Raw genomic sequence first — 115343 nt, forward strand, 5'->3', positions numbered from 1 at the left:
CGGGTTATACGGGGCGAGGAAGTTGGCGAACACCGCGATGATAATCATCACCGCCACGTATACCAGACCGACGACCGCGCCTTTGTTGCGTTTGAAATAGTGCCAGAACTCCTGCAGCGGGGTCATTGGCACCGGTGCAGCAATCGCTTTATTCTCAGAAACTTGTGACATGATGGCCCCTTACTTCTTATGCCGGATACGCGGGTTCACCACGCCATACAGCAGGTCTACCAGCAGGTTGACGAGGATAATCATCGTCGCCACCAGCAGCACCCCGCCCTGCACCACCGGGTAATCACGACGCTGCAGCGCGTCGATCAGCCAGCGGCCTAAACCAGGCCATGAGAAAATGGTTTCCGTCAGGATGGCGCCCGCCAGCAGCGTGCCCACCTGCAGGCCAATGACCGTGACCACTGGCAGCATCGCGTTGCGCAGCGCATGGACCACAATCACTCGCATCCGGGTCAGCCCTTTGGCGCGCGCGGTACGAATGTAGTCTTCGCCGAGCACTTCCAGCATCGACGAACGGGTCATACGCACAATCACCGCCAGCGGGATGGTGCCCAGCACGATAGCCGGCAGGATCATATGCATTAAGGCGTCAATAAAGTCGCCCTGCTCGCCCCAGATGGCGGTGTCGATCAGCATGAAGCCGGTCAGCGGCAGAGTATCGTCAAGGAACACCGTATCGCTGATACGCCCGGAGACCGGCGTCAGGTTCAACTGCACCGAAACCAGCATAATCAGCATCATGCCCCACCAGAAGATAGGCATGGAGTAGCCGGTCAGCGCCAGACCCACGGCGGTGTGGTCAAAGATGGAGCCGCGTTTTACCGCAGCCAGCACGCCCACCGGAATACCGACGGCGACAGCGAAAATCATCGCGCAAACGCCCAACTCAAGGGTGGCTTTAAAGCGCGGGACAAACTCTTGCCACACGGGAATGCGGCTTTTCAGCGAGATGCCTAAATCACCGTGCAGTACGCCCCAAATGTAATGGGCATATTGCTGCCACAGCGGCTTATCAAGGCCCATTTCGGCCAGCAGCTGCGCGTGACGCTCGGGGGAAATACCACGTTCACCCGCCATAATCATCACCGGATCGCCGGGGATCATATGGACGAAGGCAAAGGTGAGAAGGGTGATACCGATAAATGTCGGGATGACGAGTCCCAGACGTCGGAGAATAAACTGCAACATAACCCGGATTCTCTCTAGTGACGCCCCGCCTGGCGACAGGGCGTCTGTATTGCTCACAAAAGCATTCCCCGGAATAGCGGGAATACGCCCCCTACCTCTCCCGCGCGGGGAGAGGGGGTCAGGCATCGTGCTTATTATTCGACGGAGACGTTATCGAAGTGGTGTTTGCCCAGCGGATCCACCACATAGCCTTTGACTTCTTTACGCACCGGCTCATAGACGGTGGAGTGGGCGATGATCAGCGCTGGAGCCTGGTCATGCATCACTACCTGAGCCTGTTTGTACAGTTCAATACGCTTGTTGTGGTCGTCGGTAGCGCGGGCCGGCTGAATCAAATCTTCAAACGGCTTATAGCACCAGCGCGAGTAGTTGGAGCCGTCTTTCGCTGCGGCGCAGCTGAACAGGGTCGCGAAGAAGTTATCCGGATCCCCGTTGTCGCCGGTCCAGCCCATCATTACGGTCTGGTGCTCGCCCGCTTTCGCCCGCTTCAGATATTCACCCCACTCATAGGTAACAATCTTGGCCTGGACCCCGACTTTCGCCCAGTCAGCCTGGATCATTTCAGCCATACGGCGAGCATTCGGGTTGTACGGACGCTGTACTGGCATTGCCCACAGGTCGATGGTGAAGCCTTTTTCCAGGCCCGCTTCTTTCAGCAGCTGTTTCGCCTTCTCCGGATCGTAGGTGTAGTCCTTAACGTCGTCGTTATAGCCCCACATGGTCGGCGGGATCAGGTTCTTCGCCGCCTGGCCTGCGCCCTGGTAAACGGCTTTGATGATCGCTTCTTTGTTCACCGCGTAGGTCAGCGCCTGACGAACTTTGACGTCGTCCAGCGGTTTCTTCTCGGTGTTGAAGGAGAGATAACCGACGTTCAGGCCCGGCTGTTCCAGCAGGGTAATGTTCTTATCTTCCTTCATGCGCGCGATATCCGCCGGGTTCGGGTACGGCATCACCTGGCACTCATTTTTCTGCAGCTTGGCATAGCGCACGGAAGCGTCCGGGGTGATGGAGAAGACCAGACGATCGATCTTCGGCTTGGTACCCCAGTAGCCCGGGAAGGCTTTATACAGAATGCGGGAATCTTTCTGGTACTGCAGCAGCTGGAATGGGCCGGTACCGATTGGATTGAGGTCCACTTTTTCCGGCGTGCCAGCTTTCAACATGTTATCGGCATACTCTTTCGACAGGATGGAGGCGAAGTCCATGGCCAGGTCAGCGAGGAACGGCGCTTCCGGGCGAGTCAGGACGAACTGGACGGTTTTATCGTCCACTTTCTTCACTTCGCTAATCAGGTCCGGTAACCCCATCCCTTCAAAGTATTCATAGCTGCCGCCAGAAACTTTATGGTACGGGTTATTGGTATTCTTCTGGCGATCGAAGGAGAACACGATGTCATCGGCGTTCAGGTCACGGGTGGGTTTGAAGTCTTTATTATCTTGCCACTTCACGCCCTGGCGCAGATGGAAAGTATAGGTTTTGCCATCAGGACTGACTTCCCATTTCTCAGCAAGCCCTGGAATAACTTCCGTGGTACCGGTTTTAAATTCGACCAGGCGGTTATAGATCGGTACGGAACTGGCGTCATAGGTGGTGCCAGAGGTGAAGAGCTGTGGGTTAAAGCCTTCCGGCGAGCCTTCAGAACAATAAACCAGGGTTTTCGCTTGCACGCTGGCGGCGACGGTCATGGCGACCAGGCTCAGACCAAGCTTCAGCATCCCTGATTTCTTCAAGGAAATACTCATTATTCTGCTCCAAAACTGTGATGTTGTTTGCATATATCCGCCGGACCTTTATTTATTTTTATTCGTCCTATTTCAAACAACGGATGCGTTGGCTGCGCTCGATCATCCCAGTCACATCGTTATCTATGCTCAGGGGAGCTCGTACACTTGCCGCCTTTCCGCAGCTCGAACTATTTAGAATATACCCGGTCCAGTCGGTGGTGCCCGAAGGCGTAGAGAGAGATGGGGATTCCTTTCGCAAAAACGACTGAGTTGCAGTACGGATTCTCCATGAAATGCCCCTCATGCCCTACAATCTGTCAACAGAATGGGGAAACGTCAATACAGCCAGCCGGGTTTTACATCCAGCGTGAGAAACGGAAGGCAAAGATTAAAAAAACTTCAAGGCGCTATTTTCAGCAGAGAAATTTATGCTACGGGTCAATAAGCAGAATAATGACCTTAATAATTTGCAACACGCAGAGGGAAACAATTCCAACAAATGAGAAAAATTTCTTGCCGTGTGACCAATATGTGAGCGATTAATAGCGCGAACGTTAAAGCGCACAGCGGAAAATGCTACATTTAGCCATAAGCTTCGCGAAAAAAGATCTGTTCATCGATAAAAAAATGCAATGGAAGATGTCACAAAATAGCGAATAGCTGGCTGGAAACGTGGGTAAAGTCGTTTATTGTGATTTTGGTGGAATTTTTGGCCAGTGGCGCACTGATGATGCCCGGCGGCGCTGCGCTTGCGCGGGCCTACGGAACACAAGTCGAACTCTGCCCCCGGAGGTTCTCATCCTCACAGGCCTCAGATGCAAAAAAGCCTGCTCGTTGAGCAGGCTTTTCGAATTTGGTCGGTGATAGAGGATGACTCACCACTTCGTGGCTCGCCCTGCGGGCCGTTGCTGACGCAACGTTCTCTCGCTTCGCTCGAGTCGAACCTCCTGCCCCCGGAGGTTCTCATCCTCACAGGCCACAGATGCAAAAAAGCCTGCTCGTTGAGCAGGCTTTTCGAATTTGGTCGGTGATAGAGGATTCGAACCTCCGACCCCTTCGTCCCGAACGAAGTGCGCTACCAGGCTGCGCCAATCACCGAATGCGGGGCGCATCTTACTGCTGGGATGCCTACCCGTCAATGCCTTATTTTCAAAAAATCGCTCAACCGGCGAGAAACTCAGCAGCCTGAGCAGCGAATCGCCGGTTGGTCATCGTTTTCAGCGGCAGGTCACCTCAAACGCTTTGCGATACTCGGATACCTTACAGGTCACCGGCTCACCGAGATAGGTCGAGCCCGCCGGGTTGAATTTAAATTCCCCCAGCAGCATCGTCAGTTCCCCCAGCTCCGGGCAGGATTGCTGATGACGCATAATATCCGGGCGGGTATCGTTATTCACCGCGCGGGCGATGTCGCTGTATGCCAGCTTGTCGGCAAAGGCATTAGCACAAAACTGCAGTTCGCTTTGCGCCATATGCGCGGCCTGCCCTTTCAGCTCGGCATGCTGCGCCAGCAGCAGCTGGCGAACCTCGCCGGCCCGGCTGTAACCGATCGCCGAATAGCCGGCCTTATTGCTGAGGTTGACGCTGGCGCCAGCCTCAAGCAGCGCCTCAACATTGGCTTTATTATTCATTTTGACCGCCAGCATCAGCGGGCTGAGGTCGTTGGCGGAGAGCTGGTCCACCTTTGCGCCGCGCTGCACCAGCGCCGCGATCACCGCAGGCGACCCCTGACCCGCCGCCACCTGCAGCGCCGTGAGTCCTTCACGGTTCGGCTTATCCACCTCCACACCGGAGGCCGACAGCGCCAGCACCAGATTGGGATCATCCCCCGCCGCCGCCAGCATCAGCGGGGTGGTGCCGGATTTATCCGCCAGGCTGGTGTCCGCCCCGGCGTTGGCCAGCGTCGTGATGGTTTCCGCCGAACGCGCGTGATCGACCGCGAGGAAAAAGGCCGATTCCCCTGACGCATTGACGGCCTTCACGTCCGCCCCGTGCCTGATCAGCAGCGCCACGATCTCGTCGACGTTCTTCTTAAACGCGCCGGGCGCCAGTTGTAACGCCATGTCTTCGGTCATCAGCGCGCGGTTACCCGTCGCCAGCGATTTCGCCGCCGTTGCGCCGACAATTTTATCCAGCGCGCTCTCCTTCTCGACAGGCGCATCGGGCTTTTTCATCGCCAGAATATGCTGATAGTCGTTTCTGACATCCCCGCCGTCGGCAATGGCGGACATCAATGCCGTACTCTTCTCGACGCTGGTCTGATTTACCGACGCGCCGGCCTGGAGAAGATCGCCGATAATCGCGGCATCGCTGCCGCGCGCCGCCGCCAGCATCAGCGCCGTGACGCCCTGGCGCGTCTGGAGATTCGGCTTCGCCTGACGCTTAAGCAGTAACGCTACCACATCACGACGATTTTCCGCGGCAGCGACCATCAGGCCACTTAAGCCGGTTTTATCCTGACCATCCACATCAATGCCGTTATTCAGCATGGCTTCGATCGTCGCTGGCGCATCGTATTTACAGGCCAGCAGGAACTGGCTGGTCTCTTCCTCAGACTGGCAGCCCGCGAGCATCAACAGGCACAGTAAGGCCAACCCCTTTATCACCTTCATCCTTTCTCTCCATGAAAAGTTCGTGCACAGGGGGAGCGAGAAAACTGGAGGGTAATCAAAGAAGAAGAGGCAACCTGCCAGACACATCCACTGTGCGAAAAAAATCCCTCGCGCGGCGTCAGCCGGCGAGGGATTAGCTTATCCTGGGCTCAGGAAGGGAGAACAGACCCGAGAATCTGAAAATAAACCCCGTGCCTTACTTTTTCCACCGGCACCAGTTGTTATTCTCATTGATCCCGCCATCCGGCGAGGTATAACCGAGACAGCCCATAATGGTGTCATACAGCTCGACGTGACGGCGCGGCACCTTCATCGCAGCCTGCTGCTGCAGATGGGCAAACGCGGCGGCATGATCGGGGTTCTCCAGGTATTTATCCGACATCCACACCATCATCGGCACGCGGAACTGCTCCGGCGGCGCCATCTTGCGCGGCGTTCCGTGCAGGTGTTCGCGTTCATTAATCGACTCCCCATGATCGGCGGCATAGAACACAATCGCTTTCTTATCCCGCAGCTGGTCGAGGACGCTGACGATAAAGTGATCGACGTAGGTCACGCTGTTATCGTAGGAGTTAATCAGCTCCGCTTTCGAGCACTTGTTGTCGACGCCGACGCACTCCGGCTTCCACTGGGCGAAGCTGCGCGGGTAGCGTTGGGTGTAGTTAAAGTGGGAGCCTTTGGTGTGGAGAATGATCAGATGCTTACCGGAGGCGTTGCCCTGCGCCATACCGCGCTTCATCTCATCCACCAGCAGCATATCGTCAACGCTCTTACCACGGTTGCGCGGCTCGGCGCCAATTTGCTCGCGGTAGGCGATATTGTTGGCCATCGTGTTGCTGTAGAACCACATCTCGCTCTGCATGGCATAGAGATTGCCGTTGAAGCCCAACTGATGAAGCACGGCAAAGACGTTCTGCTCTTTGAGCGTTCGCTGCGGGTTATCCTCCGCCCCGCCCTGACGCACAAACATACAGCGTAACGACAGCTTGGTGGCGGTATCGCAGGAGTAGCCGCGGAAAGCGACAAGATTCTTCTCTTTCTCCAGCTCTGGCGTGGTATTGCGCCTATAGCCGAGGATACCCATATGGTCCCAGCGGGTCGTTTCGCCAATGATAAACACCACGTAGGTGTCATCCAGGCCTTCCGGCGCGACGTAGGTAAACTTCTTCGCCGGGTTAATCAGCGATTTATTATCCGAGGATTCATCCACCTGCGCCCAGGCGTACAGCCCCAGCGCCGACAGCCAGTTTGATGGCAGATAGGAGTTGGCGATCACCCCGCCATAGCTCGGCATATCCACTTCCGAATGGCGCTCCACATCATGCTGACGCAGCTCAAGCAGGCGGATGGGACCCCAGACAATGAGTCCGGCCAGCACGACGATCAATACGTTTTTAACCCGCTGACCCGGGGTGCGCAGTTGGCGCAGCAGCGTATGGCGGCAGCGGTTGCTCCAGATGAACAGCAGCGGCGGCGCGCTCACCACCACCAGCCAGAGGATCAGGTGCCAGCCAATGACCTCTTTCGACAGGTCGATATCGGTGGTCATCACCGAAGCGATAATTCCGTAGCCAATCACCACATTGAGGAACGTCATGTAGTAACTGGCGGCGGCGGAAAACAGGACAATCAGCGTCGCCAGAATGCGCCAGATGCGGCGACCAAACAGTGACAGCAGACGTAACAGGAAGAAGGTGACAAAGACCGTGGCGACCAGTTCAACGACACCGGAAAGCCCTTTCCAGAAAGTGAACTCTTGAGCATAACCATCGAAACGCCGGAAAAAAACGGCGATGTTCATAAACCAGCCGATGTACAGCGCCAGCCAAAAACTAAGCTTCTGCTGCGTCATCGTTCTAATATATTTCATGCAAGCAAACCTGGAAAAAGAAGAATAAAACACCGCCTGACGCTGTGGCACGAGTCAGTAGGCTAATAGGGTGCGTTAGGGTTGGTTATCAGAAACCTCTACAAAGCGCGATAAGTAGACCACAGGGAACGGGAAAAGTATCAGGAGGGAATGTGATCCAGCCAAACATTTACAAAACATTTGGCTGGATTGGCACTATTTGCTTAGGGGATTAACCAGGGGCACGTTTCACGCTGCAGGTTTCAGGCGTGCGCCTCGCTATAAACACTGCCTTTCGGCTGACGAATGGTGGTGGACAGCGCCAGCGACAGAATCAGCAGGGCGAAGATCACGCAGAAGGTCACGTAGAAGCCGCCGAACAGCGAAGCGATGAGAGAGCCGCAGATGCTGCCGATACCAAAGCCCAGATAAATCACGCCGTAGTTTTTCGCCAGATTGTTCAGGCCAAAGAACTCACTCACCAGCGACGGGAAGACGGTGATGGTGCCGCCGAAGTTAAAGGCGACGCAGGCGATGGCGGCGAAGAAAGTCATGGCATTCAGCGGGGCGAACAGCAGCGCGGCCATCCCTACCAGCGACACGATCTGACCGAGGGTAATCACACGAATGCGGGAGATCTTGTCGGACAGGATGCCTAACACCAGGCGGCCGCTAAGGTTAGCAATCGAGATAACGGTTACCGCGTTTGCCGCCGTGGCGACATCCAGGTGGACCATCCCCTGGGCAATATCTTTCGCCACGCCAATCACGTACAGTCCGCTCATGCAGGCCGTCAGGAACATCACCGCCAGCATCCAGTACTGCGGTTTGCGCATCGATTCGGCGAGAGTAAAGTCATTTTCCACGACGCCGTTGGCCGCGGTGGTCGCCGTATGATTCGGCGCATCTTTCATCAGGGTCGCGCCAAAGACGATCATCACCAGCACGATAGCGCCCCAGATGACGAAGGTTTTTTCCAGGCCGACGGTGGCCAGCAGATGGGAATCAATGAATTTGAACCCCAGGCTGCCGAGCCCATAGGAACCAATGGAGAAAGCAGAGATCAGCCCTTTACGCTCCGGGAACCACTTCACGCAGTTCGACAGGGTCAGCAGATAGCCGGCGCCGTCCGCCAGCCCCACCAGCACGCCCGCGCTCAGCCACAGCATCATCAGGCTATTGGAGTGCGCGGTCAGGAAGAAGCCCAGACCGAGCAGGATCCCGGAGGCCATGGTCACACGCTTAACGCCAAAGCGTTCCTGCAACTTTCCGGCGACCGACGAGGAGAGCGCCAGCCCGAGGCTCAGCAGGCCAAAGGAGAAAGCCACCTGGCTGACCGGCTCGCCCAGTTTGTCAGACAGCGAACTATTAAACAGGCTCCAGGTATAGACCGAACCGAGAGCAAATTGGGTGATGATGGTGCCGATTAGCGTAAGCCAGCGGGTCGATTGACGGTTTGCAGCGTTCATAGCAGTTGTCCTGATAAATTAACTGCCGCCACAATAGCGAAGGCCCCTCATCCTGTGGGGAAAAAGGCATGAACTGCCACCAGCAGGGAATGAAATGCATTAATGGCGGAACGAATGACATTGCAAAACATTCATTCCGCGAATTTCAGGAAAAAAGTTAGTGTGCGCTATCTCACAGAAATGCGCCCTTACTGAGATTTAACAATAACCGCGTCGTTTCAAACGCGTAACAATATCGGTCAAAAGTTGGCGCTGACGCCCATCAAATAGAGCGTATTTTCCCCGGATGGGACATTGTCCGCCTGCGACAGCGTCGCCCATGCCGCAACATGGGATCCCAACCGCATATCGGCGCCCAGGGTGACATCACTCCAGCCGCCCTCTCTGGCGCGGGTCGTCGGCGACCAGGCATCGCTGGTAAGCGACTGGTTATAGCTCACCTGAGCCCAGGGATGCACGCCCCACAGCGACTGATAATCCATGCGCCAGCCGAGCGTGTTGACATACCCCGTCTCGCCAGCGCTTCTCGTCACTGGCGCGGTGACGTCACTGCGCAGGCTGGCCACCGGCCCGGAGGTCATGCCATTTGCCAGCAGATAATTCCAGCCAACGCTCTGACCACGGCTGCTGTCCGGTGGCGCCAGCGCCTGGTTTAATGCCAGCCCGCCAGGCGTCTCTGAGGACCTCATCCGCTCAGCGAGAATATCTTCGTAACGTGGTTGGTGATCGCTATCCCATGTATAGCGTTCCGGCGTATTACTTTTTGTATCGATAGCGATATATTCCTGTTGCCAGGCATTCGCTCCAGAGACACACGTCATCCAGACGGATACGCTCGCCGGGAACAAGAAGCCCCGGAGGCCATTGCATTTCTTTATTATCATTAATGCGACTCCAGAAAAGAGCCGAATCGGCAATATTGCTGTGTTTTTTTTGGGGATACGATTTCCCTGTATTAACTATTATCTTTATCTTTCAGCCGTCAAGCCGGGGCGTCCACTTTTTTAGCGCAGAGGGAGAAATAGCTATGCAACGTTGCGGATGGGTGAGTCAGGATCCGTTATATATCGAATATCACGATACCGAATGGGGTGTGGCGCAAAAAGAGGGCCGCCAGCTGTTTGAAATGATCTGCCTGGAGGGCCAGCAGGCCGGTTTGTCATGGATCACGGTGTTAAAAAAACGGCAGAACTACCGTCAGGCTTTTCACCAGTTCGACCCGGTGCGCGTGGCAGCGATGGGGGAAGACGATGTCGAGCAGTTGCTGCAGAATGCCGGCATCATTCGCCATCGGGGAAAAATCCAGGCCATTATCGGCAACGCCCGCGCCTATCTGGCGATGGAAGAAAATGGCGAGTCGTTCACTGATTTTGTCTGGTCCTTCGTCAACAATGAGCCGCAGGTGACCTGCGCCGCGACGCTGGCGGAGATCCCCACCACGACGCCGGCCTCCGATGCGCTGTCGAAGGCATTGAAAAAACGCGGCTTTAAATTTGTCGGCTCGACAATCTGTTATTCCTTTATGCAGGCCTGTGGACTGGTCAACGACCATATCACCGGCTGCTTCTGTCACCCTGGAGGTCAGGATGATCCGCAAGTGGGACACTAAAGATACCGCGCCGCTGCTGGCCCTGTGGCTGGACAGCACGATTCATGCCCATCCTTTTATCAGCGAAAGTTACTGGCGCGACAGCGTCGCGGTGGTACGGGATGTCTATCTTCCCGCCGCCAGCACCTGGGTCTGGGAACGCGATGGGGAATTAAAAGGCTTTGTTAGCGTGCTGGACTCCCGCTTCGTCGGCGCGCTGTTTGTCGCGCCGGACGCCATCCGCCAGGGCATTGGCCGGGCGCTGCTGGATGAAGTCAAACAGCACTACGCCTGGCTGAGTCTCGAGGTTTACCAGAAGAACGAATCGGCGGTCAGTTTCTACCATGCGCAGGGCTTCCGGATTGAAGACTGCGCATGGCAGGACGACACTCAGCACCCGACGTGGATTATGCGTTGGCCGGCGGATCAAATGCTGTAAGCGGCAGCGTCGGGCCGGTATATTTCTCCAGCCACGCCAGGGCGGTGTTCCCGGCACAGCCGTTGCCCAGCCGGGATGTCGGGATATCTTTGGTTAAGACATTCACCGCCCCGTTTTTGCAGATGCCCACCCGCGGATCCAGGTCGGGCCATGCCCCTTCATGCAGGCAAATCACCCCCGGGCGGATCCCCTCCGTCACCACCGCGCCGGCCAGCACCTGACCGCGGGCGTTCCACACCCGCACCAGATCGCCATCGGCAATCCCCCGAGCCCGGGCATCCTGCGGATGAATAGTCACCGGTTCGCGTCCGGCGACAGCATAGCGTTCGCGCAGCGTGGTGTGGTTCAGTTGACTGTGCAGACGGTGGGCCGGATGGGCCGACAGCAGCTGCAGCTGCCCCGCCTCAGCGTTGCCATGCCACTCGTCGGGCTCCAGCCACATCGGGTGCGGCGGGCAATCGGCGTAGCCAAAGGCGGCGATGGTCGGCGAGTGGATCTCAATTTTACCGCTCGCCGTTTTCAGCGGATTAGCCTGCGGATCGGCGCGGAAGGCGGCGAAGCGCGCAAAACGGGCATTCTCCGGCTCCTCTGGCATCTCAATCAGCTGGTTAGCCTGCCAGAATTCGGCAAACGGCGGCAGCATCACCTGCTGGTGAGCCCCGCGCTGGGCGGCGATCTGATAGAAGGTCTCCAGCCACTGCAAATCACTCTTCCCTTCGGTGAAGCGCTCGCGGCCGCCCACCTCCCAGCGTTCGCTGAGGTCGGCAAAGACCGTGAAATCGTCGCGCGCTTCATCTCGCGGGGCGACCACCTGCTTCATCGGCACCAGATGCTGATTGCTGTAATCTCCAGTCATGGTCAGATCGTTGCGCTCAAACGAGGTGGTCGCCGGCAGGACGATATCGGCATGGCGCGCGGCGGCGGTCCAGAAGCATTCGGAGATGACGATCAGCTCCGGCTTCTGCCAGGCCTGAATCAGGCGGTTGGTGTCCTGATGATGAGTAAAGTTGGCCCCGCCGGCCCACCAGATAAAGCGAATATCGGGGAAGCGACGCGCCATGCCGTTGTGCTGATACTCTGCCCCCGGATTCTCCAGCGCCTCGACGATCCGCGCGACCGGGATCTTCTCCACCGCGTCCACGCCCCCGGCGACGCTTCCCTGCATCGAGCCCAGTACCGCCGCGCGGCGCGTCGGGTTGCCGCCGTTGGCGAAATGATAGGAAAGACCAAACCCGCCTCCCGGGGTGCCAATCTGCCCTAGCATGGCGGCCAGGGTGACCAGCATCCAGTGCTTCTGCTCGCCATACTGCTGGCGCTGCATGCCCCAGCCAGACATCAGCATGGTGGTATTTTCATGGAAAATTTTCGCCAGTTCACGGATCTTATCCGCTTTCACGCCGCAGATCGCCGCCGCCCAGTCAGCGGTTTTCGCTACGCCGTCGCTTTCGCCGGTCAGATAGCGGGCAAAAATATCGTAGCCGCTGGTGCAGCGGGTAAGAAACGCATCATCCTGCCAGCTATTCTCCACCAGCGTATGGGCGATCCCCAGCATCAGCGCGACATCGGTGCCCATATGCGGCGCGATCCATTCCATCGAATCGCCAAAGAAATCGACGGTTTCCGATCGCATCGGATCGATGCAGATCAGGCGCTTACCGCTCTGGCGCAGCCGGTCGAACCACGGGATCCCCTGCTCGTCGGAGGCGTTCCAGGCAATTTTCAGGGTGTTCAGCGGATTGGCGCTCCACAGCACCACCACTTCGCTGTGCTCGAGCACCAGCGGCCAGCTGGTCTGCTGCTGATACACCTCATTCCCGCCCACGACGTAAGGCATGATCGCCTGCGCCGCGCCAGTGGAGTAATCGCCAAGATGGCCGGTATAGCCGCCCGCCAGGCTCATGTAGCGCTGCAGCAGGGTGGCCGCCTTATGCAGGACGCCGTTAGAGCGCCAGCCGTAGGAGCCGGCGAAAATCGACTGCGGACCGTAGCTTTCGCGGATCCGCCGATGCTGGGCGTCAATTAAATCCAGCGCCTGATCCCAGCTCACCCGCACGAATTCATCCTGACCGCGGACCCCCTGGGGCTTGTCCGGTGAAGCAAGGAAGCCTTTGCGCACCATCGGATAGCGCACGCGGGTTTTGCTGTGGACCTGATCGCGCACCGCCGTTTGCAGCGAGTTGGCAAACGGTGTCGCCAGCGCGCCGCGGGAAGAGAGGACGTTTTCACCGTCCGTTTCCACCAGCATCGGTCCCCAGTGGGCGGCGGTTAAGATGGTTTTGGTTGCAGATGAGGTTGGCAAGGGCGGCTCCTGGTCAGCGAATGCAGGTGTCATGACGGCGTGATGGGCAACCGTTCAATGTTATTTACAAAATGAGATGGTATCGGGGGAATTTTCTACGTAATCACGCGTCATAATCAACCGTCACGTTCGCTGTGACAAAGAATAAAAAGGATTAAGGACATTAAATGAAAAAACGCGTACTTATGATTGCGGCGCTGGTCAGCGGCACTCTGGCCATTTCTGGCTGCACCACCAACCCCTATACCGGTGAACGTGAAGCAGGTAAATCCGGTATTGGCGCAGGTATTGGCTCCTTAGTGGGCGCTGGCGTCGGCGCGCTCTCCTCTTCCAAACATGACCGCGGCAAAGGCGCGCTGATTGGCGCAGCGGCCGGCGCGGCGCTCGGCGGCGGCATTGGTTACTACATGGACGTGCAGGAAGCGAAGCTGCGCGACAAAATGCAGGGAACCGGGGTCAGCGTGACGCGAAATGGCGACAATATCGTGCTGAACATGCCGAATAACGTCACCTTCGACAGCAATAGCGCCAACCTGAAGCCGGCCGGCGCCAACACCCTGACCGGCGTGGCCATGGTGCTGAAAGAGTACGAGAAAACCGCTGTTAACGTCGTCGGCTACACCGACAGCACCGGCAGCAAGGATCTGAATATGCGTCTGTCGCAACAGCGTGCAGACAGCGTCGCCAGCGCGCTGATCACTCAGGGCGTGGCGGCCAATCGCATTCGCACCACCGGCATGGGGCCGGCGAATCCTATCGCCAGCAACAGCACGGCGGAAGGCAAAGCGCAGAACCGTCGCGTGGAAATTACCCTCAGCCCGCTGCAATAAGCGCATCCTCATGTCGCCCGGCAGCCGCTCTGCCGGGCAAAATGCTTGATATCGCTATTTTTCGCGCTAAGGTGTTGGCAGATTTTCAGCAAAGGAAGCCACCATGGCGAAAGCGGCGCGTGCAACTATCAGCGATGTGGCGAAAGCCGCAAAGACCGGCAAAACCAGCATTTCACGTTATCTTAACGGCGAGAAGCATCTGCTTTCCGACGATCTGTTATCACGTATTGAAAAAGCCATTGCCGAACTCGACTACCGCCCCAGCCTGATGGCCCGGGGCCTCAAGCACGGCCGAACCCGCCTTATTGGCCTGATCATCGCCGATATCACCAACCCCTACTCGGTCAATGTCATGAGCGGCATTGAAGCGGCCTGCCGGGAAAAAGGCTTCACCCTGCTGGTGTGTAATACCAATAACGAGCTGGATCAGGAACTGCACTACCTGGACCTGCTGCGCAGCTACCAGGTGGAAGGCATCGTGGTCAACGCAGTCGGTATGCGGGAGGATGGCCTGAACCGCCTGCAGCAGTCGGCCCTGCCGATGGTGCTGATTGACCGTAAAATCCCCGACTTCGCCTGCGATGTGGTCGGGCTTGATAACGCCCAGGCCGCCACCACCGCCACCGAACACCTGGTGGAGAAAGGGTTTGAGGCCATCCTGTTTCTCAGCGAACCGCTGGGCTCGGTGAATACCCGCCGCGAGCGTCTGAGCGCTTTTCGCGCTACCCTCACTCGTCACCACGGCGTGGTGGCTGAAAACGCCGAAGTGCAGCTCAACGACGGCGCGATGATGGACAACGTCCTGCGCCAGTTCCACGCCCGTCACCGCGGGATGCGCAAAGCGGTCATCTCCGCCAACGGCGCCCTGACGCTGCAGGTGGCCCGCGCTCTGAAGCGCGTCGGCCTGATCTGGGGGAGCGATATCGGCCTGCTGGGCTTCGACGAACTGGAGTGGGCGGAGCTGGCTGGCGTTGGTATTACCACCCTCAAACAGCCGACGTGGCAGATCGGCTACGCCGCGGTCGAACAGGTGATTCGGCGCATTGCCGGCACTAACGACCCCATCCGCGAGCGGGTCTTCTCCGGCGAGCTTATCGTCCGCGGATCAACCTCCCGTTAACGATCCTTCGTGATGCCGATCATAAATTAAACATCTCGCCCTTTCTTATGGAACCGATACCATCTAGCGTATTAAGGAGATTAAGCAACAAACGCCGGGAGTAAGAGCGCGATGGCCAGAAAAATTATTGTCGTTACCGCTGCGTATGGTAATGACCATGTTAAATCCTTAGGCGGCCAGGCCGCTGTCCTGCCGTTCATCGCCGACGCCGGTGCGGACGGTGTCGAAATCCGCCGCGAGCTGTGCAGCGCGGAAGAGCTCAACGCTCTGCCGTCGCTGGCGGCCACCATTGAGCGCCACGGCCTGCTGGCCTGCTACTCCGCGCCGCAGGCGCTGTTCGCCGATAACGGCGAGCTCAACCCGGAACTCCCGGCGCTGCTCGCGGAAGCGCAAACCCTTAACGCCCTGTGGCTAAAGCTCTCCCTTGGCCATTTCCTTCACAATCAGCAGTTGGATGAGCTGCGCGAGATCCTCCGCGACAGCGGCATGGCGTTGGTGGTAGAGAATGACCAGACCGACTGCGGCCAGCTGGCGCCGATGCAGCGCTTCAAAGCCGCCTGCAGGGTCCATCAGTTGCCGGTCACCTTAACGTTTGATATGGGCAACTGGCTGTGGGTCGGCGACTCGCCGGAAGAGGCGGCACGCCACCTTGCGCCGGCGGTCAGCTATATTCATGTGAAAGCGGCGGAGCCTCATCATGAGAAATTCCGCGCGGTACCGCCGGATCAGGCCGCCGATCGCTGGCTGGCCCTGCTCGATAATCTTCCTGCCGACGCGCCGCGTGGAATCGAGTTCCCGCTGACTGGCCATGACCTGACGGCCGTGACCCGCCGCTACGTCAACCTGTTACGCGAGGATTAAGCCGTGGAAAATTTAGATGTCATCACCATCGGCGAAGCCATGGCCATGTTTGTCGCCACCGAAACCGGCGATCTGGCCGAGGTGGAGCATTTCATGAAGCGTGTCGCCGGCGCCGAACTGAACGTCGCCACCGGCCTGGCGCGCCTGGGTCTGAAGGTCGGCTGGGTCAGCCGCGTCGGCAACGACAGCTTTGGCCGCTTCGTACTGCAATCGCTGGCGAAAGAGGGGATCGATAGCCACGCTGTCGCCATCGACAACCGCTTCGCTACCGGTTTCCAGATGAAATCGAAAGTCGAAAATGGAACCGATCCCATTGTGGAGTATTTCCGCAAAGGCTCTGCCGCCAGCCATCTGTCGCCGGACGATTTTCGCGCCGACTACTTCACCAGCGCCCGCCATCTGCACCTGAGCGGCGTGGCCGCCGCGCTCTCTGAAAGCTCATATGCGCTGCTGGAGCATGCGGCGAAGGTGATGAAAGCCGAGGGAAAAACCCTCTCTTTCGACCCTAATCTGCGCCCGGTGCTGTGGAAAAGCGAAGCCGAGATGGTGGAGAAACTCAACCGTCTCGCCTTCCAGGCTGACTGGGTTTTGCCAGGCTTAAAAGAGGGCGTGATTCTCACCGGCCAGCAGACCCCGGAAGGGATCGCCGATTTTTATCTCTCCCGCGGCGTCAAGGCGGTAGTCATTAAAACCGGCTGCGACGGCGCCTGGTTCAAGAGCGCCAGCGGCGAACAGGGAACGGTTGATGCCATTAAAGTCGAAAACGTCGTCGATACCGTCGGCGCCGGCGACGGCTTTGCCGTCGGGGTGATTAGCGCCCTGCTGGAAGGCAAAACCCTGCTTCAGGCGGTGAACCGTGGCAATAAAATCGGTTCGCTGGCGATTCAGGTCCAGGGCGACAGCGAGGGGCTCCCCACCCGCGATGCGCTGGGCGAATAACATTTATACGCAACAATAACAGCCGTCCTGTACCCTACCTGCAGCGCGGCACAGCAGCGTCCGTTTCGACGGACGGATGTCACCTCATTGACAGAGGCAAGCCTATGAATAGCTCAACAAATGCAACGAAACGCTGGTGGTACATCATGCCTATCGTGTTTATCACGTATAGCCTGGCGTACCTCGACCGTGCCAACTTCAGCTTCGCCTCCGCGGCAGGCATTACCGAAGACCTGGGCATCACCAAGGGGATCTCCTCCCTGCTGGGGGCCCTGTTCTTCCTCGGCTACTTCTTCTTCCAGATCCCCGGCGCTATCTATGCGGAGCGCCGCAGCGTTCGCAAACTGATCTTTATCTGCCTGATCCTCTGGGGCGGCTGCGCCTCGCTGACCGGTGTTGTGCATAATATCCCGGCGCTGGCGGCCATTCGCTTTATCCTCGGCGTCGTCGAAGCGGCGGTGATGCCGGCGATGCTGATCTATATCAGCAACTGGTTCACCAAATCAGAGCGCTCTCGCGCCAACACCTTCCTGATCCTCGGTAACCCGGTGACGGTCCTGTGGATGTCGGTGGTCTCCGGCTACCTGATTCAGGCCTTCGGCTGGCGGGAAATGTTCATCATCGAAGGGGTGCCGGCAGTGATCTGGGCCTTCTGCTGGTGGGTGCTGGTAAAAGACAAACCGTCGCAGGTTAACTGGCTGGCGGAGAGTGAAAAAGCCGCGCTGCAGGAACAACTGGATCGTGAACAGCAGGGCATCAAAGCGGTGCGTAACTATGGCGAAGCCTTCCGCTCCCGCAACGTGATCCTGCTCTGCGCGCAGTACTTTGCCTGGAGTATCGGCGTGTACGGTTTTGTACTGTGGCTGCCGTCGATTATCCGCAGCGGCGGTGAAAATATGGGGATGGTGGAAGTGGGCTGGCTCTCTTCGGTTCCGTACCTGGCGGCCACTATCGCCATGATCGTGGTCTCCTGGGCCTCCGATAAAATGCAGAACCGTAAGCTGTTCGTCTGGCCGCTGCTGCTGATTGGCGGACTGGCCTTCATCGGCTCCTGGGCGGTCGGCGCCAACCACTTCTGGGTGTCTTATACCCTGCTGGTGGTGGCCGGTGCGGCAATGTATGCGCCTTACGGCCCCTTCTTCGCCATTATTCCGGAAATGCTGCCGCGTAACGTCGCCGGAGGCGCCATGGCGCTGATCAACAGTATGGGCGCTCTGGGCTCCTTCTGCGGCTCGTGGTTTGTCGGCTACCTGAACGGTGCCACCGGCAGCCCCGCAGCCTCCTATATTTTTATGGGGGTGGCGCTTTTCGCCTCAGTATTGCTGACTTTGATTGTTAAGCCTGCTAATAATCAAAACATTCCGCTTGGCGCTCACCACGCCTGAACTATTTCTACTACGGAGATTCGCATGAAGCCGTCTGTCATTCTCTATAAAACGCTTCCCGACGACCTGCTACAGCGCCTGGAGGAGCACTTTTCCGTCACTCAGGTAAAAAACCTGCGACCGGAGACCGTTTCGCAGCATGCAGAGGCCTTCGCCCAGGCTGAAGGCCTCCTGGGCTCCAGCGAAAAGGTTGACGCCGCGCTGCTGGAGAAGATGCCGAAGCTGCGTGCGACCTCTACCGTTTCCGTTGGCTATGACAACTTTGACGTCGAGGCGCTGAACGCTCGCCGGGTGCTGCTGATGCATACCCCGACCGTACTGACCGAGACCGTCGCCGATACGGTCATGGCGCTGGTGCTGAGCACCGCGCGCCGGGTAGTGGAAGTGGCGGAGCGCGTCAAAGCGGGCGAGTGGACGAAGAGCATTGGCCCGGACTGGTTCGGCAGCGACGTGCACCATAAAACCTTAGGTATCGTCGGCATGGGCCGCATCGGTATGGCGCTGGCGCAGCGCGCCCACTTCGGGTTCGGCATGCCGATTCTGTATAACGCGCGCCGCCAGCATCCGCAGGCGGAAGAGCGCTTCAACGCCCGCTATTGCGATCTCGATACCCTGCTGCAGGAAGCCGATTTCGTCTGCTTGATCCTGCCCCTGAGCGAAGAGACCCATCATCTGTTCGGTCAGGCGCAGTTTGCCAAAATGAAATCTTCCGCCATCTTCATTAACGCCGGACGTGGCCCGGTGGTGGACGAGCAGGCGCTGATCGCTGCTCTGCAGGCGGGTGAAATTCATGCTGCCGGCCTTGATGTCTTCGAACACGAACCGCTGGCAAAAGACTCGCCGCTGTTAACCCTACCAAACGTTGTCGCGCTGCCGCATATCGGCTCTGCCACCCATGAGACGCGCTACAACATGGCGGCCTGCGCGGTGGACAACCTGATCGATGCCCTGAACGGTAATGTAGAGAAAAACTGCGTTAACCCGCAGGTCAAATAAGCCATAAAAAAACCCGGGTAGCGGCGGCAATCGCCCTCCCCGGGTTCTTTTTGCATCTTATCCATCATCCTGCTCGTTCGCCGCAGCCAACGTCAGCCAGATGAGACATTAACGGGTGGCGTTCACCGCTGCCGTCCATGCCTGATTAAACGCCTGATGCTGCGCCGCCAGCGGCCCAATCAGCGCATTGTACTGGCTGGCCTGCTGCGAGGTGGGGAACTGAATGCCGTTGGCCACAAAGCTCACCTGGGTCCCCTGCTGAGCGACAAAATCCCCCACCTGAACCAGCTGCTGGGTAAAGATTTGCGCGGCCGGGATCAGCGGCTGCAGCGCGTCAGCTGGCGCGGTCACCACCTTGGCGTAAACCTGATCGAAGACCGGCTTAAGATCGTCAGCCTGCTTCAGAGCGCTATGCGCGGCATCGGCCTGCATTTTCGCATTCTGCAGCTGCTGGCTGAGCACGCCCAGCGCGCCGTTCGCCTGACGCAGCGGCTCACGCTGGGTCATATAGTCCTGCGGGACGCGGATAGCATTGACGCTGTCCACCACCGGGCGCAGACCAGCGTCCATCGCCTGGCTCACCTGCTGCGAGTAACCGTAGATCACCGCGTAGTCAGAGACAAAAGGCCCAAACTGTTTTTTCTGATCGGCGGTCAGCGTCGGCAGACGTTCACCGCTACGCATCGCCGTATTCTGCAGGAAGTCGATAAACGCTTTGCGCTGATCGCCTTCTTTATCAAAACACCCACTCAGGCTAACCACCATCAATAAGGCCGCCATAGCCGCAAACCAGCGAGAGCAGGACTTTCCTGTCGCCATTTTTTTACTCCTTTCAGCCAAAAAAAGCGCACAACGACACACACGTGCCAGACGCTGACAAGGATAGTCCAGCTCGGCCTCGCAGGATACCCTTTACTGCTAATCTTACGCAGGAAAAACGCCATTTCGCACGCCATCGTCGCGGTGTAGAACGTCTGTTATGCACATCACAAATATAGTCATCACATTCTGCGAGCGAAGTTTATATAACCATCTGATTTTTATGGCACTAAAAAAGTTTCCGTACGACGTGGCGTCCTAAAACGGACGATAATCGCACGCTTTGGCGCGCGCCTGCATTGCCTGCCCCCCACTTCAATGATTTGATGAATGAGCGATTAACGGCGATACGTTCGATTATCGCACAAATCAAACTCAATGACGCGAGGACGACGATAAAAACAGACCTCTGTCCCTCGCTCAGTCTGCCAGGAAAGCCGTATGACTAAGACAACCATCGACATTCAGGCCTTTATCAACGAGCACCCCTTCACCCGCTACCAGTGGATGATCCTTGCGCTCTGCTTTATCACCGTCGCGATGGACGGATTCGACACCGCGATCATCGGATTTATCGCCTCCGACCTGGTACAGGAATGGGGCGTGGAAAAATCGGCGCTCGGCCCGGTGATGAGCGCCGCGCTGGTGGGCCTGGCGGTCGGCGCCTTAACCGCGGGGCCGCTGGCTGACCGCATCGGCCGCAAAAAAGTGCTGATTATGTCGATCGTGGTGTTCGGCGGATTCAGCCTGCTTACCGCCTTCGCCACCAGCCTTAATCAGCTGACGCTGCTGCGTTTCCTGACCGGTCTCGGGCTCGGCGCGGCGATGCCGAATGCGGCCACCCTGATGAGCGAATATGCGCCGGAGCGCCGTCGGGCGCTGCTGGTGAACCTGATGTTCGTCGGCTTTCCGATGGGATCATCGCTGGGTGGCTTTTTATCCGCCTGGATGATCCCGCACTATGGCTGGCAGAGTGTGCTGGTGCTGGGCGGCGTGATGCCCCTCCTGCTGGCCGTAGCGTTAATTTTTCTGCTGCCGGAGTCAGCCCGCTATCTGGTGGTGAAGCAGCAGCCGGCGCAGCGCATTGCCGCCATCCTGAAACGCATCGCGCCGCTGCCGGAGGTGGTGGAATTTGAGCTGCGCGAAGCAGGCCAGGTGAAAGAGAAATCGGCCATCGGCGTCATTTTCTCCCCACGCTACGCGGTGGGTACCGTGATGTTGTGCCTGACCTACTTTATGGGCCTGCTGATTTTCTACCTCCTGACCAGCTGGCTGCCGCTGCTGATCCGCGAAACCGGCGCCTCGATGAGTCAGGCCTCCATTATCACCGCCCTGTTCCCGCTGGGCGGCGGGATTGGCGTACTGATCCTTGGCGCCCTGATGGACAAGATCAATCCCAACAAGGTGGTGGCCGTCGGCTGGTTGCTGACCGGCGTTTGCGTCTGCCTGGTGGGTTTCTCCACCAGCAGCCTGGTGCTGATGGGGGTGATGGTGTTTATCGCCGGTAGTATTATGAATGGCGCGCAGTCGTCGATGCCCGCGCTGGCGGCAGGCTTCTACCCGACGCAGGGGCGCGCCACCGGCGTCGCCTGGATGCTGGGTATCGGCCGCTTCGGCGGGATCCTCGGCGCGTTCAGCGGCGCCTTCCTGATGCAGGCGCAGCTCTCCTTTGAAACCATCTTCACTCTGCTGGCCATCCCGGCGTTCCTGTCAGCCCTCGCGCTGCTGATCAAATACCGGGTCAGTAAATCCGCGCCGGCGACGAAAGACGACGCGAGAGGTCTGCAGAAAGCCTGATTGTTAAGCCGGCGGCCCGCGCCGGCTTTGCCGCTTTTTTCTTATCCGTTTACAAAAATTTTCGAAGCCATCTCATCGCGTTAGTAATCATTCTCTTAGGCTCCACTGCCGTTTGGCTGCCGGGGCCGATTCGATAGCCTGTTGGCAAATAATCACGGACGTTACCATCCGCTGCACGATTTTCTGACTATTCTTAAAGAGCTTTATAAAAAATCTCTTCCGCTGTGTGATAAAAGGAGTTCTCAATGGAATATAAAGATCCCGTGTTTGAACTGCTGAGCAGCCTGGAACACATCGTATTTAAGGATGATAATCAGAAACTTACCTCAAACCGTAAGTCCACTGTGTTTAGTGAATTTGAGCAACTGCGTAAAGGCACTGGACTTAAGATTGACGACTTTGCCAACGTCATGGGCGTGAGCGTCGCCATGGTAAGAGAGTGGGAGTCGAGACGGGTTAGACCGTCTCCCACCGAGCTGAAATTGATGCGCCTGATTCAGGCCAATCCACAGCTTTCACGACAGTTACTCGATTAATCCAGCGCGCAGCGGCATGGGTCAGTAAGGGGGCTTTTGCCGCTGCACCGTAAAAAAAAGTTTGCTATCAGGTGCTGAACGTGCGTTAATGCTCGCAGGTTTGATGTACAGACCACAGAGCAGTCGAATAGAGCAGTCCTTCTAAGGTTATCCAAAGATACCCCCGTAGTGAACTTTCCCTTTATCGCTTTAAATCTGTAGTCCAGACCGCTACGCCGCAAGGCTCACTTATTTTTTTAAAGGTAATTCACTATGTCCGGTAAAATGACTGGTATCGTAAAATGGTTCAACGCTGACAAAGGCTTCGGCTTCATCACTCCTGACGATGGCTCTAAAGACGTGTTCGTACACTTCTCTGCTATCCAGAACGATGGCTACAAATCCCTGGACGAAGGTCAGAAAGTTTCCTTCACCATCGAAAGCGGCGCTAAAGGCCCGGCAGCTGGTAACGTAACTTCTCTGTAAGTTCAAGCCGCTAAGAATCGAGAATCCCTGCCTGATGGCGGGGATTTTTTTTATCTGTCGCCAACAGCCGCCAGCATACGATGGCGGCTGTTGGGCATTCAGAGCAGGGAAAAGTGCCAGCCCGTCTCCCGCCACGCCAGGCTATGGGTCAGCTTCAGACCGTGTAAAAAAGCCTCATCATGTGACACCACCAGCATCGCGCCTGGAAACGCCGCCAGCGCGCTTTCAATAGCCTGTGTCGATGCTAAATCGAGATGGTTGGTCGGCTCATCCAGCAAAAGCAGCTGAGCGGGATCGCGTCGCCAGAGCACGCACGCCAGGGCCGCTTTCAGACGCTCGCCGCCGCTGAGCGTCGCCAACGGCAGAGTGACCTTATCCGCGCCAAGCTGGAGCTGCGCCAGACGGGTGCGCAGAAGGCCCTCATCCAGCGGGGTATCGTCCAGGCTCAGGTGCGCCATGACCGATAACGACAGATCCAGCTGCGTCAGATGTTGATCCAGATAAGCCGCGCTCACCGACAGCCGGACATCGCCTGAGACGGCCTGCTCCAGCCCCAGCAGCGTTTTCAGCAAAGTGGTTTTGCCACAGCCGTTCGGTCCCTTTAGCGCAATACGCATCGGACCATCCATACGCCAGTCCAGCGGCGCAGCGGGTGAATGGGCGAGCTGCAATGCTTCCACCACCAGAACCTGCTTGCCGGCGGCCACTTCGCTACCCGGCAGGGTGAACATCACCGGATTGTCGTCTTCTACCCGCTCCCGTGCCTGCTGCACGGCGGCATTCAGACTGCTGTTCTGTTCACGATGCTGACGGCGCAGCGTTCCCGGGCGCTCTTTTGCCGCACCTTTGTACTTCACACGTTCAAACGAGGCGATATTTAGCGTATCAACGGTCCGCAGCGTCTGAGCCGAGCGCCGCTGCGCGGCGTCATGCTCCTTTTGCATTCGCGCGCGGGTGCGCCGTCGCTCGGTCACAGCATGCTCCAGCGCCGCGCGCGCAGCCTGCTGCTCCGCCATACGCTGGCGCTGATATTCATCATAGTTGCCGCCGTAGCTGCGCAGCGCCGTCGGCGTCAGCTCAATAATCCTCGGCATCCGCGTCAGTAACTCGCGGTCGTGGCTGGCGATCAGAGCCCCACCCTGCCAGCTTTCCAGTTGGTGATAGAGCCACTCCCGCCCCTGGCGGTCCAGATGGTTGGTGGGCTCATCCAGCAGCAGATAATCGGCGCCGGAGACAAAGGCGCCGCACAGCAGAGCCTTCATCCGCTCGCCGCCGCTGAGTGAAAAAGCGGGACGATCGGCAGAGAACGGCGGGAGATCGGCTTCACGGAAAGCTAAACTCAGGCGATCGGGGAGATCCCAGTGGCCATCCAATAGATCGAAATCGGCAGCCAGCACTTGACCCTGTTCAAGGCGAGACAAGGCATCAAATATCGGCGCATAGCCCAGCAGCGTCGCGAGGGTCATCTCTGGCGTGACGTTCGGCTGCTGCGCCACCCAGGCAATGGAAGCCGCGCGTTCAATATGACCGTCGGCGGGGGAATCCAGACCGGCCAGCAGACGTAGCAGACACGTCTTGCCGACGCCGTTCCGGCCGACCAGGCCGCAAAGCGACGATTCCAGCGATAAATTCAGCGGACCAAATAGCGTATCTCCCGTCGCAAACTGACAGGTGACCTGATGTAAAACAAAAGCGGGGATATGGGCGCAATGAGCCATAAGCACTCCTGAATGAAATCAATACTCCCCTACCCGCAACATCTGCGAGGTAAGGCGTGAAATTCATCAGTCGTGTTTGTTCATTTGTGGGGCGCGCTCCGGTGAGACGAGGAATTCGTCGGGACATAGGATAGCCACACTCCGGTATGCGTTGCAAGCCTGTTTTATTCAACGATCGTGTAAAAATAAAAAGGCCTCCTGATATCAGGAGGCAAATGATTTATTTGGTGAACAATGAAAGGGTGCATTGAGAATGCCTGACACTGCAAGCATGGTGGGGATAGATCCCCACCAGATGCTCTTACTGTTTAATATCACAGGCTAAGAATGCCACCAGCTCAATATTTCCCTGCCTGAGCTGTAATTCACATAGCGAATCACGAACCATCCAGGTCAATAATAAAATAGTGAAGCAAATCACTACTAAGCCAAACAACAGATACTTTTGCGGCATTCCTCGCCTCCAGTGTTGATTTTCAACAAGTAAGAGGCTACTCTTATGGTGTTCATGCATAGGGGAGCCTCACTTTGATTACTATCAGGTGGGGCTTTTCTCTGTCTGTCTCCCGCTGAATACCTGAGACACACAGTCTCAAGCACCCGCCGCCATTCTAGCGTAAATACCTCACGGAATTATGTTTATATATTCCTAAAACATTTCTTATCGATGAATGTAAATAATGAAGATATCAATGACAGAATTATTAACGGTTCATCTATTTATATTTCACGTATAAAAAAAACCTGCCCTGAGGCAGGTCTTTTATTATTACCGATACGCTTACTGCAGCAGAGAAATATCCGCGACCTGCAGGAACAGTTCCCGCAGTTTGGACAGCAGCGTCAGACGGTTGATGCGAACATCTTTGTCTTCAGCGTTAACCATCACGTTCTCGAAGAATTCATCCACCGGCTCGCGCAGCGCAGCCAGCTCGATCAACGCATCCTGATAACGGCCTGCGGCGAAATACGGCTGCAGTTTGTCGCGCAGCACCACCAGATTGCCCGCCAGCTTGATTTCCGCCGCTTCTTTCAGCACTGAAGCGTGAACGATGTCGTTCAGCGTCTCGTCGGATTTCGCGAGGATGTTGGAGACACGTTTGTTTGCCGCCGCCAGCGCGGAGGACTCTTCCAGGGTACGGAAGTGCGATACGGCTTTCATGCGCGCATCAAAATCCGCCGGGCGGGTTGGACGACGCGCCAGTACCGCCTGGATCGTGTCGACGCCGTAACCTTCGTCCTGATACCAGGCGCGGAAGCGGCCCAGCATAAAGTCGATCACATCATCAACCACGTTGGCGTTGGTCAGCTTCTCACCGTACAGACGCACCGCTTCTTCGGTCAGCGTTTGCAGATCGAGATTCAGGTTCTTCTCAACGATGATACGCAGCACGCCCAGCGCGGCGCGGCGCAGCGCAAACGGGTCTTTATCGCCTTTCGGATGCTGCCCGATACCAAAGATACCCGCCAGGGTGTCCATCTTATCGGCAATCGCCACCGCGCAGGCCACCGGGTTAGACGGCAGCGCGTCGCCGGCAAAGCGCGGCTGATACTGCTCGTTCAGCGCTACGGCCACGTCTTCCGCTTCGCCGTCATGGCGCGCGTAGTGCATCCCCATCACGCCCTGGGTGTCGGTGAACTCGAAGACCATGTTGGTCATCAGGTCGCACTTGGACAGCAGGCCCGCGCGGGTCGCATGGTTCACATCAGCGCCAATCTGCCCGGCAATCCAGCCCGCCAGCGCCTGGATGCGATCGGTCTTGTCGCGCAGGGTCCCAAGTTGCTGTTGGAACAGCACGGTTTCCAGACGCGGCAGGTTATCTTCCAGACGTTTTTTACGGTCGGTGTTGAAGAAGAATTCAGCATCGGCCAGACGCGGACGAACCACCTTCTCGTTACCGGAGATGATCTGCTGCGGATCTTTGGACTCGATGTTGGCCACGAAGATAAAGTTCGGCAGCAGTTTGCCGGCATTGTCGTAGACCGGGAAGTACTTCTGGTCGCCCTTCATGGTGTAAACCAGCGCTTCGGACGGCACCGCGAGGAATTTTTCTTCGAACTTCGCCGTCAGCACCACCGGCCATTCCACCAGCGAGGTGACTTCTTCCAGCAGGCTTTCGCTCAGATCGGCTTGACCGCCAATCTTACGCGCCGCTTCTTCCGCATCGGCTTTGATTTTGGCTTTACGCTGTTCGTAATCGGCGATGACTTTACCGCGCTCCAGCAGGATCTGCGGGTACTGGTCGGCATGATCGATAGTGAACTCCGGCTCACCCATAAAGCGATGCCCGCGAATCACGCGATCGGACGGAATACCGAGGATAGTGGCCGGGATCACTTTGTCACCCAGCAGCAAAGTCACCGTGTGAACCGGACGCACGAAGTGGACGTCAGACGCGCCCCAGCGCATCAGTTTCGGGATCGGCAGCTTCGCCAGCGAGCTGGCAATCATGTTCGGCAGCAGCGCTTCAGTGCTTTCGCCCTTTACATGGGCGCGATACAGCAGCCACTCGCCTTTGTCGGTGGTCAGACGTTCGGCCTGATCGACGGTGATACCGCAGCCGCGCGCCCAGCCTTCGGCCGCTTTGCTTGGCTTGCCTTCGGCATCGAACGCCTGGGCAATAGCCGGGCCGCGTTTTTCCACTTCGCGATCGGCTTGCGCCGCCGCCAGGTTGGCTACCTTCAGCGCCAGACGACGCGGGGCGGCAAACCATTCCACTTTACCGTGTGCGAGGCCGGCATTATCCAGCTCCGCGGTCACGTTCGCAGCAAAAGATTCCGCCAGGCTGCGCAGCGCTTTTGGTGGCAGCTCTTCAGTGCCGATTTCCACCAGAAAAGTATTCTCAGACATGGCCGCCTCTTATTTATTCTTGTTGCACATCGGGAAGCCGAGCGCTTCACGGGAAGCGTAGTACGCTTCCGCCACTGCTTTAGTCAGGGTGCGAATGCGCAGAATATAGCGCTGACGCTCGGTGACGGAGATGGCTTTACGCGCATCCAGCAGGTTAAAGCTGTGAGCCGCTTTCAAAATACGTTCATAGGCCGGCAGCGGCAGCGGGGTCTCCAGCGCCAGCAGCTGCTGGGCCTCTTTCTCATACTGCTCAAAGCAGGAGAACAGGAAGTCGACGTCGGCGTATTCGAAGTTATAGGTGGACTGCTCCACTTCATTCTGGTGGAACACGTCGCCGTAAGTGGTTTTACCCAGCGGGCCATCGCTCCAGACCAGGTCATAAACGCTGTCCACGCCCTGGATGTACATCGCCAGACGCTCCAGACCGTAGGTGATCTCGCCGGTCACCGGCTTACACTCGAGGCCGCCCACCTGCTGGAAGTAGGTGAACTGCGTCACTTCCATGCCGTTGAGCCACACTTCCCAACCCAGACCCCAGGCGCCCAGCGTCGGGTTTTCCCAGTTGTCTTCGACAAAACGAATATCGTGAATGGTCGGGTCCATACCCAGCTCTTTCAGCGATCCGAGGTACAGCTCCTGAATGTTGTCCGGAGAGGGCTTAATCACCACCTGGAACTGATAGTAGTGCTGTAAACGGTTCGGGTTTTCGCCATAGCGGCCATCGGTTGGACGACGGGAAGGCTGCACGTAGGCGGTCGCCATTGGCTCCGGCCCTAACGCGCGCAGGCAGGTCATCGGGTGAGAGGTGCCGGCGCCGACTTCCATGTCCAGTGGTTGAACAATGGTGCAGCCCTGACGAGCCCAGTAATCCTGTAAGGTCAGGATCAGGCCCTGGAAGGTCCTGGTATCAAACTTTTGCATATGATTTCGTGCTGGATACGTGTGGATTTAAAGGAAGGAGTCAGTATACCCGCTGGCTGCGAGATATACAGTACGAAACGGCGTTGTTTCAGGAAAACGGACGAAATTTACGCCAGCCGGGGTCGATTCAGCGCATCGAAAGATGCATAAACTGGCCGTCCGGGTCAAAGGAACAGATGAAACGCTCATTCTTGCCGGTCCGCCCCGAAAGCTCATAGCTCGCCTGGAATTGTTCAAAATGGTTCACGTCAACGAGCTGCGTTTGCGTGTTGTAGCGAATAGCGGCCTGATCCTTGCAAAGCTGGGCCATATTGAGCGTCGTTTGCGGAGTAATGCGTGCGCGCTGCGCTTTTTGCGCCGGGGGAGAAATGGTCTCGCTGCAGCCCGCGAGGAGCAGCACCAGCATAACGGAAACAACACCTTTCACCACGTACTCCTCCACCGCCTTGTTAGCAAGTTGTTATCGTAAAGATTCAGTATTACAGGTATTTTGCGAATATCATGAAACCGCGACAAGTCTGTGACCGAAAACTCAGACTAATCTATTGCGACACCGGGACATAAGGCGGGTCAGACCTTATTTCGCCAGCAGACTTTGAGGGACTGATGCAAGAAAAGATACACTGGATCACCAACCTGCGCGGTATCGCCTGCATGATGGTGGTGATGATCCACAGTACCAGTTGGTATATCACTCATCCGCATGCCATCACCCTTATGGAATGGGACATCGCCAATCTGCTCAATTCCGCCTCCCGCGTCAGTGTGCCGCTGTTTTTTATGATCTCGGGATACCTGTTTTTTGGCGAGCGCAGCGCCCAGCCGCGCCATTTCTGGCGAATTGGTTTGTGCATTGCGTTCTATAGCGCGCTGTCTCTGCTGTATATCGCGCTGTTTACCCATATCAACGTCGAGCTATCGTTAAAGAATTTGCTGCAGAAGCCCGTCTTCTACCACCTGTGGTTTTTCTTTGCTATCACCGTCATCTACCTGCTCTCACCGCTGATTCAGGTTAAGTCCGTCAGCGGCAAAATGCTGCTGGCGCTGATGGCGATCCTCGGTATTCTGGCCAACCCCAATATGGTCAGCGTCAAAGCCGCCGGGATTGAGTGGCTGCCAGTCAACCTCTATATCAACGGCGATACCTTCTACTACGTGCTCTACGGCGTGCTGGGCAGAGCCATTGGCACCCTGGACACCGATAAAAAATGGCTGACCCCGCTCTGCGCCGCGCTGTTCATCGCCGCCGTGTGGGTTATCTCCCGCGGCACGCTGCATGAGCTGCGCTGGCGCGGAGACTTTGGCGACACCTGGTATCTCTACTGCGGGCCGGCGGTGTTCGTTTGCGCGGTCGCCCTGCTGACGCTGGCCAAAAACTGGCTTAACGCGCGTCCCCTGCCCGGTATCGCCTGCATTGCGCGACATTCGCTGGGGATCTACGGGTTCCATGCCCTGATAGTGCATGCGCTGCGCGCCAGCCATCTGGAGCTGTCCCGCTGGCCGCTGCTGGACATTGTGTGGATATTTAGCGCCGCCCTGCTCGGCAGCCTGCTGCTGTCAGGCCTGGTGCAGCGGATTGATAGCCGCCGGCTGGTCAGCTAACTGTCCGCCACCCGGAGGGGCCCGACTTACGACTCAGGCCCCTCTTCCGTCACGCTGAGAGGTTCCCGTAAGCGCGTCGGGTCCCAGGCATCACGCACGTTTTTCTGCACCGCAACAGCGCCAAACAGGCTCAAAAAGTACGCCAGCCCATAGAACCCTTTCTCGCTGAGCAGCAGAGTGGCATTCCACAGTCCGATAACCAGCAGACCTACAGCGATAACGAAGACCACCAGGCAGGTGGTGTAGTACAGCGCGGTGGTCGGAATGGCTTCATACTTATCGCGCACCGTCTTTTGATAAGATGCCGCGGCAAACAGCCCCAGTACCAGGACAGCAAAATAATAGCCTTTCTCATTCAACTGCATATCGGCATTCCACAGCCCCACCAGATAGGTGACGATGCCGCCGATCAGGGCAATCCAGGAGATCAAATGAAACGCCGGAGAATACGTCGCGTGCTTGTTTTCCATCACTTTTTACCTTTTACGCGCCTCGGAGCGGCGCTTATTCCGTTTTTTGCATCGCCCGGGCGACGCGGGTCCGTTCGGGGGTTGCCGATGCGCCATATAAGCAGACAAACCATGCCGCGATATAGACGGCTTTTTCATGCCAGTCTGCCGGCACATACCAGGCGCCGACCAGCAGCAGGCCGACCGATAGCAGCAGCACCAGCCGACATAAGGCAATAAAGCCGTCGTCCTGTTCCTGCCACTGGCTGGCGCGCTGATGGGCGAGGACGGCAAACATCCCCATCACCAGTACGCCGAGAAAATAACCTTTACCGCTAAACAACGGGCAGGTTCGCCAGATACCGAGCAGATAAACCAGCGATCCTGCTGCCATCATCACCCTGGCAATGTTGCGTTTTGTGTTCATCTCACCTCCCTGGTCGACAGGGGCTGATTATGACCGACTCCCCCGGCGATGCCGCAGGTTACGCACCGGAAAGCGGAGATTTCGGAATAAACAAATACGCTTTTTTGGATGGATGTAGCTGGGACATTCAGGGAGGGAATCCGCCCGGCGCTGCCGGACGGACTGAGGCTAAGACATCAGCGGTTTCAGCTGCTGATAAATCTGGCGGAAGGTTTCCCGCTGTGGCGCATAGTGGGCCACACGGCGATCGTCCGGGCGATGCGCTTGTTCAAGCGGCAGCGGCTTCAGCAGCCCGGCGCGGTCTGCCTCGTCGTGCACCGCCAGCTGCGCCAGCCTGGCCGCCCCCAGCGCCGGGCCGACGTCACCCCCGGTACGGTAATCGAGCTGCTGGCCGCTGATATCCGCCAGCATTTGTCGCCAGTAAGCGCTGCGCGCCCCGCCGCCGATAAGCGTGATGCTCTGCGGCTTGATGCCGCAGGCGTGTACCACGTCCATGCCATCCGCCAGCGCATAGCCCACGCCCTCCAGCACCGCCCGCGCCAGCTCTGCCGGCCCATGCTGATGCGTCAGGCCAAAAAAGACGCCCTTGGCCTGCGGGTTGTTGTGCGGCGTGCGTTCGCCCGACAGATAGGGCAGGAACCACACCGGACCGGCGCTTTCATCCGCCGTCTGCGCCGCCGCGATCAGCGCCGGCACGCTGGCCAGGCCGGTTAATTTCGCCGCCCAGTCCAGGCAGGAGGCCGCGCTGAGCATCACCGACATCAGATGCCAGCGGCCCGGCAGCGCATGGCAGAAGCTGTGCACCGCGCTTTCGGGTTTGCTGAGGAACCCTTCGCTGACGGCGAAGTAGACGCCTGAGGTGCCCAGCGACAGCATTGCCTGCCCGGCGTCGGCCATTCCGACCCCGACCGCGCCTGCGGCGTTGTCGCCGCCGCCGCCCACCACCAGCGCCTGCGGCATATTCCACGCCTGCGCCACCTCAGGTCGCAGTTGTCCGGTGACGTCGCTGCCTTCAAACAGCGCCGGCATCGCATCCCGACTGAGATCGCAGGCGGCGAGCATCTCATCGCTCCAGTCACGTCGGGCGACGTCCAGCCACATCGTACCGGCGGCGTCAGACATGTCGCTGGCAAGCTCGCCGGTCATGCGCAGGCGCAGATAGTCCTTCGGCAGCAGCACTTTATCGACCTGGTTGAACACCGCCGCCTCGTGGCGCTGCACCCAGAGTAACTTCGGCGCCGTAAAGCCCGGCATCATCAGGTTGCCGGTGATCTGCCGGGAAGCGCTGACTTTTTCCTCCAGCAGCTGGCACTCTTCGGCGCAGCGGCCGTCATTCCATAAAATGGCCGGACGCAGCACCTGTAACGATTTATCCAGCAACGTGGCGCCGTGCATCTGACCAGCGATGCCCAGCGCCTTCACGTCGCGCAGGCTATGCTGCGCGCCCAGGGCTTTCATCGCCGTGTCTGTCGCCAGCCACCACTGTTCGGGATCTTGTTCCGACCACAGCGGATGCGGACGCGAGACGGTGAGTTTTTCGGTATGCGATGCCACTACCTCACCCTGCTCATTCAGCAGAATGGCTTTGACGCCCGATGTTCCCAGATCGATGCCGATATACATACTACCTCTCCTTAAACGCGCGCCACGGCTAAGCGTGGCGCGAACAGAGCATCCTGGTTGCGACGCCGGTCATGCCGGGCGCCGCCGCATGATTACTTATCAAACAGATAATGGTTGACCAGGTTTTCCAGTTGTTCCTGCTGGCCGCTGCGATGCTGCGGCGCCAGCTGATGCTGAGTGGCATACTGGGCAATGTCGCTGAGGGTCATCTGCCCGTTAAGGATCTGCTGCCCCAGCTCACCGTTCCAGCCGGCGTAGCGTCTGGCCACGCGTTTATCCAGCTCACCGTCCTCAATCATCCGCGCCGCAACTTTCAGCGACAGCGCCATGGTATCCATCGCGCCAATATGACCATAGAACAGGTCGTATTTGTCGGTGCTCTGCCGGCGCACTTTCGCATCAAAGTTGAGGCCGCCGGTAGTGAAGCCGCCCGCTTTAAGAATTTCATACATCACCAGCGCATTCTCTTCGACGCTGTTCGGGAACTGGTCGGTATCCCAGCCCAGCTGCGGATCGCCGCGGTTGGCGTCGACGGAGCCGAACAGCCCCAGCGCGATGGCCGTCGCAATTTCATGATGGAACGAATGTCCGGCGAGCGTGGCATGGTTAGCTTCAATATTCAGTTTAATCTCTTTTTCCAGACCAAACTGTTTGAGGAAGCCGTAAACGGTAGAGGCATCATAGTCATACTGATGCTTGGTCGGTTCCTGCGGTTTGGGCTCAATCAGCAGCGTGCCTTTAAAGCCAATTTTATGCTTATGCTCCACCACCAGTTGCATGAAGCGGCCAATCTGTTCACGCTCCTGACGCAGGTCGGTATTCAGCAGGGTTTCATAGCCCTCGCGACCGCCCCACAGCACATAGTTTTCGCCTCCCAGCTGATGAGTGGCATTCATGGCGGTGACCACCTGGGTGGCCGCCCAGCTAAACACTTCCGGATCCGGGTTGGTGGCCGCGCCGGCGCCGTAGCGCGGGTTGGTAAAGCAGTTTGCGGTCCCCCACAGAAGCTTCACGCCGCTCTGCTGCTGTTTCTCTGCCAGCACCTCGACCATGCGGGCGAAGTTATTGCTGTACTCCTGCAGCGAGGCGCCTTCCGGCGAGACATCGACATCGTGGAAGCAGTAGTAAGGCACATTGAGTTTGTGGAAGAATTCAAACGCCACATCGGCTTTACGTTTGGCCATTTCCAGGGCGTCGCCAGGCTGCTGCCATGGACGGTCGAAGGAGCCCACGCCAAACATATCGGCGCCATTCCAGCAGAAGGTATGCCAGTAACAGGCCGCAAAACGCAGATGATCTTCCATCCGTTTGCCCAGCACCAGTTCATCCGGGTTGTAGTGACGGAAAGCCAGCGGGTTAGTGGATTTCGGGCCTTCGTAACGAACGCGATCGAGTTGATCGAAATAGGTCTGCATAGAGAACTCCATATTCAGAGATGCGGCGAATAACCAATCAGATACCCTAAATAATTCGAGTTGCAGGAAGGCGGCAAGAGCGTGAACCCTCAGGCGCTGGCGCCAGCAAAGGTCGGAGCAACGAATGTCACCAACCCACCTACAACTTGAAGTATGACGGGTTTAAGCCAATATAGAATTTCACTTTCCATCTCCTCAATTACGTTATTTCACACCGCCATTGAGAGAATCCACAAACGTGCGCCAGCTCGCAAAAAATAATATACTTCCGCCTTCTCCGTGCCTTGTCGGGCAAGTCCAGTGCAATAATAAGAGTGTGCATGAATAAAATACGATCGCCGTCATAATTTGCACATTAAACGAAATTTCATAACGGCAAAATAAGAACCGGTAATTGCCAGCCCTGCTTTCCGCGTTAAGAATCTGTAACGTATCCGCAACCTCATGTATCAAACATTATTTTCCGTTCGTCTTACCTACCCTTACAAAAAAGGTATCATTATTATGAAGATAAAGAACCTTTGCCTTACACTTTGCGCCAGCTCCCTCCTGCTCGCCAGCATGGCGGGGATGGCGAAAGAAGTGAAGATTGGCATGGCCATCGACGATCTGCGTCTGGAGCGCTGGCAGAAAGACCGTGATATTTTCGTCAATAAAGCGGAATCCTTAGGCGCCAAAGTTTTTGTCCAGTCCGCCAACGGCAATGAAGAAACGCAGATGTCGCAAATTGAAAATATGATCAACCGCGGCGTCGATGTGTTAGTCATTATTCCTTATAACGGTCAGGTACTCAGCAACGTGATTAAAGAAGCCAAGCAGGAAGGTATTAAAGTCCTGGCCTATGACCGTATGATTAATAATGCTGACATTGATTTTTATATTTCTTTCGACAATGAAAAAGTTGGTGAAATGCAGGCGCAAAGTCTGGTCGACAAAGTGCCGCAGGGTAATTATTTCCTGATGGGCGGCTCGCCGGTGGATAATAACGCCAAACTGTTCCGCGCCGGGCAGATGAAGGTCCTCAAACCGTATGTGGATGAAGGCAAAATTAAGATTGTCGGCGATCAGTGGGTTGACGGCTGGCTGCCGGAGAATGCACTGAAAATAATGGAAAACGCGCTGACGGCGAATAATAACAAGATCGATGCCGTGGTCGCCTCCAATGACGCCACCGCCGGCGGCGCCATCCAGGCCTTAACCGCCCAGGGGCTGGCCGGTAAAGTGGCGATCTCCGGTCAGGATGCTGACCTGGCGGGTGTGAAGCGCATTATTTCCGGTACTCAGACGATGACCGTCTATAAACCGATTACCACCCTGGCCACCAACGCCGCTGAAATCGCCGTTGAGCTGGGTAACGATAAGCAGCCGAAGGCCGATACCACGCTGAATAACGGCTTAAAAGATGTCCCTTCGCGCCTGTTAACGCCCATTGAGGTGAATAAAGAGAATATCGACGCCACGGTGATTAAAGACGGTTTCCATAAAAAGAGTGAATTGTAACGGCTGACGCCCCGCTGCGGGGCGTCATTTCCATCCCGCCGGATATCACTTTTGCGGAGTCTTTATGGCCTGGCTACTCGAAATGAAGAACATCACCAAAACCTTCGGCGCCGTTAAAGCCGTGGATAACGTCAGCCTGCGTCTTAACGCGGGTGAGGTGGTCTCGTTATGCGGTGAAAATGGGTCGGGGAAATCGACGCTGATGAAGGTGTTGTGCGGTATCTATCCGCACGGAAGCTATGAGGGCGAGATTATTTTTGCCGGCGAAACGCTGCAGGCAAACCATATTCGCGATACCGAACGCAAAGGCATCGCCATTATTCACCAGGAGCTGGCGCTGGTGAAACATCTCACCGTGCTGGAGAATATTTTCCTCGGCGCCGAGATCTCCCGCCACGGTCTGCTGGATTATGAAACCATGACGCTGCGCTGTCAGAAGCTGTTGGCGCAGGTCAATCTGCCCATTTCGCCCGACACCCGCGTCGGCGACCTCGGCCTTGGCCAGCAGCAGCTGGTGGAGATCGCCAAGGCGCTGAATAAACAGGTTCGTCTGCTGATCCTCGACGAACCGACCGCTTCCTTAACCGAACAAGAGACCGCGACGCTGCTGACGATCATTCGCGATCTGCAAAACCACGGTATCGCCTGCATTTATATTTCTCACAAGCTCAATGAGGTCAAAGCGATCTCCGACACGATCTGCGTGATCCGCGATGGCCAGCACATCGGCACCCGCGACGCCAGCGGCATGAGCGAAGACGATATCATCACCATGATGGTCGGCCGCGAGCTCACCGCGCTCTATCCCAGCGAGCCGCACGCCCACGGCGAGGAGATCCTGCGGGTCGAACATTTAACCGCCTGGCACCCGGTAAACCGCCATATTAAACGCGTCAATGACGTCTCGTTTTCCCTGCGTCGCGGGGAAATCCTCGGCATCGCCGGGTTGGTCGGCGCCGGACGTACCGAGGCGGTACAGTGCCTGTTCGGCGTCTGGCCGGGGCGCTGGCAAGGGGAGATCTTTATTGATGGCCAGCCGGTGAGCATTTCTAACTGCCAGCAGGCCATTGCCCACGGCATCGCCATGGTGCCGGAAGACCGCAAAAAAGACGGCATCGTGCCGGTGATGGCGGTGGGCAAAAACATTACCCTGGCGGCGCTCAACCAGTTCACCGGCGCGATGAGCAGCCTGGACGACGCCGCCGAGCAGCACTGCATTCAGCAGTCCATTCAGCGTTTGAAAATTAAAACCTCCTCGCCGGAACTGGCGATTGGCCGCCTGAGCGGCGGCAACCAGCAAAAGGCGATACTCGCGCGCTGTCTGCTGCTCAATCCGCGCATTCTGATCCTCGACGAACCCACCCGTGGCATCGATATCGGGGCAAAGTATGAAATTTATAAACTGATTAACCAGCTGGTGCAGCAGGGCATCGCGGTCATTGTCATTTCATCAGAACTGCCCGAGGTGCTCGGTCTCAGCGATCGGGTGCTGGTTATGCACGAAGGCAGACTAAAAGCCAATTTGGTTAATCAACATCTGACCCAGGAGCAGGTGATGGAAGCCGCGCTGAGGAGCGAACGCCATGTCGAAGAACACGTCGTCTGAAATCAAACTCACCCCAACCGCCCCCGCCGCCTTGCCGGCGCTGAAGGGGCTGAATCTCCAGGTCTTTGTGATGATCGCCGCCATCGTCGTCATTATGCTGTTTTTCACCTGGGTTACCGATGGCGCCTACCTGAGCGCACGCAATATCTCCAACCTGCTGCGCCAGACGGCCATCACCGGCATCCTCGCCGTTGGCATGGTGTTTGTGATTATTTCGGCAGAAATCGACCTGTCCGTCGGCTCGATGATGGGGCTGCTGGGCGGCGCCGCGGCAATCTTTGACGTCTGGCTCGGCTGGCCGCTGCCGCTCACCATCCTGGTGACCCTGGTGATGGGCCTGCTGCTCGGGGCGTGGAACGGATGGTGGGTGGCCTATCGCAAGGTTCCCTCGTTTATCGTCACCCTCGCCGGGATGCTGGCGTTTCGCGGCATTCTGATCGGCATCACCAACGGGACCACCGTCTCGCCCACCAGCCCGGCGATGGCGCAGATCGGCCAAAGCTATCTGCCAGACGGTATTGGGTTTGGCATCGGCGTTGTCGGCATGGCGGCGTTTATCGTCTGGCAGTGGCGCGGGCGGATGCGCCGTCAGGCGTTAGGTCTGGCGACCTCGTCCTCCACCGCCGCCGTTGGCCGTCAGGCCATTACCGCGGTGATTGTGCTGGGCGCAATCTGGCTGCTCAATGACTATCGTGGCGTGCCGACCCCGGTGCTGATCCTCGCTGCCCTGCTGCTGGCAGGCCTGTTTATGGCCACCCGCACCGCCTTTGGTCGTCGCATCTATGCCATCGGCGGCAACCTGGAGGCGGCCCGCCTCTCAGGGATCAACGTCGAGCGAACCAAGCTGGCGGTGTTTGCCATTAACGGCCTGATGGTCGCCATTGCCGGGCTGATCCTCAGCTCGCGCCTCGGCGCCGGGTCGCCCTCGGCGGGCAATATCGCCGAACTGGACGCCATCGCCGCCTGCGTCATCGGCGGCACCAGCCTGGCGGGCGGCATCGGCAGCGTCGCCGGAGCGGTAATGGGGGCGTTTATTATGTCAGCCCTGGATAACGGCATGAGCATGATGGACGTCGCCACCTTCTGGCAATATATCGTTAAAGGCGCCATTTTGCTGCTGGCGGTGTGGATGGACTCCGCCACCAAGCGGCGCGCGTGAGGAGAGACTCTCTGGAGAATGTCTGAATTCTTTGCGCTACCGCCAAACTTCGCCACAAGGCGCTTGAAATATCTCGGGCATTAGCCGGTAGTGTATACCCAACAGCATTCGGGTTGCAGACGGCGCCCCCGGGCTGCGTACCGGCGTACGTGGCCCGGGTGAGTGAGGAAGCCAGGCCATCGGCAACATCATGAATGAAGGGGTATGACCGGGGTTAGAGCAGGAACATTATCTATGTTTGAAAAGCGTCACCGTATTACGCTGTTATTCAATGCCAACAAAGCTTATGACCGCCAGGTGGTTGAGGGCGTCGGCGAGTATCTGCAAGCCTCCCAGCTGGAGTGGGATATCTTTATTGAAGAGGATTTTCGGGCACGAATCGAAAACATCAAAGAGTGGCTGGGCGATGGCGTTATCGCCGACTATGACGATCCCGAAATCGAAAAGCTGCTGGCCGATGTCCACGTGCCCATCGTCGGCGTCGGCGGATCTTATCATCAGCCAGAGCAGTACCCGCCGGTCCACTATATTGCCACGGACAACGCCGCGCTGGTGGAAAGCGCCTTTCTCCATTTGAAGGAAAAAGGGGTGCACCGCTTTGCGTTTTACGGACTCCCCACCTCCAGCGGTAAACGCTGGGCGGTAGAGCGCGAGTATGCCTTCTGCCAGCTGGTCGCGAAGGAGAAGTATCGCGGCGTGGTCTACCAGGGGTTGGAGACGGCGCCGGAAAACTGGCAGCACGCGCAAAACCGGCTCGCCGACTGGCTGCAAACCCTGCCGCCGCAAACCGGCATCATCGCCGTCACCGACGCCCGCGCCCGCCACGTCCTGCAGGCCTGCGAGCTGCTGCATATCCCGGTGCCAGAGAAACTGTGCGTTATTGGCATCGATAACGAGGAGCTGACCCGCTATCTCTCTCGCGTCGCCCTCTCCTCCGTCGCCCAGGGCACCCGCCAGATGGGTTATCAGGCGGCAAAATTACTCCACCGGCTGCTGAATAACGAGGTGCTCCCGCTGCAGCGCCAGCTGATCCCGCCGATGCGCGTCGTTGAGCGACGCTCCACCGACTACCGGTCATTGAACGATCCCTCCGTGATTCAGGCGATGCATTACATTCGCAACAACGCCTGCAAAGGCATCAAGGTGGAACAGGTGCTCGACGCCGTGGGCATCTCTCGCTCCAATCTGGAGAAACGCTTCAAAGAGGAAGTCGGGGAGACCATCCACACGGTGATCCACAGCGAGAAACTGGAAAAGGCGCGCAGCCTGCTGGTGTCCACCAGCCTGTCGATCAATGAGATATCACAGATGTGCGGCTACCCATCGCTGCAATATTTTTATTCGGTGTTTAAGAAGGAGTACGACGTGACGCCGAAGGAGTACCGTGACCGGCACAGCGAGGTGATGCTGTAGGGCAAAAAAATGCCCGGCGACAAGGCCGGGCATCCGGATTACAGATGGGCGGCGATGAGCCGCTGATTGTCCTGATACATCGCGAAGAGATAGTTGTTGTAGCTCGACCCTTTGGTCGAATAACCCTTCAGCTTATGAATCATGGTACTGGCCGTCACTTCCTGATCCGCCTTGCGCAGCTGCAGGCGCGATTTGCGGAATGAAGAATAAGCCGGGTGGGTGTTCAGGTTGGTGACATAAGCCTGCACCGACTGCTCCACTGATTCGAACTGCGAGTAGCCTTTCATCGCCCCGCGGCAGCGACCGGCGCCGCACTTCATGCCAAACAGGTTGTTGTTCTCACGCGCCAGCTTGGAGGTACCCCAGCCACTTTCCGCCGCCGCCATGGTTGCTACCATGCTGTTCGGAATAATGTCGACACGCTCAAGCAGCGCGTTCCAGGGCACATGACGCGTATTGCCTGACCACTTCACCTTATAACGGGCAGCGATATCTTTCAGGCGCGCCTTCTCAGTCGGCGACCAGCGAGCATCGTACTGCTTGGAAACAAGCCAGTTACGATCCGCAGTAATCGCCTGATTCTGCTTGGTAATATAAGGCATGACCGTCCGGAGAAACGCTTTTTTCCTTGGTGTTCCGGAAGGGTATTTTCGCAAGTCAGGAAGTGAACTGCTCTTTACACTATTGCGAGAATACTCTTGTTTACTGCTTACCTTAGTACTACTGATCTTCTTAACCGTTGGGGCTTTATGACTCTTTGTTGCTGTGTGCGTTGTTGCCAACACACTACCTGAAAATACACAGGTTAGTAACATAAGTATGGCGGCCCCATATCGTCGTATGGGATTCGATATCATCAGGTCTCCTGGTCGGATATATGCATTCCAACACCTTGTTTTTCACAAAAAAACGATAGCTGAATCGCTAATAGTATCAAAAATACGCAATGAGAGCATCAACAGAAATAGTCCAATTCCGAATTGGTGTCATCTGAAATCGGTTTCTGCGACGCATCGCCAGTGCGAAAATGCTAGCTTCGTCTCATTTTTAGCCTATTTTTTGAGCGGTGTCACTCACCCCTTTTCATCCTCCTGGTAAAACGCCCGCCAGGAGGAGTTCACCCGTGCGGCAACAAGGCACACTAGATAAAAACCGCTCACAGGATCCCGCAATGAAACTCGCTGCGCTTGCCACGTTATTCGTGCCTGGGATGGCCTTTGCCGCCTGGACTACTACCGACTTCCCTGCCTTTACCGAAGAAGGGACGGGCCGATTCATCAGCCAGAAAGTGGTTGAGAAGGGTACACGTCCTCTGCAGCTAAATTTTGACCAGCAGTGCTGGCAGCCTTCCGGCGGCATTAAGCTCAACCAGATGCTGTCCATGGAGCCCTGCCGTGGCACCCCGCCGCAATGGCGTATCTTCCGCCAGGGGTTGTATACCCTGGAGGTGGATACCCGCTCCGGCACACCGACAATGATGATTTCGCTGGAGGAAAAAGAGGCCAGCGCCGCAGCGCCGCAGATCCGCCAGTGTCCGAAGTGGGATGGAAAACCGCTGACCATCGACGTCAGCAAAACCTTCGCCGAGGGCAGCAAGGTCCGTGATTTCTACAGCGGCAATGTCGCGACCGTCAGCGGCGGCAAAATCACCCTGCAGCCCGCCTTCGGCAGCAATGGCCTGCTGCTGCTCGAGCGTGCCGAGACCGCCGCCCCGGCGCCGTTTGACTGGCACAACGCCACTGTCTACTTCGTCCTGACCGATCGCTTTGTAAATGGCAACCCGGCCAACGACAACAGCTATGGCCGTCATAAAGACGGCATGCAGGAGATCGGCACCTTCCACGGCGGTGACCTGCAGGGATTAACCAGCAAGCTGGATTATCTGCAGCAGATGGGGGTTAACGCCCTGTGGATCAGCTCCCCGCTCGAGCAGATCCACGGCTGGGTCGGCGGCGGCACGAAGGGCGATTTCCCGCACTACGCCTACCACGGCTATTACACCCAGGACTGGTCGAAACTGGACGCCAACATGGGGACCGAAGCGGATCTCCGCCGACTGGTGGATGAAGCGCATAAGCGCGGCATACGCATCCTGTTTGACGTGGTGATGAACCATACCGGTTACGCTACCCTGGCCGACATGCAGGAGTTCCAGTTCGGCGCCCTGTATCTGCAAGGCGATGAGCTGAAAAAAACCCTTGGCGAGCGCTGGACGGACTGGAAACCGGGCGCGGGCCAGACCTGGCATAGCTTTAACGACTACATCAACTTCAGCGACAAAGCCGGCTGGGAGAAATGGTGGGGCAAGAAGTGGATCCGCACCGATATCGGCGATTATGACAACCCAGGCTATGACGATCTCACCATGTCGCTGGCCTTCCTGCCGGACCTGAAAACCGAATCGAAGGAAGCCTCAGGCCTGCCGAACTTCTATAGCCATAAACCAGACACCGCAGCGAAAGCGATCCCGGGCTATACGCCGCGCGACTACCTGACCCACTGGCTGAGCCAGTGGGTACGCGACTACGGCATCGATGGCTTCCGCGTCGATACCGCTAAACACGTGGAGATGGACGCCTGGCAGCAGTTAAAAACCCAGGCCACCGCCGCGCTGGCGGAGTGGAAGAAAGCCAATCCGGATAAAGCGCTGGATGCGGCGCCGTTCTGGATGACCGGCGAAGCCTGGGGACATGGAGTGATGCAGAGCGATTATTATCGCCACGGTTTTGATGCGATGATCAATTTCGACTATCAGGATCAGGCGGCGAAAGCGGCGACCTGTATGGCTAATATTGACCTCACCTGGCAGCAAATGGCGGACAAGCTGCAGAGCTTTAACGTCCTGAGTTACCTCTCCTCGCACGATACGCGCCTGTTCCGCGAAGGCGGCACCACCGCGGCGGAGCTGTTGCTGCTGGCCCCTGGCGCCGTGCAGATTTTCTATGGTGACGAATCATCGCGCCCGTTCGGCCCCACCGGCTCGGACCCGCTGCAGGGCACCCGTTCGCAGATGAACTGGCAGGATGTTAACGGCAAGGCGGCCCGCAGCGTCACTCACTGGCAGAAGATCGGTCAGTTCCGCGCTCGCCATCCGGCAATCGGCATGGGCAAACAGACAACGCTGTCGATGCCGCGTGGTTACGGGTTCGTGCGTGAGAGCGGTGAAGACAAAGTGATGGTCATCTGGGCCGGACAACAGCAGTAATCCACAGGTGGCTCTCCGCCCTGGCGGGGAGCCATTCAGAACAAAACGCTAACAAAATAGCAATTTACAGGATAAAGATAAAAAGCCGTCTCCTCCCGCCGATTTGCACCACGCTAGCGCTGGCGTTATGGTTAGCCACTTTCCAGAACCACCGATAGACTATTCGCGATGACATTTTCCCTTTTCGGCGACAAATTCACCCGTCATTCAGGCATCACCCGCTTGATGGAAGACCTTAATGACGGTCTGCGCACGCCGGGCGCTATTATGCTGGGCGGCGGCAACCCCGCTCAGATCCCGGAAATGAATGACTACTTCCAGCAGCTGCTGTCCGACATGCTGGATAATGGCAAAGCCCTTGATGCGCTTTGTAATTATGATGGTCCGCAGGGCAAAAGCGAGCTGCTGAGCCTGCTGGCGAACATGCTGCGCGACGAGCTGGGCTGGGAGATCGAACCACAGAATATTGCGCTAACAAACGGCAGTCAGAGCGCATTTTTCTACTTATTTAATCTGTTTGCAGGCCGTCGGGCAGATGGCACCACGCGTAAGGTACTGTTCCCACTGACGCCGGAATATATTGGTTACGCCGATGCCGGTCTGGAAGAGGATCTGTTCGTTGCCACCCGGCCGAACATCGAACTGCTGCCGGAAGGCCAGTTCAAATACCACGTTGATTTTGAACATCTGCAGGTGACGGAAGAGACCGGGATGATCTGCGTCTCGCGCCCCACCAACCCGACCGGCAACGTCATCACTGATGAAGAGCTGATCAAACTGGATGCGCTGGCGAATCAGCACGGGGTCCCGCTGGTGATTGATAATGCCTACGGCGTGCCGTTCCCGGGCATTATCTTTAGCGACGCCCGACCGCTGTGGAATCCAAACATCGTGCTGTGTATGAGCCTGTCCAAACTGGGCCTGCCGGGCAGCCGCTGCGGGATTATCATCGCCAACGAGAAAATCATCACCGCCATCAGCAACATGAACGGCATTATCAGCCTCGCCCCTGGCGGCATCGGGCCGGCAATGATGTGCGAAATGATTAAACGACAGGATCTGCTGCGCCTGTCAGAGACGGTGATCAAGCCCTTCTATTACCAGCGGGTGCAGGAAACCATCGCCATTATTCGCCGTTATTTACCGGAGGAGCGCTGCCTGATCCACAAACCGGAGGGGGCCATTTTCCTCTGGCTGTGGTTTAAGGACCTGCCGGTCTCCACCGAGCTGCTGTATCAGCGGCTGAAAAAGCGCGGCGTGCTGATGGTTCCAGGGGATTACTTCTTCCCGGGTCTGGATAAGCCGTGGCCGCACACCCACCAGTGCATGCGCATGAACTATGTGCCAGACCCGCAAAAAATTGAGGCCGGGGTGAAAATTCTCGCCGAAGAGATTGAATTCGCCTGGCGCGAACAGGAAGCATAGCCTCTGACGCCACGGGCGGTTAACGCCCGTTAGCGCCCCCACTCACGCCAGCGCCAGCGCCAGCCGCTGGCGTTTTTGCGCGCATAGCGCTTCCAGCTCCGCGGGAACCATCACCCGCAGCGCCTGCGTCGGGCAGGCGGCCACGCAGGCTGGTCCTTCAGCGCGGTGATGGCATAGATCGCATTTCAGCGCCTGCGCCTGCTCGTTCACTACCGTAACGGTCATCGCGCCGTACGGGCAGGCCACCATGCAACTTTTGCAGCCGATGCAGCGCCGCTGGTCGACCCACCAGACGTCATTGTCGCGCTGAATCGCCCCTTGCGGGCAAACGCTGGCGCAGGGCGCATCCTCGCATTGCCGGCACGCCGTCGCCGTCGATATGTCACCGCTTTTCACCACCCGGATACGCGGCGCGAAATGGTTCGTCGACAGGGCGGCGACATCCTGCGCCTGCTGGTGCGCCACCGCACAAGCCACTTCACAGGTACGACAGCCAATACACCGCTGGGCATTGGCAATAAGAAACTGGTTCATCCTCTGCTCCCTGGGGATAAAACCGCAGGGTGCCAGAATAGTCCCTGCCCGCGCTTTGATCCTGAATGGAATCAGCGCTGTTTTTTGTCAGATGGCCTGCAGGATGTGGTCATTTGCCTGACGCTTCACGCACCGTGAAACCCAGTTCACGCGAAATTGCTTCGGCGGTCTCACGCAGCGGTTTTAACAAGTTCTTTTCGCCAGCTCCCCTGCACGAAGTCCGCCGGGGAGCTGGCGTGAATGATTACAGAAACAACGCCTTATCGCGCAGGATATGATCGTTACCGCGACGGCGGGTGAAGCCAATCCGATCGAAATACTCCAGGATCTGAATCGCCAGCTTACGCCCGACGTTTAAGGTGTCGCGGAAATCCGCGGCGCAGGTTGATCCGCGCAGCTGATCCAGCTCGCGCACCCGTTGGGCGAACTGCACAATGCGATCGTTGCGGTAGTAACGATCCTTGACGATCGCAGTAATCATCCCCTGCTGCGCCGCCTGGCGCAGCACCGCGCGCATCAGGGACTCTTCAACATGGACTTCGCGCGCGAGATCGCGCACCCACCACGGATCGTCGCCGAAAAGAGCCTCCACCTTCTGCCAGACCGCCTGCTGCTCGTCGGTAAACCCGGCTTTATGCTCCGGCAAATGCAGCCAGCCGTGATGGCTGTGGACTAAGCCACTCTCACGCATCTGCTCAATCAGCAGCAGCACCAGCGCTTCATCTTCCATCGGCAGCGCGATGCGGCGCAGGCGCTCCCGGCCAGGGCCCGGCTCGTCGCGATGCTGCTCATGGTAGCGCGCCAGGGCATCCAGCAATTTTCGCTGCCAGCGGGCGGCAAGCGGGGCACTGAGCAGGCGCTGTCCGGCCTGCAGATAGTCTGGTCGCTGGATCAGGGCGGCCATTCCGGCTTCGCTGAGCTGCCGTGCCCAGGCGAAGCGCTCAAGCCGGACGGCATCCCGCTGCAGATGCAGCTCAAGCGCCTGCGCATCGTCAGCGCCAACTGCCGCCAGGGCGTGCAGCCACTGCAGATATTCCGGTTTACGTTTGCCGCGGCGCGGGGGATCCAGCGTCACCACCCGTGCGCCGGCCAGCGTCATACGCGCAGAGATATCGCGGAGCACCAGCCGGTCGTTATCCGCCAGCCACAGCGGGGTATCCAGCACCAGCTCCGCCAGGTTGTCCTCGAGGAGCGACACCCGGCCGGTAATGTGGCTGGCAGCATGGTGAATATGCAGCGGTTGCCACTGGCTGAGCGGCGTATGGCACTGCAGCTCGACAATCACCCGTTCCGCAGGCTCCGGCGGCGGTGAGGACAACAGCCAGTCGCCGCGGTGCACTGCCTCTTTCTGTGCATCGCCGACAATATTCAGCGCGATGCGCTGCCCGGCGTGCGCCTGCTCAACCGCTTGATTCTGGGCATGCAGGCCGCGGACGCGCATCGGCGTGTTGACGCCGGTGAGCCACAGAGTATCCCCGACCCGTACTTCGCCGGAGAGCGCCGTCCCGGTGACCACCAGCCCCGCGCCTTTGACGGTAAAAGCACGGTCCAGCGCCAGGCGAAACCGCTGCTGCTGCGGGTGGGGGCGCTCCGCAAGCTGCAGCAGATGGCTGCGCAGTTCGGCAATACCGATGTTTTCCGCCGCCGCGGTGGGAAAGAAAGCGACGGCGTCAAAGCCCAGCTCGCGCAGAGTCTGCTCGACCTCCGCCCGGACCTCCTCCACCCTGGCGGCCGCCACGCGGTCCGTTTTGGTGAGCGCCACGGTCAGCGTCGGCTTTCCGGTCAACTGCAGGATCGCCAGGTGTTCGCGGGTTTGCGCCATCACCCCGTCATCGCAGGCCACCACCAGCAGCGCATGGTCAATACCGCCCACCCCCGCCAGCATGTTGGACAAAAACTTTTCGTGCCCGGGAACGTCAATAAATCCCAGCACCCGCCCGTCCGGCTGCGGCCAGTAGGCATAGCCGAGATCGATCGTCATTCCCCGCGCTTTCTCTTCCGGCAGACGATCGGCATTTACGCCGGTTATCGCCTGCAGCAGCGTCGTTTTGCCGTGGTCAACATGTCCAGCGGTGGCAATAATCATCGTAACAACATCTCCATAAACCGGGTTTCATCTTCCAGACAGCGCAGGTCCAGCCAGAGCCGACCATCATCAATGCGGCCAATCACCGGACACGGCAGCGCGCGCCAGCGGGCAGCCAGCGCCTCCAGCCGGCTGCCGCGGCCGTCATGCGGGGTAAAGGTCAACGCCGCGCTGGGCAGGCGGTCAACGGGTAACGAACCGCTGCCAATCTGCGACTGGCAGGCTGCCACGCTGACGGCAAAGTCAGCATAGTGTGCCGCCAGGTCAGGCAGCAGGCGTTCAGCCAGCCGGCGGATCTCTTCCGCCGGACGGGTGAGCAAGCGCAGCGTCGGTAATCTCTCCGTTAGCACCTCCGGGTGCTGATAGAGGCGCAGCGTGGCTTCCAGCGCCGCGAGGGTCATTTTATCCGCGCGCAGGGCCCGCTTCAGCGGATGGCTTTGCAGCCGGGCAATCAGCGCGCGTTCGCCGACGATAATTCCGGCCTGCGGGCCGCCGAGCAGCTTGTCGCCAGAGAAACTGACCAGGCTCACCCCGGCGGAGATCATCTCCTGCGGCATCGGCTCCTTCGGCAGGCCATACTGGCTGAGATCCACCAGCGACCCGCTGCCCAGGTCGGCCACCACCGGGACGTCCAGTTCGCGGCCAATGGCCGCCAGCTCCGCTTCGTCGACGGCTTTGGTAAAGCCTTCAATGCTGTAGTTGCTGGTGTGAACCTTCATCAGCAGCGCGGTATTGTCATTCACTGCCTGGCGATAGTCTTTGGCATGGGTGCGGTTGGTGGTACCCACTTCGTGCAGCTGACAACCCGCCTGACGCATCACATCAGGAATGCGAAATGCGCCGCCGATCTCCACCAGTTCGCCGCGGGAAACCACCACTTCGCGGCCGCTGGCGGTGGCCGCCAGCATCAGCAGAACGGCCGCCGCGTTGTTGTTCACGATACAGGCATCTTCCGCGCCGGTGATCTGGCACAGCAGATCGGCAATGGCGCGATCGCGATGGCCGCGCCCGGCGTCGTCGAGATCATATTCGAGCGTCACCGGCGCGCGCATCGCGCTGGCAACCGCCTCCACGGCCGACTCCGCCTGGATGGCGCGCCCCAGATTGGTATGCAATACCGTACCGGTGAGATTAAACACCGGACGCAGGGCGCTCCGCTGGCCGGCGGTGAGCCGCTGCTCACAGGCGTGCAGCCAGTCATGGCTCCAGTCAGGGAGCGTCTGCCGTTGGCTAATCTGTTCCCGCGCCTCATCCAGCATCTGGCGCAGCTGCGCCACCACCTGCGAATGGCCGTGCTGCGCCAGCAGGGGAGAAAAAGCGGGGTCGCGTAGTAAGCGGTCAATGGCCGGAAGCCGGGTATAAAGCGCACGAATATCGGTAGTCATGAATGGGCCTGGCGGTAAGTTATTTTCCCCCCTCCCGACGGGAGAGGGAGTCAACAATCAGTGGCGATTGTAACGCCTCCTTGCGCAAACTGTTACCTGCCTGGGTCAAGTCCGCGGCGGTTCGGTACGCGCAAAGCTGGCGCGCTGGAACAACGCATCCACCAGCTTCACCAGTTGCGGCCGGGTGGCGCACCAGCCGGGCGCGACCCGGCGAAAGTTCAGATAAGCAATGGCGCAGGCCGTTGAAATGGTCGCCAAATTAACCTCGTCGCCGCGCAGCGTTCCGTCTGCCGCGCAGGCTTCCAGCCGGTCGAGGCCGCGAGCCACTTTCTCCCGCTGGCGGAGCAGCTCTTGCTCTGACTGTTGCGCGCCCGGGCGAGCCTTTTCACGCACCAGCGCCTGGGCGGCCTCCATCACCCCATCCGCAAGCGCCTCTAGCTGACGCATCCTGAGAGCGGCTCTGGGGTCGGCGGGGATCATCGGCGGCGCCACGCCCAGCAGCTCCAGATACTGGGCGATGACCGGGGAGTCAAACCAGCACTCACCGTCGTCCGTCACCAGCGCCGGTACCTTGCCCAGCGGGTTATAGCGCGCCACACCGTTGCTTTCGCTGTAGGGGGATTCGTTGACAAACTCAAAAGGGATGCGCTTTTCCAGCAGGATCACGGAGATTTTGCGCACAAAGGGACTGGTGTAGCTGCCGATCAGTTTCATAGCCTGCTCCTTATCGCCAACAAATTATCGCCAACAAAGATATGAGTATGGCTCAGGGCGGGGCAAAAGGCAGGTGAGCGTCCCGCTCAACCTGCCGCCGATCGCATTAATGATCGAGATAGAGGTAGTGCATCCAGCTGGTCATCCGCAGCAACACTTTACGCATCACTGAGACGTGGGTGAAATGGTCGGAGTAGACTGCCACCTGCGCGTAGATACCATCAGGCAGCACATCAATTTCGGCATTGGGGTCGAGCTCAATGGTCGCCAGCACGCCATCACTGCCCGGCGTCACGGTCAGCGACTGTAACGCCCCTTGCGCCTGATAACTTCCTCCCGGCACCACCGGTAAAATACTCACCAGTTTGCCGTGGAACACCTGCCCGGGCAGGGCGTTAAACACCGCTTCCGCGTCGTCGCCTTTCTCCAGCCTTAACAGGGAATTTTGCCGAAACTGGGCGACGATCAGCCGTTTTTGCTCGGGGATAAACACCATCACCGGACGCAGCGGCAGCGAGGCGGCATAGGTCCCCGGACGGATCAGCACCTGGGTGATATACCCATCGCTTGGCGCCCGCACGGTGGTCTGATCGAGATTATATTTCGCCTCCGCCAGCTGGGCGCGCAGGCTGGCCACTTGCGACTGCTCGCCGTTGATCATGCTGTCCAGCTGGCTCTGGATCTGCGCCTGCTCCGCCACCGACGCCTTGACCAGCGCGTCCTGGGCAAGGTAATTCTGCCTGGCGTTATCGATGTCGCTTTCCGAGAACGGGTTCACCCGCGCCTGGCTCCCTTTCAGGTAGCGCTGATAGTCCTTGTATAAGCGATCGCGTTCCGCCGACACGCGGGTGGTGTTGGCCTGGGCTTCAGAGAGCTGCGCCTTGAGGGTGTTAATACTGTGCAGCGCCGTCACCAGGTCGGCCTGCAGACGGTCGACCCGCGCCTGATAGCGTGCCGGGTCAATGGTAAAAAGCACCTCACCCTTTTTGACGCGCTGATTCGCTTTGTCGGTGACGCTGTTAACCACTCCGGTAACCTGCGGCGTAATAGGAATAGATATCACCGCCTTTTGCGCCAGAAAGGTGTAAGGGTGGTTATAGTTCATTAATAAAATAAGCGCGCTAACAATAAATACGCCCCCCAGCGCCGCGGTAGGTACCGTCCATTTATTTACCGGTATTTTGAAGATTTTAAATATCGACCACGCGATGGCCACGTAGGTCAAAATTATCAACAGATCCATAGATTATTTCTCCGCCGCAGAGGTGGACTGCGGCCGCTGGATGGCCGCCACCTGGTGTTCAAGGTCGCTCAGTCGTTGGCGAAGCTGTTGTATATCGGTCTCTTTTTCAGGTTCATCAGGGGCCGTATTCGCCTTATGCTGCATGCCCCAGCCGCGCTCAGGCTGGTACAACGTGGCCCAAATCCATAAAAACGGCCAGATGACGTGGAGAGTAAAAAGACTGACCCATCCGGCGACATGAATAGCATCGGAATGAGGGTGGTTGCGTTTTTTGGCGATCAAATAAGGAATATCGTGAATAATGATAATCCCATAAAAAATGACCAGAAAAACGAAGATCAGAACGCCCAGCGCAAAATAATTGAGAAACATAATTCCCTCGGCTTTACGCTAATAATTTATATGAATTTTATTCACGACCCACTGACATTCGGGCCGCTATTTTGAGCATAATTCACGCCTTTCATTTTTGCCATCCGGCGTAAAAAAGTTATTCGGCAGTTAAGGTTGCTTAGTTACAGAGCCATCTCGCCCTGGCCGCAAAACCGGGCCGAGATCACAGCGGCAAAAATCCACCGTGAAATTCTTTGTGATCAAAATCACAAACAAACAACAAAACCACGAAACAAAATTGTGACAAATATCACACAAAAAGGCAGATCAGCGGCTAAAAAGGCGCTGTGTTGTTTTTTTACACAGGAATTATGTGATCAACATCACTACAAAAAGCGCTTTGCCCCCTATATTCATGTGATCCGTATCACACAAAAGGGCGCTGGCTGGACAGCTAAACGATTCAGTGCCAGATTTCGCACTATCAATCAGGGCCCGGCTACCTCTGCCGCCACATTAACAACAAACCTCGGGCTTTAAGCCTGCGCGATACGCAAAACAGAAGAAGGGGTGTTTTATGTCATCCGATATCAAGATCAAGGTGCAAAGCTTTGGTCGTTTCCTCAGCAATATGGTGATGCCGAATATCGGCGCGTTTATCGCGTGGGGTATCATCACCGCGCTTTTCATTCCGACAGGGTGGTTGCCAAACGAAACGCTGGCGAAGCTGGTCGGTCCGATGATCACCTACCTGCTGCCGCTGCTGATCGGTTACACCGGCGGTAAATTAGTCGGCGGCGAACGTGGTGGCGTGGTCGGGGCGATCACCACCATGGGCGTTATCGTCGGCGCGGATATGCCGATGTTCCTCGGCTCAATGATTGCCGGCCCGCTGGGCGGCTACTGCATCAAGAAGTTCGATAACTGGGTAGACGGTAAGATCAAATCCGGTTTTGAAATGCTGGTGAATAACTTCTCCGCTGGCATCATCGGGATGATCCTCGCCATTCTGGCCTTCCTCGGCATTGGCCCGGCGGTTGAAGTTCTGTCGAAAATTCTGGCGGCTGGCGTTAACTTTATGGTGGCGCACGACATGCTGCCGCTGGCGTCTATCTTCGTGGAACCGGCAAAAATCCTGTTCCTCAATAACGCCATTAACCACGGTATCTTCTCGCCGCTGGGTATTCAGCAGTCCCACGAGCTGGGTAAATCTATCTTCTTCCTGATTGAAGCTAACCCGGGTCCGGGGATGGGCGTTCTGCTGGCGTACATGTTCTTTGGTCGCGGCAGCGCAAAACAGTCAGCAGGCGGGGCGGCTATCATCCACTTCCTGGGGGGTATCCATGAAATCTACTTCCCGTACGTGCTGATGAACCCACGTCTGATCCTGGCCGTTATCCTCGGCGGGATGACCGGTGTCTTCACCCTGACCATCCTCAATGGCGGTCTGGTCTCTCCGGCTTCCCCTGGCTCTATCCTGGCGGTGCTGGCGATGACGCCGAAAGGCGCCTACTTCGCTAACATCGCCGCGATTATCGCAGCGATGGCGGTCTCCTTCGTGGTCTCTGCGGTTCTGCTGAAGACCAGCAAGGTAAAAGAAGAAGACGATATCGAAGCCGCAACGCGTCGTATGCATGACATGAAAGCGGAATCCAAAGGCGCCAGCCCGCTGGCGGCCGGTAATGTCACCAACGACCTGAGCCATGTGCGTAAAATCATCGTCGCCTGCGACGCCGGGATGGGTTCCAGCGCCATGGGCGCCGGGGTACTGCGCAAGAAAGTGCAGGATGCCGGACTGAGTAACATCTCGGTTACCAACAGCGCGATCAATAACCTGCCGCCGGATGTTGACCTGGTTATCACTCACCGTGACCTGACCGAGCGGGCGATGCGCCAGGTACCACAGGCGCAGCATATTTCGCTGACCAACTTCCTCGACAGCGGTCTGTACACCAGCCTGACTGAGCGTCTGGTCGCGGCCCAGCGCCACATCGAGAATGAAGTGAAAGTTACCGATAGCCTGAAAGACAGCTTTGATGATGGCGACAAAAACCTGTTCCAGTTGGGTGCGGATAACATCTTCCTCGGGCGCAAAGCAGCCACCAAAGAAGAAGCCATTCGCTTCGCCGGCGAGCAGCTGGTGAAAGGCGGCTACGTCGAGCCGGAATATGTGCAGGCGATGCTGGACCGCGAAAAACTGACCTCGACCTATCTCGGCGAGTCCATCGCGGTACCGCACGGCACCATCGAAGCGAAAGACCGTGTGCTGAAAACCGGCGTCGTCTTCTGCCAGTACCCGGAAGGCGTGCGCTTTGGGGAAGATGAAGACGATGTCGCCCGTCTGGTCATCGGCATCGCGGCCCGCAACAACGAGCATATTCAGGTTATCACCAGCCTGACTAACGCCCTGGATGACGAAACCGTGATTGAGCGCCTGGCGAAAACCACCAGCGTCGACGAAGTTCTGGCACTGTTGAATAAATAACCAAAGCGGTCCATTCCCTCTCCCTTTGGGAGAGGGTTTGGGTGAGGGGCAAAGCCTCACCCCAGCCCTCTCAGGTAAAAACATTAATTGAAGGTTAATACTATGAAAGCATTACATTTTGGCGCAGGTAATATCGGACGTGGCTTTATCGGTAAATTGCTGGCCGACGCGGGCATTGAACTGACGTTCGCCGATGTCAATCAGACCGTACTTGATGCCCTGAATGCCCGTCATAGCTATCAGGTTCACGTCGTCGGTGAGAATGAGCAAGTGGATACTGTCTCCGGCGTCAATGCCGTCAGCAGCATCGGCGATGAGGTTGTGGACCTGATCGCTGAGATTGATCTGGTCACCACCGCCGTCGGTCCCGTCGTACTCGAGCGCATCGCCCCGGCCATCGCCAAAGGGCTGGCGAAGCGCAAAGCGCAGGGCAGCGAACGTCCGCTGAACATTATCGCCTGCGAAAATATGGTGCGCGGCACCACGCAGTTAAAAGGCCACGTGTTTAACGCGCTGGCGGAAGAAGATAAAGCGTGGGTTGAAGCCCATATCGGCTTTGTCGACTCCGCCGTTGACCGTATTGTGCCGCCATCGGCTTCCGCCACCCATGACCCGCTGGAAGTCACCGTGGAAACCTTCAGCGAGTGGATTGTCGATAAGACGCAGTTCAAGGGCGCGCTGCCGACTATCCCGGGAATGGAATTAACTGATAACCTGATGGCATTTGTCGAACGCAAGCTCTTCACCTTGAACACCGGGCATGCTATAACCGCCTACCTCGGAAAACTGGCGGGCCACCAGACGATTCGCGACGCGATCCTCGACGAGAAAATTCGTGCCGTCGTGCAGGGCGCGATGGAAGAGAGCGGTGCGGTGCTGATCAAACGTTACGCCTTTGACCCGCAGAAACACGCGGCTTATATCCAGAAAATTCTTGGACGTTTCGAGAACCCGTACCTGAAAGACGATGTTGAGCGCGTTGGCCGTCAGCCGCTGCGCAAACTGAGCGCTGGCGACCGTTTAATTAAGCCGCTGCTGGGTACCCTGGAATACGGTCTGCCGCACCGCAACCTGGTGAAAGGGATTGCAGCGGCGATGCATTTCCGTAGCGAAGACGATCCGCAGGCGCAGGAGTTGGCAGCCCTGATCGCCGACAAGGGGCCGCAGGCCGCGCTGGCGCAGATTTCCGGCCTGGATGCCGCAAGTGATGTCGTCGCGGAGGCCGTTAACGACTACAACGCGGAAAAATGATGCACAACCTGGCGCGACCAACGTCGCGCCCATTACGACTCCTGTCAGATATGCAGGCAATGATGGAAGAAACACAAGCATTTGAAAACCGTGTGCTTGAGCGTCTGAATGCTGGCAAAACCGTACGAAGCTTCCTGATCGCCACCGTCGAACTGTTAACGGAAGCGGTCAATATTCTGGTGCTTCAGGTGTTCCGTAAAGACGACTACGCGGTGAAATACGCCGTCGAGCCCTTGCTGGAGGGCAGCGGGCCGCTCGGCGATCTCTCTGTACGCCTGAAGCTGATTTATGGCCTTGGGGTGATAAGTCGTGCCGAATATGAAGACGCCGAACTTCTGATGGCCCTGCGCGAAGAGCTTAACCACGACGGCAATGAGTACAGCTTTACCGACGACGAAATTATCGGTCCGTTCGGCGAGCTGCACTGCGTCGCCGCCCTGCCGCCAACGCCGCAGTTTGATGACAGCGATGCCGAACTGCTGGCAATGCAGAAGCTGCGTTACCAGCAGATGGTGCGCTCAACAATGGTGTTGTCCCTGACTGAGCTGATTTCGCGAATCAGCTTAAAAAAAGCCTTCCAGAAATCAACGCTCTGACTCCGGCTCCGTCTGGTCGCAGGTCGGCCGGTAAAGCTGACGATAATATTCCAGACGCTGCAGAAACAACGCTTCCTTATCCTGGGGAATATCTCGCGGTATATGCTGCAGACGCGGAGATTTTTTCAAATACTCCATAAACGCCTGACTGGAAGCCATAAAATCAACCGCTTTATCGATTAAACGTGGTACGCCGTCGCCGATCTTTGCCATCACGTCCTCCTTTTGGGAATAATCTGATTAAGCATTAGCCAAATCACCAGCGCGGGTTAAGGAAAACGTGCTTATCTGCCGACGGGCTTCACAGAAATGAAATTAGAACGGGTATTAGGCGGAATATTAATAAAATTCAAATTATTAGCGAGCGCTGGTATAGCATTCTGCGGGCGATAAACGGCGAATTTTTGATAAATAACTATCAACAATGGCGGTCACGGCACATACTATAGGCGAATGAAGCCCCTTTATTAACAGATTAAGTCACCATGAAAGAAGTCGAAAAAAATGAAATCAAGCGCCTGAGCGACCGTCTCGACGCCATCCGCCATCAGCAGGCCGAGCTGTCGCTGGTGGAAGCCGCCGACAAATACGCCGAGCTGGAAAAAGAAAAAGCCACCCTGGAAGCGGAGATTGAACGTCTGCGTTCCGTCCAGAGCCAGAAGCTGAGCAAAGAGGCGCAAAAACTAATGAGCCTGCCGTTCCGCCGCGCGATCACCAAAAAAGAGCAGGCCGATATGGGCAAGCTGAAGAAAAGCGTTCGCGGTCTGGTGGTCGTCCATCCGATGACCGCCCTGGGCCGGGAAATGGGTCTGAAAGAGATGACCGGTTTCGCCCGCAGCGAATTCTGATCCCCTGCCCTCTCCGCCCGGAGAGGGTCATTCTGTCTTCACTTCCCACATTTTTACCCTCAGCCAGGTCGATTGGTCCAACCAATAATTTCATCTACCCCCCAGCAGTTCACAAATCCATCAAAATACATCACAAACACGTTGCTTAAGAGCAACATCTGATTAACCATTCGTTGTCATCAACCCTGATACCCTTAATTGGCCGGGCCAATTTTACCTACGATGGGATCGGCAATGAGCGCAGACTCAGCCCTCCTCTCCTGGCGGCCCGATGGAGACCCTGCATGAATCTCTGGCAACAAAACTACGATCCCGCCGGTAATATCTGGTTATCCAGTCTTATCGCATCGCTACCGATTCTGTTTTTCTTTTTTGCGCTGATTAAGCTCAAACTGAAAGGCTACCTCGCAGCCACCTGGACCGTCGCTATTGCGCTGGCCGTCGCCTTGCTGTTCTATAAAATGCCGGTGGACCGCGCCTTAGCCTCGGTGGTCTACGGCTTCTTCTACGGCCTGTGGCCTATCGCGTGGATTATTATCGCCGCGGTCTTCGTCTATAAAATCTCGGTGAAGACCGGGCAGTTCGACATCATCCGCTCATCGATTCTGTCGATTACGCCGGACCAGCGCCTGCAGATGCTGATCGTCGGCTTCTCGTTCGGCGCCTTTCTCGAAGGGGCGGCGGGTTTCGGCGCGCCGGTGGCGATTACCGCCGCGCTGCTGGTCGGCCTTGGGTTTAACCCGCTGTATGCGGCTGGCCTGTGCCTGATCGTCAACACCGCGCCGGTGGCCTTCGGCGCGATGGGCATCCCGATCCTGGTCGCCGGCCAGGTGACCGGTATCGACAGCTTTGCTATCGGCCAGATGGTGGGCCGCCAGTTGCCGTTCCTGACCATTATCGTCCTGTTCTGGATCATGGCCATCATGGATGGCTGGCGCGGCATCAAAGAGACCTGGCCGGCGGTGATGGTGGCAGGCGGTTCGTTCGCTATTGCCCAGTACCTCAGCTCTAACTTCCTTGGCCCGGAGCTGCCGGACATCATCTCGTCGCTGGTCTCCCTGGTCTGTCTGACCCTGTTCCTCAAACGCTGGCAGCCGGTACGCATCTTCCGCTTCGGCGATATCGGCGCCTCGCAGGTGGATATGACGCTGGCCCGCACCCGCTACACGGCGGGACAAGTGATCCGCGCCTGGTCGCCGTTCCTGTTCCTGACCGCCACCGTGACCCTGTGGAGCGTACCGCCGTTTAAAGCGCTGTTCGCACCGGGCGGCGCAATGTATGACTTCGTGATCAATATTTCGGTGCCGTTCCTCGACAAAATGGTTGCCCGTATGCCGCCGGTGGTTAGCGCCGCGACGCCATACGCCGCGGTGTATAAATTCGACTGGCTGTCGGCAACCGGCACCGCCATTCTGTTCGCCGCCCTGCTGTCCATCGTCTGGCTGCGCATGAAGCCAAAAGACGCGCTGACCACCTTCGCCGGGACGCTGAAGGATCTGGCGCTGCCGATCTACTCTATCGGCATGGTGCTGGCGTTCGCCTTTATCTCCAACTACTCCGGGCTGTCGTCGACCCTGGCCCTGGCGCTGGCGCATACCGGCCACGCGTTTACCTTCTTCTCGCCGTTCCTTGGCTGGCTGGGGGTATTCCTGACCGGTTCGGACACCTCGTCTAACGCCCTGTTCGCCGCACTGCAGGCAACGGCCGCGCAGCAGATTGGCGTCTCCGATATTCTGCTGGTCGCGGCCAACACCACCGGCGGCGTCACTGGCAAGATGATTTCCCCTCAGTCGATCGCCATCGCCTGCGCCGCGGTAGGCCTGGTGGGTAAAGAGTCGGATCTGTTCCGCTTTACCGTCAAACACAGCCTGATCTTCACCTGCATGGTGGGCCTGATCACCACGCTGCAGGCCTACGTTTTAACCTGGATGATCCCGTGATAGTGATGCCTAAACGCCTGGCCGACGACGTGGCGCGTCGCGTCCGGGCGCTGATTGAAGAACAACAGCTGGAGGCGGGCATGCGACTGCCCGCTGAACGCCAGCTCGCCGCCCAGCTCGGCGTCTCGCGCAATTCCCTGCGCGAAGCGCTGGCGATGCTGGTCAATGAAGGCGTGCTGCTGAGCCGTCGCGGCGGCGGCACCTTCGTCCGCTGGCAGCATGAACCGTGGTCGGAGCAAAACATCGTCCAGCCGCTGAAGACGCTGCTGGCCGATGACCCGGACTACAGCTTCGACATCCTCGAAGCCCGCCACGCCATCGAGGCCAGCACCGCGTGGCACGCAGCGATGCGGGCCACCGACGCCGATAAAGAAAAAATTCGTCTGTGCTTTGAAGCGACCCAGAGTGAAGACCCGGATATCGCCTCGCAGGCGGATGTCCGCTTCCATCTGGCCATCGCCGAAGCCTCGCATAACGTGGTGCTCCTGCAAACCATGCGCGGTTTTTTCGACCTGCTGCACTCCTCCGTTAAGCAGAGCCGCCAGCGCATGTATCTGGTGCCGCCGGTGTTTGCCCGCCTGACTGAACAGCACCAGGCCGTTATGGAGGCTATTGTTGCCGGTGACGCCGAGGCGGCGCGCCAGGCGATGATGGGCCACTTAGGTTTTGTCCACGCCACGATTAAACGTTTTGATGAAGACCAGGCCCGCCAGGCGCGAATTACTCGCCTGCCCGGTGACCACAATGAAAATTCCAGGGAGAACTCGTGATGATTATTTCCGCCGCCAGCGACTATCGCGCCGCCGCACAGCGTATCCTGCCGCCGTTTCTGTTCCACTATATCGACGGCGGCGCCTACGCCGAACATACCCTGCGCCGTAACGTCGAGGACCTGTCCGATGTGGCCTTGCGCCAGCGTATTTTGCGCAATATGTCGGATCTGAGTCTCGAGACCACTCTGTTCAATGAGAAGCTGGCGATGCCGACGGCGCTGGCGCCGGTCGGGCTGTGCGGAATGTACGCTCGCCGCGGCGAAGTGCAGGCCGCCGGCGCGGCGGACGACAAAGGCATTCCGTTCACCCTCTCTACCGTTTCCGTTTGCCCGATTGAAGAGGTCGCCCCGACCATCAAACGCCCGATGTGGTTCCAGTTATACGTCCTGCGCGACCGCGGCTTTATGCGCAATGCGCTGGAGCGCGCCAAGGCCGCCGGCTGCTCGACGCTGGTCTTTACCGTCGATATGCCGACCCCTGGCGCCCGCTACCGCGACGCCCATTCCGGCATGAGCGGCCCGAACGCCGCCCTGCGCCGCTACTGGCAGGCGGTGACTCATCCGCAGTGGGCGTGGGACGTCGGCCTTAACGGTCGCCCGCACGATCTGGGCAATATCTCCGCCTATCTCGGCCAACCGACCGGTCTGGAGGATTACATCGGCTGGCTGGCGAATAACTTCGATCCGTCGATTTCATGGAAAGACCTCGAGTGGATCCGCGATTTCTGGGACGGTCCGATGGTGATCAAAGGGATCCTCGATCCGGAGGACGCCCGCGACGCGGTGCGCTTCGGCGCTGACGGCATTGTGGTCTCTAACCACGGCGGCCGCCAGCTCGATGGCGTGCTCTCCTCGGCCCGCGCCCTGCCGGCAATTGCCGACGCGGTGAAAGGCGACATCACTATTCTCGCCGACAGCGGCATCCGCAACGGGCTCGACGTGGTGCGGATGATCGCCCTGGGCGCCGACAGCGTGCTACTGGGCCGCGCTTACCTGTACGCCCTGGCGACCCACGGTAAGCAGGGCGTGGCGAATCTGCTGAACCTGATCGAAAAAGAAATGAAAGTGGCGATGACCCTGACCGGGGCGAAAACCATCCGTGAAATCAGCCGTGATTCGCTGGTGCAGAACGCCGAAGCGCTGCAGACCTTCGATGCGCTCAAGCAGAATAACGCCGCGTAGGCGGCGGCGTCATTCTCTCCCCTCACCCTAACCCTCTCCCTCAGGGAGAGGGGACTGTCCGGCAGACAGGTTAGCGGCGGCGTTTCCCTGAGCCTCTGTCCACGAAAAGTATCGACTGATGGGTGAGTCCTTTACCCGCACCCTCCGATCCACCGACCGGCGCCGGTTTTCCCCCTCTCCCTCAGGGAGAGGGCCGGGGTGAGGGTTCGCCAAATATCTGCTATTCTGCCCCCCGCAATTAAGGGGGCAGTATGCTGAACATCGTGTTATTCGAACCAGAGATCCCGCCGAACACCGGGAATATTATCCGCCTGTGCGCCAACACGGGCTTCAGTCTGCATATCATTGAGCCGATGGGCTTTACCTGGGACGATAAACGCCTGAGACGCGCCGGACTGGACTATCACGAGTTCACTGCCGTGCAGCGCCATGCGGATTACGCGGCGTTTCTCGCCAGCGCGCAGCCACAGCGGTTGTTCGCCCTGACCACCAAAGGCACGCCGGCGCACAGCGCAGTGAGCTATCAGGATGGCGATTTCTTGATGTTTGGCCCGGAAACCCGCGGTCTGCCGGCCAGCATCCTCGATGCCCTGCCGCCAGAGCAGAAAATCCGTATTCCGATGATGCCGGACAGCCGCAGCATGAACCTGTCCAACGCGGTGTCGGTGGTGGTGTATGAAGCCTGGCGCCAGCTGGGGTATCCGGGCGCCGTGTTGCGCAGCTAACCTGAGCCATTCCCGGATGGCGGCGCACCGCGCCTTATCCGGGCTACATATCTGAGCTTAACAGCGGCAAATGGCAATACATCAAATCCCGTCGCCGTACTCGAAGGTGTGGTGGATGCCGTTGAAATGCTGATCCATGTCCATCGCCGGCTTGTCGCTCTCCGGCTTGCCAACGATGCGCGCCGGTACGCCCGCCGCGGTGGTGTGCGGCGGAACCGGCTGCAATACCACCGAACCGGCGCCAATCTTCGCCCCACGTCCCACTTCGATATTACCGAGGATCTTCGCCCCGGCGCCAATCATCACGCCTTCGCGAATTTTCGGGTGACGGTCGCCGCTGGTTTTACCGGTACCGCCGAGGGTGACCGACTGCAGGATAGAGACGTCATCTTCAATCACCGCCGTTTCGCCGACCACAATGCCGGTGGCGTGGTCGAGCATGATCCCGCGGCCGATTTTCGCCGCCGGGTGGATATCCACCTGGAAGGAGACGGAGACCTGATTTTGCAGGAAAATCGCCAGCGCACGTCGGCCCTGAGTCCACAGCCAGTGGCCGATACGGTAGGCCTGCAGCGCATGGAAACCCTTCAGGTAGAGCAGCGGCGTGGAGTATTTATCCACCGCCGGGTCGCGCGTGCGCACCGCCTGAATATCGCAGGCGGCGGAGGCGATCATTTCCGGATCGGCGGCATAGGCCTCTTCCACCACTTCGCGAATGGCGATCGCTGGCATAATCGGCGAGGCCAGCTTGTTGGCCAGCATATAGCTCAGCGCACTGCCCAGATTTTCATGCTTGAGTAGCGTAGCGTGGTAAAAACTGGCGAGCATCGGCTCACAGTCAGCCAGAGCCCGGGCTTCGGCTTTAATATTATTCCAGACGATATCCAGTTCTTCACACGGCATTGCATACTCCAGACGATATGATAATGACCTGCCAGTTCTGCGCTGGCAGGGTCATTCAGGTGACAAAGGAAAGCTAATTGCTGCTGCGCTCGTCCTTGCGGGCGCGACCCAATAAGGTCAATGCTGCCTCGCGCGCAATTTTTCCGCAATACAATACCTGATAAATTTCCTCGGTTATTGGCATTTCGACACCTAAACGCTGTGCCAGAACGCGAACTTCCTTGGTATTGCGGTAGCCTTCGACCACCTGGCCAATCTTGTCCTGGGCGCTCTGCACGTCCATACCCTGGCCGAGCATCATGCCGAAGCGACGGTTACGGGACTGGTTGTCGGTGCAGGTGAGCACCAGGTCACCGAGACCGGCCATGCCCATAAAGGTTTCCGGATCGGCGCCCAGCGCCGCGCCGAGACGGGACATTTCCACCAGCCCACGGGTAATCAGCGCCGTACGCGCATTGGCGCCGAAGCCGATGCCATCCGACATACCGGCCCCGATGGCAATGACGTTTTTCACCGCGCCGCCGAGCTGCACGCCGATAAAGTCCGGATTGATGTAGACGCGGAAACTTTTGCCGCAGTGCAGCAGGTGCTGCAGATCCTCGGCAAACTGCGGATCCGTCGCTGCCAGCGAAATCGCCGTCGGCAGACCGGCGGCCAGCTCTTTGGCGAAGGTTGGCCCCGAGATCACCGCCAGCGGGATATCATCGCCCAGCGCTTCACGCGCTACGTCCTGCAGCAGGCGGCCGGTTTCAGCCTCGAGGCCTTTGGTCGCCCACACCAGACGTGCGTCGGGACGCATCAGCGGTTTAATCTGACGTAATACCTGGCCGAACACATGGCTTGGCACCACGACAAGGATGTCTCGGCTGGCGGCCAGCGCGGTGGCCAGGTCGCTCTCAAGATGCAGCGTATCCGGGAAAGGCACATCGGGAAGGAACGCGGCGTTGCAGCGATCGTGTTGCAGCGTCGCGATATGTTTCGGGTCATGGCCCCAGAGCACAACGTGGTGGCCATTTCTTGCCAGGGTGATGGCAAGAGCGGTGCCGTAAGAGCCGGCACCGATCACAGTCATTGCAGCATTAAGTGCGTTCATCAGGCATCCTGATGTTGTTCAGCACCTTCGCCAGCCTGCTGCTGCAGATAGTTCATAAACAGCGCGTCGAAGTTCACTGGCGCAAGGTTAAGTTGCGGGAAGGTGCCGCGGGAAACCAGGCTGGTGATGCACTCACGCGCGTACGGGAACAGAATGTTCGGGCAGTATGCGCCGAGGCAGTGCGCCATCTGGGTACCTTCGATGCCGTCGATGGAGAAAATACCGCCCTGCTGTACTTCACAGAGGAACGCGGTTTCTTCGCCCAGCGCGGCGGTCACGGTCACACGCAGCACCACTTCATAAACGCCTTCAGCCAGCTGGGTGGAGGCGGTATCCAGATCAAGTTTAACTTCCGGCTGCCAGTCTTTCTGGAAAACTTGCGGCGCGTTCGGCGCTTCAAAAGAGATATCTTTGGTATAGATACGCTGGATCTGGAAGGTCATTTCGGTGCTGTTTTGTTCTGACATAGTAAAACCCTTTCGTGTTGTCCTTAAATACGCGCTTCCGCCAGGGAAAGCGCGCAAAAATTAGCGCAAGAGGGGATCAAGTCCACCACGTGAATCAAGCGCATACAAGTCGTCACAGCCGCCAATGTGCTGCGCATCAATAAAAATCTGCGGAACCGTCGTCCGTCCGCTGCGCTGGATCATCTCCTCACGCTTCGCGGCATCGCCATCGATCGGCAACTCATGGAACGTTACGCCTTTGCTGTTCAACAGCGCTTTCGCGCGTACGCAGAACGGGCAGGTCGCTTTGGTGTAGATCTCAATATTGGCCATGACTTTACTCCTGTTTTTACCCTGGGGTTTTACGCCGCAGCCTGAGCTTCCCCTCACGTCAGGCATGAAGGGGAAAGCGCGGCGGCATTACCACGCGAGGTAAGTTATTTGCCGCGTACCAGAGGAAGGTTTTCGCCGCTCCAGCCAGCGATGCCCTCTTTCAGTACAAAGACTTTTTCAAACCCGGCTTTGTTCAGCGCGCTGGCTGGCTCTTGCGCCTGCATGCCGGAACCGTCTACCACAATAATGGGTTGCGATTTGTGTTTTTCCAACTCGCCGACGTTATTGGCTTTGATATCGGCAGGCAGCAGGTTGATGGCGCCGGCAATATGGCCTTTACGGAAATCGTCACGCTGACGCAGGTCGACCACCACCGCATCTTCTTTATTGATAAGACGCGTCGCTTCACCACGGGTGATGACTTTAACTTTCGACATCAACCCTTTAAAGGTGGTGAACAGTACCGCACCCAGCAGCGCGATCCACGCGATGCTCAGGACCGGGTGACGGCCGATGAATTGCATAATTTCTTGCATGGGGGGTTACAACTCCCGACTAAGTGATAAAAAACCAGGGAAGGAGTATACCTGTGCATTGCGGCAAATACAGCCAGTGAGCGCGATGTAATGTATTTTCTGCGGGCGGTCACGAAAAAAAAGCCGCCTTCATCATCGCCTCTGACGCCGCCCCTTCCCTTTCTTTGATCTTTCACGGGGATTTAAACGATTCAGCTGTAGTAAAATTACGCAAAATTTCTGTCTTTGAGCATGAGGTTGTCGCAATGTCGGTTTCTAAAAAACCTATGGTACTGGTGATTCTGGATGGCTACGGCTATCGCGAAGACCAACAGGATAACGCCATTTACAGCGCTAAAACGCCGGTAATGGACGCCCTGTGGGCCAAACGTCCGCATACCCTGATCGATGCATCTGGCCTGGAAGTCGGCCTGCCGGACCGTCAGATGGGGAACTCCGAAGTAGGCCACGTCAACCTGGGCGCCGGTCGTATCGTCTACCAGGACCTGACCCGTCTCGATGTTGAAATTAAAGAACGCACCTTCTTCGCCAACCCGGTACTCACCGCCGCGGTCGACAAAGCGGTTGCCGCCGGTAAAGCGGTCCACATCATGGGCCTGATGTCTCCGGGCGGCGTCCACAGCCACGAAGATCACATCATGGCCATGGTGGAGCTGGCAGCAGAGCGCGGCGCTGAGAAAATCTATCTGCACGCCTTCCTTGATGGCCGTGATACGCCGCCGCGCAGCGCGGAAAAAACGCTGGCGACATTCGAAGCCAAATTTGCCGCGCTGGGCAAAGGCCGCATCGCGTCTATTATTGGCCGCTACTATGCCATGGATCGCGATAACCGCTGGGATCGCGTGGAACAAGCTTATGATCTGATGACCCTGGCGAAAGGCGAATTCCAGGCCGATACCGCCGTCGCGGGTCTGCAGGCCGCCTACGCCCGTGACGAAAACGACGAATTCGTCAAAGCCACCGTTATCCGCGCCGCCGGCCAGGCCGATGCCGCGATGGAAGACGGCGACGCGCTGATCTTCATGAACTTCCGTGCTGACCGCGCGCGTGAAATCACCCGCGCCTTCGTCAACGCCGACTTCGACGGCTTCGCGCGTAAGAAAGTGGTTAACCTCGACTTCGTGATGCTCACCGAATACGCCGCCGACATCAAAGTCGCCTGCGCTTATCCGCCCGCCTCACTGGCTAACACCTTCGGCGAGTGGATGGCGAAGCACGATAAAACCCAGCTGCGCATCTCCGAAACCGAGAAATACGCTCACGTCACCTTCTTCTTCAACGGCGGCGTAGAAGAGCCGTTTAAAGGCGAAGAGCGTATTCTGATTAACTCACCAAAAGTGGCAACCTACGATCTGCAGCCGGAAATGAGCTCCGCCGAGCTGACCGAGAAACTGGTCGCCGCCATCAAAGGTGGCAAATACGACACCATCATCTGTAACTACCCGAACGGCGATATGGTTGGCCATACCGGGGTGATGGAAGCGGCAGTGAAGGCGGTTGAAGCGCTGGATCACTGCATCGACCAGGTGACTCAGGCGGTGGAATCCGTTGGCGGCCAGTTGCTGATCACCGCCGACCACGGCAACGCCGAGCAGATGCGCGACCCGGCCACCGGTCAGGCGCACACCGCCCATACCAACCTGCCGGTTCCGCTGATCTACGTCGGTAACAAAGCGGTCAAAGCGGTCAATGGCGGTAAACTTTCCGACATCGCCCCGACCATGCTGTCGCTGATGGGAATGGAAATCCCGCAAGAGATGACTGGCAAGCCGCTGTTCATCGTGGAATAATCCTTCCCCATGAGGGGAAAGGCGACGTATTCAACTACATGGATCGCAACGGCAGTTCGATCCGTCCTTTACGCCAGCGCGCTCAGCGCTGGCGTATTGCTGTGCGCGTCATCTGCGCACGCCGACGATCGCGATCAGCTAAAGTCCATCCAGGCCGACATCGCCGCCAGGCAGCGGGCGATTAAGCAACAGCAGCAGCAGCGCGCAAGCCTGCTCGCCCAGCTCAAAGCGCAGGAAGAGGCGATCGCCGCCGCGGCCCGCAAACTGCGTGAAACCCAGGACAGCCTGAACCAGCTCAATAAGCAGATTGACGAGATGAACGCTTCTCTCGCGAAGCTGGAGCGTCAGCGCGCGTCTCAGGAACGTAACCTCGCTGCGCAGCTTGACGCCGCGTTCCGCCAGGGACCGCATACCGGCATCCAGATGGTGCTGAGCGGTGAAGAGGGCCAGCGCAATCAGCGGATGCAGGTCTACTTCAGCTATTTCAACCAGGCCCGTCAGGAGACTATTGCGGAGCTGAAGAAAACGCGCGAAGAGATGGCGGTGCAAAAGTCGATGCTCGAAGAGAAGCAGAGCCAGCAGCAGACGCTGGTCTACGAGCAAAAAGCCCAGCAGGCGAAGCTGGAGCAGGCGCGTAACGAACGGAAAAAGACCCTTTCCGGTCTGGAGTCCGCCATTCAGCAGGGTCAGCAACAGTTGAGTGAATTGCGGGCTAACGAATCGCGCCTACGCGGTCGTATCGCCCAGGCGGAGGCTGCCGCCAAAGCCCGAGCCGATCGGGAAGCTCGCGATGCGCAGGCGGTGCGCGACCGCCAGCAGGAAGCATCGCGCAAAGGCACCACCTATAAACCAACGGAAAGCGAGCGTTCGCTGATGTCACGCACCGGCGGGCTGGGCTCGCCGCGCGGCCAGGCGTTCTGGCCGGTTCGCGGTCCGCTCCTTCATCGATATGGCGAACAGCTGCAAGGTGAACTACGTTGGAAAGGGATGGTTATCGCCGCGTCTGAAGGCACCGAAGTCAGAGCCATTGCCGATGGTCGGGTCATTCTGGCCGACTGGCTGCAGGGCTATGGTCTGGTGGTGGTGGTCGAACATGGCAAAGGCGACATGAGCCTGTATGGCTATAACCAAAGCGCGCTGGTCAGCGTCGGTACGCAGGTTCGTGCCGGTCAGCCTATCGCGCTCGTAGGCAGCAGCGGCGGTCAGGGCCGTCCGTCGCTCTATTTCGAAATTCGCCGCCAGGGTCAGGCGGTCAATCCACAGCCGTGGTTGGGAAGATAAGTTTTGCTTCAATTTCGCGCAATTGCTCTTGCCGTAGCCGGTTCGCTGGCTCTGGCGGCGCCAGCGTTCGCTGGCAAACTCTCCATCGTTATTGACGATTTTGGCTACCGCCCGCAGACCGAGAATCAGGTGCTGGCGCTGCCGTCAACTATCTCCGTCGCCGTGCTGCCGAACGCGCCGCACGCCCGGGAAATGGCCACGAAAGCGCATAATCTGGGCCATGAAGTGCTCATCCACCTGCCGATGGCGCCGCTCAGCAAACAGCCGCTGGAAAAAGACACCCTGCGTCCCGAAATGAGCAGCGAGGAGATCGAGCGCATCATTCGCGAGGCTTACGGCAAAGTTCCCTACGCCGTCGGGCTGAATAACCATATGGGCAGCGCGATGACCTCCAACCTGTTTGGTATGCAGAAGGTGATGCAGGCCCTGGAGCGCTACAATCTCTATTTTCTCGATAGCGTCACCATCGGCAACACCCAGGCCATGCGCGCCGCGCAGGGCACCGGGGTGAAGGTGATTAAGCGCAAGGTGTTTCTTGACGATACGCAGAATGAAGCCGATATCCGCACCCAGTTCAATCGCGCCATCGCCCTGGCGCGGCGCAACGGTTCGGCAATAGCCATTGGCCATCCGCATCCGACGACGGTGCGGGTGCTGCAGCAGATGGTCTATAACCTGCCGCCGGATATCACGCTGGTGCGCCCGAGCAGCCTGCTCAACGAGCCGCAGGTCGACAACTCGACGCCAAACTACGCTCAGCCGCCCGCGCAACAAACGCCGCCGCAGCAGCAGAAGCCGCGTAATCCGTTCCACGGCGTGAAGTATTGCAAGCCGAAGCGCCCGCTGGAGCCCGTGAACGCCAGCCGCTTCTTCACTATCCTCAGCGACAGCATCAGCCAGAGCGCGCTGGTCCAGTACTATCGCCTCAAATGGCAAGGCTGGGACAATCCCGGCAACTAGACCACTCAGGGGTCCGTTCGCTTTTGCGCGACGGGCGCCTGGTTATCTTCGTGGGCGTACCACGCCTTAAAATATTTGAGAAAGCTGTAAAACGTGGCGTACAGGCCGGTGACCACGCCGACTTTGCCATAGCGCCACGCTCCGCTAAAGAGATACCACTTAAAGAAAGCGCCAATGGCGCTGACGATCCCCCGCGTCAGCGAAGGTTTGATCTGCTGGTACTTCACCAGCCGGGTGGTATAGCTGTTTAGCTTATTAAACACTTCATGCAGCGAATAAAAGGTGTCATGGCGTACAAAGCCCGGCAGCCTGACGGAGCGTGCGTGTCCGACCACCTGGTCATCCACCGGCCGGTCGTTAAACCGCGCCTGCTGGCGATTAAAGAGACGCACCGGGTAATCCGGCGAAGAAATAGGGTAGATCGTTCGCACCTGCGTGCCGAGCACAAACCAGTAGCGCGGCAGACGCCAGGCGCAGGCTGGGTCCGGCTCCTCCCCCGCTTTTAGCGCCTGAATGGCCGCCACCACGTCGTTATCAAGAATCTCATCGCTATCCATACACAGCACCCAGTCATGGCTGGCCAGCCCGATGGCATAGTTCATCTGGGCGCCGTGGGCTTTATAGGCATGATGATGGACGGTGAGACCAAACTGCTGACAAATAGAGACCGTTTCGTCGGTGCTGCCGGAGTCGACGACGATACATTCATCGGCCACCTTCAGCAGCGGCGGCAGCACCTCCATCAGCAGGCGCGCAGAGTTACAGGTCAGTAAGCATACGGAGAGTTTAAGCATGATAGTTACAAAGTTAAACCGCGACTAAACACACTGTATAAGCGAATAACCGTAAAATCGATGTAGAAATTGTGCGCTTAATATTAAGCAGGCTAAAAATGTTATCCAAATCTAAATTAAGGCGCCCGCAGGCGCCTTTTTTGCTGATTTTTACAACAGTCCGGAGGCGTTATTCCCAGCTCAGAACCACTTTACCGGACTGGCCGGAGCGCATCGCGTCAAAACCTTTCTGGAAATCATCAATGCCGAAGCGGTGGGTGATGATCGGTGAAAGGTCCAGACCAGACTGGATCAGCGCCGCCATTTTGTACCAGGTTTCGAACATTTCGCGACCATAGATCCCTTTAATAAACAGCCCTTTGAAGATGACCTTGGTCCAGTCGATGGACATATCCGACGGCGGGATACCCAGCATCGCGATACGGCCGCCGTGGTTCATGGTATCGAGCATGCTGCGAAACGCCGGCGGCGCGCCGGACATCTCCAGGCCCACGTCGAAACCTTCGGTCATGCCCAGCTCGGCCATCACGTCGTTGAGGTTCTCTTTCGCCACGTTCACCGCGCGGGTGACGCCCATTTTGCGCGCCAGCTCAAGACGGTACTCGTTAACGTCAGTGATCACCACGTTACGCGCGCCGACGTGTTTCGCCACCGCCGCCGCCATCACGCCGATCGGACCGGCGCCGGAAACCAGTACATCTTCCCCGACCAGATCGAAGGAGAGCGCGGTGTGCACCGCGTTGCCGAACGGGTCGAAGATAGACGCCAGGTCATCAGAGATATTGTCGGGGATTTTAAAGGCGTTAAAAGCCGGGATCACCAGATACTCGGCAAAGCAGCCCGGGCGGTTAACGCCCACGCCGATGGTGTTGCGGCACAAATGGGTGCGGCCCGCGCGGCAGTTGCGGCAGTGGCCGCAGGTGATATGCCCCTCGCCGGAGACGCGGTCGCCAATCTTAAAGCCGCGCACTTCCTGACCAATCCCCACAACTTCGCCAACGTATTCGTGACCGACCACCATCGGCACCTGAATGGTCTTCTGCGACCACTCATCCCAGTTGTAGATGTGCACGTCGGTTCCGCAAATGGCGGTCTTGCGGATTTTAATCAGCAGATCGTTATGGCCGACTTCCGGTTCCGGTACGTCGGTCATCCAGATGCCTTCTTCCGCTTTCAGTTTGGATAACGCTTTCATCTCACACCCTTATTAGGCGATGACGCCCAGTTGTTTGCCGATGCGGGTAAAGGCTTCCACCGCACGCTCAATTTGTTCAGGGGTATGCGCCGCCGACATCTGGGTGCGAATACGCGCCTGGCCTTTCGGTACCACCGGATAGAAGAAGCCGGTGACATAGATCCCTTCTTTCTGCAGCTCGCGGGCAAAGTTCTGCGCCACCACCGCTTCACCCAGCATCACCGGAATGATGGCGTGGTCGGCGCCCGCCAGCGTGAAACCTGCCGCGGTCATTTTTTCGCGGAACAGACGCGCGTTAGCCCACAGCCGATCGCGCAGGTCTGCCCCCTCTTCAACCATCTCCAGCACTTTGATGGAGGCGGCCACAATGGCCGGCGCCAGAGAGTTGGAGAACAGATACGGACGGGAACGCTGGCGCAGCCACTCAACCACCTCTTTGCGTGCGGCGGTGTAGCCTCCGGAGGCGCCGCCCAGCGCTTTACCCAGCGTGCCGGTGATGATGTCGACGCGACCCATCACGTCGCAATATTCATGAGAGCCGCGGCCGTTTTCGCCGACGAAGCCGACGGCGTGGGAGTCATCGACCATCACCAACGCATCGTATTTATCCGCCAGGTCGCAAACGCCTTTCAGGTTGGCGATCACGCCATCCATCGAGAAGACGCCATCGGTGGCGATCAGCACGTGACGCGCGCCGGCCTCGCGCGCTTCTTTCAGACACGCTTCCAGCTCCTGCATGTCGTTGTTGGCATAGCGGAAGCGCTTCGCTTTACACAGGCGCACGCCGTCGATGATCGAGGCATGGTTCAGGGCGTCGGAGATAATGGCGTCTTCCGGCCCGAGCAGCGTTTCAAACAGGCCGCCGTTGGCGTCAAAGCAGGAGGAGTAGAGGATCGCGTCTTCCATACCGAGGAAATCGGCCAGCTTCTTCTCCAGCTGCTTATGCGTGTCCTGGGTACCGCAGATGAAGCGCACCGAGGCCATCCCGAAGCCGTGGCTGTCCATACCGGATTTCGCTGCGGCAATCAGTTCCGGGTGGTTCGCCAGACCCAGATAGTTATTGGCGCAGAAGTTAATCACATGGCTGTCGCCGACGGTAATGTCCGCCTGCTGCGCCGAGGTGATGATTCGCTCTTCTTTGAACAAGCCTTCGGCCCGAGCGGTTTCCAGATTACTCGTTAACTGTTTGTAGAAATCACCACGCATTGCAACTCTCCAGATTCGGCAAAATTTGGCACATATTACCCAAAGCTATACGCTGATACGAGATGATGCAGGCCTGAATGAATTATTTGCAGCATAAATCACGTCAGCCCAGCACCTTATTCTGCGAATGGCTGTAGGCTTGCTCATGTGGTGATATGATATGAGCATTCATGCCCGGATTGTCTTCGGGCTCCCAACTTCAAAGGTACAGTTATGATCATCGTTACCGGCGGCGCAGGCTTTATCGGCAGCAACATCGTTAAAGCGCTGAATGACAAAGGCATCACCGACATTCTGGTTGTCGACAATCTGAAAGACGGCACCAAGTTTGTGAATCTGGTTGACCTGAACATCGCTGACTACATGGATAAAGAAGACTTTCTGATCCAGATAATGGCGGGTGAAGAGTTCGGTGAAATCGAAGCGATCTTCCACGAAGGCGCGTGCTCTTCCACCACAGAGTGGGATGGCAAGTACATGATGGATAACAACTATCAGTACTCTAAAGAGCTGCTGCACTACTGCCTGGAGCGTGAAATCCCGTTCCTGTACGCCTCTTCCGCCGCCACCTACGGCGGGCGCACCAGCGACTTCATCGAGTCCCGTGAGTACGAACAGCCGCTGAACGTCTACGGCTACTCCAAATTCCTGTTCGACGAATACGTCCGCCAGATCCTGCCGGAAGCCAATTCGCAGATCGTCGGCTTCCGCTACTTCAACGTCTACGGGCCGCGCGAAGGCCACAAAGGCAGCATGGCGAGCGTCGCTTTCCACCTCAACACCCAGCTGAATAATGGCGAAAGTCCGAAACTGTTCGAAGGCAGCGACGGCTTCAAGCGCGACTTCGTCTACGTGGGCGACGTGGCAGACGTCAACCTGTGGTTCTGGGAAAACGGCGTGTCCGGGATCTTCAACCTTGGCACCGGCCGCGCGGAATCCTTCCAGGCGGTTGCCGATGCGACCCTGGCTTTCCATAAAAAAGGCAGCATTGAGTACATCCCGTTCCCGGACAAACTGAAAGGCCGCTACCAGGCATTCACCCAGGCCGATCTGACTAACCTGCGCAAAGCGGGCTATGACAAACCGTTCAAAACCGTTGCCGAAGGCGTAACGGAATATATGGCCTGGCTGAATCGGGATGCGTAAGAGATAACATGAAAATTCTGGTGGTAGGCCCGTCTTGGGTGGGCGACATGATGATGTCGCAAAGTCTTTATCGTACGCTCAGGGCGCGCTATCCCCAGGCGATTATCGACGTGATGGCGCCAGCCTGGTGCCGTCCGTTGCTATCGCGCATGCCGGAAGTGAATGAAGCGATCCCGATGCCGTTGGGCCACGGCGCGCTGGCTATCGGCGAACGCCGCAAGCTCGGCCATAGCCTGCGCGAGCGTCGCTACGATCGCGCTTACGTGCTGCCGAACTCGTTTAAATCGGCATTAGTCCCCTTCTTTGCCAACATCCCGCTGCGCACCGGCTGGCGCGGCGAGATGCGCTACGGCCTGCTCAACGACGCCCGGGTACTGGATAAAGACGCCTGGCCGCTGATGGTGGAACGCTACGTGGCGCTGGCCTACGACAACGGCGTGATGCGCTGCGCCAAAGATCTGCCGCAGCCGCTGCTGTGGCCGCAGCTGCAGGTCAACGATGGCGAAAAATCACAGGCCTGCAACGCCTTTAATCTCTCAAACGAGCGGCCGATCATCGGCTTCTGCCCCGGCGCGGAATTCGGTCCGGCCAAACGCTGGCCGCACTATCACTATGCTGCGCTGGCTAAAAAGCTTATCGACGATGGCTATCAGATTGCGTTATTCGGCTCGGCGAAAGATAACGAGGCCGGCAAAGAGATCATCGCCGCCCTCAGCAGCGAGCAGCAGGCCTGGTGTCGTAATCTGGCGGGTGAAACCCAGCTGGAGCAGGCGGTCATTCTGATCGCCGCCTGTAAAGCTGTAGTGACTAACGATTCGGGGCTGATGCACGTCGCCGCCGCGCTGGACCGCCCGCTGGTGGCGCTGTATGGCCCGAGCAGCCCGGACTTCACCCCGCCGCTGTCGCATAAAGCGCGGGTTATCCGCCTGATTAGCGGCTACCACAAGGTGCGCAAAGGCGATGCCGCGGAAGGCTATCATCAGAGCCTGATCGACATCACCCCAGAACGCGTCCTGCAAGAGCTGAACGAACTGTTAGCGGAAAAAACCGAGCACGAGGAAGCGTAACGGATGCGGGTATTGATCGTAAAAACCTCGTCCATGGGCGACGTGCTACACACGCTGCCCGCGCTAACCGACGCTGCGCAGGCCATCCCCGGCATTCGCTTCGACTGGGTGGTTGAAGAGGGTTTCGCGCAGATCCCCTCCTGGCATGAAAGCGTCGAGCGGGTGATCCCGGTGGCGATTCGCCGCTGGCGTAAAGCCTGGTTTTCCGCGCCGATTAAAGCGGAGCGTCAAGCCTTCCGCGAGGCCGTTCAGGCGGTAAAGTATGACGCCATCATCGACGCCCAGGGGCTGGTGAAAAGCGCCGCGCTGGTTACTCGCCTGGCGCACGGCGTCAAGCACGGTATGGACTGGCAAACGGCCCGCGAGCCGCTGGCGAGCCTGTTTTACAACCGCCGCCACCATATCGCGAAACAGCAGCACGCGGTGGAGCGTACCCGCGAGCTGTTCGCCAAAAGCCTTGGCTACACGAAACCCCAGACCCAGGGGGATTACGCCATTGCGCGCCATTTCCTGCAGCACGAGGCTAGCGCTGCCGCGCCCTATCTGGTGTTTCTGCACGCCACCACCCGCGATGATAAGCACTGGCCGGAAACCCGCTGGCAGGAGCTTCTCGATCTGCTGGCCGACAGCGGCGTCCGCATTAAGCTGCCGTGGGGCGCCCCGCACGAAGAGGCGCGGGCAAAACGACTGGCGGAAGGCCGGGAGTATGTTGAAGTGCTGCCGCGCATGAGCCTTGAGCAGGTGGCGCAGGTTCTGGCCAGCGCCCGGGCTGTCGTCTCGGTCGATACCGGACTGAGTCATTTGACCGCCGCGCTGGATAAACCGAACTTCACGCTCTACGGCCCGACCGATCCGGGGCTGATTGGCGGATACGGTAAAAACCAGCATATCGTCAGGCCGGAAAACAGCACCAGCACCAGCGATATTCCGGCCAGCCGGGTTCATCTTCTCCTGCAAAATCAGGGGCTGCTCTGATGGGATCCCTGTTTAAACAGATCTACCGCTATACGCGCCCTCGCGCTTATCGCCACAATGAAAATCTGTGGCCTTTTACCCGTATTACGCGCGCGCCAAGCGGCGAAATCAGCGCGTTACGCTATAAAGGGAAAACGGTGCCGCTGGTCAGCCTGAGCGCGCTGAAAAACAGCATGCAGGGCGAAGTCCTGCTGACCGCCACCGGCCCCTCAACCCGCAATATCGATTTTTCCCTGTTGTCGAAAACGATCCCGGTGATGGGCGTCAATGGCGCCTGGCATCTTGCCGACCGGCTGCACTTTTCGCTCTATACCATCGTCGACATGGAATTTTTCGATAAGAAGCCTGATATTATCCGCGCCATTGTCAGCCAGCCGGAGATTCTGCTGTTCACCACCATGCACGGGATCGCCAAAATCCTCGATCGCTATGGGGACGCACTACGCTGCCGTTTGGCGTTGATTGAGGACGGTTGCTATAAGATTTACCAGCCGAAAGTCGCCAGCGAAGCGATAAAGCGCGCTTACCAGCAGAATGCGGCGATGTGCTTTCATCCTCAGCGCCCGGATATCTGTTTTAGCACCGATATTCGCCAGGGCATCTTTGATGCCGGCACGGTGGTCTACTGGGCGCTGCAAATTCTCGCCTGGCTGGGCTTCAATACTATCCTGGTGAGCGGCCTGGATATGACCAACTTTAACCAGCCGCGATTCTACGAAACACAACAAGAAAAATTGCCTTCTTACCTGGCAACAAAAGTGGATACCCTCGTCATGCCCTCCTTTGCGCATGCCGCGCAGGTACTGCAGCAACGTCAGATTCGGGTGATTAATTTTTCCCCAGAAAGCGCTGTGCCGGATACTATCTTCGAAAAGGTTGCGTTTAATGAGTACTTTAAAAGTGAGTAACTTCGCCAGACAGGGTTACTCGATTGTCTTTCCTTTGTTTTTATTTTTCAGCGCGATTTTTTGCATGTCCACCCGGACCAATAATCTGCTGCATTTATCGATCCTGCTGCTATTGCTGTCGCTGGTACGCCAGGAAAACCGCCAGGCGCTGGCCGGGGTGTTACGCGAGCAGTGGCAGACCTGGACGCTGCTGGCAGCTTTCTTTATCTATTACGCCCTCAGTAACCTGTGGGGACATACGCCACAGCATATTGACTCGCCGATCACCCACGGCGTGTATCTGACGGGGTATCTGTTGCTGATGACGATGCTGCTCAGCGACGAACGAACCCGCCGCCTGGCCATGCTGGCGGTGGTTGGCGGGATCACCGTGCTCTCCCTGTGGACGCTGATTATCGACCATACGCTGGTCCTCACCGAACGAGCGGTCTCCCCCGAGAACCCCGGACCAACGAACGTTATCGACCTTGCCGGTTACTGCGGCATCGGCATTTTAATCTGCGGCATGCTACTGAAAGAAAAAGCCAGCCACTGGCTCTATCTGCCGGTGGTCATCATGCTGGTGATGCTGCTGCTCACCCAAAGCCGTGGGCCGATCATCGCCCTGGTGCTGGCGGTCGGCTGCACGTTGCACCTGCACGTCTTCACCCGCCGCAACCTGCTGATCGCCGCGGCGCTGGCTGTGCTGGTTGCGCTGCTTTTGGTCATGACGCCGGTGGGCGACATGCTGCTCGCCCGTTTCGAGGAGCTTGGCACCCAAAGCGGGCTGCGCCTGAGCATCTGGCACCATACGCTGTCGGAGATGGCCAGCCAGCCGTGGCTGGGGCGCGGTTTCAGCTATGAACTGGATTTCATCAACTACAGCGGCGAGCACATCACCACCACCCACAGCGTGTATATGGGCGCCCTGCTGAAAGGCGGCATCCTGGGGTTACTGCTGCTGCTGGCGGTCATTGCCTGCGGGCTATGGCAGGCGTGGCGCAAGCGCCACACCGACAGCCGCTACAGTCTGGCGATCCTGTTTTACGCGCTGGTGTTTATGGCCTCGCAGGGGATGTTTATCATCAGCAACCCCCGGGAAACCTGGGTGCTGTTCTGGCTGCCGCTGGGCATCGCGCTCAGCAAAGGGCTGGCGGAAAAACGCTAACAAAAAGGGCCGTCAGCGGCCCTTTATTATATTCACTTTTAAATCAACTGCGGGCGGCGACCAGCCGGTCGGCCTGCTCTTTAATCACGGGCCACACTGACTCAATCGCCACATCGGCGACATTCGCTTCTTCACAGACGATCTGTTTCGCCTTGTCATAGCCCGGCGCCCAGATGTGATAGCCGGGCAGCCCGGTATCCTTGAGTTTGCGCTTGTTATAGACCGCCACCATCGGTTTATCGAAGGCCCGGGCGATATGCACGATCGAGGTGTCTGGCGTAATGACTAAATCACAGCTGCGGATCACTTCGACGGCGGAGTTGATGGTACTGTCGGCGATATACAGCGCCATATCCAGCCCCAGCTGGCGGATTTTCTCACTACGCCCCACCATCACGATACAGACCCGGTAAGGTAGGGCGCGTAACCGCTCGACCAGGGTCGCCACCTGGTGACGACAGAAGTCTTTATCCTCAGACGCGGTAAAAGGGTTAATGGCGATACGCAGTTCGACCTCTCCGGCCTGGGAAAGCAAGCGAGCCACTTTCTCCCGCTCATGGCGGCAGCCGGGGAGATGATAGTGATACGGGTGGTCGTCAACGATGCCAAACAGTTTCACCACCTGTTTATAGCGCTGGGAAATATGGCTGTTGCTGTCAAAAAAAGCGATCGAATGATCGTAAAGTTTATATTGATCTTTATTAAAACCAATCACGCTGGCCGCCCGTAAATCGGCGAGTAATTTAAAGCGTTCATAGCTGGTGACGTCATCAAAATCGATAACTGCATCAAAACCTACCGCCCGCAACGTATTTAAGGACATGCGCGGCCGATATAAATATACTTGCTGAATGAATTCTGAGCCTGCTAATATTTCGCAGCATATTGGTCCGGTTAACACCGAAACCTGATATCCCCGTTCGGCCAGTATTCTGGCGCAGCCGGTCGTGACCACCATATCCCCGACTTTATCGTCCAGGCGCAATAGCAGTACGCGGCGGACAGCCGCTGGGTCGAAGGCTTTACGCGCCGGCTTATTTCTGTATCGATAGTTAATTAAATTAAATTTAATGCCGCGGAAAAAAGCATTCTTTTTCCGCGTTAATTGTTTAAGGATACGCATACGGTACCTTGAGCTGTGTTAGCGCTGTGTGATTTTCCGCTGGTAATATTCTGCCAACGTCATGCCCTTCACCTGCGGCGCCAGCCAGCTAAAAAAGGCTTCAAGGTCAGCGTATAAACGCTCAATATCCCGTTCATTCTGGAACGTGGGGCTGCCGCCGGGCATATACTCTGAAGAGTGGAGCATATATTCCACGTAGTCATTGCCCTGCGTCAACGTTTGTTCGACGACTTTTTTCATCGTCTCCACGTTGCCGCCCATCGGACGCAGCCAGTGTACGGAGGGGGAACGCACTTTACCCCGCAGGCGATCGTAGCCCTGCTTCACGCTGTTCATCCACGCTGAGTGCTTGTACTGAATGCTCATCGGCACTTCCAGCAGCGGAGAGTGGCCTTCGCGGCTGATATCATTTTCATCGAGAAAATAGGCATGCTGCGGGAAGCGGCGATAATCGGTCCCGCCATCGCCCTGCGGCGCTCCCTTGGCGGTCTTCCAGTTCACCCGCGGGGTCACCGAGCAATCCACCTGATAACCGTGCTCCACCAGCAGACGCGCATAGCGCTCGTCAAAGGCCCAGCGCCCGGCGCGATGGCTGACCATTTTAGTCTGGAAAGTATCCTCCAGCAGATGCGTCATATAGTCGACCTTCTCACGCATCATGGCATCGCTGTATTCAATGAGATAAGGCTTATGCCGCCAGTCATCGGCGGTCAGCGGCTCGGTCGGCGGGCTGTTCCACGCATGCAGATGCATGCCGACTTCCGCGGTGCCGCGGGCAATCACGTCTCTGGCGAATTCGATATAAAAGGGGTCGATGGCCATTTCATAGTTGGTCAAATAGACCGGTTTAAAGCCATACTTTTCGCAAAGCTGCTGAAAACGCGGGAGATAACGCGCATTCTCGGTGGTGATGCTGTCATGTTTTTGCCAGAGGTTATCGCCCTCTGTATCAATCGTGATGAGAAATGCGGGATTGTGCACGAAAACGTCCTCAGGCCATACGTATCGGGTCATGGTAGAGCAATACAACGCTTCTCTCAATCTGTCTGATCCCCTAGAATCGGAACCCTTATCCTGGATGAAGAACAGAGTATGACGCCTGAAACCCTCTCCCGCGGCCCGTTGAACCCGGCGCGGATCCTGGTCATTAAGCTGCGCCATCATGGCGACATGCTGCTGATCACGCCGCTTATTCACGCGCTGAAACAGCAGTATCCCGCCGCCAGCGTGGATGTGCTGCTGTATGAAGAGACCCGGGATATGCTCGCCGCCAACCCCGATATCCATCATATTTATGGTCTCGATCGCCGCTGGAAAAAGCAGGGAAAAAGGCATCAGTTGAAGATGCAATGGCAGCTCATTCAGACGCTGCGTCAGCAGCGATACGATATGGTGCTTAACCTTGCTGACCAGTGGCCGAGCGCGATTATCAGCAAACTGACCGGCGCCGCGACGCGGATTGGTTTTGATTTTCCGAAGCGCCGCCACCCGGTCTGGCGCTATTGCCACACCGCGCTGGCCTCCACCCAACAGCACAACCAGCTGCATACGGTACAGCAGAATCTCTCTATTCTCGCTCCGCTCGGTCTCCCGTTGAACGACGCGCCGGCGCGGATGGGCTACAGCGAAGCAGACTGGGCCACCAGCCGCGCCCTGCTGCCGGAGGAGTTCCGGGAAAACTACATCGTCATCCAGCCAACGTCGCGCTGGTTTTTTAAATGCTGGCGCGAAGATCGTATGAGCGCCCTGATCAACGCGCTGTCCGCCGAGGGGTACGCGGTGGTGCTCACCTCCGGCCCCGACGATCGAGAGAAGAAGATGGTGGACACCATCATCGCCGGCTGCCCGCAGGCGCGTCTGCACTCTTTAGCCGGCCAGTTAACGCTGCGCCAGCTGGCGGCGGTGATCGATCACGCCCGCCTGTTTATCGGCGTCGACTCGGTGCCGATGCATATGGCTGCGGCGCTCGGCACTCCGCTGGTCGCCCTGTTCGGCCCCTCGAAGCTGACCTTCTGGCGTCCGTGGCAGGCGAAAGGCGAGGTGATCTGGGCCGGCGACTTCGGTCCACTGCCCGATCCGGACGCCATCAACACCAACACCGAAGAACGTTATCTCGATTTAATTCCTACCGACGCCGTGATCGCGGCGGCGAAAAAGGTACTGGCATGAGTAAATTCAGGCTGGCTCTGGTGCGGCAGAAGTACCGCCCGGACGGCGGCGCAGAACGGTTTGTCTCCCGCGCGCTGGAAGCCCTCGACAGCAGTCATCTGCAGCTGAACGTCATCACCCGCGAATGGCAGGGGCCGGTGAAACCGGACTGGCAGATCCATATCTGTAACCCACGTAAATGGGGGCGCATCAGCCGCGAGCGCGGCTTTGCCAACGCCGCGCGTGCGCTCTGGCAGCGTGAGTCTTTTGACCTGGTGCAGAGCCATGAACGTATTCCCGGCTGCGATCTCTACCGCGCTGGCGATGGCGTTCATCGCCGCTGGCTGCAGCAGCGCTCGCGCATTTTACCGGCCTGGAAAAGCCGCCTGCTGTTCGCCGACCGTTACCACCGCTACGTCATGCAGGCGGAGCGCGAGATGTATGAAGACTCACACCTGCGCGGGGTGATCTGCAACGCCGAGATGATCAAGCGCGAGATCATCGAAGACTTTGGCCTGCCGGCGGAGAAGATCCACGTTATTTACAACGCCATTGATAACCAGCGCTTCCTGCCGCCGGACGAAGAGACCTTTGCCGCCTTACGCGCCAAATGGCAGCTACCGCTGCAGGCGACCTGCCTGATCTACGTCGGCTCCGGCTTTGAGCGCAAGGGACTGGCGGCGGCAATCCGCGCCATCGCCCCCACCAATCGCTATCTGCTGGTGGTTGGCAAAGATAAGGATCAGCCGCGCTATCAGGCGCTGGCGAAGAGTCTCGGCTGCGAAGCGCGGGTGCGCTTCTTCGGCATGCAGTCGGAGACGCTGCCCTTCTATCAGATGGCCGATGGTCTGCTGCTGCCCACCCTCTACGATCCGTTCCCCAACGTCATTCTCGAGGCAATGGCCTGCGGTCTGCCGGTGATCACCACCACCGGCTGCGGCGGGGCGGAGTTTATCGTCGACGGCCACAACGGTTACGTCTGCGACGCCCTGGATATCCCGGCGCTGCAGCAGGCGGTGATGGCCCTGCCTGCCCGCGCGCTGGGCTCCGCGCAAGGTGGTCGCGCCCGCGAGCGCATCATGGCCTGCACCAGCGAGCGACTCTCAACCCAGCTGCTTTCTCTTTATCAGGATCTGGTGAAATAACGATGCGCATCTTATTTGTGATTGACGGTTTACCCGGCGGCGGCGCGGAAAAAGTGGTCCTGACCCTGGCAGCACAGTTCCTGCGCGACGGCGATCGGGTGTCGCTCATTTCGCTGCGCGATGTCTGCGAGTATCCGTTGCCCGAGGGTCTCGACTATCAGGTGGTGGCCGATCGCTGCCGTAAACCGTGGCGCAAGCTGACCGAGCTGTCCCGCCGCGCCCGCCAGCTGGACGCCGCGGTCATCCGGGCCGAACAGCAGGGGCAATTTGACCTCGTGCTTTCCAACCTGCACAAAACCGACCGCATCGTCGCCCGCAGCCGGGCGCTGCGCGAGCGTAACGTCTGGTTCTGCCTGCACGGCGTATTCTCTGCCTCCTATCTCGGGCACCGCACCGGCTTTGACCGCTGGATGAAGCAGCAGAAAATTAAGCGAATTTACCAGGGTCGCAACGTGGTGGCGGTTTCCGACGCCGTGGGACGCGATCTGGTGGAAGCCTTCGCCCTGCGTCCGGCACAGCTGAAAACCATCTACAACCCCTTCGATATCGCCACTCTGCGCGCCGAGGCGGAAGCCGAGAGCGAGCGACCGGCCGGTGACTATCTGATTCACGTCGGCCGCTTCCATCCAGGCAAACGCCACGACCGCCTGCTTGAAGCCTATGCGCAAAGCGGCATTGACGCGCCGCTGGTGCTGTTAGGCCAGGGAAAACCGGAGCAAGAGCAGCGCCTGCGCCAGCTGGCCAAAACGCTGCAGGTTGACGATCGGGTGTGGTTCAAGGGTTTTCAGAAAAACCCCTTACCGTGGATCAAAGGCGCACGGATGCTGGTTTTAAGCTCCGATAGCGAAGGATTCGGCAATGTGGTGGTGGAAGCGCTGCTGTTGCATACGCCGGTTGCCAGCACCCGCTGCCCCGGCGGCGTCACCGAGATCCTCACCGGCGAACTTGCCCGCGGTCTGGCGGATCTGACCAGTCCGGCGCTGGCTCAGACGATGCAAAGCATTTACCATAACCCGCCGACTATCGACGACGCCGCGCTGGAAAAATTCAGCGTCGTGTCCATTTGTCAGCAGTACCGTCAGCTGCAGCGCACCTGACGCCGTTAGTTAACCAGGATCGAAGATTTATGAGTCAAACGCCTTTATTGAGCATCGTGGCTGCCGTCTACAACGGTGAGAAATTTCTTGCGCAGTTCTTTGAGTGCCTTGAACAGCAGCAGCTGGAAAGCTATGAACTGATCCTGGTGAACGATGGTTCGACAGACAACAGCCTGGCGGTGATCGCCGAATGGCGGGATCGGCTGCAGAACGTCCAGGTACTGGAGCAGGAAAACCAGGGCGTCTCGGTCGCGCGCAATACCGGCCTCGCCGCCGCCAGCGGCAAATATCTGGCGTTTCCGGATATCGACGACAAACTCTATCCGGGCATGTATCGCACGCTGCTGGAGATGGCCGAGAAAGAACATCTCGATATCGCGACCTGCAACGGCACCTACGTGTATGAAAAGCGCCGCGAGAGCCACCCGATCTTCCCACTGGATCGCCTGCCCTCGACCGGCGTGCTGCCGGGTCATGTCTGGCTCAAGCAGGCCCTGGACTCGCGGAAGTTTCTACACGTCACCTGGCTCAACATCTATCGCCACGACTTTATCCGCCAGCATCACTTCCATTTCGAACCCGGCCTGCGCCATCAGGATATCCCGTGGACGACAGAGGCGCTGCTGGCCGCGGAGCGCGTGCAGTACACCAGCCAGCAGTTCTATGATTACTACATCCACTCTGAGTCGGTGTCGCATAAGCCGGACAACGACGACACGCTGATGCGTTCGGCGCGCCACTATATGAAGATTCTGGAGATGCTGGAGGCGATCAACCAGCGCTACCCGGATAAAGTGCGCCATATCGCCGCCTGTCGCTGGCAGATCGCCAAAGAAGGCCTGGGGATCATCCACACCTTCGACAGCATGAAAGATGAGTCGAAAAAGCATGTTATTATTAAAGAATTCTTCGACCGCGGTATCTGGCGGTTAATCTGGAAAAACGCCTGTACTTTCCGTTTACGCTGGCGCCTGGGACGCCGTTATCTGCGTATTAAGCGTTATCGCCACGCGGTATAGACCAAAAACCCGCTGTTTCCGCCAAAGAGATAGCTTTACGCGGGCGAAATGCTTAGAATTTGCCCGCCAAAACAGAGAACGGATAAATAGTTTGGAATTGCTTTATACCACCCTACTTTACCTTATTCAGCCGCTGGTGTGGCTGCGGCTGCTGCTGCGCAGTCGTAAGGCTCCTGCCTATCGTAAACGCTGGGCGGAACGCTATGGCTTCTGTCAGAACAAGGTAGAGCCGGATGGCATTCTGCTGCACTCCGTTTCCGTCGGAGAAACCCTGGCCGCCATTCCGCTGGTTCGCGCTCTGCGCCACCGCTACCCTTCGATGCCGATCACCGTCACCACCATGACGCCGACCGGCTCCGAGCGCGCCATGTCGGCGTTCGGCAAAGATGTCCATCACGTCTATCTGCCCTACGATCTGCCCGGCGCCATGAACCGCTTCCTGAATACCGTTCAGCCGAAGCTGGTTATCGTGATGGAAACCGAGCTATGGCCGAATATGGTGGCCGCGCTGCATAAGCGTAAGATCCCGCTGGTGATCGCCAACGCCCGCCTTTCTGAACGTTCCGCCAAAGGCTATGCCAAACTGGGCGGTTTTATGCGCCGCCTGTTAAGCCGTATTACGCTTATCGCCGCGCAGAATGAAGAGGATGGCAACCGCTTCCTTGCTCTCGGACTGAAGCGCAACCAGCTGGCGGTCACCGGAAGTCTGAAATTCGATATCTCCGTCACCCCGGAGCTGGCGGCCCGCGCGATTACGTTGCGCCGCCAATGGGCGCCACACCGCAAGGTCTGGATTGCCACCAGCACTCACGACGGCGAAGAACAAATCATCCTGCAGGCGCATAAAAAACTGCTGGAGACCTTCCCGAACCTGCTGCTGATCCTCGTTCCCCGGCATCCGGAGCGCTTCCCCGACGCGCGTGAGATGGTGCAAAAGGCCGGAATGAGCTTTACTCTGCGCAGCACCGGCGAGATCCCCTCCTCCAGTACCCAGGTGGTGATTGGCGATACCATGGGTGAACTGATGCTGCTCTACGGCATTGCCGACCTCGCCTTCGTTGGCGGCAGCCTGGTGGAGCGCGGCGGCCATAACCCGCTCGAGCCGGCGGCGCATGCCATTCCGGTGCTGATGGGGCCGCATACCTTCAACTTCAAAGATATCTGCGCCAAGCTGCAGCAGGATGATGGCCTGATCACGGTCACCGACGCCGACTCGCTGGTCAGGGAAGTGTCCACGCTCCTGACCGATGAAGACTACCGCCTGTGGTATGGCCGTCACGCGGTGGAAGTGCTGCACCAGAACCAGGGCGCGCTGTCGCGTCTGCTCAAGTTACTGCAACCTTACATGCCGCAACGGAGTCATTAATGTCGAACCGGCTTTCCGTGGTGATGATCGCCAAAGATGCAGCGGAGCTGCTGCCGGATTGTCTGGACTCCGTTAGCTGGGCAGATGAAATCATCGTCCTCGACTCTGGCAGTACCGACAACACCGTCGAGCTGGCCCGCCGCCTCGGCGCCCAGGTCTATACCCATACCGACTGGCGAGGCTATGGTATTCAGCGCCAGCGCGCGCAGGACTATGCCACCGGCGACTGGGTGTTGATGATCGATACCGATGAGCGCGTCACGCCAGAACTCAGGCAGGCTATTCTTAAGGTGCTGGCAGCGCCGCAGCGCGGCGCTATCTACAGCATCGCTCGTCGCAACTACTTTCTCGGACGCTTTATGCGCCACAGCGGTTGGTATCCCGATCGCGTGCTGCGCCTGTACGAACGCGCCCGTTACCGCTATAACGATAATCTGGTCCATGAATCGCTGGATAGCCTGGGCGCAGAGGTCATTCCGCTAACCGGCGATCTCCTGCATCTGACCTGCCGCGACTTCGCTGGCTTCCAGCAAAAACAGCTGGCGTATGCTGCCGCGTGGGCGCTTGAGCGCCACCGCAAGGGCAAGAAGACCTCGATGGCGGGCATTTTCAGCCATACCCTGGGCGCGTTCCTGAAAACGCTGCTGCTGCGCGGTGGGGTGCTGGACGGTAAGCAGGGCTGGTTACTGGCGATGGTCAACGCGCAGTATACGTTTACGAAATATACCGAGCTGTGGGCGCTGAGCCACGGCTACTCGGAGAAAGGGTAATCATGAGCACAAAAGCGATCTATCCGGGTACCTTTGATCCCATCACCAACGGTCATATCGACATTGTCACCCGCGCGGCGAGCATGTTCGATAAAGTGGTGCTGGCTATCGCCGCGAGCCCGAGCAAAAAGCCGATGTTTACCCTCGACGAGCGTATCGCGCTGGCCACTCAGGCAACAGCGCATCTGGTTAACGTGGAGGTTATCGGCTTTAGCGACCTGATGGCCAGTTTCGCCCGCGCGCAGCAGGCCAATATTTTAATTCGCGGCCTGCGGGCGGTGGCGGATTTCGAGTATGAGATGCAGCTGGCCCACATGAACCGCCACCTGATGCCCACCCTTGAGAGCGTGTTCCTGATGCCGTGCAAAGAGTGGTCATTTATCTCTTCCTCACTGGTGAAGGAAGTGGCGCGTCACCAGGGCGACGTTTCTCATTTCCTGCCAGCTAACGTCCACCAGGCGCTGTTGAATAAGCTGAAGTAACGCATCTATCTGCTGGGGCATGAGCCACGCAGGCTGGCGCTGCACTGCGCCGCCCATCCACACCGGCTCTGTCCCGGTCTTTGTGCCAGGTGGCGCTACGCTGACCTGGCCTACAAACGTTCCTGTTCCTGAGAACTACTTCTGGCACTGACGGCAATAAAAGGTCGCCCGCTGGGCATGTTTGGTCCCGACAACCGGCGTGCCGCAGATCCGGCACGGTTCGCCCTTGCGGCCATAGACCTGCAGCTCCTGGGCAAAATAGCCCGGCTTGCCATCGCTTTGCAGGAAATCCTTCAGCGTGGTGCCGCCCTGCTCTATCGAACGCAGCAGGACCAGCTTAATCACTTTCACCAGCTGTTCACACTCTTCCCGCGACAGTGAAGAAGCCAACCTGTCGGGATGGATCCCGGCCGAGAACAGCGACTCGCTGGCGTAGATATTGCCGACCCCTACCACCAGCTTGTTATCCATCAGCCAGGGTTTGATCGCAGTTTTTTTCTTCGCGCATTTCTGCTGAAGATAGTCGGCGTTAAATTCATCGCTGAGCGGCTCCGAGCCAAGGTGGGCCAGTACCGGATGGTCTTCCAGCGTTTTGGTCCACAGCCAGGCGCCAAAGCGGCGCGGATCGGTATAGCGCAGCACCTTGCCATTACTCATGACCAGGTCAACGTGATCGTGTTTTTCGGCCGGTAGCTCTTCGCTCAGGATACGCAGGCTTCCCGACATCCCGAGATGAACGATGATCCAGCCGTCCGGCAGTTCCAGAAGCAGGTATTTGGCACGACGCCGCACGCTGAGTACCGGAACGTCGCTCAGGCGATAAATCTCTTCGGAAACCGGCCAGCGCAGCCGTCCATTGCGCACAATGGCGTGCAGAATAGTTGCGCCAACCAGGTGCGGCTCGATGCCGCGGCGGCTGGTTTCAACCTCTGGTAATTCAGGCATGATTTTCCTCCATTTACCCGACGTATTGTGCTTCACGGACAGGTGACTGAAAAGGGAGTATGTGAAAGCAATATGGGGGAGTTTTAAAAACAAAAAACCCCGCCGAAGCGGGGTTTTTATACAAGGAGGCTAAAATTATTTGATTTTAGCTTCTTTGTAGATAACGTGCTGACGTACAACCGGATCGTACTTTTTCAGTTCCATTTTTTCCGGTTTGGTACGCTTGTTCTTCGTGGTGGTATAGAAGTGACCAGTACCAGCGGAAGAAACCAGCTTGATTTTCTCACGAATACCTTTAGCCATGATTTATTTCCTCTAAGTACTTAGTACTTTTCGCCACGGGCACGCAGTTCAGACAGAACTGTATCGATGCCTTTCTTATCGATTACACGCATACCTTTAGCAGATACGCGCAGGGTGACAAAACGCTTCTCGCTCTCAACCCAGAAACGGTGAGAGTGCAGGTTCGGCAGGAAACGGCGTTTAGTCGCGTTCAGTGCGTGGGAACGGTTGTTACCGGTCACCGGACGCTTGCCAGTAACTTGGCAGACTCGGGACATGTCTATTCTCCAAAAATCAAATTAGCTCGAGCTTCGTATGGGGTATTGGCGCCTCGTCAGGCTTTACAGCCTGGTCATCGCAGTTCAATGTGAACTCTCGACTGCCAGGCCCAAATGCCAAACCCGAGATTCTCAAAGGTGGCGTAGTATACGCTGACTCGGCGATGTGCTCAAGTCCCGAACAGACAAAGATCCCGAAGGATCGCCAGTTCGGGACTAAATCCAGCCACGCTCGGCAAAAGATACATACGCACCGCGGCCGATAACCAGATGGTCAAGCACGCGTATCTCCATGAATCGACAACATTTTACCACCCTTTCGGTAATCAGCCTGTCTGCCTGGCTCGGCTCCGGACTACCGGAGGGATGATTATGCGCAAGGATCACGGCGGCAGCGTTCACTTTGATGGCTTCGCGTACAATTTCTCGCGGATGCACCTCAACGTGGCTAAGAGTACCAGAAAAAAGGCGACTATGTTTCAACACCCGGTTCTGATTATCTAAAAAGATCACCATAAAGATCTCGCGCTCTTCTTCCGTAAGCTGGCTTTGTAAAAATTCCCGCGTCGTCGAGGGACTGACCAGCGCAGCCTCCTCGACCAGCTGTGAGCTAAAATAGCGTCGCGCCAGCTCGGCAATACCCTTCAGTTGCGCATATTTCGCCAGTCCCAGTCCATCCACGGCAATCAGCTGCGCTTTATCCGCGGAAAGCAGAGCGTAGAGCGAGCCAAAACGCTGCAGTAACGCCTGCGCATAGCCGAGCACATCCTGACGACGCGTGCCGACGCGCAGAAACAGCGCCAGCAGCTCAACATCCGTTAGCGCTTCGATGCCGTACTGCAACATCTTTTCTCGTGGCATCAGATTTTCCGTTTCGTCCATGCGCCCTCCTGGGTGAATTTGCCTATCCTGGCACAGCCTGACGGCGCTGCCGACCCACTGCTTTTCACCCTGCGTAGCCGCTCGCAAAGTGAATGCCCACCAGAGGCACGACGACGACAGGATTGTGATAAGATGCGCGGATTCTGGTCTACGGCAACAGGAAGACATCATGATGACTCTGGCGGGTAAAAAAATCGTCCTGGGCGTCAGCGGCGGTATCGCGGCGTATAAAACCCCGGAACTGGTGCGCCGACTGCGCGAACGCGGCGCGGAGGTGCGTGTCGCGATGACGGAGGCGGCAAAAGCGTTCATCACCCCACTCAGCCTGCAGGCGGTATCCGGCTATCCGGTTTCCGACAGCCTGCTCGATCCGGCGGCGGAAGCGGCTATGGGCCATATTGAGCTCGGGAAATGGGCCGACCTGGTGATCCTCGCCCCGGCAACCGCTGATTTAATCGCCCGCGTGGCGGCCGGCATGGCCAACGACCTGGTGTCGACGATCTGTCTTGCCACCCCTTCCCCGGTTGCCGTGGTGCCCGCCATGAACCAGCAGATGTATCGCGCGCAGGCCACCCAGCAGAATCTGCGGACGCTGGCTTCCCGCGGCCTGCTGCTGTGGGGACCGGACAGCGGCAGCCAGGCCTGCGGCGACGTCGGCCCGGGGAGAATGCTCGATCCGTTAACCATCGTGGAGATGGCCGCGCAGCATTTCGCCTCCCCTGTCAAAGATTTGCAACATCTCAACCTCATGATTACCGCGGGCCCGACCCGTGAGCCGTTGGATCCGGTGCGTTACATCAGCAACCACAGCTCAGGCAAAATGGGCTTCGCGATTGCCGCCGCCGCCGCGCAGCGGGGCGCGAACGTGACCCTGGTCAGCGGCCCGGTATCACTACCGACACCGCCGTTTGTGCAGCGCATTGATGTCACTACCGCACTGGAAATGGAAGCCGCCGTCCAGGCCGGCGCTCAGCAGCAGCATATTTTTATTGGCTGCGCCGCAGTGGCGGATTACCGCGCCGCCGTCATCGCCGAAGATAAAATTAAAAAACAAGGTGATGAATTAACAATAAAAATGATTAAAAACCCGGATATCGTGGCCGGGGTTGCGGCGCTAAAAGCCCATCGCCCTTACGTCGTTGGGTTTGCCGCCGAAACGAATAATGTGGAAGAATATGCGCGGCAAAAACGTGCCCGCAAAAACCTCGACCTGATTTGCGCTAACGATGTTTCTCAGCCTGATCAGGGCTTTAATAGCGATAACAACGCATTACACCTTTTCTGGCAGGATGGGGAAAAGCGCTTACCACTTGAGCGCAAGGAACTCCTGGGCCAATTATTACTCGACGAGATCGTGACCCGTTATGATGAAAAAAATCGACGTTAAGATTCTGGACCCGCGTGTCGGCCAGCAATTTCCGCTGCCGACCTATGCCACCTCCGGCTCCGCCGGACTTGACCTGCGAGCCTGTCTCGACGACGCCGTAGAGCTGGCGCCGGGTGCAACCACGCTGTTGCCGACGGGCCTTGCGATTCATATCGCCGATCCCTCTCTGGCGGCGGTAATTCTGCCACGCTCCGGCCTGGGCCATAAGCATGGCGTAGTACTGGGCAATCTGGTGGGCCTCATCGACTCCGATTACCAGGGGCAACTGATGGTGTCCGTCTGGAACCGCGGTCAGCAGAGCTTTATTATCGAGCCGGGCGAACGTATCGCGCAGATGGTCTTTGTGCCGGTCGTGCAGGCGGAATTTAACCTGGTGGAAGAGTTTGACGCCACCGACCGCGGCGAAGGCGGCTTCGGTCACTCAGGGCGTAAATAAGCCCAGCAACACGGAACCTGCATCCCAACGCGCATAACGCAATAACATCACCGCAAACTCCGGTTTGCGGTCGCGTTGTGGATGTCTGCCTGACAAGTGCTTATTTTCAGGGGTATTTTAAAACATGGCAGAAAAGCAAACTGCGAAACGGAATCGTCGCGAAGAAATACTTCAATCTCTGGCGCTCATGCTGGAATCCAGCGATGGTAGTCAACGTATTACCACCGCGAAACTGGCGGCTTCCGTCGGCGTCTCCGAAGCCGCGCTGTATCGCCATTTTCCCAGCAAAACCCGCATGTTTGACAGCCTGATCGAGTTCATTGAAGACAGTCTGATTACGCGCATCAATTTGATTTTGAAAGATGAAAAGGACACGACCGCGCGCCTGCGCCTGATCGTTCTGTTGATTCTTGGGTTTGGCGAGCGTAATCCTGGGCTGACGCGTATCCTCACCGGGCACGCGCTAATGTTCGAACAGGACCGGCTACAGGGCCGCATCAACCAGCTTTTTGAGCGCATCGAAGTGCAGCTGCGTCAGGTGATGCGCGAGAAAAAAATGCGTGAAGGCGAAGGCTACACCCTCGACGAAACCCTGCTGGCCAGCCAGCTGCTGGCCTTCTGCGAGGGCATGCTGTCGCGCTTTGTGCGCAGCGAGTTCAAATATCGTCCGACGGATGATTTCGAGGCCCGCTGGCCGCTGGTCGCCGCACAGCTGCAGTAATCTGCTTCTGAGATGCCCGGTAGCCTGACGCTTACCGGGCGTATGTCTTAGATGCCGTAGGCTTCACGATAGGCGCGAACTGACGCCAGATATTCCGCCATCTCGGGTTTCTCTTCCAGATAAGCGATCAGCTCTTTCAGAGTGATGATTGAGATCACCTGGCAGCCGTAATCCCGCTCCACTTCCTGAATAGCGGAGATCTCGCCGCGGCCGCGCTCCTGACGATCCAGGGAGATCAGTACGCCCGCCAGCTGGGCGCCCTGGGCCTGGATAATCTCCATGGATTCGCGGATCGCCGTACCGGCGGTGATCACGTCATCCACCAGCATCACACGCCCCTGCAGCGGGCTACCGACCAGGTTGCCGCCTTCGCCGTGGGTTTTTGCCTCTTTGCGGTTAAAGCAGTAAGGCAGATCGCGGTCATGATGTTCGGCTAACGCCACCGCGGTGGTGGTGGCGATCGGAATACCTTTATAGGCCGGGCCAAACAGCAGGTCGAACTCAATCCCGGAATCCACCAGCGCCTCGGCATAAAAACGGCCCAGCAGTGCCAGATCGCGCCCGGTGTTAAACAGGCCGGCGTTGAAGAAATAGGGGCTCTTGCGCCCGGATTTCAGCGTGAACTCGCCAAACTTAAGAACCTGCTTGCTAAGCGCAAACTCAATAAACTGGCGCTGATACGGCTTCATGGATTCGCTCCTTTTGGTACTTTCATCATTGTCAGACTACGCGCTCATCCTTCGCAGGTGTAATGAAGGATGAAGCGCAAAAAAAAGGCGACTTCTCAGTCGCCTTAATCATTAATTTTCTAACGCCGCCTTCTGCGTCGTGATAATGGATTCGATCCCCCCTCGGGCTAACGCCAGGAGAGTGAGGAGCTCTTCATGGGTGAACGGCTCGCCTTCTGCCGTCCCCTGCACCTCAATAATGCGGCCATCTTCGGTCATCACCACGTTCATGTCGGTTTCCGCTGCGGAATCTTCGATGTACTCCAGATCGCAAATGGCTTCGCCGTTAACGATACCAACGGACACCGCGGCAACCATCCCCTTCATTGGGTTGGTTTTCAGCTTGCCGGCTGCCACCAGTTTGTTCAGCGCATCGGCCAGCGCCACGCAGGCCCCGGTAATCGACGCCGTACGGGTGCCGCCATCGGCCTGCAGCACATCGCAGTCGAGGGTGATGGTGAATTCACCCAGCGCTTTCAGGTCAACCGCCGCGCGCAGCGCGCGAGCGATCAGACGCTGAATTTCCATCGTCCGGCCGCCCTGCTTGCCTTTTGCTGCTTCACGCGCGTTACGCGTGTGCGTTGAGCGCGGCAGCATGCCATATTCAGCGGTGATCCAGCCCTGCCCCTGTCCTTTCAGGAAACGCGGAACGCCTTCGTCAATGGAAGCGGTGCACAACACTTTGGTATCACCGAATTCGACCAGCACGGAGCCTTCAGCGTGTTTTGTGTAATTACGGGTCAGGGTGACGGGACGCACCTGATTAGCGCTACGGCCTGCTGGACGCATGATAGAAATCTCCGGCTTGAAACGAATGTGGGGCGCATTATACGAATTTCATGGCGAAAAGCCTATGCCAACACGTGCCGGGCACGCACATAATGTCAGTCCAGTGTTTTACGATAAGATTTCAACCCCACGCCAATCACTATCACCGCCAGGCCGATCAGTGGCAAAAGGTCGGGTAATAATGCCATCGCAGAATAGCCTTTCAGCATGATGCCCTTAACCAGTCGGATGAAATAGGTCAGCGGTAAACAGGAGCCAATGGCTTTCGCCCAGTCAGGCATACTAATAAAGGGGCTGATAAAGCCGGAAAGCATAATGGAAGGAATAAAGTAAAATGACGACATTTGCAGCGCCTGCAGTTGGTTTTGTGCCAGGCCAGAAATACCAATGCCAATTGACAGGCAGAGGAAAACATATATTAACAGCACAAAAAAAAGCAGAAAAACGCTACCATGAAGGGGAATATCGAACAATAGCACAGCGGCAATCAGAATTAACGTCGCCTGGAACAAACCGATGACAACAAAAGGCGTTATCTTCCCGACAATGACCTCAAACCCGGTCAAAGGAGAGACCAGTAAATTTTCTAACGCCCCGTTTTCTCGCTCACGGGTAATAGACAGGGCGGTCATCAGGATCAAGGTGGTACTGAGTATCGATCCCATAATACCTGGAATAGTATTAAACTGGGTAATCCCCTCAGGGTTAAACATCCGATGGATAATAAGCTCGAAATCATCCTCTTTTTGCGAGACACGCATGTCGCCCGGCAAATCGTGTTGAAACATCGATTTCGCCACCTGTACAAGGGCACTTAGCGCATTCCCCGTGGTTATCGGATCGATGGCATCCCCCTGAATTAACAGCTGAGGCTTTTCTCCACGCAGCATCTTGCGCGTAAACCCCTCAGGAATCGTCACGATAAAAGTGACATCTCCCCGAACGAACGCTTTCTGCGCCGCCTCTTCTGAATCGACAGGAATCATTGAAAAATACCCTGTATTTTGCGCTTCCGTCACAAAAATATGACTCATGCGTTCGGTATCGTAATTTAATAACGCGGTAGGAAGATTATGGGGATCCATATTGATCGCATAGCCAAGAATGATCAGCTGAAAAATAGGTGTCAGGAGCACCATACTAATGCTGACTTTATCACGACGTAATTCGTGGATTTCCTTAATAACCACGCCGATCCAACGGGTAAAGGAGAAGCTTAAATTAATTTTTTTCACAATCGTTTTTCATCAAGTAGGTAAATGCATCTTCCAGATTGGTAGCCACCTGACAGAACTCATAGCCCTGTTGTGTAAATGCAAAAAGCGTGGACTTTAATTTGGCTTCATCTCTGGAAGTAATATAAAGCTGATTGCCAAAAATGACCGTTTGCTCAATCTCCGGCAAGCGTTGTAGCTGGTTTTCAAGCAGCGTCAGACCGGTGCCGCTGGTTCGCATGGTGATCAGATTCTGGGACGCGATAATCGACGAAATAGTGCCATTCGCCAACAGACGGCCATAAGACAGATAGGCAACCTTATGGCAGCGCTCGGCCTCATCCATATAATGCGTGCTCACCAGGATTGAGATCCCTCTGTCCGATAACTGATGCAGCATTTGCCAGAACTCTCGCCGCGCTTTCGGATCCACGCCAGCGGTTGGTTCATCGAGAAACAACAAAACGGGTTCATGCAACATGCAAGCGGCGAGGGCCATTCTTTGCTTCCAGCCGCCAGAAAGCTCCCTGGCCTGCTGATGCTGTCGGGTAGTGAGGCCTAACTCTGAAAGCGCGCGTTCAACCCGGGCTTTACGTTGGTCGAGGCTATACAACCGCGCGATAAAAAGTAAGTTTTCCCGGATGGTTAAATTTCCCCACATTGAGAAATACTGGGTCATATAACCTATCTTTTTTTTTATTTTTTCCCGCTGCGTAAAGATGTCCATGCCCAGACAAGAGCCTTCACCTGAATCCGGGGTAATCAAACCACACATCATCCGAATCGATGTTGTTTTCCCGCTACCGTTCGGCCCAAGAAAACCATAAATTTCGCCTTTTGCCACCTGCAAAGAGAAATCCTTTACGACGTGATGCTCACCAAAATACTTATTGAGATTTTTTACATCAATACAAAGATTATTCATTACCAATAACCTCCACATCAAACGGCTGGCCGATTTTCATCCGCTCAGCCTGCTTCCGGGCAGGAACAGCCTCAGCCATAAAAATGAGTTTCTCCCGGCGTTTCGTACTATAAATAACCGGAGGCGTAAATTCCGCTTCAGGACTGATGTAGTTAATCACGCCAGCAATGGGCTCAGCGCAACCATCGCATATCAGTTTTACCTTGGTTCCGATTTTAAATTTACCAAGCATCGCCTCGGGTATAAAAAAGCGTACTTTTATATTCTCAGGAGGTAACAGACTAATTATTGGTCTGCCGGCAGTGGGCCGTTCCCCGGCACGATAAATAATATCGAAGACTTTAGCATTGACCGGAGAAACAATCGTCGTTTGCTGGACATCCCAAAGCGCCTTGTCACGTTCGAGTTTTGCCGCGGCCACCATCGAGAGCTGTTTGCTAATCTCATCCTGACGGGCAGGCAGTTGCCGCGCTTTGAGTTGATTAATTAACTCTTCAACCTGCGCGCCTTTTTGCGTTAACTCATCCCGGATATCCTCCCATTCTGCGAGCGAGATGGCGCGACTGGCGTAAAGATTACGATACCGCTCAAGCTGACGCTTTACCTGGGATTCCGCCGATCGTGCTTTTTTAATCTGGGCACGAATAATATCCAGCTCTTCAGGCCGCTCTCCCGACTCCAGATTTCGCAATAATGCGCTCTCTGCAGAAAGTTTTTCCTCAGCTCGCAGGAAAATATTTTGCGCATCAAAGGACTCAATCTTCACTAACTCTTGCCCAGGCGTGACATTATCTCCTTTCTTAATGAATAGCTGTTCAATTTTTGCAGTGGAAGAATAAGAAAGATAGACAAATTCGCCATGTGAATAACCAGATAACCTGTTCTCCGGTTTGTTATCACACCCCGTTATCATCAGCATCGCTATCACAACAATAAATATATTTACTGGCTTTTGCATTAAAACGCATCCGTACGCATAGAGTTTTCATTACTGATGTCTGGATTGAATTATTCTCATTCCAAACCCTAACGTTATCGTCAGTTTAATCCTTCAAATAATGCTTAAAGTATATTTCATTCAATTTATCGAGAGCACTCAGGTTTAAACCAGCGATCGAGTGAAAAGCATCATCTTTTGTGAATGCAAGAATCGACGATCCGCCTGGAGAAAACCATTTAGCGCTCTGTTTAAAAGGCCATGGTAGTTCATAACCTTTTTCTCTCAGTAAATCGTTAAGCACACGCCAGTCGTCTCTAAAATCATTTCCGGAAAATGGGCTATCACTTTGTGCACCTTCTGCAGTGAATAATTGAATTGGCGTACAAAAGTTAACCGAACTGGGAAAGTACATATTATAAAAGCTTACAATGAGTTTCTGCACCTCTTCAGGAAAAGAGCCGGGGATCGTCAACACACCTAACAAATATTTATAGTCTGGATATCTTTTTATAAAATCAAATATCCCGCGCCATAAATAATCAAGAACATTACTTTTTTGATAAGGCTTCTGGATAAATCCACGGCCGATTTCCACACACTGGCTTAAACAGGAATAGGCATTATTATGGTACTTGAACAGGCTGTTGCTATAGAGGCCTGTTATTCCATGTTGCGCTAACTGCTCACCAACGGGTATTAGACGATAGGCACCCAGTATTTCTTCATCAGAAGGATCCCATAAAATGATATGGTAATAGGTTTCATCAAAAACATCATTATCTCTGTCTTTACCGGATCCAGCGCCAATATCGCGATAACAGCGCTCGCGTAAGCGCCCTAGCTCATCAAGAATGGGTGAGTCCCCGAGGGTATTGCAGCGAAATATCAATAATTTTCTACCATCATCAAATTGTCTTAATACTTCGCACTCTTCTATTGCGTTTATTAAACACTCTCGACTACCTGTTAATTTTTGCGGAGAAACCGTATCTACCAGCGCCGGACCATTCTCTCCGATGCTCTGGAGATGCATCAAGCATACACTTGACGCGGCGGACAGATCTTTATTAAATCGATTAAACGAAGATAAGGCTATTTGCTGCCCTACTTTGATTTTCATGGTCTTACCACGATGGCGTAGCGCTTCACGAATAATCATTATATTTGACAGTTGCCGCCAGACCGTCGCAGCTAAATAATAAGTTTTGCTGTTTGATCCCGTAATATGGACAGGTACCAGCGCCGCGTTGTTTCTCATCGCCAGTTGTAAAAAACCGGGATTCCATTGATGTTCCTGTAAACCTGAAAGAGACCAGCTAGCCAACTTACCTGCAGGACAAATAATCAACACACCACCGTTCTTCAGGTGATCGTTCATTTCCCTGAATTTCTTATGGCTCATCTTACCAGCCATATTCTCAATACCAATGGTAAGTTCTGCCACCTGTGGGAATATCATTGGCAAAATATGGTTAGCCACTATTTTTATATCTTTCCTGACCTGAGCGATAGTATGTATTAAAGCAATACCATCCATTACCGTCGGATGATTTGAAATAACAACTGTAGCACCCAGTCGGGGTATATTATTAAAGTCAGAGTATTCCGTTTCACATTGGACGTTAAAAAAATCAATGACCGAACTAACCCAATGCACACCATTTTTATCAATTAACCGTTCGTCGTTTATTAAACGAGAGAATATCTTATTGCCAAATGCGGCTCTGAAAACCCATTTTTTCCAGTGTGGAATATGGGTATCCGGGAAAAACTCTCTAATGACTCTGTCAAAGATAGCGTTCATATTAAAATCCTTTTTATAGAACTAATCCAAAACGACTATACTCGTGATCCTTCTGTCGGACAATACCGCCCAAAATGAAAACCCACTAATACAAAATTAATGAATATAGTTGAAGTGATAATATTCATGAAGACAATATAAACAATAGCAGGTTTAATATATTTGCCGCAATAAATTCAAAAAAAGCATACATAATACTTAAAGATAATACACCGTAGTATTTCCAGTGGTTATATTTGGCACGAAAGCATCACTCTGATCAGATTTTCCGCCAAGAAACTAGCTCGTATAGCATCATCTGTATTTGATGTTCACGCCAAATAACATAAAACCATTAACTACAGCAAAAAGTAATATCTCCCCGCGGTCAACAAAGCGCAGAAAAACCATTTCTTCAGTAAGCCCAAATAATTAACCACATATAACTTAACAGCGTCATTGACGTAAAATCGCTAATACAAAACGTCTTATTTTTACCCACAACAGAAGCATACCGCTCGCTTAACTTAGTAATTGCATGAAATAGATTGTGGCTATGCCCCTCAAAACAATCGCCATCCAGGTATTTCATCACTATTCCTGTTAAGTCACCGCCCGCATAGCTATAATCCTTGCATTCATTATTACGAAAACAGGAACGTCTATGATCCGCAGTATGACCGCCTATGCCCGCCGTGAAATCAAGGGTGACTGGGGTAGCGCCGCATGGGAGCTGCGCTCGGTAAACCAGCGCTATCTGGAAACGTACTTCCGCCTGCCGGAGCAGTTCCGTAGTCTGGAGCCCGTGGTACGCGAGCGCATTCGCGCCCGCCTGACTCGCGGTAAAGTCGAATGCACCCTGCGTTTTGAACAAGATCCCAGCGCTCAGGGTGAACTTATCCTCAACGAAAAGCTGGCTAAACAGCTGGTCAACGCTGCCAACTGGGTGAAAATGCAGAGCGATGAAGGGGAAATCAACCCGGTTGATATCCTGCGCTGGCCGGGCGTGATGGCCGCCAAAGAGCAGGATCTCGACGCCATCGCCGCCGACATTCTGGCCGCTCTTGATGGCGCGCTGGACGACTTCATCGTCGCCCGCGAAACGGAAGGCCAGGCCCTGAAAGCGCTTATCGAGCAGCGGCTTGAAGGGGTGAGCGGCGAAGTGACCAAAGTTCGCGCTCATATGCCGGAAATCCTCCAGTGGCAGCGCGAGCGTCTGGTTGCCAAACTGGAAGACGCGGAAGTGCAGCTGGAAAATAACCGTCTTGAGCAAGAGCTGGTGCTGATGGCGCAGCGTATCGACGTTGCCGAAGAGCTGGACCGCCTCGAAGCGCACGTTAAAGAGACCTACAACATTCTGAAAAAGAAAGAGGCTGTGGGTCGCCGTCTCGACTTTATGATGCAGGAGTTCAACCGTGAGTCGAACACCCTGGCGTCAAAATCGATTAACGCCGAGGTCACCAACTCCGCGATTGAGCTGAAGGTACTGATCGAGCAAATGCGCGAACAGATACAGAATATCGAGTAACGCTTTCTCACCCATCCAGGCACTACCGTATAAAAGGTCATGATCAATCATGGCCTTTTTATTTATCTCTCCCGCCGGCTGACGATAAGAATCTACGTATAAAAATAGTCGTCCAGTTTTCGGTTGTGGCAAATGAGCCCAACGCGGCACAGTCTGGGGACACACCACCGCGGGAGAAAAGAATGAACTTCAACGCGCTTCACCAGCAAAACCAACCGTTGTTGCTTGCCAACGTCTGGGATGCCAGCAGCGCTCAGGCCGCTCAGCAGGCCGGTTATCAGGCGCTGGGCTCCTCCAGCGCTGCTATCGCCGCAATGTTAGGGTATGAAGATGGCGAAGAGATGAGTTTTGACGAGCTGTTATATATCGTCTCACGCATCAAAGCTGTTAGCGAACTGCCGTTAAGCGTCGATTTAGAGGCGGGCTACAGCGCCACAACCAGCCACATCATTGACAATATCCAGCGTCTGGCGCATCTCGGCGTGAGCGGAATAAACCTCGAGGATAGTCATGTGGTGAATAATACGCGTCGTCTTGACGATGCCGTGGTCTTTGCCGCCAAAATCCAGGAAATCACCCACGCTTGTCCCGATATGTTTGTTAATGTCCGCACCGATACCTTTCTTCTCAACGTACCAAATGCACTGGATGAGACGCTCTATCGCGGTCAGTTATACGCTAACCATGGCGGATGCGGTTTTTTTGTGCCTTGCGTCACCCGCGCGGAAGATATTACCGCCATTGTCCGCCACGTGCCTTTACCCTTAAACGTAATGTGCATGCCTGAGCTGGCGGACTTCAGTACCTTATCGGCACTGGGCGTAAAACGAATTTCGATGGGCAATTTTATTCATGCTGCCACACAGGCCAGACTGAAAGACTTATTATGTCAGGTGCAAGCTAACTACTCTTTCTTGGGTGTTTTTTGACCATGAAAATTACCGACAGCATCCAGTGCGATATCTGGTATCAGGCGCTGCTTGAACGCGCTGTGGAGTTTACCGGCGTCTTTTTCGTTGGCGTGAAAACCACCGGCGTATTTTGTATCTCGGTCTGTCGGGCGCGAAAACCCAGGCGGGAAAACGTCGAATTCTATAATGACGTTAAATCCGCGCTGGATGCCGGGTTCCGGCCATGCAAAGTCTGTCGCCCGACGGAGAATGCCCGGACAGCCCCCGCCTTTGTTGAGCAAGCGCTCCGCCTGCTGCGAGAAGACCCGAAGGTTCGCCTCAGTGATAGCGAACTACGTCAGCACGATATTAGCCCGGAACGCGTTCGCCGCTGGTTCCTGCAAAACCACGGGATCACCTTTCAGGCTTTTCAACGGATGCAGCGCGTTAATATGGCGCTTCAGGAGCTGAAAGCAGGCCGATCAACCACCGATGTCGCTTTCGATAGCGGCTATGAGTCCTTAAGCGGTTTCGGCTATACCTGCAAAAAATTGACCGGTTCCGCACCCAGCGCGCAACGCCAGGTTGTTTTAATTCATCGTTTTACCACCCCGTTAGGGCCAATGTTTGTTTGTGCAACGCAGCGGGGGATTTGTCTGCTGGAGTTTGTCGACAGACGAGCGCTGGAGACAGAATTCAGCGACCTGCAGCGACGGTTCGACGCCAGCATCATCGCTGGTGAAAACGCCCACACCCGGCAGGCGCAACAGGAAATAACGGAGTATTTTGCCGGGCGGCGTCAATCGTTCGAGGTGGCGCTTGATACCCCAGGCAGCGAATTCCAGCGAGCGGTCTGGCGCCATTTACAGTACGTTAGCTTCGGTGAGACGACGCATTATCAATCGATTGCGATGGATATAGGTAAACCAACGGCCACGCGCGCGGTGGCTGCAGCAAACGGCGCTAACCGCGTCGCGATTATCATCCCCTGCCATCGAATTATCGGCAAAGATGGTTCGATGACCGGTTACGGCGGCGGCGTTGCACGTAAAAAATGGCTTATTAACCATGAGGCAACCATCAGGGAAAAATGCGGCTGATTTTACTTCCCGGATGAAGGGCCCCTCCCTGTTCACTTTCACTGCGGTTCGGTAAACCTATTTTTTGTCCAGCGCCCGGCAGGTTAAAAACGCCCCTGCCGCGCACAGCAGCGCCGGAGCCAGATAGCTGTGATCCATGTGGGTGAACTCCATCACCAGCACCACCGCAGTCAGCGGCATCTGCATGGAGGCGGCGAGAAACGCGGCCGCCCCCACCAGAGCGAAGCTGCTTTTATCTCCGCCAGGGAAGCCGAGCTGCCAGAGTGCGCAGAGCAGCAGACTGACCAGTCCGCCTACCGCCAGCCCCGGGGTTAACAATCCACCCTCCGCGCCGCCGCGCAGCACCGCCAGGATCACCACCATCTTCAACACTAACAGGATAGCGACCATAGAGAGAGGCAGCCCGTCGCTGAGCGCCAGCTGCATTGGTCCCTTGCCGTTGCCCGGAAGTTCCGGGAAATAAAGGCTCAGGATGGCAAGAAGGGAAAACCCCAGCAGACAGAACACCGGCATCTGCCAGTTACTTCGGACGCGTGAACGCGCTGCGCTGGTCGCTTTACGAAAGAGCCAGGCGCCGGTGCCAAGAATCGGGCCCGCCAGAATCGCCCACCAGAGAAAGGAATGCGGAAGCGTGCTGGAAACAAAATGGTATTGCGATTCATCCCCTAACCCCAGGGTAGCCGTCCACGCGGCAATCGCCGAGGTCATTATCGCCGCCAGCGTTTTTTCCCAGCTAAACGACAGCAGCATGACCTCAAGGCTGAACAACGCCCCTGCCAGCGGGACGTTATAGACCGCCGCCAGACCGGCGCCCGCCCCACAGGCGATCAGGGTGCGGGTTTCATCTTCCAGCAGGCCCAGCTTACGCGCCACCATCCCCGCCCCCAGCGCGCCCATTTCCCGGGGCGCCACTTCGCGGCCAAGCGGGGAACCCAGCGCTACGGTGACGATCTGCAGCAGGGCGTGGATCGTCGTGGTGCCTGCTGGCATGGGTACGGAAGGGTTGGCCACCGCCGCCGCAATGGAAACCCGCTTCTGCCCATAGCGACCAAGCAGCCACCAGCCAAATCCGGCGACGACGCCGCCAGCCACGATTGCCGCGATGCGGCGTGGCCAGGACGACTCCGTGACGCCCTGTAAAAATGACACCGAACCGACGATCTGCCCGGCACTGTAGCCAAAAGCCAGGTGCTGTATCGCGTGTAAAATCAGTGCCAACACCATACCGGACAAACCGGCCAGAATCCCGGTTAATACCACGGCTATCAGGCGGGTCAGATTGTTTTTATTCCCGGCGGCGACGCTCATTTTCTCAGGCCTTGAAAAGGAAAAATAAAAGAATAAAGGACGAGACTTAAACATTGCGTAATCATAGTGTTTTCGATAGTGATACCCGTCGCTTCACTTAGCATTATTTTTTCTAATCAATAAAAATACCTAAAAAATCAATAAACCTTTAAATCAAGCCATCACAGATACTACTTCCATTAATTTTTCCTGGCGTAAATGATTCGCTTTAGAAAATCTCAATCGTGATCCTGCGCACAAATCGTTAACCTGCCCGCCATTATCTGGGGGGATCTATGCTGCTTCATGTTCTGTATTTAATCGGTATCACCGCGGAAGCCATGACCGGCGCGCTGGCTGCCGGGCGCCGGCGGATGGACACGTTTGGCGTCATCATTATCGCCACCGCGACCGCGCTGGGCGGGGGTTCCGTTCGCGATATCCTGCTGGGACATTATCCTCTCGGCTGGGTGAAACATCCGGAATATGTCATTATTGTCGCTGTCGCCGCCGTCCTCACCACCATTGCCGCTCCAGTGATGCCTCACCTTCGCCGGCTGTTTCTGGTGCTGGACGCGCTGGGGCTGATCGTGTTTTCCATCATCGGCGCGCAGATCGCCCTGGATATGGGCGAAGGTCCGATCATCGCCTCTATCGCCGCGGTCATCACCGGCGTTTTTGGCGGCGTACTGCGCGATATGTTCTGCAAACGCATTCCGCTGGTCTTCCAGAAAGAGCTCTATGCCGGGATCTCGTTTGCCGCAGCCGTACTCTATATTGCCCTGCAACATTACGTCAGCAGCCACGATGTGGTGGTGCTGGCTACGCTGCTGTTCGGCTTTACCGCCCGCATGCTGGCACTGCGCTGGAAACTGGGGCTACCGGTCTTCCACTACACCCATGATAGCCACTAACCGCCTCAAAATCCGGGGATGCGCTGCCCACTGAGCCATTGCGCCAGCGCCACCACATCCGGATGGTGCAGGAAGGCCACCAGCTGGCGGGCTCTGATCTCCCCCACGCCCGGCAGCGCGCGCCATTGCGCTTCACTTTTTGCCGCCAGCAGATGCCAGTTCTCGCTTTCGAGCTGCGTCAGCGCCCCCTGAGGCACCGGGAGCCCCATCGCCAGCACCCAGCGGATAAAAGGCCGTTTGCGAACGAGATCAAATTGATGCCAGAGGTGCTGCCCGCGGGCGGCGGAGATCCCTGGCACCGCCTGCAGCTGCTCCACCGTAAGCGCCAGCCAGGAAAAAATATGCGTCATCGGGTTTTGCTGCTGAATGGCGCGCCATAAATTTTCCCCCACGCCATCGACATCCAGCGCGGACTTTGATGACAGCCAGATCAGCCGGGAAAGAAACTGTTCGCTGCACTCAGGGGTGGCGAAATAGCAGGTTAGCGCATTGAATTTCGCCGCCGGCGGCGTCGGTTTATGGCGCTCGGCCGTCCGCCAGACGACGGCGTCGATCCGAGGAATACCCTGCCCTGCCAGACTGATCTGCAGCTGATCGCCAACCCCAATATCCAGCGCCTGCCAGCGGGCCACAGAGCCAACATTAACCCGCTGCACGCGTTTATCATCCAGCCGCTGGGGCTCAAGCTGGGCCACGACGTTGAGCCTGCCGCTGCGGCCAGTGCTGAAATGGATCGCCCGTACCTCCATCACTTGCGAGGCCGGAGGATACTTCCAGGCCGCCAGCCACTCTCCCTTTCCGGGAGACCAGGCACGTCCCGGCGGTTCGCGCCCTTCGCGCACAATCACGCCATCGCTGACGAAGGGAAGCGGCGAGCGATACCAGCGCTGGCGCCACTGCGCCACCTGTTCGACGCGCGTCACCGGGTGGGTATATTGCCCGCTGTACTTAAACCCCGCCTGCGTCAGCAGCTGCTGTCGACGGCGCATATCCGACGGGCCGTCTGGCCAGGCCCAGATAAAAACGTCCAGTTGACTGAGCGCCGCCGCCGCGTCGGCTCGCATCATCAACCCGGCGACTTTCGCCCGCGCGTTCATCCCCCCAGCCTGCTGCTGAACATGGCCGTCCCGGCGCAGAAACAGCTCCCCCTGCAGCACGCTGTTGGCCAGTTCACCGGTCGTCACTTTCGCCAGCGCCGGGATCTGCCGCGCTCGGGCGGTCCATGCCTCACCGCGCAGACCATCGCCGCGGCTAATGGTCTGAACCAAACTCCCCTGGCGATAGACCAGGGTCACCGCCACGCCGTCCACTTTAGGCTGTATCCACAGGTCGGTTTTATTTTTCATCCAGTGGGCCACGCTGACCTCATCCGCCAGCTTGCGCACGCCGGTATGGGCCACCGGATGACGCGCATCGCCGGTGGGCGGAGGCAGATCGTCATCTTCAGGCGTCGCGCCCGGAAAGCATTGTCGCCACTGCGTCAGGCGCAGGGTGAGCTGGTCGTAAACCTCATCGCTCACTTCGCTGGCGCCTTGTCGCCAGTAGTCCTCTTTCCAGGCGACAATTTGCTGATGAAGGCGTGAAATCTCCTGCCTTCCTCTGGCCGGCGGCCAGTCCGGACACGTCGCCAGCGCGCTGGCAGAGAACATCCCTAGCGCCAGCCACCACCCTCCTTTTCGCATAGCAGTCCCTCCTTCATCACCTGGCGGAGAGTCTGCTGTAGAACACCGCGAACCGCGATGGGTACTTTTTCGCCTTGCGAAGCGCCTTCCAGGATTTACGCCTCATTGCAGCAACGGCTAGCGAATTCAGGAAAACGGCAGGCAAAATGAAAGAAACCGCGGCAAAAAGTGTGACAATGACTGCGTCACGCCGCGGCGACGTGTATAATAGGCTCGTATGTAGGACCTCTTTCGATAACCACATACAAAAGACACTCATGGCTCAAGGCACGCTTTATATTGTTTCCGCCCCTAGCGGCGCGGGTAAATCCAGCCTGATTCAGGCTTTATTAAAAACCCAACCGTTGTATGACACCCAGGTATCGGTTTCCCATACCACGCGGGCGCCGCGTCCGGGTGAAGTGCACGGCGAACACTATTTCTTCGTGAATCACGACGAATTCCGCTCGATGATTGGCGAAAACGCGTTTCTGGAACATGCAGAGGTCTTTGGCAACTATTACGGCACGTCGCGTAAAGCGATCGAGCAGGTGCTGGCGACCGGCGTCGATGTCTTCCTCGATATCGACTGGCAAGGTGCGCAGCAGATCCGTAAAAGCATGCCCGGCGCACGCAGCATTTTTATTCTGCCGCCGTCAAAAGATGAACTGGACCGTCGCCTGCGCGGCCGCGGCCAGGACAGCGAAGAGGTGATCGCGAAACGGATGGCCCAGGCCGTTGCGGAAATGAGCCATTACGCGGAATATGATTACCTGATTGTGAACGATGATTTTGACACCGCCCTGAGCGACCTGAAAAATATCATCCGCGCTGAACGTCTGCGCATGAGCCGCCAAAAGCAGCGACATGGCGCTTTAATCACCAAACTATTGGCAGACTGAACCCACATTCAGTATCATGCCCAGTCATTTCTTCACCTGTGGAGCATTTTAAGTATGGCACGCGTAACTGTTCAGGACGCTGTAGAGAAAATTGGTAACCGTTTTGACCTGGTACTGGTCGCCGCGCGTCGCGCTCGTCAGATGCAGGTAGGCGGAAAGGATCCGCTGGTACCGGAAGAAAACGATAAAACCACCGTTATCGCACTGCGCGAAATCGAAGAAGGTCTGATCAACAACCAGATCCTCGACGTACGTGAGCGCCAGGAACAGCAAGAGCAGGAAGCCGCTGAATTACAAGCCGTTACCGCGATTGCTGAAGGTCGTCGTTAATCACACAGCGGGTCGCCCTTGTATCTGTTTGAAAGCCTGAATCAGCTGATTCAAAACTACCTGCCGGAAGAGCAAATCAAGCGCCTTCGGCAGGCGTATCTCGTTGCACGTGACGCTCACGAGGGTCAGACACGTTCAAGCGGTGAACCCTATATCACGCACCCGGTCGCGGTAGCCTGCATTCTGGCCGAGATGAAGCTCGACTATGAAACGCTGATGGCCGCGCTGCTGCATGATGTGATTGAAGATACCCCCGCCACCTACCAGGACATGGAACAGCTTTTTGGTAAAAGCGTTGCCGAACTGGTAGAGGGGGTGTCGAAACTTGATAAGCTCAAGTTTCGCGATAAGAAAGAGGCGCAGGCCGAAAACTTTCGCAAAATGATCATGGCGATGGTGCAGGACATCCGCGTCATCCTCATCAAGCTTGCCGACCGCACCCACAACATGCGTACTCTGGGCTCGTTACGCCCGGATAAACGCCGCCGCATCGCCCGCGAAACGCTGGAAATTTACAGCCCGCTGGCGCACCGTTTAGGTATCCATCACATCAAGACCGAGCTCGAAGAGCTGGGCTTTGAAGCGCTGTACCCTAACCGCTACCGCGTCATTAAAGAGGTGGTCAAAGCGGCGCGCGGCAACCGTAAGGAGATGATCCAAAAGATCCTCTCTGAAATCGAAGGGCGTTTGCAGGAAGCGGGGATCCCCTGCCGCGTCAGCGGTCGCGAAAAGCATCTGTACTCCATCTACTGCAAAATGGTGCTTAAAGAGCAGCGTTTTCACTCGATCATGGATATCTACGCCTTCCGCGTTATCGTCCATGATGCCGATATCTGCTATCGCGTGCTCGGCCAGATGCACAGCCTCTACAAACCGCGTCCAGGTCGTTTCAAAGATTACATCGCCATTCCGAAAGCGAACGGCTATCAGTCTTTGCATACCTCGATGATCGGCCCCCACGGCGTCCCGGTCGAGGTACAAATTCGTACCGAAGACATGGACCAGATGGCGGAGATGGGGGTTGCGGCGCACTGGGCTTATAAAGAGCACGGCGGCGAAAGCAGCACCACCGCGCAAATCCGCGCTCAGCGCTGGATGCAAAGCCTGCTGGAGCTGCAGCAGAGCGCCGGCAGCTCGTTTGAATTTATCGAGAGCGTAAAATCCGATCTGTTCCCCGATGAGATTTACGTTTTCACCCCGGAAGGTCGCATTGTCGAACTGCCCGCCGGCGCCACGCCGGTGGACTTCGCCTACGCGGTGCATACCGATATCGGCCATGCCTGCGTTGGCGCGCGCGTCGATCGCCAGCCTTATCCGCTGTCGCAGCCGCTCTCCAGCGGCCAGACTGTCGAAATTATCACCGCGCCGGGCGCACGCCCGAATGCCGCCTGGCTGAACTTTGTCGTCAGCTCGAAAGCGCGCGCCAAGATCCGTCAGCTGCTGAAAAACCTTAAGCGCGACGATTCGGTCAGCCTTGGCCGTCGTCTGCTCAATCACGCGCTGGGCGGAAGCCGCAAACTCGCCGAGATCCCGCCGGAGAATATCCAGCGCGAACTCGATCGCATGAAGCTGGCCACGCTTGACGATCTGCTGGCGGAAATCGGTCTGGGTAACGCCATGAGCGTCGTGGTGGCAAAAAACCTGCAGCAGGGCGAAGCCGCTGCGGCGCCGGTACCGGCTAACGCGTCGAACCACGGCCATCTGCCGATCAAAGGCGCCGATGGCGTGTTGATCACCTTCGCCAAGTGCTGTCGCCCGATCCCAGGTGATCCGATTATCGCCCACGTTAGTCCGGGTAAAGGGCTGGTTATCCACCATGAATCCTGTCGTAACATTCGCGGCTACCAGAAAGAGCCGGAGAAGTTTATGGCGGTTGAGTGGGATAAAGAGACCGCTCAGGAGTTCATCACCGAAATTAAGGTGGACATGTTTAACCACCAGGGTGCGCTGGCTAACCTGACGGCGGCGATCAACACCGCGTCTTCCAATATCCAGAGCCTGAATACGGAAGAGAAAGATGGCCGCGTATACAGCGCCTTTATCCGCCTGACCGCGCGTGACCGCGTGCATCTGGCGAATATCATGCGCAAAATCCGCGTCATGCCGGACGTGATTAAAGTCACCCGTAACCGAAACTAGCTTTATGAACTCAAAGCGCTACGAGCGTATCTGCGAGATGCTCGCCAGGCGTCAGCCTGACCTGACGGTCTGCATGGAGCAGGTCCATAAGCCTCATAACGTCTCTGCGGTCATTCGGACCGCAGATGCCGTTGGCGTACATGAAGTGCATGCCGTCTGGCCAAGCAGCCGGATGCGTACCATGGCCTCCGCCGCCGCGGGCAGCAACAGCTGGGTGCAGGTGAAAACCCACCGCACCATCGCAGATGCCGTCGGCCACCTGAAAGGCCAGGGCATGCAAATTCTCGCCACTCACCTTTCCGACAAAGCCATCGATTTTCGTGAAATCGACTATACGCGCCCTACCTGCATCCTGATGGGTCAGGAGAAAACCGGCATCACCCAGGAAGCGCTGGCGCTGGCCGACCGGGACATCATTATCCCGATGATCGGCATGGTGCAGTCGCTGAACGTCTCCGTCGCCTCGGCGCTGATCCTGTATGAAGCCCAGCGCCAGCGGCAAAACGCCGGGATGTACCAACGCGCCAACAGCATGCTGCCGCCGGAAGAGCAGCAGCGCCTGCTGTTCGAAGGCGGATATCCGGTGCTGGCCCGCGTCGCCAGACAAAAAGGTCTGCCTTACCCCCACGTCAACGAGCAGGGCGAAGTGGAAGCCGATGACGCATGGTGGGCTACCATGCAGGCAACGAGGTAAACCTGATGTCAGGCCGCCTGCTCGATGCCGTTCCGCTTAGCTCACTCACCGGTGTGGGCGCTGCGCAAAGCAGTAAACTGGCGAAGATCGGCCTGCATACGGTTCAGGACCTGCTGCTGCACCTGCCGCTGCGTTACGAAGATCGCACCCATCTTTACCCGATAGCCGAGCTGCTTCCCGGGGTTTATGCCACCGTGGAAGGCGAAGTGCTCAACAGCAATATCACCTTCGGCGGCCGGCGGATGTTGACCTGCCAGATCAGCGACGGCACCGGCATCCTCACCATGCGCTTTTTCAACTTTAACGCGGCGATGAAAAACAGCCTCGCGACTGGTCGTCGGGTGCTGGCCTACGGTGAAGCCAAACGCGGGAAGTACGGCGCCGAGATGATCCACCCGGAATACCGCGTCCAGGGCGATATGAGCACCCCGGAGCTTCAGGAAACGTTAACTCCGGTCTATCCGACCACCGAAGGCATCAAGCAGGCGACCCTGCGCAAGCTCACCGATCAGGCGCTTGAGCTCCTGGAAACCTGCGCGATTAGCGAACTCCTGCCACCGGAGCTGGCGCAGGGGATGATGAGCCTGCCGGAAGCGCTGCGTACGCTGCACCGTCCGCCTCCCTCCTTGCAACTTAGCGAGCTGGAAAGCGGCAAGCACCCGGCGCAGCAGCGTCTGATTCTGGAAGAGCTGCTGGCGCATAACCTCAGCATGCTGGCGCTGCGGGCAGGCGCCCAGCGCTATCACGCCCTGCCGCTCGGCGCCAACGATACCCTGAAAAACCAGCTGCTGGCCTCCCTGCCCTTTAAGCCCACCGGCGCGCAGGCGCGGGTTACCGCCGAGATCGAACACGATATGGCGCTGGACGTGCCGATGATGCGCCTGGTGCAGGGCGATGTTGGCTCCGGTAAAACGCTGGTCGCCGCGCTGGCCGCCGTGCGCGCTATCGCCCACGGCAAACAGGTGGCGCTGATGGCGCCCACCGAACTGCTTGCCGAACAGCACGCCAATAACTTCCGCAGCTGGTTTGAACCGCTGGGCATAGAAGTCGGCTGGCTGGCGGGCAAACAGAAAGGCAAAGCCCGTCAGGCGCAGCAGGAGGCTATCGCCAGCAGCGAAGTGCAGATGATTGTCGGCACTCACGCCATCTTCCAGGAGCAGGTGCAGTTTAACGGCCTGGCGCTGGTGATTATCGACGAACAACACCGCTTCGGCGTGCATCAGCGGCTGGCGCTGTGGGAAAAAGGTCAGCAGCAGGGGTTCCACCCGCATCAGCTGATCATGACCGCCACGCCTATCCCCCGCACCCTGGCAATGACCGCCTACGCCGATCTGGACACCTCGATTATCGACGAGCTGCCGCCGGGCCGAACCCCGGTGACCACCGTCGCCATCCCGGACACCCGGCGCAGCGATATTATCGACCGCGTACGCAACGCCTGCACCCACGAAGGGCGCCAGGCCTATTGGGTTTGTACGCTAATTGAAGAGTCCGATCTGCTGGAAGCCCAGGCGGCGGAAGCGACCTGGGAAGAGCTCAAACTGGCGCTGCCGGAACTTAATATCGGCCTCGTCCACGGGCGGATGAAACCGGCCGAGAAGCAGGCGGTGATGCAGGCCTTCAAGCAGGGCGAGATGCATCTGCTGGTGGCCACCACGGTGATTGAAGTCGGTGTTGACGTGCCTAACTCAAGCCTGATGATTATCGAAAACCCGGAACGTCTGGGTCTGGCGCAGCTGCACCAGCTCAGAGGGCGCGTCGGGCGCGGTGCGGTCGCTTCCCACTGCGTGCTACTCTATAAATCGCCGCTCTCCAAAACGGCTCAGAAACGCCTGCAGGTCCTGCGCGACAGCAACGACGGTTTCGTCATCGCCCAGAAAGACCTCGAAATCCGCGGTCCCGGCGAGCTGCTCGGCACCCGCCAGACCGGCAACGCCGAATTTAAAGTAGCGGACTTGCTGCGCGATCAGGCGATGATCCCCGACGTTCAACGCATTGCTCGCCATATTCATGAACGCTATCCGCTGCAGGCCCAGGCGCTTATCGAGCGCTGGATGCCGGAAACCGAACGCTATTCCAACGCGTAGCGCGCGCTTTTGCCGCGCTGCGGGCAATTTTTCTACACAACGAGTGGATTATGAAACGAGAACTGGCCATCGAATTTTCGCGTGTCACCGAAGCCGCCGCGCTGGCGGGCTATAAATGGCTGGGCCGCGGCGATAAGAATGCCGCCGACGGCGCAGCGGTTAACGCCATGCGCATTATGCTTAACCTCGTCAATATCGACGGCACCATCGTCATCGGCGAGGGCGAAATCGATGAAGCGCCGATGCTCTATATCGGCGAAAAAGTGGGTACCGGCAAGGGCGATGCGGTAGATATCGCTGTCGATCCCATCGAAGGCACCCGCATGACGGCGATGGGCCAGGCCAACGCCCTGGCGGTGATGGCGGTCGGCGATAAGGGCTGCTTCCTCAACGCGCCGGATATGTATATGGAAAAGCTGATCGTCGGCCCGGGTGCTAAAGGCGCTATCGATCTCAATCTGCCGCTGGAAGAGAACCTGCACAATATCGCCCGCGCCCTGAACAAGCCGCTGGGCGAGCTGACCGTCACCGTGCTGGCGAAACCGCGCCACGACGCGGTCATTGCCCAGCTGCAGCAGCTGGGCGTGCGTGTATTCGCGATTCCCGATGGCGACGTCGCGGCCTCTATTCTCACCTGCATGCCGGATAGCGAAGTCGACGTACTGTACGGCATCGGCGGCGCGCCGGAAGGGGTGGTTTCCGCCGCGGTGATCCGCGCCCTCGACGGTGATATGCAGGGGCGTCTGCTGGCTCGCCACCACGTGAAGGGCGATAACGAAGAGAACCGCCGCATCGGTGAAAACGAGCTGGCGCGCTGCAAAACCATGGGCATTGAAGCAGGCAAAGTGCTGCGTCTGGATGAAATGGCGCGCAGCGATAACGTCGTCTTCTCCGCCACCGGGATCACCAAAGGCGATCTGCTGGACGGCATCACCCGCAAGGGCAACATGGCCACCACCGAGACGCTGCTGATCCGCGGCAAGTCGCGCACTATCCGTCGTATTCAGTCGATTCATTACCTCGACCGTAAAGATCCGGACATCCAGCAGCACATCCTGTAATACCGCTTTTTCTCTCCCAGGCAACCGTCCGCAGGCGGTTGCCCTGTTCTTCGTTTATATTTGATCAATAGAGCTTTCTTGTGCCTTCGGGGTGGAAATCTTACTCGTCTGGACCGAAGATAAGGCATCGCTTGGCAACAGGAGAAGACGATGGCGGACTGGGTTAGCGGCAAAGTGACAAAAGTGGAGTACTGGACGGATGCCTTGTTCAGTTTATACGTGCGGGCGCCTGTTCATCCGTTTACCGCCGGGCAGTTTACCAAGCTCGGACTGGAAATCGACGGAGAACGCGTGCAGCGCGCCTACTCCTACGTCAATGCCCCCGGCAATCCCGATCTCGAGTTCTATCTGGTCACCGTCCCGGAAGGCAAGCTGAGCCCGCGTCTGGCGGCGCTGAAGCCGGGCGATGAAGTCCTGGTGGTGAGTGAAGCGGCAGGTTTCTTCGTCCTCGATGAAGTACCGGATTGCGATACCCTGTGGATGCTGGCGACCGGCACTGCCCTCGGGCCGTACCTGTCAATTTTGCAGGAAGGCAAAGATCTTGAACGCTTTAACAACCTGGTGCTGGTTCACGCCGTCCGCTACGCCGCGGACCTGAGCTATCTGCCGCTGATGCGCGAGCTTGAGCAGCGCTACGCCGGTAAATTACGCATCCAGACGGTGGTCAGCCGCGAAACTGTGGAAGGCTCGCTGACCGGCCGGGTGCCGTTCCTGATTGAAACCGGCGCGCTGGAAGAGGCGGTCGGGCTGGCGATGAACACCGACACCAGCCACGTCATGCTGTGCGGCAACCCGCAAATGGTGCGCGATACCCAACAGCTGTTAAAAGAGACCCGGCAGATGACCAAACATCTGCGTCGCCGGCCGGGCCATATGACAGCGGAGCACTACTGGTAATCAGGCGTCCGCTTTCCAGCGCACGTCCTGGGTCTCCTTGCCGAACTTATTCTCGCCCTGGGTGCCGACAAACGCCCCCAGGTCGATCAACATCATGACGATAATCAACGTCGGCACAAAGCGCCCGACGCCCCACTGCCAGACCTGCGGCAGCATCGCCCAGTTCCCCGCCAGCAGCATCCACGCCAGAATCATCAGCAGCGCCCACAGTCCGGATTTGCCGCGATCGTGCAGCCGCTTGACCACCACCGCCGCCGTCGGCCACAGCAGGCAGACGATAATAAACGCCGCCGTCTGCAGGTTGAGAAGATTGCTGCCTGCCAGGGTAAACAGGGCGCTCATGGTCACCAGCCAAATGGCAATCCAGATCCAGAAATCGCGGCGGCCAATGCGCCCTTTAATTGAGAATAACCACTGCTGTAGGGTCATGCGTTTTTCCTTATCATCATCGTCTGCGTAGTTTACCCTGGCGTCGTGACTTTTTGACAAGCGCCGCGCTTCCCGATTTAATCGTCAGCAGGCAAAAAAAGGAACGACGGGCATGAAGAAGTGGACAATCTTGTGTTTAAGTGGGCTGATGGGCCTGACCGTCGGCCCGCACGCGTTGTCCGCAGAAAGCGAATCGGCGACAGCGGCGCCCTATCTGCTCTCTGGCGCCCCGAGTTTTGACCTGTCGATCAGCCAGTTCCGGGAAAAATTTAACGCCGATAACCCGAAGCTGCCCCTGAACGAATTCCGTTCCATCGCCACCAGCCGGGATCAGGCTAATCTGACCCGCGCCGCCAGCAAAATTAATGAAAATCTCTATGCCTCGACCGCGCTGGAGCGCGGCACGCTGAAGATCAAATCCATGCAGATCACCTGGCTGCCGATCCAGGGGCCGGAGCAAAAGGCGGCGAAAGCCAAAGCGCTGGAGTATATGAGCGCCATGATCCGCGCCTTTGTCCCCACCCTTAGCCCGGCGCAAAGCCAGCAAAAGCTGCAGAAACTGCTGACCGCCGGCAAGGGCAAACGCTACTTTGCCGATACCGAAGGCGCTGTACGCTATGTGGTGGCAGATCATGGCGAAAAGGGTCTGACCTTCGCCATTGAACCGATTAAGCTGGCGTTATCTGAAACGCTGGAAGGCAACAATAAATGACAAAAAGCAAAGCCTTTCCAGTGACGAGTCTCTATACTGTTTCACAGACCATGCTGCCCTCTGGGGCGGCTATATTCCTTAATTCGCTTAAGTAGCGTGGAGAATTAAAATGCGACATCCTTTAGTGATGGGTAACTGGAAACTGAACGGCAGCCGCCACATGGTAAACGAACTGGTTGCGAACCTGCGTACCGAGCTGGCTGGCGTAAGCGGCTGTGCAGTTGCCATCGCCCCGCCGGAAATGTATCTGGACCTGGCTAAACGTGCGGCAGAAGGCAGCCACATTCACCTGGGCGCGCAGAACGTTGACGTGAACCTGTCCGGCGCATTCACCGGTGAAACCTCCGCCGAAATGCTGAAAGATATCGGCGCACAGTACATCATCATCGGCCACTCCGAGCGTCGTACCTACCACAAAGAATCCGACGAGCTGATCGCGAAGAAATTCGCTGTGCTGAAAGAGCAGGGTCTGACCCCGGTACTGTGCATCGGTGAAACCGAAGCCGAAAACGAAGCGGGCAAAACCGAAGAAGTTTGCGCACGTCAGATCGACGCCGTGCTGAAAACGCAGGGCGCTGCCGCTTTCGAAGGCGTGGTTATCGCTTACGAACCGGTATGGGCTATCGGTACCGGCAAATCCGCGACCCCGGCTCAGGCTCAGGCGGTGCACAAATTCATCCGTGACCACATTGCTAAAGCTGACGCGAAAATCGCTGAGCAAGTGATCATCCAGTACGGTGGTTCCGTTAACGCTGGCAACGCAGCAGAGCTGTTCACCCAGCCGGACATCGACGGCGCGCTGGTTGGCGGCGCCTCCCTGAAAGCTGACGCTTTCGCGGTGATCGTTAAAGCAGCAGAAGCAGCGAAAAAAGCGTAATTCGCTTTTCCCGGTGGCGAAACGCGACCGGGGTGACTGACAAAACGTGGGAGCCCGGCTTAGCACAGCGCAAGCCGGGCTTTCTTTTGCCGTTACAGTTTCCCCAACAGCTGATACCACGCGTAGTCCAGCGGCAGTAAAATCAGATAACTCACCGCCGCCAGCGCCAGACACAGTTGCATCCCCGCCCTCGCCGGGACCTTGCCTAACCCCATCGCCACCACGATCGGCGACGCCTGATAGGGCAGCAGCGGCGTGGAATACCCCAGCACCTGAATCATGATCACGCTGAGCAGCGGGAAACCGGTCGCGTCGGCAAAGCTCTGCGCAAAAGTGGTATACAGCGCCGGCACGCCGTTGGCGGTCATAATAAAGTTCAGCGCGCTGGTTATCCCGGTCAGGGCGAGGAAGCTGGTGAACGGATTGTCTTTATCCAGCGGCATCACCTGCAGCAGCGCATTGCCCACCGCACCGCCAATTCCGGTTTGGGTAACGGCGATCGCCAGTCCCAGAATCCCGGCAACATAAATGCAGGTGCGCATATTCACCCCGCTGGCAAACTCCTCACCGTTGATAAAGCCCACCCGCGGCAGCAGCGTGACCACTGCCGCCGCCAGGCCTGTCCACGCCGGGCCGACGCCGTGCCAGCTCTCGGTCACCCATAGCGTGAGGACTACCGCCAGCAGCCACGCCAGACGTTTCTCGTCGCGGCTCATCGGCGGCAGCGGCGCCAGGTCACGCGGTGGATGCGGCTTGCCGGGAAACAGCCTGCAAATCAGCGCCACCAGCACCGCCCCTTTCAGCCAGCCAAGCACCGGCGTATGCAGCAGCAAATAGGGAACATAATTCAGATGGATACCGTACGAGCCTTCCGCCGCGCCGCTCATCACCAGATTTGGCACGTTAGCGGGCAAAATCGTCGCCGAAAGCTGAAAGGTGCCGAACCCCACCGCCAGGGCCAGGCCGAACCAGCCGCGGCTGCCATCGACAATGCCCGCGCGGCGGGCCATCGCCGCCACGATCGGCATCAGCAGCGCGATACGTCCCATGTTGGAAGGCATGACAAACGCCAGCGCGTAGCTCAGCAACACCACGCTGCCGACCATCCGCGGCCAGGAGTCAGTGAGCCGCGCAGACAGCGCCTGCGCCGCCCGGTCCGCCAGCCCGGTTTTACGGATCGCGATACCGAGCACAAAGCCGCTGAACACCAGCCAGAACGCCGAGGAGGCAAAGCCGCCGAAGATCACCTCCGGCGGAGC

The 115343-nt window shown here is 57.3% G+C and carries 107 protein-coding genes, 1 tRNA gene, 1 other RNA gene and 1 pseudogene (2 of these 110 running past the window's edge); 57 read left to right on the forward strand and 53 right to left on the reverse strand.

Features of this window, described 5'->3' with window-relative positions; genetic code table 11:
* From dppC to SPE70_RS24970, 9 genes are all read right to left on the reverse strand, one after another.
* On the reverse strand, positions 1-171 hold the 5' portion of the coding sequence (gene dppC, locus SPE70_RS24930) for a dipeptide ABC transporter permease DppC (protein WP_012967081.1). 732 nt of this gene lie to the left of the window's left edge; only the first 171 of its 903 coding nucleotides appear in the window; its start codon is at positions 169-171; its stop codon lies off the left edge, out of view.
* A gap of 9 nt (positions 172-180) precedes the next feature.
* Entirely contained in the window at positions 181-1200 is a 1020-nt protein-coding gene (gene dppB, locus SPE70_RS24935; RefSeq protein ID WP_008806900.1) for a dipeptide ABC transporter permease DppB, read from the reverse strand.
* A 134-nt stretch (positions 1201-1334) separates the two neighbouring features.
* Positions 1335-2942, reverse strand: coding sequence for a dipeptide ABC transporter periplasmic-binding protein DppA (gene dppA, locus SPE70_RS24940; protein ID WP_012540345.1), 1608 nt, complete (start codon positions 2940-2942; stop codon positions 1335-1337).
* Positions 2943-3778: 836 nt separating this feature from the next.
* Positions 3779-3911, reverse strand: a non-coding RNA gene (locus SPE70_RS24945) — RtT sRNA.
* Positions 3912-3945: 34 nt separating this feature from the next.
* A tRNA-Pro gene (locus SPE70_RS24950) sits at positions 3946-4022 on the reverse strand.
* Positions 4023-4141: 119 nt separating this feature from the next.
* On the reverse strand, positions 4142-5536 hold the full coding sequence (locus SPE70_RS24955) for an ankyrin repeat domain-containing protein (RefSeq protein WP_040968939.1): 1395 nt from the start codon (positions 5534-5536) through the stop codon (positions 4142-4144).
* Between the two features lie 196 nt (positions 5537-5732).
* On the reverse strand, positions 5733-7406 hold the full coding sequence (gene eptB / locus SPE70_RS24960) for a kdo(2)-lipid A phosphoethanolamine 7''-transferase (RefSeq protein ID WP_040968940.1): 1674 nt from the start codon (positions 7404-7406) through the stop codon (positions 5733-5735).
* Positions 7407-7648: 242 nt separating this feature from the next.
* Positions 7649-8854 (reverse strand): L-lactate MFS transporter, encoded by a 1206-nt coding sequence (locus SPE70_RS24965; RefSeq protein WP_012540343.1) that lies wholly within the window; start codon positions 8852-8854, stop codon positions 7649-7651.
* A 239-nt stretch (positions 8855-9093) separates the two neighbouring features.
* Entirely contained in the window at positions 9094-9675 is a 582-nt protein-coding gene (locus tag SPE70_RS24970) for an autotransporter outer membrane beta-barrel domain-containing protein (protein WP_162550778.1), read from the reverse strand.
* A 206-nt stretch (positions 9676-9881) separates the two neighbouring features.
* Here SPE70_RS24970 and tag point away from each other — a divergent pair, with 206 nt between their 5' ends.
* Both tag and SPE70_RS24980 read left to right on the forward strand, forming a co-directional pair.
* A complete protein-coding gene (tag, locus tag SPE70_RS24975) occupies positions 9882-10463 on the forward strand; it encodes a DNA-3-methyladenine glycosylase I (protein ID WP_008806894.1) in 582 nt (193 codons plus the stop codon).
* Positions 10441-10881, forward strand: a complete 441-nt coding sequence (locus tag SPE70_RS24980) for an N-acetyltransferase (protein WP_008806893.1) — start codon at positions 10441-10443, stop codon at positions 10879-10881. Before tag ends, SPE70_RS24980 begins: the two co-directional genes overlap by 23 nt.
* Here the strand turns inward: SPE70_RS24980 and SPE70_RS24985 are convergent.
* On the reverse strand, positions 10850-13180 hold the full coding sequence (locus SPE70_RS24985) for a molybdopterin guanine dinucleotide-containing S/N-oxide reductase (RefSeq protein ID WP_022064585.1): 2331 nt from the start codon (positions 13178-13180) through the stop codon (positions 10850-10852). The two genes, SPE70_RS24980 and SPE70_RS24985, sit on opposite strands and share 32 nt — an antisense overlap.
* Positions 13181-13347: 167 nt before the next feature.
* Here SPE70_RS24985 and SPE70_RS24990 point away from each other — a divergent pair, with 167 nt between their 5' ends.
* The 6 genes from SPE70_RS24990 to ghrB all read left to right on the forward strand — a co-directional run bounded on the left by SPE70_RS24990 (position 13348) and on the right by ghrB (position 19311).
* Positions 13348-14010, forward strand: coding sequence for an OmpA family lipoprotein (locus SPE70_RS24990; protein ID WP_002921917.1), 663 nt, complete (start codon positions 13348-13350; stop codon positions 14008-14010).
* Positions 14011-14113: 103 nt separating this feature from the next.
* Positions 14114-15130 carry a LacI family DNA-binding transcriptional regulator gene (locus SPE70_RS24995; protein WP_008806891.1) on the forward strand — a complete coding sequence of 339 codons (1017 nt, stop codon included), beginning with the start codon at positions 14114-14116 and terminating at the stop codon, positions 15128-15130.
* Between the two features lie 111 nt (positions 15131-15241).
* Entirely contained in the window at positions 15242-15991 is a 750-nt protein-coding gene (locus SPE70_RS25000; protein ID WP_008806890.1) for a sugar phosphate isomerase/epimerase family protein, read from the forward strand.
* A gap of 3 nt (positions 15992-15994) precedes the next feature.
* Complete coding sequence (locus tag SPE70_RS25005; protein WP_008806889.1) at positions 15995-16930, forward strand: sugar kinase; 936 nt, start codon at positions 15995-15997, stop codon at positions 16928-16930.
* A 104-nt stretch (positions 16931-17034) separates the two neighbouring features.
* Positions 17035-18315, forward strand: a complete 1281-nt coding sequence (locus SPE70_RS25010) for an MFS transporter (RefSeq protein ID WP_008806888.1) — start codon at positions 17035-17037, stop codon at positions 18313-18315.
* Between the two features lie 24 nt (positions 18316-18339).
* Entirely contained in the window at positions 18340-19311 is a 972-nt protein-coding gene (gene ghrB / locus SPE70_RS25015; RefSeq protein WP_012540338.1) for a glyoxylate/hydroxypyruvate reductase GhrB, read from the forward strand.
* A gap of 108 nt (positions 19312-19419) precedes the next feature.
* Here ghrB and SPE70_RS25020 read toward each other — a convergent pair whose 3' ends face one another.
* The gene (locus tag SPE70_RS25020) at positions 19420-20130 is read right to left on the reverse strand and encodes a DUF3053 domain-containing protein (RefSeq protein WP_012540337.1); all 711 of its coding nucleotides are present in this window, start codon (positions 20128-20130) and stop codon (positions 19420-19422) included.
* Between the two features lie 441 nt (positions 20131-20571).
* Between SPE70_RS25020 and SPE70_RS25025 the strand changes: the two genes are divergently transcribed.
* The 3 genes from SPE70_RS25025 to cspE all read left to right on the forward strand — a co-directional run bounded on the left by SPE70_RS25025 (position 20572) and on the right by cspE (position 22928).
* Positions 20572-21927 carry an MFS transporter gene (locus SPE70_RS25025; protein WP_046882247.1) on the forward strand — a complete coding sequence of 452 codons (1356 nt, stop codon included), beginning with the start codon at positions 20572-20574 and terminating at the stop codon, positions 21925-21927.
* A gap of 245 nt (positions 21928-22172) precedes the next feature.
* The gene (locus tag SPE70_RS25030; RefSeq protein WP_002921931.1) at positions 22173-22463 is read left to right on the forward strand and encodes an HTH-type transcriptional regulator; all 291 of its coding nucleotides are present in this window, start codon (positions 22173-22175) and stop codon (positions 22461-22463) included.
* 252 nt (positions 22464-22715) lie between these two features.
* Positions 22716-22928, forward strand: coding sequence for a transcription antiterminator/RNA stability regulator CspE (cspE, locus tag SPE70_RS25035; RefSeq protein ID WP_000014594.1), 213 nt, complete (start codon positions 22716-22718; stop codon positions 22926-22928).
* A 98-nt stretch (positions 22929-23026) separates the two neighbouring features.
* On the opposite strand, the gene SPE70_RS25040 is transcribed toward cspE, so the two are convergent.
* The 5 genes from SPE70_RS25040 to SPE70_RS25060 form a co-directional block, all read right to left on the reverse strand.
* Positions 23027-24646 carry an ATP-binding cassette domain-containing protein gene (locus SPE70_RS25040; RefSeq protein ID WP_048272099.1) on the reverse strand — a complete coding sequence of 540 codons (1620 nt, stop codon included), beginning with the start codon at positions 24644-24646 and terminating at the stop codon, positions 23027-23029.
* Between the two features lie 301 nt (positions 24647-24947).
* Entirely contained in the window at positions 24948-25100 is a 153-nt protein-coding gene (hokA, locus tag SPE70_RS25045) for a type I toxin-antitoxin system toxin HokA (RefSeq protein ID WP_012967075.1), read from the reverse strand.
* 327 nt (positions 25101-25427) lie between these two features.
* Entirely contained in the window at positions 25428-27497 is a 2070-nt protein-coding gene (gene glyS, locus SPE70_RS25050; protein WP_012967074.1) for a glycine--tRNA ligase subunit beta, read from the reverse strand.
* Between the two features lie 9 nt (positions 27498-27506).
* The gene (glyQ, locus tag SPE70_RS25055) at positions 27507-28418 is read right to left on the reverse strand and encodes a glycine--tRNA ligase subunit alpha (protein WP_004205014.1); all 912 of its coding nucleotides are present in this window, start codon (positions 28416-28418) and stop codon (positions 27507-27509) included.
* Between the two features lie 127 nt (positions 28419-28545).
* The gene (locus SPE70_RS25060; RefSeq protein ID WP_077598891.1) at positions 28546-28845 is read right to left on the reverse strand and encodes a YsaB family lipoprotein; all 300 of its coding nucleotides are present in this window, start codon (positions 28843-28845) and stop codon (positions 28546-28548) included.
* Positions 28846-29024: 179 nt separating this feature from the next.
* Between SPE70_RS25060 and SPE70_RS25065 the strand changes: the two genes are divergently transcribed.
* Positions 29025-30020, forward strand: coding sequence for an acyltransferase (locus SPE70_RS25065; RefSeq protein WP_032736527.1), 996 nt, complete (start codon positions 29025-29027; stop codon positions 30018-30020).
* Positions 30021-30046: 26 nt separating this feature from the next.
* Here the strand turns inward: SPE70_RS25065 and yiaA are convergent, their stop codons facing one another.
* From yiaA to xylA, 4 genes are all read right to left on the reverse strand, one after another.
* Positions 30047-30493 carry an inner membrane protein YiaA gene (gene yiaA / locus SPE70_RS25070; RefSeq protein WP_008806879.1) on the reverse strand — a complete coding sequence of 149 codons (447 nt, stop codon included), beginning with the start codon at positions 30491-30493 and terminating at the stop codon, positions 30047-30049.
* Between the two features lie 31 nt (positions 30494-30524).
* Positions 30525-30896 carry an inner membrane protein YiaB gene (gene yiaB, locus SPE70_RS25075; RefSeq protein ID WP_008806878.1) on the reverse strand — a complete coding sequence of 124 codons (372 nt, stop codon included), beginning with the start codon at positions 30894-30896 and terminating at the stop codon, positions 30525-30527.
* A 168-nt stretch (positions 30897-31064) separates the two neighbouring features.
* Positions 31065-32519 (reverse strand): xylulokinase, encoded by a 1455-nt coding sequence (xylB, locus tag SPE70_RS25080; protein ID WP_008806877.1) that lies wholly within the window; start codon positions 32517-32519, stop codon positions 31065-31067.
* Positions 32520-32611: 92 nt separating this feature from the next.
* On the reverse strand, positions 32612-33934 hold the full coding sequence (xylA, locus tag SPE70_RS25085) for a xylose isomerase (RefSeq protein ID WP_008806876.1): 1323 nt from the start codon (positions 33932-33934) through the stop codon (positions 32612-32614).
* A 504-nt stretch (positions 33935-34438) separates the two neighbouring features.
* Here xylA and xylF point away from each other — a divergent pair.
* The 4 genes from xylF to xylR all read left to right on the forward strand — a co-directional run bounded on the left by xylF (position 34439) and on the right by xylR (position 39612).
* Positions 34439-35434, forward strand: a complete 996-nt coding sequence (xylF, locus tag SPE70_RS25090) for a D-xylose ABC transporter substrate-binding protein (protein ID WP_004210164.1) — start codon at positions 34439-34441, stop codon at positions 35432-35434.
* A gap of 64 nt (positions 35435-35498) precedes the next feature.
* Positions 35499-37040, forward strand: a complete 1542-nt coding sequence (locus tag SPE70_RS25095) for a xylose ABC transporter ATP-binding protein (RefSeq protein WP_012540329.1) — start codon at positions 35499-35501, stop codon at positions 37038-37040.
* Complete coding sequence (gene xylH / locus SPE70_RS25100; RefSeq protein WP_008806873.1) at positions 37018-38199, forward strand: xylose ABC transporter permease XylH; 1182 nt, start codon at positions 37018-37020, stop codon at positions 38197-38199. Before SPE70_RS25095 ends, xylH begins: the two co-directional genes overlap by 23 nt.
* 234 nt (positions 38200-38433) lie before the next feature.
* Complete coding sequence (xylR, locus tag SPE70_RS25105; RefSeq protein WP_008806872.1) at positions 38434-39612, forward strand: D-xylose utilization transcriptional activator XylR; 1179 nt, start codon at positions 38434-38436, stop codon at positions 39610-39612.
* A gap of 38 nt (positions 39613-39650) precedes the next feature.
* Here xylR and SPE70_RS25110 read toward each other — a convergent pair whose 3' ends face one another.
* On the reverse strand, positions 39651-40469 hold the full coding sequence (locus SPE70_RS25110) for a protein bax (protein ID WP_008806871.1): 819 nt from the start codon (positions 40467-40469) through the stop codon (positions 39651-39653).
* 314 nt (positions 40470-40783) lie between these two features.
* Here SPE70_RS25110 and SPE70_RS25115 point away from each other — a divergent pair, with 314 nt between their 5' ends.
* Positions 40784-42817, forward strand: coding sequence for an alpha-amylase (locus tag SPE70_RS25115; protein ID WP_008806870.1), 2034 nt, complete (start codon positions 40784-40786; stop codon positions 42815-42817).
* 168 nt (positions 42818-42985) lie between these two features.
* Positions 42986-44242, forward strand: a complete 1257-nt coding sequence (gene avtA / locus SPE70_RS25120; protein WP_008806869.1) for a valine--pyruvate transaminase — start codon at positions 42986-42988, stop codon at positions 44240-44242.
* Positions 44243-44284: 42 nt separating this feature from the next.
* Here the strand turns inward: avtA and SPE70_RS25125 are convergent, their stop codons facing one another.
* The 7 genes and pseudogenes from SPE70_RS25125 to SPE70_RS25155 form a co-directional block, all read right to left on the reverse strand.
* On the reverse strand, positions 44285-44776 hold the full coding sequence (locus SPE70_RS25125; protein ID WP_022064885.1) for a 4Fe-4S dicluster domain-containing protein: 492 nt from the start codon (positions 44774-44776) through the stop codon (positions 44285-44287).
* Between the two features lie 109 nt (positions 44777-44885).
* Positions 44886-44978: pseudogene (locus tag SPE70_RS25130) on the reverse strand (IclR family transcriptional regulator); the annotation flags it as partial.
* Positions 44979-45020: 42 nt separating this feature from the next.
* The gene (selB, locus tag SPE70_RS25135; protein WP_063105959.1) at positions 45021-46862 is read right to left on the reverse strand and encodes a selenocysteine-specific translation elongation factor; all 1842 of its coding nucleotides are present in this window, start codon (positions 46860-46862) and stop codon (positions 45021-45023) included.
* Complete coding sequence (selA, locus tag SPE70_RS25140) at positions 46859-48247, reverse strand: L-seryl-tRNA(Sec) selenium transferase (protein ID WP_038421896.1); 1389 nt, start codon at positions 48245-48247, stop codon at positions 46859-46861. Before selA ends, selB begins: the two co-directional genes overlap by 4 nt.
* Before the next feature lie 105 nt (positions 48248-48352).
* A complete protein-coding gene (locus tag SPE70_RS25145; RefSeq protein WP_004145238.1) occupies positions 48353-48961 on the reverse strand; it encodes a glutathione S-transferase in 609 nt (202 codons plus the stop codon).
* A 106-nt stretch (positions 48962-49067) separates the two neighbouring features.
* The gene (locus tag SPE70_RS25150) at positions 49068-50204 is read right to left on the reverse strand and encodes an HlyD family secretion protein (RefSeq protein WP_063105958.1); all 1137 of its coding nucleotides are present in this window, start codon (positions 50202-50204) and stop codon (positions 49068-49070) included.
* 3 nt (positions 50205-50207) lie between these two features.
* Entirely contained in the window at positions 50208-50576 is a 369-nt protein-coding gene (locus SPE70_RS25155; protein ID WP_004152044.1) for a DUF3302 domain-containing protein, read from the reverse strand.
* Positions 50577-51114: 538 nt separating this feature from the next.
* Here SPE70_RS25155 and mtlA point away from each other — a divergent pair.
* The 3 genes from mtlA to mtlR all read left to right on the forward strand — a co-directional run bounded on the left by mtlA (position 51115) and on the right by mtlR (position 54869).
* A complete protein-coding gene (gene mtlA, locus SPE70_RS25160) occupies positions 51115-53022 on the forward strand; it encodes a PTS mannitol transporter subunit IICBA (RefSeq protein ID WP_004173919.1) in 1908 nt (635 codons plus the stop codon).
* 102 nt (positions 53023-53124) lie between these two features.
* Positions 53125-54273 carry a mannitol-1-phosphate 5-dehydrogenase gene (gene mtlD / locus SPE70_RS25165; protein ID WP_064170598.1) on the forward strand — a complete coding sequence of 383 codons (1149 nt, stop codon included), beginning with the start codon at positions 53125-53127 and terminating at the stop codon, positions 54271-54273.
* Positions 54273-54869, forward strand: coding sequence for a mannitol operon repressor MtlR (gene mtlR, locus SPE70_RS25170; protein WP_002922401.1), 597 nt, complete (start codon positions 54273-54275; stop codon positions 54867-54869). The genes mtlD and mtlR overlap by 1 nt, the downstream gene beginning before the upstream one ends.
* Here mtlR and SPE70_RS25175 read toward each other — a convergent pair.
* Positions 54858-55082 carry a hypothetical protein gene (locus SPE70_RS25175; RefSeq protein ID WP_012540317.1) on the reverse strand — a complete coding sequence of 75 codons (225 nt, stop codon included), beginning with the start codon at positions 55080-55082 and terminating at the stop codon, positions 54858-54860. The two genes, mtlR and SPE70_RS25175, sit on opposite strands and share 12 nt — an antisense overlap.
* A gap of 272 nt (positions 55083-55354) precedes the next feature.
* Between SPE70_RS25175 and SPE70_RS25180 the strand changes: the two genes are divergently transcribed.
* From SPE70_RS25180 to trmL, 5 genes are all read left to right on the forward strand, one after another.
* Complete coding sequence (locus SPE70_RS25180) at positions 55355-55717, forward strand: YibL family ribosome-associated protein (RefSeq protein WP_008806861.1); 363 nt, start codon at positions 55355-55357, stop codon at positions 55715-55717.
* A gap of 284 nt (positions 55718-56001) precedes the next feature.
* Positions 56002-57657, forward strand: a complete 1656-nt coding sequence (lldP, locus tag SPE70_RS25185; protein ID WP_008806860.1) for an L-lactate permease — start codon at positions 56002-56004, stop codon at positions 57655-57657.
* On the forward strand, positions 57654-58427 hold the full coding sequence (lldR, locus tag SPE70_RS25190; RefSeq protein ID WP_008806859.1) for a transcriptional regulator LldR: 774 nt from the start codon (positions 57654-57656) through the stop codon (positions 58425-58427). The genes lldP and lldR overlap by 4 nt, the downstream gene beginning before the upstream one ends.
* Positions 58427-59611, forward strand: a complete 1185-nt coding sequence (gene lldD, locus SPE70_RS25195) for an FMN-dependent L-lactate dehydrogenase LldD (protein ID WP_008806858.1) — start codon at positions 58427-58429, stop codon at positions 59609-59611. Before lldR ends, lldD begins: the two co-directional genes overlap by 1 nt.
* Positions 59612-59862: 251 nt before the next feature.
* Positions 59863-60336 (forward strand): tRNA (uridine(34)/cytosine(34)/5-carboxymethylaminomethyluridine(34)-2'-O)-methyltransferase TrmL, encoded by a 474-nt coding sequence (gene trmL / locus SPE70_RS25200; protein WP_004205043.1) that lies wholly within the window; start codon positions 59863-59865, stop codon positions 60334-60336.
* Positions 60337-60417: 81 nt separating this feature from the next.
* On the opposite strand, the gene cysE is transcribed toward trmL, so the two are convergent.
* From cysE to SPE70_RS25225, 5 genes are all read right to left on the reverse strand, one after another.
* Positions 60418-61239, reverse strand: coding sequence for a serine O-acetyltransferase (gene cysE, locus SPE70_RS25205; protein ID WP_002922426.1), 822 nt, complete (start codon positions 61237-61239; stop codon positions 60418-60420).
* A gap of 73 nt (positions 61240-61312) precedes the next feature.
* On the reverse strand, positions 61313-62332 hold the full coding sequence (gene gpsA, locus SPE70_RS25210) for an NAD(P)H-dependent glycerol-3-phosphate dehydrogenase (protein WP_008806857.1): 1020 nt from the start codon (positions 62330-62332) through the stop codon (positions 61313-61315).
* A complete protein-coding gene (secB, locus tag SPE70_RS25215; protein WP_002922428.1) occupies positions 62332-62799 on the reverse strand; it encodes a protein-export chaperone SecB in 468 nt (155 codons plus the stop codon). The genes gpsA and secB overlap by 1 nt, the downstream gene beginning before the upstream one ends.
* A gap of 60 nt (positions 62800-62859) precedes the next feature.
* Positions 62860-63111, reverse strand: coding sequence for a glutaredoxin 3 (grxC, locus tag SPE70_RS25220; RefSeq protein ID WP_008806856.1), 252 nt, complete (start codon positions 63109-63111; stop codon positions 62860-62862).
* A 104-nt stretch (positions 63112-63215) separates the two neighbouring features.
* Entirely contained in the window at positions 63216-63647 is a 432-nt protein-coding gene (locus SPE70_RS25225) for a rhodanese-like domain-containing protein (RefSeq protein WP_008806855.1), read from the reverse strand.
* Between the two features lie 245 nt (positions 63648-63892).
* Between SPE70_RS25225 and gpmM the strand changes: the two genes are divergently transcribed.
* The 3 genes from gpmM to SPE70_RS25240 are packed head-to-tail and all read left to right on the forward strand — an operon-like array spanning position 63893 to position 67678.
* On the forward strand, positions 63893-65437 hold the full coding sequence (gene gpmM, locus SPE70_RS25230; RefSeq protein WP_008806854.1) for a 2,3-bisphosphoglycerate-independent phosphoglycerate mutase: 1545 nt from the start codon (positions 63893-63895) through the stop codon (positions 65435-65437).
* A gap of 9 nt (positions 65438-65446) precedes the next feature.
* Positions 65447-66718 (forward strand): murein hydrolase activator EnvC, encoded by a 1272-nt coding sequence (gene envC, locus SPE70_RS25235; RefSeq protein WP_008806853.1) that lies wholly within the window; start codon positions 65447-65449, stop codon positions 66716-66718.
* A 3-nt stretch (positions 66719-66721) separates the two neighbouring features.
* On the forward strand, positions 66722-67678 hold the full coding sequence (locus SPE70_RS25240) for a divergent polysaccharide deacetylase family protein (protein ID WP_008806852.1): 957 nt from the start codon (positions 66722-66724) through the stop codon (positions 67676-67678).
* 5 nt (positions 67679-67683) lie between these two features.
* On the opposite strand, the gene SPE70_RS25245 is transcribed toward SPE70_RS25240, so the two are convergent.
* The 3 genes from SPE70_RS25245 to kbl all read right to left on the reverse strand — a co-directional run bounded on the left by SPE70_RS25245 (position 67684) and on the right by kbl (position 70873).
* Positions 67684-68421, reverse strand: coding sequence for a glycosyltransferase family 2 protein (locus SPE70_RS25245; protein ID WP_233444795.1), 738 nt, complete (start codon positions 68419-68421; stop codon positions 67684-67686).
* 220 nt (positions 68422-68641) lie between these two features.
* Complete coding sequence (tdh, locus tag SPE70_RS25250; protein WP_064170600.1) at positions 68642-69667, reverse strand: L-threonine 3-dehydrogenase; 1026 nt, start codon at positions 69665-69667, stop codon at positions 68642-68644.
* Between the two features lie 12 nt (positions 69668-69679).
* Positions 69680-70873 carry a glycine C-acetyltransferase gene (gene kbl, locus SPE70_RS25255; protein WP_008806850.1) on the reverse strand — a complete coding sequence of 398 codons (1194 nt, stop codon included), beginning with the start codon at positions 70871-70873 and terminating at the stop codon, positions 69680-69682.
* Between the two features lie 213 nt (positions 70874-71086).
* Between kbl and rfaD the strand changes: the two genes are divergently transcribed.
* From rfaD to SPE70_RS25280, 5 genes are read left to right on the forward strand one after another with little or no spacing between them, the layout of a single operon-like run.
* Positions 71087-72019 (forward strand): ADP-glyceromanno-heptose 6-epimerase, encoded by a 933-nt coding sequence (gene rfaD, locus SPE70_RS25260; RefSeq protein ID WP_008806849.1) that lies wholly within the window; start codon positions 71087-71089, stop codon positions 72017-72019.
* An 8-nt stretch (positions 72020-72027) separates the two neighbouring features.
* Entirely contained in the window at positions 72028-73086 is a 1059-nt protein-coding gene (rfaF, locus tag SPE70_RS25265; RefSeq protein ID WP_008806848.1) for an ADP-heptose--LPS heptosyltransferase RfaF, read from the forward strand.
* Between the two features lie 3 nt (positions 73087-73089).
* Positions 73090-74061, forward strand: a complete 972-nt coding sequence (gene rfaC, locus SPE70_RS25270; protein ID WP_016161953.1) for a lipopolysaccharide heptosyltransferase RfaC — start codon at positions 73090-73092, stop codon at positions 74059-74061.
* Positions 74061-74969, forward strand: a complete 909-nt coding sequence (locus SPE70_RS25275) for a sugar glycosyltransferase (RefSeq protein ID WP_038421898.1) — start codon at positions 74061-74063, stop codon at positions 74967-74969. Before rfaC ends, SPE70_RS25275 begins: the two co-directional genes overlap by 1 nt.
* Positions 74947-76116 (forward strand): O-antigen ligase family protein, encoded by a 1170-nt coding sequence (locus SPE70_RS25280; RefSeq protein ID WP_022064893.1) that lies wholly within the window; start codon positions 74947-74949, stop codon positions 76114-76116. Before SPE70_RS25275 ends, SPE70_RS25280 begins: the two co-directional genes overlap by 23 nt.
* 43 nt (positions 76117-76159) lie before the next feature.
* Here the strand turns inward: SPE70_RS25280 and SPE70_RS25285 are convergent, their stop codons facing one another.
* Together SPE70_RS25285 and SPE70_RS25290 are read right to left on the reverse strand one after the other, a co-directional pair.
* Positions 76160-77239: a glycosyltransferase family 9 protein gene (locus tag SPE70_RS25285; RefSeq protein ID WP_008806844.1), complete on the reverse strand. Its 1080-nt coding sequence runs from the start codon at positions 77237-77239 to the stop codon at positions 76160-76162.
* Between the two features lie 18 nt (positions 77240-77257).
* Positions 77258-78220, reverse strand: a complete 963-nt coding sequence (locus SPE70_RS25290) for a polysaccharide deacetylase family protein (RefSeq protein WP_012540311.1) — start codon at positions 78218-78220, stop codon at positions 77258-77260.
* Positions 78221-78331: 111 nt separating this feature from the next.
* Between SPE70_RS25290 and rfaQ the strand changes: the two genes are divergently transcribed.
* From rfaQ to coaD, 7 genes are all read left to right on the forward strand, one after another.
* Complete coding sequence (gene rfaQ / locus SPE70_RS25295) at positions 78332-79408, forward strand: putative lipopolysaccharide heptosyltransferase III (RefSeq protein WP_016161955.1); 1077 nt, start codon at positions 78332-78334, stop codon at positions 79406-79408.
* Positions 79405-80532, forward strand: a complete 1128-nt coding sequence (locus SPE70_RS25300; RefSeq protein ID WP_016161956.1) for a glycosyltransferase family 4 protein — start codon at positions 79405-79407, stop codon at positions 80530-80532. Before rfaQ ends, SPE70_RS25300 begins: the two co-directional genes overlap by 4 nt.
* Positions 80533-80534: 2 nt before the next feature.
* Positions 80535-81629 carry a glycosyltransferase gene (locus SPE70_RS25305; protein WP_008806840.1) on the forward strand — a complete coding sequence of 365 codons (1095 nt, stop codon included), beginning with the start codon at positions 80535-80537 and terminating at the stop codon, positions 81627-81629.
* A 29-nt stretch (positions 81630-81658) separates the two neighbouring features.
* Positions 81659-82648 (forward strand): glycosyltransferase, encoded by a 990-nt coding sequence (locus tag SPE70_RS25310; RefSeq protein WP_008806839.1) that lies wholly within the window; start codon positions 81659-81661, stop codon positions 82646-82648.
* 91 nt (positions 82649-82739) lie between these two features.
* Positions 82740-84014, forward strand: coding sequence for a lipid IV(A) 3-deoxy-D-manno-octulosonic acid transferase (gene waaA / locus SPE70_RS25315; RefSeq protein ID WP_008806838.1), 1275 nt, complete (start codon positions 82740-82742; stop codon positions 84012-84014).
* Entirely contained in the window at positions 84014-84784 is a 771-nt protein-coding gene (locus tag SPE70_RS25320) for a glycosyltransferase family 2 protein (protein ID WP_012967058.1), read from the forward strand. Before waaA ends, SPE70_RS25320 begins: the two co-directional genes overlap by 1 nt.
* Positions 84785-84786: 2 nt before the next feature.
* Positions 84787-85266 carry a pantetheine-phosphate adenylyltransferase gene (gene coaD / locus SPE70_RS25325; RefSeq protein WP_008806836.1) on the forward strand — a complete coding sequence of 160 codons (480 nt, stop codon included), beginning with the start codon at positions 84787-84789 and terminating at the stop codon, positions 85264-85266.
* Positions 85267-85401: 135 nt separating this feature from the next.
* Here the strand turns inward: coaD and mutM are convergent, their stop codons facing one another.
* The 4 genes from mutM to radC form a co-directional block, all read right to left on the reverse strand.
* Positions 85402-86211 (reverse strand): bifunctional DNA-formamidopyrimidine glycosylase/DNA-(apurinic or apyrimidinic site) lyase, encoded by an 810-nt coding sequence (gene mutM, locus SPE70_RS25330; RefSeq protein WP_064170601.1) that lies wholly within the window; start codon positions 86209-86211, stop codon positions 85402-85404.
* Between the two features lie 135 nt (positions 86212-86346).
* The gene (gene rpmG / locus SPE70_RS25335; RefSeq protein ID WP_002922510.1) at positions 86347-86514 is read right to left on the reverse strand and encodes a 50S ribosomal protein L33; all 168 of its coding nucleotides are present in this window, start codon (positions 86512-86514) and stop codon (positions 86347-86349) included.
* A gap of 20 nt (positions 86515-86534) precedes the next feature.
* A complete protein-coding gene (gene rpmB / locus SPE70_RS25340) occupies positions 86535-86771 on the reverse strand; it encodes a 50S ribosomal protein L28 (RefSeq protein WP_002436699.1) in 237 nt (78 codons plus the stop codon).
* Positions 86772-86987: 216 nt separating this feature from the next.
* The gene (radC, locus tag SPE70_RS25345; protein ID WP_008806834.1) at positions 86988-87653 is read right to left on the reverse strand and encodes a RadC family protein; all 666 of its coding nucleotides are present in this window, start codon (positions 87651-87653) and stop codon (positions 86988-86990) included.
* Between the two features lie 172 nt (positions 87654-87825).
* Between radC and coaBC the strand changes: the two genes are divergently transcribed.
* The 3 genes from coaBC to slmA all read left to right on the forward strand — a co-directional run bounded on the left by coaBC (position 87826) and on the right by slmA (position 90197).
* Positions 87826-89040 (forward strand): bifunctional phosphopantothenoylcysteine decarboxylase/phosphopantothenate--cysteine ligase CoaBC, encoded by a 1215-nt coding sequence (gene coaBC / locus SPE70_RS25350; RefSeq protein WP_032740382.1) that lies wholly within the window; start codon positions 87826-87828, stop codon positions 89038-89040.
* On the forward strand, positions 89018-89476 hold the full coding sequence (dut, locus tag SPE70_RS25355) for a dUTP diphosphatase (protein ID WP_012540306.1): 459 nt from the start codon (positions 89018-89020) through the stop codon (positions 89474-89476). The genes coaBC and dut overlap by 23 nt, the downstream gene beginning before the upstream one ends.
* Before the next feature lie 124 nt (positions 89477-89600).
* The gene (gene slmA / locus SPE70_RS25360; protein WP_008806831.1) at positions 89601-90197 is read left to right on the forward strand and encodes a nucleoid occlusion factor SlmA; all 597 of its coding nucleotides are present in this window, start codon (positions 89601-89603) and stop codon (positions 90195-90197) included.
* A 47-nt stretch (positions 90198-90244) separates the two neighbouring features.
* Here slmA and pyrE read toward each other — a convergent pair whose 3' ends face one another.
* From pyrE to SPE70_RS25390, 6 genes are all read right to left on the reverse strand, one after another.
* The gene (gene pyrE, locus SPE70_RS25365; RefSeq protein WP_008806829.1) at positions 90245-90886 is read right to left on the reverse strand and encodes an orotate phosphoribosyltransferase; all 642 of its coding nucleotides are present in this window, start codon (positions 90884-90886) and stop codon (positions 90245-90247) included.
* A 111-nt stretch (positions 90887-90997) separates the two neighbouring features.
* Positions 90998-91714 carry a ribonuclease PH gene (gene rph / locus SPE70_RS25370; RefSeq protein ID WP_002922602.1) on the reverse strand — a complete coding sequence of 239 codons (717 nt, stop codon included), beginning with the start codon at positions 91712-91714 and terminating at the stop codon, positions 90998-91000.
* Between the two features lie 95 nt (positions 91715-91809).
* A complete protein-coding gene (locus SPE70_RS25375; protein WP_012540305.1) occupies positions 91810-92949 on the reverse strand; it encodes an ABC transporter permease in 1140 nt (379 codons plus the stop codon).
* Positions 92936-93853, reverse strand: a complete 918-nt coding sequence (locus tag SPE70_RS25380) for an ABC transporter ATP-binding protein (RefSeq protein ID WP_012540304.1) — start codon at positions 93851-93853, stop codon at positions 92936-92938. The genes SPE70_RS25375 and SPE70_RS25380 overlap by 14 nt, the downstream gene beginning before the upstream one ends.
* Positions 93846-94811: an HlyD family secretion protein gene (locus SPE70_RS25385; protein ID WP_012967055.1), complete on the reverse strand. Its 966-nt coding sequence runs from the start codon at positions 94809-94811 to the stop codon at positions 93846-93848. Before SPE70_RS25385 ends, SPE70_RS25380 begins: the two co-directional genes overlap by 8 nt.
* 85 nt (positions 94812-94896) lie before the next feature.
* Complete coding sequence (locus tag SPE70_RS25390; protein ID WP_063105956.1) at positions 94897-96597, reverse strand: lysophospholipid acyltransferase family protein; 1701 nt, start codon at positions 96595-96597, stop codon at positions 94897-94899.
* Between the two features lie 643 nt (positions 96598-97240).
* Between SPE70_RS25390 and SPE70_RS25395 the strand changes: the two genes are divergently transcribed.
* From SPE70_RS25395 to SPE70_RS25405, 3 genes are all read left to right on the forward strand, one after another.
* Positions 97241-98104 carry a YicC/YloC family endoribonuclease gene (locus SPE70_RS25395; RefSeq protein ID WP_008806823.1) on the forward strand — a complete coding sequence of 288 codons (864 nt, stop codon included), beginning with the start codon at positions 97241-97243 and terminating at the stop codon, positions 98102-98104.
* A gap of 182 nt (positions 98105-98286) precedes the next feature.
* On the forward strand, positions 98287-99033 hold the full coding sequence (locus SPE70_RS25400; RefSeq protein ID WP_064170602.1) for an isocitrate lyase/PEP mutase family protein: 747 nt from the start codon (positions 98287-98289) through the stop codon (positions 99031-99033).
* A 2-nt stretch (positions 99034-99035) separates the two neighbouring features.
* Entirely contained in the window at positions 99036-100094 is a 1059-nt protein-coding gene (locus SPE70_RS25405) for a bifunctional transcriptional activator/DNA repair enzyme AdaA (protein WP_012967052.1), read from the forward strand.
* Positions 100095-100151: 57 nt separating this feature from the next.
* Here SPE70_RS25405 and SPE70_RS25410 read toward each other — a convergent pair whose 3' ends face one another.
* A complete protein-coding gene (locus SPE70_RS25410) occupies positions 100152-101402 on the reverse strand; it encodes a chloride channel protein (RefSeq protein ID WP_016161966.1) in 1251 nt (416 codons plus the stop codon).
* 275 nt (positions 101403-101677) lie between these two features.
* On the opposite strand from SPE70_RS25410, the gene SPE70_RS25415 reads away from it, so the two are divergent.
* Positions 101678-102295: a trimeric intracellular cation channel family protein gene (locus SPE70_RS25415; protein ID WP_012540300.1), complete on the forward strand. Its 618-nt coding sequence runs from the start codon at positions 101678-101680 to the stop codon at positions 102293-102295.
* A 5-nt stretch (positions 102296-102300) separates the two neighbouring features.
* Here the strand turns inward: SPE70_RS25415 and ligB are convergent, their stop codons facing one another.
* Complete coding sequence (gene ligB, locus SPE70_RS25420; protein ID WP_049010189.1) at positions 102301-103977, reverse strand: NAD-dependent DNA ligase LigB; 1677 nt, start codon at positions 103975-103977, stop codon at positions 102301-102303.
* Positions 103978-104234: 257 nt separating this feature from the next.
* On the opposite strand from ligB, the gene gmk reads away from it, so the two are divergent.
* The 7 genes from gmk (at position 104235) to fpr (ending at position 112066) form a co-directional block, all read left to right on the forward strand.
* Entirely contained in the window at positions 104235-104858 is a 624-nt protein-coding gene (gmk, locus tag SPE70_RS25425; RefSeq protein ID WP_002922664.1) for a guanylate kinase, read from the forward strand.
* A 54-nt stretch (positions 104859-104912) separates the two neighbouring features.
* On the forward strand, positions 104913-105188 hold the full coding sequence (gene rpoZ / locus SPE70_RS25430) for a DNA-directed RNA polymerase subunit omega (protein ID WP_000135058.1): 276 nt from the start codon (positions 104913-104915) through the stop codon (positions 105186-105188).
* 18 nt (positions 105189-105206) lie between these two features.
* On the forward strand, positions 105207-107327 hold the full coding sequence (gene spoT, locus SPE70_RS25435; protein WP_008806818.1) for a bifunctional GTP diphosphokinase/guanosine-3',5'-bis pyrophosphate 3'-pyrophosphohydrolase: 2121 nt from the start codon (positions 105207-105209) through the stop codon (positions 107325-107327).
* A 4-nt stretch (positions 107328-107331) separates the two neighbouring features.
* Positions 107332-108021, forward strand: coding sequence for a tRNA (guanosine(18)-2'-O)-methyltransferase TrmH (trmH, locus tag SPE70_RS25440; RefSeq protein WP_012540297.1), 690 nt, complete (start codon positions 107332-107334; stop codon positions 108019-108021).
* 5 nt (positions 108022-108026) lie between these two features.
* Positions 108027-110108, forward strand: a complete 2082-nt coding sequence (gene recG, locus SPE70_RS25445) for an ATP-dependent DNA helicase RecG (RefSeq protein WP_049010196.1) — start codon at positions 108027-108029, stop codon at positions 110106-110108.
* A gap of 50 nt (positions 110109-110158) precedes the next feature.
* The gene (gene glpX, locus SPE70_RS25450; RefSeq protein ID WP_064170603.1) at positions 110159-111169 is read left to right on the forward strand and encodes a class II fructose-bisphosphatase; all 1011 of its coding nucleotides are present in this window, start codon (positions 110159-110161) and stop codon (positions 111167-111169) included.
* A gap of 150 nt (positions 111170-111319) precedes the next feature.
* A complete protein-coding gene (gene fpr, locus SPE70_RS25455; protein ID WP_023298349.1) occupies positions 111320-112066 on the forward strand; it encodes a ferredoxin--NADP(+) reductase in 747 nt (248 codons plus the stop codon).
* On the opposite strand, the gene SPE70_RS25460 is transcribed toward fpr, so the two are convergent.
* Complete coding sequence (locus SPE70_RS25460; RefSeq protein ID WP_004173894.1) at positions 112067-112495, reverse strand: DUF805 domain-containing protein; 429 nt, start codon at positions 112493-112495, stop codon at positions 112067-112069.
* 112 nt (positions 112496-112607) lie between these two features.
* On the opposite strand from SPE70_RS25460, the gene SPE70_RS25465 reads away from it, so the two are divergent.
* Complete coding sequence (locus SPE70_RS25465; RefSeq protein ID WP_008806815.1) at positions 112608-113207, forward strand: YiiQ family protein; 600 nt, start codon at positions 112608-112610, stop codon at positions 113205-113207.
* Positions 113208-113316: 109 nt separating this feature from the next.
* Positions 113317-114084 (forward strand): triose-phosphate isomerase, encoded by a 768-nt coding sequence (tpiA, locus tag SPE70_RS25470; protein ID WP_002922909.1) that lies wholly within the window; start codon positions 113317-113319, stop codon positions 114082-114084.
* A 92-nt stretch (positions 114085-114176) separates the two neighbouring features.
* Here tpiA and SPE70_RS25475 read toward each other — a convergent pair whose 3' ends face one another.
* Positions 114177-115343: the 3' portion of an SLC13 family permease gene (locus tag SPE70_RS25475; protein ID WP_008806814.1), read on the reverse strand. 138 nt of this gene lie beyond the right edge of the window; the window shows 1167 of its 1305 coding nt (coding positions 139-1305); its start codon lies off the right edge, out of view — the gene reads right to left on this strand; it ends in the stop codon at positions 114177-114179.

The organism is Klebsiella sp. ZJOU C1 (assembly GCF_035620215.1).
GTDB lineage: Bacteria > Pseudomonadota > Gammaproteobacteria > Enterobacterales > Enterobacteriaceae > Klebsiella > Klebsiella variicola.

What these genes read in the sequence shown, in the direction of transcription:
- dppB (WP_008806900.1), bottom strand. Translation starts at nt 1,200, where the DNA reads ATGTTGCAGTTTATTCTCCGACGTCTGGGACTCGTCATCCCGACATTT.
- dppA (WP_012540345.1), bottom strand. Translation starts at nt 2,942, where the DNA reads ATGAGTATTTCCTTGAAGAAATCAGGGATGCTGAAGCTTGGTCTGAGC.
- SPE70_RS24955 (WP_040968939.1), bottom strand. Translation starts at nt 5,536, where the DNA reads ATGAAGGTGATAAAGGGGTTGGCCTTACTGTGCCTGTTGATGCTCGCG.
- eptB (WP_040968940.1), bottom strand. Translation starts at nt 7,406, where the DNA reads ATGAAATATATTAGAACGATGACGCAGCAGAAGCTTAGTTTTTGGCTG.
- SPE70_RS24965 (WP_012540343.1), bottom strand. Translation starts at nt 8,854, where the DNA reads ATGAACGCTGCAAACCGTCAATCGACCCGCTGGCTTACGCTAATCGGC.
- SPE70_RS24970 (WP_162550778.1), bottom strand. Translation starts at nt 9,675, where the DNA reads ATGACGTGTGTCTCTGGAGCGAATGCCTGGCAACAGGAATATATCGCT.
- tag (WP_008806894.1), top strand. Translation starts at nt 9,882, where the DNA reads ATGCAACGTTGCGGATGGGTGAGTCAGGATCCGTTATATATCGAATAT.
- SPE70_RS24980 (WP_008806893.1), top strand. Translation starts at nt 10,441, where the DNA reads ATGATCCGCAAGTGGGACACTAAAGATACCGCGCCGCTGCTGGCCCTG.
- SPE70_RS24990 (WP_002921917.1), top strand. Translation starts at nt 13,348, where the DNA reads ATGAAAAAACGCGTACTTATGATTGCGGCGCTGGTCAGCGGCACTCTG.
- SPE70_RS24995 (WP_008806891.1), top strand. Translation starts at nt 14,114, where the DNA reads ATGGCGAAAGCGGCGCGTGCAACTATCAGCGATGTGGCGAAAGCCGCA.
- SPE70_RS25000 (WP_008806890.1), top strand. Translation starts at nt 15,242, where the DNA reads ATGGCCAGAAAAATTATTGTCGTTACCGCTGCGTATGGTAATGACCAT.
- SPE70_RS25010 (WP_008806888.1), top strand. Translation starts at nt 17,035, where the DNA reads ATGAATAGCTCAACAAATGCAACGAAACGCTGGTGGTACATCATGCCT.
- ghrB (WP_012540338.1), top strand. Translation starts at nt 18,340, where the DNA reads ATGAAGCCGTCTGTCATTCTCTATAAAACGCTTCCCGACGACCTGCTA.
- SPE70_RS25020 (WP_012540337.1), bottom strand. Translation starts at nt 20,130, where the DNA reads ATGGCGACAGGAAAGTCCTGCTCTCGCTGGTTTGCGGCTATGGCGGCC.
- SPE70_RS25025 (WP_046882247.1), top strand. Translation starts at nt 20,572, where the DNA reads ATGACTAAGACAACCATCGACATTCAGGCCTTTATCAACGAGCACCCC.
- SPE70_RS25030 (WP_002921931.1), top strand. Translation starts at nt 22,173, where the DNA reads ATGGAATATAAAGATCCCGTGTTTGAACTGCTGAGCAGCCTGGAACAC.
- cspE (WP_000014594.1), top strand. Translation starts at nt 22,716, where the DNA reads ATGTCCGGTAAAATGACTGGTATCGTAAAATGGTTCAACGCTGACAAA.
- SPE70_RS25040 (WP_048272099.1), bottom strand. Translation starts at nt 24,646, where the DNA reads ATGGCTCATTGCGCCCATATCCCCGCTTTTGTTTTACATCAGGTCACC.
- hokA (WP_012967075.1), bottom strand. Translation starts at nt 25,100, where the DNA reads ATGCCGCAAAAGTATCTGTTGTTTGGCTTAGTAGTGATTTGCTTCACT.
- glyS (WP_012967074.1), bottom strand. Translation starts at nt 27,497, where the DNA reads ATGTCTGAGAATACTTTTCTGGTGGAAATCGGCACTGAAGAGCTGCCA.
- glyQ (WP_004205014.1), bottom strand. Translation starts at nt 28,418, where the DNA reads ATGCAAAAGTTTGATACCAGGACCTTCCAGGGCCTGATCCTGACCTTA.
- SPE70_RS25065 (WP_032736527.1), top strand. Translation starts at nt 29,025, where the DNA reads ATGCAAGAAAAGATACACTGGATCACCAACCTGCGCGGTATCGCCTGC.
- yiaB (WP_008806878.1), bottom strand. Translation starts at nt 30,896, where the DNA reads ATGAACACAAAACGCAACATTGCCAGGGTGATGATGGCAGCAGGATCG.
- xylB (WP_008806877.1), bottom strand. Translation starts at nt 32,519, where the DNA reads ATGTATATCGGCATCGATCTGGGAACATCGGGCGTCAAAGCCATTCTG.
- xylA (WP_008806876.1), bottom strand. Translation starts at nt 33,934, where the DNA reads ATGCAGACCTATTTCGATCAACTCGATCGCGTTCGTTACGAAGGCCCG.
- xylF (WP_004210164.1), top strand. Translation starts at nt 34,439, where the DNA reads ATGAAGATAAAGAACCTTTGCCTTACACTTTGCGCCAGCTCCCTCCTG.
- SPE70_RS25095 (WP_012540329.1), top strand. Translation starts at nt 35,499, where the DNA reads ATGGCCTGGCTACTCGAAATGAAGAACATCACCAAAACCTTCGGCGCC.
- xylH (WP_008806873.1), top strand. Translation starts at nt 37,018, where the DNA reads ATGTCGAAGAACACGTCGTCTGAAATCAAACTCACCCCAACCGCCCCC.
- xylR (WP_008806872.1), top strand. Translation starts at nt 38,434, where the DNA reads ATGTTTGAAAAGCGTCACCGTATTACGCTGTTATTCAATGCCAACAAA.
- SPE70_RS25110 (WP_008806871.1), bottom strand. Translation starts at nt 40,469, where the DNA reads ATGATATCGAATCCCATACGACGATATGGGGCCGCCATACTTATGTTA.
- SPE70_RS25115 (WP_008806870.1), top strand. Translation starts at nt 40,784, where the DNA reads ATGAAACTCGCTGCGCTTGCCACGTTATTCGTGCCTGGGATGGCCTTT.
- avtA (WP_008806869.1), top strand. Translation starts at nt 42,986, where the DNA reads ATGACATTTTCCCTTTTCGGCGACAAATTCACCCGTCATTCAGGCATC.
- SPE70_RS25125 (WP_022064885.1), bottom strand. Translation starts at nt 44,776, where the DNA reads ATGAACCAGTTTCTTATTGCCAATGCCCAGCGGTGTATTGGCTGTCGT.
- selB (WP_063105959.1), bottom strand. Translation starts at nt 46,862, where the DNA reads ATGATTATTGCCACCGCTGGACATGTTGACCACGGCAAAACGACGCTG.
- selA (WP_038421896.1), bottom strand. Translation starts at nt 48,247, where the DNA reads ATGACTACCGATATTCGTGCGCTTTATACCCGGCTTCCGGCCATTGAC.
- SPE70_RS25145 (WP_004145238.1), bottom strand. Translation starts at nt 48,961, where the DNA reads ATGAAACTGATCGGCAGCTACACCAGTCCCTTTGTGCGCAAAATCTCC.
- SPE70_RS25150 (WP_063105958.1), bottom strand. Translation starts at nt 50,204, where the DNA reads ATGGATCTGTTGATAATTTTGACCTACGTGGCCATCGCGTGGTCGATA.
- SPE70_RS25155 (WP_004152044.1), bottom strand. Translation starts at nt 50,576, where the DNA reads ATGTTTCTCAATTATTTTGCGCTGGGCGTTCTGATCTTCGTTTTTCTG.
- mtlA (WP_004173919.1), top strand. Translation starts at nt 51,115, where the DNA reads ATGTCATCCGATATCAAGATCAAGGTGCAAAGCTTTGGTCGTTTCCTC.
- mtlD (WP_064170598.1), top strand. Translation starts at nt 53,125, where the DNA reads ATGAAAGCATTACATTTTGGCGCAGGTAATATCGGACGTGGCTTTATC.
- mtlR (WP_002922401.1), top strand. Translation starts at nt 54,273, where the DNA reads ATGCACAACCTGGCGCGACCAACGTCGCGCCCATTACGACTCCTGTCA.
- SPE70_RS25175 (WP_012540317.1), bottom strand. Translation starts at nt 55,082, where the DNA reads ATGGCAAAGATCGGCGACGGCGTACCACGTTTAATCGATAAAGCGGTT.
- SPE70_RS25180 (WP_008806861.1), top strand. Translation starts at nt 55,355, where the DNA reads ATGAAAGAAGTCGAAAAAAATGAAATCAAGCGCCTGAGCGACCGTCTC.
- lldP (WP_008806860.1), top strand. Translation starts at nt 56,002, where the DNA reads ATGAATCTCTGGCAACAAAACTACGATCCCGCCGGTAATATCTGGTTA.
- lldD (WP_008806858.1), top strand. Translation starts at nt 58,427, where the DNA reads ATGATTATTTCCGCCGCCAGCGACTATCGCGCCGCCGCACAGCGTATC.
- trmL (WP_004205043.1), top strand. Translation starts at nt 59,863, where the DNA reads ATGCTGAACATCGTGTTATTCGAACCAGAGATCCCGCCGAACACCGGG.
- cysE (WP_002922426.1), bottom strand. Translation starts at nt 61,239, where the DNA reads ATGCCGTGTGAAGAACTGGATATCGTCTGGAATAATATTAAAGCCGAA.
- gpsA (WP_008806857.1), bottom strand. Translation starts at nt 62,332, where the DNA reads ATGAACGCACTTAATGCTGCAATGACTGTGATCGGTGCCGGCTCTTAC.
- secB (WP_002922428.1), bottom strand. Translation starts at nt 62,799, where the DNA reads ATGTCAGAACAAAACAGCACCGAAATGACCTTCCAGATCCAGCGTATC.
- grxC (WP_008806856.1), bottom strand. Translation starts at nt 63,111, where the DNA reads ATGGCCAATATTGAGATCTACACCAAAGCGACCTGCCCGTTCTGCGTA.
- SPE70_RS25225 (WP_008806855.1), bottom strand. Translation starts at nt 63,647, where the DNA reads ATGCAAGAAATTATGCAATTCATCGGCCGTCACCCGGTCCTGAGCATC.
- gpmM (WP_008806854.1), top strand. Translation starts at nt 63,893, where the DNA reads ATGTCGGTTTCTAAAAAACCTATGGTACTGGTGATTCTGGATGGCTAC.
- envC (WP_008806853.1), top strand. Translation starts at nt 65,447, where the DNA reads ATGAGGGGAAAGGCGACGTATTCAACTACATGGATCGCAACGGCAGTT.
- SPE70_RS25245 (WP_233444795.1), bottom strand. Translation starts at nt 68,421, where the DNA reads ATGGAGGTGCTGCCGCCGCTGCTGAAGGTGGCCGATGAATGTATCGTC.
- tdh (WP_064170600.1), bottom strand. Translation starts at nt 69,667, where the DNA reads ATGAAAGCGTTATCCAAACTGAAAGCGGAAGAAGGCATCTGGATGACC.
- kbl (WP_008806850.1), bottom strand. Translation starts at nt 70,873, where the DNA reads ATGCGTGGTGATTTCTACAAACAGTTAACGAGTAATCTGGAAACCGCT.
- rfaD (WP_008806849.1), top strand. Translation starts at nt 71,087, where the DNA reads ATGATCATCGTTACCGGCGGCGCAGGCTTTATCGGCAGCAACATCGTT.
- rfaF (WP_008806848.1), top strand. Translation starts at nt 72,028, where the DNA reads ATGAAAATTCTGGTGGTAGGCCCGTCTTGGGTGGGCGACATGATGATG.
- rfaC (WP_016161953.1), top strand. Translation starts at nt 73,090, where the DNA reads ATGCGGGTATTGATCGTAAAAACCTCGTCCATGGGCGACGTGCTACAC.
- SPE70_RS25275 (WP_038421898.1), top strand. Translation starts at nt 74,061, where the DNA reads ATGGGATCCCTGTTTAAACAGATCTACCGCTATACGCGCCCTCGCGCT.
- SPE70_RS25280 (WP_022064893.1), top strand. Translation starts at nt 74,947, where the DNA reads ATGAGTACTTTAAAAGTGAGTAACTTCGCCAGACAGGGTTACTCGATT.
- SPE70_RS25285 (WP_008806844.1), bottom strand. Translation starts at nt 77,239, where the DNA reads ATGCGTATCCTTAAACAATTAACGCGGAAAAAGAATGCTTTTTTCCGC.
- rfaQ (WP_016161955.1), top strand. Translation starts at nt 78,332, where the DNA reads ATGACGCCTGAAACCCTCTCCCGCGGCCCGTTGAACCCGGCGCGGATC.
- SPE70_RS25300 (WP_016161956.1), top strand. Translation starts at nt 79,405, where the DNA reads ATGAGTAAATTCAGGCTGGCTCTGGTGCGGCAGAAGTACCGCCCGGAC.
- SPE70_RS25305 (WP_008806840.1), top strand. Translation starts at nt 80,535, where the DNA reads ATGCGCATCTTATTTGTGATTGACGGTTTACCCGGCGGCGGCGCGGAA.
- SPE70_RS25310 (WP_008806839.1), top strand. Translation starts at nt 81,659, where the DNA reads ATGAGTCAAACGCCTTTATTGAGCATCGTGGCTGCCGTCTACAACGGT.
- SPE70_RS25320 (WP_012967058.1), top strand. Translation starts at nt 84,014, where the DNA reads ATGTCGAACCGGCTTTCCGTGGTGATGATCGCCAAAGATGCAGCGGAG.
- coaD (WP_008806836.1), top strand. Translation starts at nt 84,787, where the DNA reads ATGAGCACAAAAGCGATCTATCCGGGTACCTTTGATCCCATCACCAAC.
- mutM (WP_064170601.1), bottom strand. Translation starts at nt 86,211, where the DNA reads ATGCCTGAATTACCAGAGGTTGAAACCAGCCGCCGCGGCATCGAGCCG.
- rpmG (WP_002922510.1), bottom strand. Translation starts at nt 86,514, where the DNA reads ATGGCTAAAGGTATTCGTGAGAAAATCAAGCTGGTTTCTTCCGCTGGT.
- rpmB (WP_002436699.1), bottom strand. Translation starts at nt 86,771, where the DNA reads ATGTCCCGAGTCTGCCAAGTTACTGGCAAGCGTCCGGTGACCGGTAAC.
- radC (WP_008806834.1), bottom strand. Translation starts at nt 87,653, where the DNA reads ATGGACGAAACGGAAAATCTGATGCCACGAGAAAAGATGTTGCAGTAC.
- coaBC (WP_032740382.1), top strand. Translation starts at nt 87,826, where the DNA reads ATGACTCTGGCGGGTAAAAAAATCGTCCTGGGCGTCAGCGGCGGTATC.
- dut (WP_012540306.1), top strand. Translation starts at nt 89,018, where the DNA reads ATGATGAAAAAAATCGACGTTAAGATTCTGGACCCGCGTGTCGGCCAG.
- slmA (WP_008806831.1), top strand. Translation starts at nt 89,601, where the DNA reads ATGGCAGAAAAGCAAACTGCGAAACGGAATCGTCGCGAAGAAATACTT.
- pyrE (WP_008806829.1), bottom strand. Translation starts at nt 90,886, where the DNA reads ATGAAGCCGTATCAGCGCCAGTTTATTGAGTTTGCGCTTAGCAAGCAG.
- rph (WP_002922602.1), bottom strand. Translation starts at nt 91,714, where the DNA reads ATGCGTCCAGCAGGCCGTAGCGCTAATCAGGTGCGTCCCGTCACCCTG.
- SPE70_RS25380 (WP_012540304.1), bottom strand. Translation starts at nt 93,853, where the DNA reads ATGAATAATCTTTGTATTGATGTAAAAAATCTCAATAAGTATTTTGGT.
- SPE70_RS25385 (WP_012967055.1), bottom strand. Translation starts at nt 94,811, where the DNA reads ATGCAAAAGCCAGTAAATATATTTATTGTTGTGATAGCGATGCTGATG.
- SPE70_RS25390 (WP_063105956.1), bottom strand. Translation starts at nt 96,597, where the DNA reads ATGAACGCTATCTTTGACAGAGTCATTAGAGAGTTTTTCCCGGATACC.
- SPE70_RS25395 (WP_008806823.1), top strand. Translation starts at nt 97,241, where the DNA reads ATGATCCGCAGTATGACCGCCTATGCCCGCCGTGAAATCAAGGGTGAC.
- SPE70_RS25400 (WP_064170602.1), top strand. Translation starts at nt 98,287, where the DNA reads ATGAACTTCAACGCGCTTCACCAGCAAAACCAACCGTTGTTGCTTGCC.
- SPE70_RS25405 (WP_012967052.1), top strand. Translation starts at nt 99,036, where the DNA reads ATGAAAATTACCGACAGCATCCAGTGCGATATCTGGTATCAGGCGCTG.
- SPE70_RS25410 (WP_016161966.1), bottom strand. Translation starts at nt 101,402, where the DNA reads ATGAGCGTCGCCGCCGGGAATAAAAACAATCTGACCCGCCTGATAGCC.
- SPE70_RS25415 (WP_012540300.1), top strand. Translation starts at nt 101,678, where the DNA reads ATGCTGCTTCATGTTCTGTATTTAATCGGTATCACCGCGGAAGCCATG.
- ligB (WP_049010189.1), bottom strand. Translation starts at nt 103,977, where the DNA reads ATGCGAAAAGGAGGGTGGTGGCTGGCGCTAGGGATGTTCTCTGCCAGC.
- gmk (WP_002922664.1), top strand. Translation starts at nt 104,235, where the DNA reads ATGGCTCAAGGCACGCTTTATATTGTTTCCGCCCCTAGCGGCGCGGGT.
- rpoZ (WP_000135058.1), top strand. Translation starts at nt 104,913, where the DNA reads ATGGCACGCGTAACTGTTCAGGACGCTGTAGAGAAAATTGGTAACCGT.
- trmH (WP_012540297.1), top strand. Translation starts at nt 107,332, where the DNA reads ATGAACTCAAAGCGCTACGAGCGTATCTGCGAGATGCTCGCCAGGCGT.
- recG (WP_049010196.1), top strand. Translation starts at nt 108,027, where the DNA reads ATGTCAGGCCGCCTGCTCGATGCCGTTCCGCTTAGCTCACTCACCGGT.
- glpX (WP_064170603.1), top strand. Translation starts at nt 110,159, where the DNA reads ATGAAACGAGAACTGGCCATCGAATTTTCGCGTGTCACCGAAGCCGCC.
- fpr (WP_023298349.1), top strand. Translation starts at nt 111,320, where the DNA reads ATGGCGGACTGGGTTAGCGGCAAAGTGACAAAAGTGGAGTACTGGACG.
- SPE70_RS25460 (WP_004173894.1), bottom strand. Translation starts at nt 112,495, where the DNA reads ATGACCCTACAGCAGTGGTTATTCTCAATTAAAGGGCGCATTGGCCGC.
- SPE70_RS25465 (WP_008806815.1), top strand. Translation starts at nt 112,608, where the DNA reads ATGAAGAAGTGGACAATCTTGTGTTTAAGTGGGCTGATGGGCCTGACC.
- tpiA (WP_002922909.1), top strand. Translation starts at nt 113,317, where the DNA reads ATGCGACATCCTTTAGTGATGGGTAACTGGAAACTGAACGGCAGCCGC.